We start from the raw sequence: 108359 nt of genomic DNA, 5'->3' as shown, positions 1-108359 counted from the left end.
GAAGGATCCGAGGGCAAATACGCGGTCAAGGTGCCCTCGCTTATCGAGACACCAGAGGATGTGGCGGCGCTTCCGGTCGTCGCCGGCCCCAATGCGGTGGTGCAGGCCAAGGACATTGCCACCATCCGCTCCACATTCAAGGACGCCGAGACGGTCACCCGCCTCGACGGCAAGCCGGCGATCGCCATCGAGGTGAAGAAGCGCATCGGCTCCAACCTGATCGATACGATTGGCAAGGTCAGGGAGGTGTCCGACGCCTTCATCAAGACGATGCCGGAGGGCATGCACGTCACCTACACGCAAGACAAGTCGGTCTTCGTGAACCAGTTGCTCGGCGACCTGCAGAACCACGTGATGATCGCCGTGATACTGGTGTTCATCGTCATTCTCTACGCGCTGTCTGGCCGTGCCTCGCTGCTGATCGGATTGGCCATCCCATCATCCTTCCTGATCGGCATCCTGTTGCTGGCAATGATGGGCTACACGATCAACATGATCGTGCTGTTCAGCCTCATCCTGGCGGTCGGCATGCTGGTCGACGACGCCATCATCGTCACCGAATTCGCCGAGCGCCGCATGAGCGAGGGCATGCCGAAGGAGCAAGCGTTCGCGCTTGCCGCCAAGCGCATGGCCGGCCCGGTCATCGCGGCGACGATGACGCGCATTGCCGCCTTCTCGCCGCTGTTGTTCTGGCCGGGCATCATCGGCGACTTCATGAAATACATGCCGATCACGCTGATCGTGACGCTCTCGGCCTCGATGCTCTATGCGCTGGTCTTCGCGCCGACGCTGGGCGCGATATTTGCCAAGGCGCCGGCCCATCACCCCGACGACAATCGCGACGGCTGGTACATGGCCGTGGTCAAGCAGGCGGTGCATTATCCCATCACCGTGCTTGTCCTCACTGTGGCGCTGTTGTTCGGCGTCGGCTACGCCTATTCGAAATTCGGCGCCGGCGTCGAATTCTTCCCGAATGTCGAGCCTGACTACGGCCTGCTCTATGTCCACGCCCGCGGCAATCTTTCGCTCGCCGAAATGGACGCGGCCACAAAGACCGCGGAAAATCGGCTGCTCGGTTGGCCGGGCGTGAAGTCTGTCTATACCCGTGTCGGCAAGACGCAGGGCGGCGGCCAGGATGTTCCGGAAGACGTGGTTGGCGTGATCCAGTACGAATTCGTCGACTGGCGCGAGCGTAAATCGGCGAACTCAATCCTGGACGAACTGCGCGGCGTTATGGCCGGCATTCCCGGTGTCGACGTCGAGGTTCGCGTGCCGGAAGCCGGCCCGCCTACCGGCAAGCCGATCCAGATCAGGCTTTCGGCCGTCGATCCGAAGGGCCTTGACGACAAGGCCCGCGCCGTCGCCGCGCGCATTGCCAAGGTGCCCGGCGTCATCGATATTTCCGACGGTCTGGCGCCGCCCGGCGTCGACTGGGCGCTCGAGGTCGATCGCGCCAAGGCGGCGCAGTACGGCATCAGCCCGACCGCGGTCGGGACGGTCGTGCAATTGGTGACCAACGGGCTGAAGCTCAGCGAGTACCGGCCCGCCGGCGCCGACGATGCGGTCGACATCAGGCTGCGCCTGCCCGAGGATCGGCGCACGCTGTCGACGCTCGACGAACTCAGGGTGCAGACCGCGCAAGGCTCGGTGCCGATCTCGAACTTCGTCGTGCGCAAGCCGGAGCCGACGGTCGGTATCCTCAACCGCATCGACGGTGCGCGAACGGTCGTCGTCCAGGCCAACGTCGCTGCCGGCGCCCAGGTGGCTGCCGTCCAGCAGGAGGTCACCAAAGCTGTCGCCGACATGAACCTCGGCAGCGGCATTCGCTGGAAGCTTGCCGGTTCGAATGAGGACAGCGCGGAGGCTGGTGCCTTCCTCAGCAAAGCCTTCGGTGCGGCGATCTTCCTGATCTTCATCGTGCTTCTGGCGCAGTTCAACAAGTTCACCAGCGTCTGGCTGGTGCTGTCCTGCGTGGTCATGGCGACGATCGGCGTGTTCCTCGGGCTGCTGCTGACGGGAGAGGCATTCGGCATCGTCATGTCGGGCATCGGTGTCATCGCGCTGGCCGGAGTGGTGGTGAACAACAACATCGTGCTGATCGACACCTATGACCGGTTGCGCGAAGAGGGCTGGGACAAATACGAGGCCGTTCTGCAGACCTGCCGCGAGCGTGCCCGCCCGGTGGTGCTGACGGCGGTGTCGGCGATCCTCGGCGTGCTGCCGATCGCCTTCGGCCTCGGCCTCGAAATCTTCCATCACGAGACGACGATCAACGCGCCGTCGACGCAATGGTGGATATCGCTGTCCTCGGCGATCGTCTTCGGCCTGTCCTTCGCCACCGTGCTGACGCTGGTGGTGACGCCGTCGATGCTGATGGTATTCACTCGCGCCAAGATCAAACCCGGCGCGCGTCGGGGCTGGTTCAGCCGCCTGTTCGGGCGTCGCAAGGCCGAAATCCCGTCGAAAGGCCTGGACGCCGATCTGGGCGCCGAACCGGCGATCGCCTTCCCGAAGGCCGCCGAATAGAGTCCGGATCGCCGTCCTGATCAAGCAAAGGCCGCCCGGGAACAATGGGCGGCCTTCTGCATTGTTCCGTCATTGCAACCTCAAAGCGAGGATTTTCTGATGACGATCAGCACCATTCTCATCATTATCCTTATTCTTATTCTGATCGGCGCGGTTCCGGCGTGGCCGCATTCGCGGTCCTGGGGTTACGGACCATCAGGCATCGTCGGCGTCATCCTGATCGTTGTCCTGGTGCTGCTGTTGATGGGCCGGATCTGAACGCAACCTTCCTCTCCGACCAGCGGCGGATGACCGTGAGGCCATCCGCCTTTTTTTGGTTTGTTGTTAGGCAGCTTTTTGCGTCATCTTGAGCGTGGCGATGCCGATATCCTCGAGCGCTTCCGACACCGCATTTTCCAGCGGCGTGTGCGGGATCGTACCGATAACGCTTTCCAGCCTGCCTGAAACCAGCCGGTGCGGCTCGAAGCGGAGATAGGACATCGAAACGATCTCGCGCCACATCGCCACGAACGGGCCGCCGGCACGCAGCACCCACCACGGCATCGACGTCAGTTTCAGCGAGCGCCCGAGCGCCTTCTCCGCGGCCGCCTTGATCTGCAGGTCGGTCACCGCATGGCCGGGAAAGTTCAGCGCCTCGTAGAAGCCGAGCTTGTCGAGATTGTCAGCCAGCCCGACGAAGGCCTTGGCCAAGTCGGGCAGATAGGCCCATTCATGCACGAGATCGACCGGCCCTGGGGCGGTATAGACGCCCTTGGTCATCTTGGCGGCAACAACCAGATCGAACCACGATCCGCTGCCGGTGCCGCCGAAGAAATCACCAGCGCGCAGCAGGATCGTGCGCACCAGACCCGCGTCGGCCTCGCGGCGAAACAGATCTTCCATGGCGACGCGGATACGGCCCTTTTCCGTCGTCGGGCGAAACGGCGTGTCTTCGGCGATCACCGCCGGCATCTGCGAGCCGTAATTGTAGACGGTGCCCGGGAAGAGATGCAGCGCGCCGTTCGCCCGGCAGGCAGCCATCACATTCTCGGCCATCGGCAGGCATTTGCTCCAGTCGGTGTAGAGCGGGTTGAGACCGTTGAAAATGATATCGACGCCTTCGGTCGCGCGGATCAGCGCAGCACGGTCGAGCGCGTCGCCGGCGATCGCCGTGGCGCCTTTGAGCTCGGCCGGCACCTTGCCGCTGCGGGTGATGGCACGGACATCGTAGCCGGCATCGATGAAGGCCTTGGCCACCGTGCGGCCGAGGCGGCCATTGGCGCCGAGAATTGCGATCGTGGTCATGGTTCGTCTCCGTGTTGCGTTACGACCCCAATATTGTCTCTCCGCAAACGAATGGAAATTGACTACGACTGGCGATGTGATATTCAATTTTAAATGGATATTGACTGGAACCTGATCAAGAGTTTCGTCACGGTGGCGGAGACCGGCAGCCTGTCGGCGGCCGCACGAAAACTTGCCGCAAGCCAGCCGACGCTCGGCCGCCACATCGCCGAGCTGGAACAGGCGCTCGGCGTCACCCTGTTCCGGCGCGGGCGGCGTGGCTATGCGCTCACGGAAGCAGGCAGCACGCTCTTTGAACGGGGTCGCGCGGTGAGCGAGCAGGCGAGCGCCTTTTCGCTGCTGGCGCTGGGATCGGTCGAGGCGATCGAGGGTACGGTGCGCATTGCCGCCAGCGAAGTGGTGGCGGCCTATGTGCTGCCGGAAATCACAGCGAGGCTTGGGACCGAGGAGCCGGGCATCGAGGTCGAGATCGTCGCCTCGAACCAGGTCGAGAATCTGCTGCGTCGCGACGCCGATATCGCCATCCGCATGGTCAAGCCGGCGCAGAATGAATTGGTCGCGCGCAAGGTGACCGACATTCCGCTCCGCGCCTGCGCGGCAAAATCCTACCTCGACCGGCGTGGCCGTCCGCGCGAGGCCCGCGATCTGGCCGGCCACGATCTGGTCGGCTTCGACCGCGGCGATGAGATCATTCGCGGCTTCGCCCAGTTCGGCGTCCCGCTCGCCCGCAATGCCTTCCGCTTCAGGACCGATAATCAGATCGTGCTGTGGGAAGCAGTGCGGGCGGGAAACGGCATCGGCTTTGGCCAGGAGCCGCTCGCCGACCGTGATCCGCTGGTCGAGACAGTGCTGCCGGGTCTCCCGCTGCCGACGCTGCCGGTGTGGCTGGCCATGCACCGCGACGTGCGTACCAGCGTCCGCATCCGCCGCGTCGCGGATTTCCTCTACGAAGAGTTCAAGCGCTATTCAGCCGGTGCAGGCTCAGCAGCGAATTCGGCACGGTGAGCGAGGCCGGCCATCACCAGCACGACGACCAGCAGCCCGGACAGAGCGACGAAGATCGGGCCGAAGCTCGAGTGCTCGGCGATGAAGCCGATCGCCGACGGCGCCACCAGAATGCCTGAGTAACCCATTGTGGTGACGACGCTCATGCCGGTGCCGGACGCCATGCCCTCCTGGTTGCCGCCGGCCGAAAAGATGATCGGCACCATGTTGGCAATGCCGAGGCCGCAAAAGGCAAAGGCGGCAATGGCCAGCCAAGGCGAGGGAGCCAGCCCGGCCACCAGCATGCCGGCAGCAGCGGCAAGGGCCGAGGCGCGCAACGTCGTAACGGCACCGAAACGGTTGCGGACGCCATCGCCGAGGAAGCGCATGACGGCCATGACACCGGAAAAGGCGGCATAGGCCAGGCCTGCGACGGCAAGATCGGCGCCGAGTTCCTGCCGGAGATACAGCGCTGCCCAGTCGAGTACCGCTCCTTCGGAGATCATCGTCAGCAGCGCCATAAGTCCGACCAGATAGACCAGCGGATTTGCCGGCAACGCGAATTTGTGGTGCTCGGCGACCGGGTGCTTGTCCTCGGCGATCAGGTAGCGGATCGCTACGGCGATTACGGCAAAGGCAAGGGCCGTCACCACTGTCGCATGGGCGAGGTGACCGTAGTTCTGGATGGCGAAACCGCCTAAAGCGCCGCCGGCGAAACCGCCAAGGCTCCAGAAGCCGTGCGAGGACGACATGATGGCACGGGACAGCCGCCGTTCGACTGCCACTGCATTGGCATTCATGGCGACGTCCATGCCGCCGATCGAACCGCCGAAGATGAACATGGCGATGGCTGCAAGGGGCACGTTGGGGGCCAGAGCCACAACCAAAAGGCCGAAACTGCCGGCAAGTCCGAACCAGCGCAGCACCGTGCGCGAGCCATGCTTCGAGATCAGATGGCCGCACCAGGTCATGGCAGTGACGGCGCCGGCACCGAACAACAGAATCAGCAAGCCGAGCGTGAACTTCGAAATGTCGAGTCGCGTCAGGAACACCGGGATCTGCGGCGCCCAACTGCCGGTCAAGAAGCCGTTGGCGAGGAAGATGCCGGCCACTGCCCAGCGTCCACGAATCGCGATCTGCGTGATTTTCTGCGCGTCCATCGGGTAGAATCCGGTCCGGAAATGGCGTTGCGCGGCAAATTAGATCGATTCAATTCACAGTCAAGCGCTCTTCGCCGAAAGTGCTTGGACCAGACGCTACGTCCTCTCGCATCGGCCAACCATCTCGGCGGTCCACTCCGAAATCCCTACGGCTCGGGATAAGGTGCGCCATCCTTGTGCACAAACCGGCCGTCAGCGTTGGTGCTCATCATGTCGATGTCGGAGCAGGTGGCGACGTCGTCGGGCCAGCGCGAACCGACTTCGAGATAGATCGCCATCCCGCCCGATTTATTGATCATGTGATGGCCGTTGCCTGATCCTTTCGGAAAGGCCGCGCAATCACCGGCGCGCAGCACCGTCTCGCCGGCATCTTCGACGAGCGTCAGCTCGCCTTCAAGCACGTAGACGAATTCGTCTTCGTGCGAATGCCAGTGGCGCTGGCTCGACCAGTTGCCCGGCGGCAGGCGCATGAGATTGATGCCGAAGTCGGTGAGCCCGCCTGCGTTGCCTAGCCGCTGGCGCACGCGTTCGGCACAGGGTGCATCGAACGGCGGTGGATAGGATGAGCCCTTGCGTCCGGGCACGTCGGCAACGTCAATCTTAGGCACGGCGTCCTCCCTAGTGATCCCTAGGGCGCCTTGCCTCGAACTCGGCCTTCTTGGCGTCGGAGGCTTCGACCTGGTTCAGTGCCTGCCACTCGGCATAGGGCATGCCGTAGATGATCTCGCGCGACTGTTCCTTGCTGAGTTCGACACCTTCGGCTTGCGCCGCATCGCGGTACCAGTTGGACAGGCAGTTGCGGCAGAAGCCAGCGAGGTTCATCAGGTCGATGTTCTGCACGTCGGAATGCTCGCGCAGATGCGCGACCAGCCGGCGGAAGGCAGCGGCTTCGAAATCGCGCTTTTGTTCTTCGCTGAGTTCGGTCATGTCATGTTGGCCTCCCTTGGGCCTCATCATACCGGCCCGGTGCGCGAGCCGAATATTTTCACCGCATGTATATCGGCACGTCGGTCTATCGCGTCAACGATCGGCGCCAGCCGTTCGGCCCAGGCGAGGGCACCCTTGCGGTCGGCGATCAGGTCCTGGCGGACCTCGAGCAACGCATGGGCAAAGCCGTTGACGATGGCGTGCCTGAACATGGTATCGCCGCGCAGTGCGCCGTCATAAGGTTCGTTGTCGCCGACGATGAGGCTCTTGTCCTCGGCGAGCATGTCGATCAGCGGCCGCGCAACGCGGTCGTCCAGATCCCACAATATGCCGACGTGCCACGGCCGCACGAAGCCCTGCATGGTCGGTGTGAAGGAATGCACCGAAAAGATGAAGGGTGCCTGCGCGGATGCTCGCGCCACAGAGGCGATCATGGCGCCGACGGCATCATGATAGGGGCGGTAAAAGCGATCCAGCCGTCTTTCGCGCTCCTCCGGGGCCATGGGATAATTTCCCGGGATGATGGTGCCGTCATAGAGCTGGCGAATCAGCGTTGGATCGTCTTCGCCGCGATTGGGGTCGATTAGCAGTCGCGAAAAATTGGCAAGCACCGCCGGAACGCCGAGCAGACTTGCGAGTTCGCGGGTTACAGTCTCGACGCCGATGTCGTAGGCGATGTGGCGGTCGAACTCCGCCGCCGGCAGGCCGAGACTGCCATACTCCTCCGGCAGGTCGCGGCGGGCGTGATCGGCCAGAAGCACCATGCCGCGCTTGCGATCGCCTTCGACGATATCGAAAGGCGCGAAAACTGTGGATCGGGTCATTGGCGGGAAAGGTCTGTTCGCTGGCTTTCGGGGAGGGTGGTATCGTCATTCCACGAAGAGAACGCTTGCGCAATGCCGTTGTTTGGCCACGGTTTCTGCCAAAAAACTGAGCAGGGGCGACCGCAAGCGTGCCGGAGCCTTCTAAATCGATTGGAATTGGACAGATCGGCGCGTTGACATGCGTACGGACTTTTCCGAAAAGGGGCGTTGAGAGATGCAAATGTGGTTCTTGAGGGGTTTCAGGATGGGTTTCGCCGGCAGGCTGCATGTGCGCCATGCCTTGGCCATGCCGCTCCTGATACCGGCCATGGCTCTTTTCGCGGTGATTTCGGCCTCGCCGGCACGGGCCGATTTCCGGGTCTGCAACGCCACGCAGAACCTGGTCGGTGTCGGCATCGGCTATCGCGCCAAAGCCGGCTGGATCACCGAAGGCTGGTGGCACATCGAAGGCTCGAGCTGCAAGACGCTGATCGAGGGACCGTTGTCATCAAGGTTTTACTATCTTTATGCAGAAGACGCCGAGCGCGGCGGACGCTGGGATGGCCCGATCAACATGTGCGTGGCCGAAAAAGAGTTCAAGATCGCCGGCGTTACCGATTGCGTCGCCCGGGGCTTTCAGCGCGCCGGATTCCAGGAATATGACACGGGCGAGCAGGCAAGCTGGATGGTCCAGCTGACTGACGAGCCCGCAACGGATGGCGCTCCAGCCGCCCCGGGAACAAACAGTCAATGAGACGCAGCCGCAAGGTCAAGATCCTCGCCACCATCGGTCCGGCCTCCTCGTCCGAGGAGATGCTGAAGAAGCTGTTCGAAGCCGGCGCCGACGTGTTCCGCATCAATATGAGCCACACCGACCATGAATTGATGCGGACGCTTGTCGGCCGCATTCGTGCCGTCGAGGAGGCGGTCGGCCGGCCGATCGGCGTTCTCGCCGACCTGCAAGGGCCAAAGCTGCGCGTCGGCAAGTTCGCCAACGGCAAAGAGGTGCTGACCGTCGGTCAGACCTTCACGCTCGACGACAATCCCGAGCCCGGCAATTCGACGAGGGTCTACCTGCCGCATCCCGAAATCCTGCGTTCGGTCGAGGCTGGTCATCGCCTGCTGATCGACGACGGCAAGCTCGAGCTCAAGGCGGTCAGCAGCAACGGCAAGGCGATCGTCTGCACCGTCGTCGCCGGCACCACCATTTCCGACAAGAAGGGCGTCAGCCTGCCCGACACCGACCTGCCGGTCGGCGCGCTGACGGAAAAGGACCGCCGGGATCTCGACGCGGTTCTGGCGACCGGCGTCGACTGGGTGGCGCTGTCCTTCGTGCAGCGGCCCGAGGACCTGGCCGAAGCGCGCAAGATCGCACGCGGCCGGGCGCTGATCATGGCCAAGATCGAAAAGCCGCAGGCCGTCGCCCGGCTGGCCGAGATCATCGAGCTTTCGGATGCGCTGATGGTCGCCCGCGGCGATCTCGGCGTCGAGATGCCTCTCGAAGCCGTGCCTGGCATTCAGAAGCAGATCACCCGCGCCGCGCGCCGTGCCGGCAAGCCGGTGGTGGTCGCCACGCAGATGCTGGAATCGATGATCACCGCGCCGGTGCCGACGCGGGCCGAGGTGTCGGACGTGTCGATCGCCGTATTTGAAGGCGCCGACGCGATCATGCTTTCGGCGGAGTCCGCCGCCGGCGCCTATCCGGTCGAGGCGGTGGCGATGATGAACCGGATCGCCACCAAGGTCGAAACCGACCCGACCTATGCCGGGATTATCAACGCGCAGCGCTCGGAACCGGAAGCGACCGGAGCCGACGCGATTTCGCTCGCCGCCCGCGAAATAGCCGAGACGCTGAAGCTGTCGGCGATCATCACCTATACCGCGTCCGGCACGACCGGCTTGCGCGCCGCGCGCGAGCGGCCGCAAGTGCCGATCGTGGCGCTGTCGCCGATCCTCAACACGGCGCGGCGGCTGTCGCTGTTGTGGGGCACGCATTGCGTCGTTTCCCCCGACGCCAGCGACCTCGACGACATGGTCGACCGCGCCTGCCGCATCGCCTTCGATGAAGGTTTCGGCAAGCCGGGCGACCGCGTCATCATCACGGCCGGCGTGCCGCTGAGGACGCCGGGCTCGACCAACATGCTGCGCATCGCCTATGTCGGATCGGAAGTCGGCCGCTAATGTCGGCGAGGGCTGCCGGATGGGCCGGCTGCATGGCGCGTCGTAAACGCGGCGGCAGCCCGGTGCATTGACGGCAGTTGGGCTGCGATCAACGCCGAACTCCGCCAGCTTGCATCAGCCTGTGGCCGGCCGTGAAGCGGTTCGAAGGCCCTATCCGATCTTGAGCTGGAAGTCAGTTAAGGTAATCTCTCCTGGGAGAAAGAGGAGGGTGATCCAATGTGGATGCGCACTGATCTTCTGGAACTCCTCGGCATTGAGCACCCGATAATCCAGGCGCCGATGAGCGGCATCACCACGCCGGAACTGGCGGCGGCAGTCAGCAATGCCGGGGCGCTTGGCTCGCTCGGATGCGGCATTCTGCCTGCGGCGGCTATCCGCGAGCAGCTCACGGCGACACAGCACGCCACCAATCGTCCGATCAACGTCAACTTCTTTGCGCACCCGGCGCCGATACACGATGATGCGGCAGCCCAAAGTATGCGAGACCGCCTTCGCGGCTGCTATGAGGAGGTCGGCCTCGGACCGGTGCCCGAGCCGGGCGAGCCCTTCCCCACCTTCGATCGTGAGCGCCTCGAAATTGTGCTCGAGCTGCGCCCCAAGGTGGTCAGCTTCCACTTCGGTCTACCCGACACCGCAATTGTGCAGCAGTTGAAGGCGGCCGGCTGTACTGTCTTGTGTTCGGCCACCACCGTCTCGGAAGCGCGCCAGCTTGAGGCAGGAGGGGTGGACGCCATTATCGCCCAGGGATACGAGGCGGGTGGGCATCGCGGCACATTCACTGGCGACCCTGCTATCGGCACAGCCGGCACTATGGCACTCGTACCGCAGATTGTTGATGCCGTGCGGGTGCCTGTAATTGCCGCTGGCGGTATCTTCGACGGTCGCGGCATTGCTGCCAGCTTTGCACTTGGTGCATCTGGTGTGCAGATCGGCACGGCTTTCCTGGCCTGTCCTGAAGCCAATGTGCAGCCAGTCTATCGCGTAGCATTGCGCTCGGCCAACGACGAGAGCACGTCGGTCACTCGCTGCTTCACTGGCCGCCCAGCGCGCGTGGTGCGCAACCGGTTTGTGATGGAAATGGCTGGTGAGGAAGATGCAGCGTTGGCGTTTCCGCTACAGGCGAGTCTGGTCATGCCGCTTTCGATGGCAAAGGATGAAAGCAAGCGGGCTGACTTCTTGCCCACTTGGGCCGGGCAGGGCGTTGCGAAGCTGCAGGAGATGCCGGCCGCCGCCCTTGTGGAGAAACTCGTCACGGAAGCAAACGGCATAGATCGGGCCTATAGGGGAGTAGGGGAGTAGGGGAGTAGGGGAGTAGGGGAGTAGGGCGCATGTGTTCCACAGTGCAATCTGCACCTCTCACATACTACCCTATTCCCCTATTCCCCTACTCCCTTACTGGTCTCAAATGCCTTCGCCGGCAAGCTCCTCGGAAAGTGCGGCGACCTGGTCCTGGGCGCTGCGCATCATTGGGTAGATGCCGAGCACGCGCTGCCAGGCGTCAAGTGCCGACTGCTTGTGGCCGGTTTCGGCCATGATCTGAGCCAGGCCCGAAAGCGCGCCGAAATGGCGTGGTTCGAGCTGCAGGGTGCGGTCGATGTCCGCCATCGATTTTCCGTAGTTCTTCATCATGAAATGAACAGTGGCGCGGCGGTTCCAGCCTTCCGCATAGGTCGGCTGCAAAGTCACCACCTGATCGAGGAAATCGAGTGCAACATCGAATTTCTGGTTTTCGATCGCCTTCTGCGACCATTGCATCATCAGGTCGATGGAGGCGCTGCCCGACTGGGACCACTCGCTGCCGATCCGTCCGGCGATGCGCTCGGCCGCCTTTTCATTGCGTTCGCGCTTGAGATCGGCAAACAGCTGATCGAGCCGCGCCTGTTTCGTCTTGACGACCGGAGGTGCTGCCGGCGGAGTTGTGGTCGGATCTTCAGCCCACGCCGGCAGCGAGACAGCGCCGGAAACGAGGAAGGCCGTGAAAAATGCAAAAAGAATCCGCATCGCGGGAATCTAGCCCCCGACGCCGGATCGTCAAACTGAATTTAGCGTGAGAGTCGTATCATGCGAACGGAGGCGCGCAGCCTCCGTCGAAACTCAACCCTGGCGCGCCTTGTAGCGCGGCGCGGTCTTGTTGATGATGTAGACGCGGCCCTTGCGACGAACCAGCTGGTTGTCGCGGTGACGCGCCTTCAACGCCTTGAGCGAATTCTTGATTTTCATGGTCTTGCCCGTCGGTCTGGGCCCGGTCACGGGCCGAATTATTAAGGCGCGCCCACAGACGCGCCTTTGAACTGTGCGTGGCTCATAGACGAGGAGCGTTGCCCGTGTCAACCGCAAGCGCGTTGCCTAAACGATACGGACCGTTTCGTATCATCAAATATCCGTCACTGGCGTTGCGCAGGCTTGAGACGGCTGGAATGATGCGGTTGCGAATTGGAGATCGTCATGCGCCGAATTCTTGTGTCCGCCTGTCTTGTCGTCCTCGCGGCAGGTTCTGTTGCCTATGCGCAGGAATGCGATCGCAACGACGACAGCCAGCAGATGATGAACATCTGCGCCGACGCGGACTACAAATCCGCCGACGCCAAGCTCAACAAGGCCTACCAGGATATCATCGGCGGAAGTGACGCAAAAGCCAGGAAGCTGTTGCAGACGGCGCAGCGCGCCTGGATCGCTTTTCGCGACGCGGAATGCAGCTATTCGGCCGCGGACAGCGAAGGCGGCTCGATCTATCCGATGCTGATATCGGAATGCCTGACGCGGCTGACCGACGATCGCACCAAGCAGCTCACCGCCGATTCGACCTGCGCGGAAGGCGATGTTAGCTGCGCCAGCCCCGACGAGGACGAGAGCGGCGAAATCCAGTAAGCGTAGGTTCTAACGTTGTGTTTGAGCATGATCTTTTCCGAAATCCGGATTCCACTTTTCGCTAGCGCGGACCTTCGGTTCGGGATCATGCTCTAGCTGCGGCGGCTGACGCGCGTAAAATGGCCCATCTTGCGGCCGGGCCGCGCCTCGGCCTTGGCATAGAGGTGCAGCATCAGATCGGGCTCGGCGAGCAGCTCAGGAACGCGCCTGACATCGTCGCCGATCAGGTTTTCCATGACGCAGTCGAACTGCCGGGCGGGATTTCCCAGCGGCAGGCCCGCGACGGCGCGGATGTGCTGCTCGAATTGCGAGATGGTGCAGGCGGCCTCCGTCCAGTGGCCGGAATTGTGGACGCGCGGCGCTATCTCGTTGGCCAACAGCGAACCGTCGGCAAGGACAAAGAATTCGACGCCGATGACGCCGACATAGTCGAGCGCTGCAAGGATCTCTGCCGCCGCCGTTTGAGCCGCAGCCGCCGTCTCGGATTTTACTCCGCCCGGCAGCGTCGAGCTGTGAAGAATACCGTTGCGATGGACATTCCACGCTGGATCGTAGGCGGCGAGCGAGCCGTCGCTGCCGCGCGCGGCGATCACCGAAATCTCGCGCTCGAAGGTGACGAAGGATTCCAGGATCAACGGCACGTTGCCCATCGCCTCGCAAGTGCCGGCAAAGCCGCCTGTTTCCATGTTGCGGAAGACACGCTGGCCCTTGCCGTCATAGCCCATGCGGCGCGTCTTCAATATTCCGCTGCCGTTGAACTGTTTCAGCGCAGCCGTCAGTTCCTCGTCATTGTCGACGGGGCTGAAATCCGCGGTCGGTATGCCGATGCCGTTGAGGAATTTCTTTTCCGCCAGCCGGTCCTGCGCCACTTCCAGTGCGCGTGCCGGCGGATAGACCGGCACCGTAGAGGCAAGTGCCGCGGCGGCCGCGACCGGTACGTTCTCGAATTCATAAGTAACGACGGCACTGGCCGCAGCCAGCTCGCTAAGCGCGGCCGCGTCGTCATAGGCGGCGACGATCTGCCGGTTGGCAACCTGTGCCGCCGGGCAATCCGGCTGCGGTTCCAGCACGACGATGCGGTAGCCGAGGCGGGCCGCGGCCATCGCCAGCATGCGGCCAAGCTGGCCGCCGCCGATGATGCCGATGCTCGATCCCGCCGGCAGGCTCACGGCGCGTCCGTGGGCTCGGCGGCCACCTTGGCGGTCTGCGCGGCGCGCCAGCTATCCAGCCGGGCGGCGAGCTTTTCGTCGCTCAGCGCCAACACCGCGGCGGCCAGAAGGGCAGCATTGGCAGCGCCGGCCTTGCCGATGGCCAAAGTGCCGACCGGAATGCCGGCCGGCATCTGCACGATTGATAGCAGCGAGTCCTGGCCCGACAGCGTCTTTGATTCCACCGGCACGCCGAACACCGGCAGCGGCGTCATCGCCGCCGTCATGCCGGGCAGATGCGCCGCACCGCCGGCACCGGCGATGATCACCTTGTAGCCGGCCGCCTTGGCGCCCTTGGCGAAGTCATAGAGCCGGTCGGGCGTGCGGTGGGCCGAGACGATCAGGCGCTTGTGCGGAATTCCAAGCGCCTCAAGCGTTTCGGCGGCGTGGCGCATCGTCGCCCAGTCGGACTGGCTGCCCATGATGATGGCGACGTCGGCGCGGTGATCGTCCAAGCTTCAGCTCTCCGGCGGCAAAAGCGCGCATTAGCTGAAATCGAGGGGAGCCGCAAGGATGGCCGGAAACGGCAAAGCCGCTTGTGTCGTCTCCGTCGCTGCGCACATGGACAGGGTCGGTCTGTCATCGGGTGGCCGCTGCTCGGAAGCGGTTGACGAAGTCGTCAAGTTCAGGCCGTTCGACATCGGAAATCGCCCAGTAGGAAAAAGCGCTGTCGCTCCAGTGGACCAGCGAGAAGCCACCAGCAGAAAGATCGACCGGTCCGGCTGTCGAGCCGGTTTCCTCGGGCGCGGCGACGAGAGTGATCAGGTGCTCGCGGTGCCTGTAGACCAGTGCCGGCACTGGCTGGTCGGCGATCACCTCGACCCGGCCGCCGAGCAACGCGAAGCCGTCACTGGCAAGGTCAGGTGCCGGCGGCGACAGGCCGACCCTGCCATCCAGCCAGGGTTTGACCGTGTGCCGGTCCGACGAGACGACGTCCACGGGGCTGGCTGCCAGCAGGCTGCGGCGATGGCCGCTGGCGACCGCGGCGGCAAAGCTGTCGGGCGCCCTGCTCAGCATCACCCATTGCGTCGCACCGCTGGCCAGCACGGCGGTGACGAGGATCGATGCCGCCATTGCGCGCCAGTCGAACGCGCCGAAGCGGCCCGGCCGCGTTTGGGTTGGCCGCATGTGGGTTGGCACGGTTTGCGGCGGCCGCGTCGGCGCCGGCCGAGCCTGTGCCTCGCCAGTCGCGCCGATCGCCGCGATGCGCGCATTGAGGGCGTCGCTGACCTGTGGCAGCGCCAGCCTGCCGACAGCGGACTGCAGCGCCACGATGCGGGCATGCTCGGCCGCGAGCGCCGGATCGGCGGCAATGCGCCGCTCGACCGCCAATGCTGCTGCTGCGTCGAGCTCGCCATCGACCAGAGCGTGGATCATCAGCTCCACGCCCGCCGGGTCATCGGGCAGTCCATCGTTGTGCGCGCTCATGGCGCCCTCCCAAGTTGGGATATCAGCAGACCGCGCGCCCTCGCCAGCCGCGACATCACCGTGCCTAGCGGCACGCCAAGCAGCGTCGCGATCTCGCGATAGCTGAGGCCGTTGATGTCGCGCAGCACCACAGTCTCGCGAAATTGGTGCGGCAGCGCGGCGATCGCCGCCTCGAGTGCGGCCGTGTCGGCCTTGGCGATCAGGCTTGCCTCAGGACTATCCGTATCCGGCAGGCCGGCGCCATATGCAGCCGTCATGTCATCGAGGTCGCTCAGGTCGCCGACGGCGACGATACTGCGCGGCCGGTTGCGCGCCAGCCAGGAGTAAGAGGCGTTGCGCACGATCGCCAGCAGCCAGGCGCGCGCATTGCCGCCGGCATAGCCGGCGATGCCCGCATGCGCCTTCAAACAGGCCTCCTGCACCACATCCTCCGCGTCGGCGGCGTTGCCGGTCAGCCAGCGGGCAAGCGCAAGCGCATCGGCGAGATGGGGCAGAACCACCGCGCGAAAGCGCTCGGTCGCGGCCTCTTGGATCAACACCGTCGCATCGCCCGGCATCCCGGGCAGAACCTTCCGAAAATCCTCACGGAGCGACGGTGATCCTGCCCTGCATGTGCGGGTGAAGCCCGCAGAAATATGCATAGTCGCCCACTTTGGTGAAGGTGAAGGCATATGTGTCACCGGTGTCAAGCGCCTTGGAGCGAAACGAGGCATCGTTGGCGACCACCAGATGCGGGATGTCGTCGTCATTCTCGAAGGTCACGGTAGTGCCCTGCTTTACCGTCAGCACCGCCGGTGTGAAGGCAAAGTTCTCGATCTTGACCATTGGCTGGTCTGCTGCGTTCAGTGGCATGGCAACCATTGTCAGGATCGCCGCCAAACCGAACGTGACAGGGGATACGACCAAGACGCGGGATGGGAAGCGGATCATCGCATTTCCCCTCAGGCCAGCGTGCTGTCGATGATGGCGAGGTCCTGCCCCCCTTGCGTGACTGTCACGCTGCTTGTGCCGAGCAGGCTGCGCAACTGGCCGGCAGGTACCGTCATCGGCCCGGGTGAGGCTGCGGTGCCCGGCGCCGGTTGCGGGAAAGCGGTCGAGCGCGCGGTATGAAAGGTAACGTTGCCTTCGACCTTCTGCATGATCTGGTGGATATGGCCGTTGAGTACGGTGACAGAGCCGAAGCGCTTGAGCAGGGCCAAGGCCTGCGCCGCGTCGTCGGTGCCCCAGCCCCATTCGGGATAAACAGCCCATAGCGGGATATGGGCAAAGACGACGATTGGCGTCGAGGCGGTGACCGCCTTCAGATCATCGGCCAACCATGCCAACTGGTCGGCGCCGAGATTGCCCAGCCCGCCAGCCTTCAGGTTGACGACGTTGACCAGCCCGATGAAATGGACGCCGTTCTGGTCGAACGAATACCAGCCAGCGCCCTTGGTGCCCTTGCCGTAGCGGTCGAGATAGGCCTGGCCATTGCCGTCATCGATCAGGTCGTGCTCACCGGGCACATAATGCACGTCGAAGCCTGCGCCGCCGATGATCTGGGCAGCGTTGTCGAACTGCGCGGCTTTCGACAAATGGGTGATGTCGCCGGTGTGGATCATGAAAGCCGGCTTTTGCGGCAACGCCTGGATCTTGCCGATGGCCTCCTTCAGCGTGTCGATGGCGTGCGGGTTGGCAGCCTTGTCGAAGCCGATGTGGCTGTCGGAGATCTGGAGGAAAGTGAAGCCGGTGGCCAAGGCCTCGGCGGCTTGCGACGCACCGAGCAGGGTGAGCGAAACCGGCACGCCGGCCGAAATTGTCCACAGCACTCCCGTGCCGGCCCAGATCATGCATTCCAGTGCATGACGGCGGCTGATGCCGTCAGCTTCATTGTCGTGGTGGTGGGTCATACCGGTCTCCTGCACGCCGGAAATGGCGTCTGTTTGGGAGACCAATGGGCGGGGTGGTTTATTCCGCCCGAAGACTAAAAGTTCATTCACACTGCCGTGATGGCGCACTGGCCCGATGCGAAGCCGGCGCTGGAAGGCACTGGCTCGACCACGCTCTTGCGATGTCTAGTCCGGCCAGCGCAGCGCTCCGGCGGACTGCTTGCGAGCGGGTTTCATCGCATCCGCGGGCCGATCGGCAGCACTCAACACCGCTCGCAGGCGTTCGGCAACGATCTCCGCCTCGCCGGGATGGAGATTGCACGGATCAAGGAAGAAGTGACCGCGCTCGACCTCGTGGTTGCGCACGATCACGGGCGGCGAACCCGCCGCAAGCGCCGAGGCGAGGCCGGCGGCGGTGAAGCGGCTTTCCAGCGCAACAAACACCTGCAGGCGGTCGAGAGGATTTCCGGTCGGATCTGGAATGATACGGGCCTCGATACCAGGCAGGCCCTGCAATGCGGTTTGCCACAGATGCAGTGCGGTTTCTTCCCGCTGGCGAATGCCGGCATGGTCGCGCCGCTCCCAGGCTTCCAGGGCCGCCATAGTGCCGGCAATGCTCTCCTTGCCGACCTTCATGGCGCGCGCAACGCCCCGGTTCTGGAGATAGGCGGCCCGTACCAGATCCTTGCGGCCGGCAACGATGCCGCTTGTCGGCCCTGAGAGAAATTTGTGCCCGCTGTAGACAACAATGTCGGCGCCGCGCGCCAGAAAGCCACGCAAATCGTATTCCGAGGCGGCGTCGACGACCACCGGCACGCCCTTGGCGTGGCAAATCTCACAGAACTCCTCAAGCGAGAGCATGCCGTATTGCACGGTGTGGTGCGCAACGACGTAGAGGGCTGCCGCCGTCCGGTCCCGGATCGCCTCGGCAACATGATAATCCTGGGTGACGCTGACCGTGCCGGCAGGCACTGCCTTGGCTCCGGCAAGCCGGATCGACTGGTCGATCGGCGCGCCGTAATTGACGATGTGACCAAGCTGAACGATGACCTCCGATTTGAGGCCCTCGGTGTCGTCCGGCAGCCGCTCGATCGCAAGAAGGCTGGTCCCGGTCATCGCGCCGGCAATCGCCATTGTTATGCCGCTGGCGCAGCATGCGGTGATGAAGCCGGCCTCGCCGCCGGTAAGGCGTGCAATGACCCTACTTGCGGCGCGCTGCAGATCATCCATCTCGACCCATTGCGAGGCGATTTCCGACATTGCGGCAATCGCTTCTGGCACGATGATCGAAGCACCGAGTGCCGTCATCGTGCCGGAGACATTGATGATTGGGCGAAGGCCAAGCCGTTCGCGGATTGTCGTGTTGGAACGGTCAGCGGCATAGGTCGTCATCTCTGTAGATCCTGTTTAAGATTTCAGGCGGCGATCTCGACGACCGCCTCGATTTCAACTGTGATGTTGCCCGGCAGCGAGCCGACACCGATCGCGGAACGGGCATGTCCGCCAAGCGTATCAAAGACGGCCGCGAAAAGATCGGAACAGCCGTTCACCACCTTGGGGTGCTCGCTGAATGTCGGCGTCGCATTGACAAAGCCAAGCAGCTTGACGACGCGCACGATGCGGCCGAGGTCGCCGGCCGCCGCATGCATGACGGCGAGCAGGTTCAGGCCGGTCAGACGCGCATGCCCGTAGGCCTCTTCAACGCTGACATCCTCTCCGACCTTGCCGGTGCAGAGCGCGCCATCGGCGCGCAACGGCCCCTGGCCGGAGAGGAAGATCAGCCGTCCGCTCTCGGCATAGGTGACGAAGTTGGCGATGGGCTTCGGCGGCTCGGGCAGTGTCAGGCCCAATTCCGCGAGCCGGATGTAAGGCGTCATAAAAGCTCCTTGCGACAGCTTTCGCCGTCCGATGTCAAAAATGCGAGGCGCGAAACCGCGCCAGGAAACTGCGAAGGCGTTCATTGTCGAACCCCGCCGCCAGAATCTCGGCGGGTGGTCCGACGGCACTGACGCCGCCATCCGCCATGAAAACGATGCGGCTCGATGCGTCGCGCGCAAAAGCCATTTCATGCGTGACCATCAGCATCGTCATGCCGTCTTCGGCGAGGCTGCGCACGACCTCGAGCACCTCGCCAACCAGTTCGGGGTCGAGCGCCGAGGTTATCTCGTCGAGAAGCAATATCTTCGGCTCCATCGCCACGGCGCGGGCGATGCCGACGCGCTGCTGCTGGCCGCCGGAAAGCTCGGCCGGCAGACTGTCGGCTTTGTGGGCGAGGCCTACGCGGCCGAGCCAGTGCTCGGCAATGGTGCGGGCCTCGGCATTGCTCTTGCCGCGCACCTTGCGCAGGCCAAGCATGATGTTGCCGGCCGCAGTCAAATGCGGAAACAGATTGAAGCTCTGGAACACCATTCCGGTCTCGGCTCGCATCGCCGCCAGGTCGCGCTCGCTGCGTCGCTGGCGTGTTCCCGTCTCGCGATAGCCGACTTCTTTGCCGTCGATACGGATCGAGCCGCTGTCGTAGCTCTCCAGGAAGTTGACGCAGCGCAGTAGCGTGGTCTTGCCGCTGCCGGAGGGGCCGATGATAGTCACGACCTCGCCGCGCGTCACTTGCAGGCTGACGGAGCGCAGGACCTCGACGGATCCAAAGGCTTTGGAAACCTCGGTGACATCGAGAAGTGCCGGATTCTGGTGCGAGGCGTTGGACATCGTGCTATTCCCGGATGAAGGAGAAACGCCGCTCCAGCCGCCGGCTGGCCAAGGAGAGGGCGTAGTTGACGGCGAAGTAGACGAGCGCACCGAGAATGTAGAGTGGCATCGCCTCATAGGTGCGGCCGATGACCTGGTTGATTGCCTGCATGAGGTCGGTGATGCCGAGCAACGAGACCAGCGCGCTGCCCTTCACCGCGTCGGTGACGCCATTGATCCAGGGTGGCAGGAAGCGCCTGAACGCCTGCGGAAAAATGACGTAGGCCAGCCGCTGGCGAAAGGTCAGTCCGATCGCCATCGCCGCCTCGGACTGACCCTTGGGAATCGAGCCGACGGCGCCCCTGAGATACTCGACGACTTGTGCGGTCTTGAAGAGGGTGAGGGCGAACACGGCCGCCCAAAAGGATTCCAGATGCAGCCCCACCGCGGGCAGGCCGTAATAGACGAAGAAGATCAGCACCAGGATCGGAATGCCGCGTATGGTGTCGCTGAAAATGCGCACTGCCCAGCGCAGCGGAAAAGGACCATAGACAAGGCCGACGCCCATCAGCACGCCGGCGATGAGCGATAACACCACGACCAGCAGCGACACCCACAAGGTTACGGCAAAGCCTTCGGCGAGGAACGGCAAGGCGTAGATGATCTGGCTCAGCATGTCAGCGCGCCGCCTTGAACCGGCGCTCGACGAGCCGCAGCGCGAAAAGCAGCGTGTAGCCGGTCAACAGGTACATTGCCGTCACCACCAGATAGACTTCGACAATGCGGAACGTGTTGAAGTTGATCCACTGGGCGCCATAGGTGAGTTCGGGTACCGAGATGACCGACGCCACGGACGTATCCTTGAAGAGCGATATGAATGTGTTGGAAAGCGCCGGCAGGGTTATGCGCAGCATCGTCGGCAGGCGCACATCGAGCAGCCTTTGCCATGGTGTCAGGCCGATTGCCTTGCCGGCGTCGAGCTGACCGCGCGGCACCGCCTCGAGCCCCGAGCGAAACACCTCGACCAGGTAGGCGCCGCTGTAGAGCGACAGCGTGGCAATGAATGAGGTTTGCGCGCTGTAGGCAATGTCGACCACCGTCGGCAAGCCGTAGAAGACCAGATAGACGAGCAGGATCAGCGGCACGTTGCGGATGAACTCGACATACCCCGCGATGATGGTCCGCACCGCACGTCCGGCCGACACGTACCAGACCGCCAGAACGAGCCCGATGACGATGCCGATCGCGATCGAGATGACGGCCAGTTCGAGGCTTAACAGCAGTCCGCCCCAGAGCTTGTCGAAATGCCGCCAGATAAGGTTGAAGTTGAGAGTATAACCCATGCGTCCTCGTCATGGAGGGCTGTGATGAGAGAAGGCGGAAGGACGTTGTCCTTCCGCCTGCTTGCATCAAATGACCGGGAAACCGGGATGGCGCGCCGGCGGCTCCTGTCCGAAATAATCCTTGAACGCAGCGTCGTAGAGTGCCGTTTCATGGCCGAACATGGCGATGGTGAAGGTCTGGTTGACGAAGGTCAGCCAGTCGAGGTCGCCCTGCCGCAGCGCGGCACCATAAAGCATCGAGAACCAGCTCTTGCCGGCATCGAAGTACTTGTCCGGATTGCGCGAGGCGAGCCAGCGCACCGTTGACAGGTCGACCGCGGCGGCGTCGACGCGCTTCGATTCCAGGGCCTGCAGCACGTTGGCCTGCGTGTCTATCTGCATCACCTGCGACTCCGGCAGGACGATATGCACGTTAGCCTCGGCATCGACATTTTGCAGGATGGAAATCCGCGTCGCCGAACCGCCGGCAAGCAGCTTGTCGAAGGTCTTGTTTTCGGCGTTCGGAAGGGTCAGCAAGGCGATGCCTTCGACGTAGTAGGGTCGGGAGAAGTGGATCAGCTGCGAGCGCTGGGCGGTCATGGTCATGAACTGGATGGTGATGTCGACCTTGTTGGTGGTCACGTTCGGAATGCGCTGAGCCGGATCCTGCATGACGAATTCCACTTTGGTCGGATCGTCGAAAAGCCCCTTGGCGAGAATGCGACCCATGGTGATGTCCATGCCCACCAGTTCGCCGGCGTCGTTCTCGAAATGCCAGGGCGCATTGGTACTGCCGGTGCCGACGATCACCTTGCCGCGCTCGAGGACGGTGCGCAGCAGGCCTGGGCCGCCGCTTTCTGAACGTCGACCGCGGTAGCGGCGCTCATCACTCCGGCCGTTGCAAGCCCGGCCATTCCCAGTTTCAGAAATTCACGCCTTTTGGATGTGTCGTTCACGGCGACCTCCTTTCGTGTTGAGTTCCCCTTTGGACCAGCAGTACAGGCATCGGTTGCAACTGACATCATTGTCCCTTACAAGAGACGCCTGTACTCTGTACAAGACAGATTAACATCAGGGATCGATAATGCAAGAAGGTAATGCCTTGGCCGCTCGACCGGACGCCGGTCTGGACGAAGACAAGAACTCGGGTTCTCGGGAGAAGGGCCTCAACCGGGTCCTCCAGATTTTGGAGTTTCTTCACGCGACCCAGCGCGCGATCGGCATCGGCGATCTTGCCAAGGGGGTAAACGCGCCGCGTTCGACGACTTATACGCTTGTGCGCTCGCTGGTCGACGCAGGCCTGCTGGAAATGGCCGGAGACGGCAATCGGGTCTATTTCGGAAAGAAGCTCTATCTCTACGGAATGGACTATGTGCGGGGCAACGACCTGCTCAGGCGAGGGCGCCAGGAAGTCGACCATCTGTCACGCGAGACCGGCGAGACCTCGGAGTTGTGCATGCTGCAAAGCGGCCGCTACACCATCGTCCATTCAAGCCCGGGGACGAGGCCATTCCGGATCAGCTCGGCGACCGGTCTGCAAATACCGCTCCCCTGGACAGCTTCCGGGCGACTGCTCCTCGCCGGCTTCGACAGGGCAGCGATTGAGGATATGGTCTCCGAGGACGATCTCGTGCTGCCGGACGGCCGCAGATTGCAACTCGACGATTTCATAGACGACATCGCCGTCGCCAAGTCGGCCGGCTACTGCGTCACCTCCGGCCTTGTCGATGCCTACACGAAATGCCTGGCCGCGCCGGTCTTTTCAGCGCCGGGCAGGGTCGAGGCGACGATGTGCCTGGTGGTTCCGATCGATACCTCGACCGAAAAGACCGACAACCTGATAGCGTTGTTGCGCGAGCGCGCCGCACGGCTTTCGATCGCGGCATAACCGCTTTTCCAGCAGGCCCCGCCGGCGTTCGTTCAAACAATGGCGTTCGTTCAAGCAATAATGTCTGGAATGATCTTGTCTTCCAGCGCCATCAGCCTGTCCTTCAGGAAAAGCTTCTTTTTCTTCATGCGCTGGATCTGCAGCGGGTCGCAATTCATGGCGATCATCGCATTGATGGCCGCGTCGAAATCGGCGTGTTCCTGCTTCAGCCGGGAATATTCGAGGCGGATATCTGCCTGTTCCTGATCGGACATTTTTACCGTCTGCACGTCTGCGGCGCCCAAACTATGGGCCTGATTGGGCGGGACCGGGGCTTCTTGCACCGGCGCGCAGCCCATATCACATTTCATATTGGCGTGGAATGCTACCACGCAGCATTCGACATCGGTGCGCGATGGTGGCACACTGTCATTATGCCGTCATAGAAGCGAGCCTGCGGTGGACGTGCCATGACGGCTGCAATCCGAGGAAACCATGAAAGGGAGAACCAATCATGTCTCTTGCATCCCATCTTGATGAGCTGCAGCGGAAACACGGCGACATCGAACGGGAAATCGACGATGCGATGACCCATCCGTCGGTAGACGACCTCGAAATCGTGAATCTCAAGCGGCGCAAGCTGGCGCTCAAGGACGAGATTGAAAAACTGAAGGCGAAACCGACGACGCACTGAAACCCTTCCAGGACTAGAAGCGCCACCCGGCGCGCGATCTTTCCGGTGGCATGTCTCTATGCTGCCGGAAACGCCCATGGATTTGCGGTAAGCTGCCATCTTGTTGTTTCCGATTTGCTGGGCCTGCGCGCCAGTCGCCATTGACAAGCCATCTTTGCTCCTCCACCTCATGCCCGGACCTTCAAGATTAAAGGCAGCCGGCATGACCGGATATTTTTCCTCACCCTTCCCACGCCGCAGGTCGGTCGGTGTCGATGTCGGCGGCGTGATGGTCGGCGGCGGCGCGCCGGTCGTCGTCCAGTCAATGACCAACACCGATACGGCCGATGTCGACCAGACGGTCGCGCAGGTGGCGGCGCTGCATCGTGCCGGCTCCGAGATCGTGCGCATAACCGTCGATCGCGACGAAAGCGCTGCGGCCGTACCGGCCATCCGCGAGCGGCTGGAACGGCTCGGCATCGACGTGCCGCTGGTCGGCGATTTCCACTATATCGGCCACAAGCTCCTGGCCGACCACCCGGCCTGTGCCGAGGCACTGGCCAAATACCGTATCAATCCCGGCAATGTCGGCTTCAAGGACAAGAAAGACCGGCAGTTCGCGGCGATCGTCGAGATGGCGATCAAATACGACAAACCGGTGCGCATCGGCGTCAATTGGGGTTCGCTTGACCAGGAGCTGCTGACCCGGCTGATGGACGACAACCAGGCCCAGGGCTTTCCGCTGACGGCGCAGGAAGTGACGCGCGAGGCAATCGTGCAATCGGCGATCCTGTCGGCCGGAATGGCCGAAGAGATCGGCCTTGCGCGCGAGAAAATCATCCTGTCGGCCAAGGTCAGCGGCGTGCAGGATCTGATCGCCGTCTACACCGAGCTTGCCACCCGATCCGACCATGCGCTGCACCTCGGCCTGACAGAGGCCGGCATGGGCTCGAAAGGCATCGTCGCCTCGTCCGCTGCCATGGGCATCCTGCTCCAGCAAGGCATTGGCGACACCATCCGCATCTCGCTGACGCCGGAGCCGAACGGCGACCGCACGCGCGAGGTGCAGGTGTCGCAGGAACTGTTGCAGACCATGGGCTTCCGGCAGTTCGTGCCGATCGTCGCCGCCTGCCCGGGCTGCGGCCGCACAACCTCGACCGTGTTCCAGGAGCTTGCCCAGAACATCCAGGCCGACCTGCGCAAGAACATGCCGGTGTGGCGCGAACAATATCCCGGCGTCGAGAACCTCAAGGTCGCGGTGATGGGTTGCATCGTCAACGGTCCGGGCGAATCCAAACATGCCGATATCGGCATTTCGCTGCCCGGCACCGGTGAGACACCGACCGCCCCGGTGTTCGTCGACGGCAAGAAGGCGGCGACCCTGCGCGGCCCATCGATTGCCGCGGATTTCGAGAAGATGGTCGCCGACTATATCGAACGGCGGTTCGGGCAGCACGACAAAGCCGCGGCGGAGTAGTTCGATGCGGCGTTTGCTGGGCGCGGCGCTGGTTGTCATTTGCGGGCTGATCTGGGCGACAGCCGTTCAGGCCGATCCACCACGGCCCGCCAAAAAGAAGCTGATCGACCAGGTTTGCAACCTGATCGAGACGCATGCCGACCAGAACGGGCTGCCCCGGGATTTCTTTGCCCGGCTGATCTGGAAGGAAAGCCGTTTCGATCCCAATGCGGTCAGCCCCGTCGGCGCTGAGGGTATCGCCCAATTCATGCCGGGTACCGCCAAGATGCGCGGGCTCGCCAATTCCTTCGACATCGAACAGGCGATCCCGGCCTCGGCAAAATACCTCGCCGAAATGAAATCCGGTTTCGGCAATCTCGGCCTCGCCGCCGCAGCCTACAATGCCGGCGAGAGCCGGGTGACGCGCTGGCTGAATTCCGGCGGCTTCTTGCCGATGGAGACCGAAAGCTACGTTCTGGACGTCATGGGCGAGCCGGCCGACAACTTCACCAATACCGCCTACGCCGGCGTCATCCGGCCGCTCGACAAGAAGGCGAGTTTCGCTGCTGCTTGCCGCGAGCTGCCGGTGATCATGTCCAGAACCGTGCCGATGTCGTCGATCAACATCAAGCCGTGGGGCGTGCAGGTGGCCGGCAATTTTCGCCGCGCCGCGGCGCTCAACCAGTGGCTGAGAGTGAAAAGCCGGTTCCCGGCACTGCTTGCCGGCCACGATCCGGTGGTCAGCCGGGTCCGCACACCGATCGGCAGGCGCGGCATCTATGCCGTGCGGATCGGCGCCGATAGCAGAGCCAAGGCCGACACGATCTGCGACAAGCTGCAAAGCGTCGGCGGCGCCTGCATCGTGGTGCGCAACCGGTAAAGCCATATATCGGTGCGTTTTGCGCCATTGCTGCCCATCTCGCTCCCCGTGGGCACTTCGTCCTCGATACGTGAATCATATTTTCGGTGAACCGTTAGGCAGGTCTTGCATCGTCGTCGATGCGGGGTAAGGTCCCCGCGATTTTTCGCGAAAGGGATCAGCATGGCCGGCTTCAAGACACTGGACGACATCGGCAATATCAGCGGCAAGCGTGTGCTGGTGCGTGTCGACCTCAACGTTCCCGTCGCCGAGGGCAAGGTCACCGACGCCACCCGCATCGAGCGCATTGCGCCGACCATTGCCGAGCTCTCCGGCAAGGGCGCCAAGGTCATCCTGCTTGCCCATTTCGGCCGGCCGAAGGATGGACCGGCGGCGGAATTCTCGCTCGAGCCGATCGCCAAGGCGACGGCGGAAGTACTCGGCCGCCCGGTTGGCTTTGCCGCCGACTGCATCGGCGACAAGGCGGGAAATGCCATTGCTGCCATGAATAATGGCGACGTGCTGCTGCTCGAGAACACCCGCTTCCATAAGGGCGAGGAGCAGAACGATCCGGCCTTCACCGAAAAGCTCGCCGCCAACGGCGACATTTTCGTCAACGACGCCTTCTCCGCTGCGCACCGCGCCCACTCGTCGACGGAAGGGTTGGCGCATGTGCAGCCTTCCTTCGCCGGCCGCACCATGCAGGCCGAGCTCGACGCGTTGGAAAAGGGTCTTGGAAATCCCGTCCGTCCGGTTGTCGCCATCGTCGGCGGCGCCAAGGTCTCGACCAAGATCGACCTGTTGATGAACCTGGTGAAGAAGGTCGACGCGCTGGTCATCGGCGGCGGCATGGCCAACACGTTTCTCGCGGCACGCGGCACCGATGTCGGGAAATCCTTGTGCGAGCGTGATCTCGCGACCACCGCCAAGCAGATCATGATCGAGGCGGCCGAGGCCGGCTGCGCCATCATCCTGCCCGCCGACGGCGTTGTCGCCAGGGAGTTCAAGGCCGGCGCCGCCAGCGAGACCGTCGCCATAGCAGACGTGCCGGCCGACGGCATGATCCTGGACGTCGGCGCAAAGACCGTGAAAACCATTGCCGAATGGATCGACCGCGCCGCGACGCTGGTCTGGAACGGGCCGCTCGGCGCCTTCGAGATCGAGCCATTCGACCACGCAACGGTGGCGACGGCCAGGCACGCGGCAGCGCGCACCAGGGCCGGCAGACTGATCTCGGTCGCCGGCGGCGGCGATACGGTGGCGGCGCTCAACCATGCCGGCGTTGCCGACGACTTCACCTATGTCTCGACGGCTGGCGGCGCTTTCCTGGAGTGGATGGAAGGCAAGCCCTTGCCCGGCGTCGACATCTTGAAGCGCTGAGCGCGGCAGCAATAACAGCGCGAAAGAGGGCGCCCGCGACTTTCAATCGATTCGCGCCTACCCGGTGAAATTGTTCGACTTGAACCTGCGTTGCTCTGGTGGTCTGCTGGGCACGGATCAATTCTTTCAGGAGAAGCACGATGAGCGAACGTCTCGAGGACATTGCTGCCGCGATGGTGGCCAATGGCAAAGGCCTGCTGGCTGCCGACGAGAGCTCCGGCACCATCAAGAAGCGCTTCGACGTCATCGGTGTCGAGTCGACCCCCGACAGTCGCCGCGACTATCGCGAGATGATGTTCCGAGCCAGCGATGCAATGACCAAGTACATTTCCGGCGTCATCCTCTACGACGAGACCATTCACCAGAAGGCCGCCGACGGCACACCGCTGGTCGACATCATCAAGGCATCAGGCGCTCTCCCCGGTATCAAGGTCGATGCCGGCGCCAAGCCGCTGGCCGGCTTTCCCGGCGACACCGTCACCGAAGGCCTGGACGGCCTGCGCGAACGCCTTGCCGACTATTACAAGCTCGGCGCCCGCTTTGCCAAATGGCGCGCGGTGATCGACATCGATGTTGCCAAGGGCGTGCCTTCCGCCACCTCGATCGGCTCGAACGCCCATGCGCTCGCCCGTTACGCCGCGCTTTGCCAGGAGGCCGGCATCGTGCCGATCGTCGAGCCGGAGGTGCTGATGGACGGCGCACACGACATCGACACCTGCTACGAGATCAGCAAGGCGACACTGACAAAGTTGTACACCGAGCTCTATGCGGCTCGCGTCGTGCTGGAAGGCACCATCCTGAAGCCGAACATGGTGCTGGCCGGCAAGAAATCAGGCAAGGTCAGCAGCCCCGACGAAGTCGCCGAGAAGACAATAAAACTGTTCCGCGAGACGGTGCCGGCCGCTATTGGAGGCATTGCCTTCCTTTCGGGCGGACAATCTGACGAGGAGGCGACCGCCAACCTCAACGCCATCAATGCCATTGGCCCGCATCCGTGGAAGCTGACCTTTTCCTACGGCCGCGCCTTGCAGGCCGCTCCGCAGAAGGCGTGGGGCGGCAAGGCGGCGAATGTCGCCGCCGCACAGGCCGCCTTCGCCCATCGCGCCCACATGAACCATCTGGCAGCGCTTGGACAATGGCAGCCGACGCTGGAGCAAGCCGCCTGACGGAATTCAGGTTGCGTTCCCTCCGACCCGGGCCATGTGCCCGGGTTTGTTTGAAAGCAGCAAGGTCTGCGATTTCCTGCAACTAAAAATGCAGCTCTGTGTCGGCATTCCTCGCTGCCGATCGTCCTCCGTGAAAAGAGGAGCAGACCTATGCCAAACAACAAGACCGTATCGCAGGAAAAATGGTTTCAGGCGCACAAGGCGCATCTGGCGCGCGAAAAGGAATTGACGCGCTTTCGCGACCGCGTCGCCGCCGAACGCCGCGAACTGCCGTGGCTGAAGATCCGCAAGGACTATGTCTTCGAGACCGAGCAAGGGCCAAAGAAACTGCCCGACCTGTTCGGCGGCAACAGCCAGCTGATCGTCTACCATTTCATGTTCGGGCCGGGCGCCGATTATCGCTGCGAAGGCTGCTCATTTCTTGCCGACCACATCGACGGCGCCAACCAGCATCTCAGGCATCACGATGTCTCACTTGTCGTGGTAGCGCGCGCGCCACTGGCTGAATTGCTGCCCTACAAGCAGCGCATGGGCTGGAAATTCGACTGGGTGTCGTCCTACGCTTCGGACTTCAACTTCGACATGCAGGTGTCATTCACCGACAAGCAGATCGCGGCCGGCGACACGACCTACAATTTCGAGCGGCGCGCGCGGCAATCGAAGGATCTTCCCGGCACCAGCGTGTTCTATCGCGACGAGAAAGGCGACATCTTCCTGACTTTCATCTCGCGCTCGCGAGGCGGCGATCCGCTGATCGGCGCCTATCACTATCTCGATCTGACGCCGAAAGGCCGCAACGAAACTGGCCCGCATCATAGCCTCGGCGACTGGGTGCGGCTGCATGACGAGTATCAAGACCAATCCGGGACGCATGACGGTTGCCATTGAGGCGACAAGGGTGTCGCTGCAAGGTCGTTCACCTTCAGTGCAACATGCGCTAAGTGCTGTTCGCTATGCCCTAAAAGGGACTTGCCATGCGGCGCTTTCCGACCCTTCTCACCTGGCTCGCCTTTCCGGTTTATGTCTGGCAAGAACTTGGCGTGCGTCGCCGCACCGCCCGCATGCTGCCGGCACAAGGTCCGGTCATGCACGAGATATCTGGCCTGGTGCCAGCAATCTCGGTTCTGGTGCTTGGCGATTCCTCCGCCGCCTCGGTAGGGATCGGCAATTCCGAAAACGGATTGGCCGCGCAACTGGCAGTTCTGATTGCGCAACGCACCGGCCGCACCGTGCGCTGGCGGGCGGCCGGCTTCAACTCGGCAACCTCTGGCCAGATCCGCGATCATGTGCTGCCCAATCTATCGGCCGATCCGTGGACGCATATCGTGCTGGCCATCGGTACCAACGACACCAAGAATTTTCATTCGGTACCGCGCTTCAAGCGCGAGTTTGGCGGCCTGCTCTACGCGCTGCGCGCCAAATGGCCGGAAGCGCGCGTCGTGTGGTCGCCGGTGCTGGAGTTCACCCGGGCTCCGGCAATGCCGCCGCTGCTCGGCAAGATCCTCGAAATCCGCGCCGTCAAAATGAACCGGATGGGCGAGCGCCTTTGCCTCGAACGCGGCGCCATACCGGCGCCCCGGCTGCCGATCACGGATGCCGATGCCGGCTTCGCATCGGATGGATTTCACGCTTCGGAAGCCGGCTACCGAGCCTGGGCGGAACATCTGGTCAGCCTGGTGCTCGCCAACGAACCGGGCGTCGCGTAGCGGGCCGCCCGCACTAAAGCGCGTCGCGTTCGATTGGCCTCATCCGACGCGCTTCAGGTTCTCGTTTTTATGCATGTCGTTGTCGCAAAACCGCTGCACACTTTTGCGCGACATGCATTACGTCCAGTGCCCGAGCACCGCCGTAATCGAAATCGCCGCCATCGCCAGCAGCGCCAGCTTCCAGAAATCGCTGCGCCGCTTCAGCCCGGGCCAGCCAAGCGGCTTGATGAGCTGGATGACCATCATGGCGATGATGACGAGCGCGAGAAGTTTCGACATGCAGCCTTTGATCAGCATCGCGGCTGGCTGTCAAAGCGGCTCCGGAATCGCCGTCTTTCCAGTGCAGCAGGCCTCTTTTCAGCACTGCCTGATCACTTCGGTCGACAAATCGGAACGCCGGTCAGGAGAGACGCACCCTCCTGACAGACTGCTGTCAGCAGGGGTGTGCGATAGTGCCTGCATCGAAAGAGAGGAGACCAGCCATGAACGGTATTACCATTCTGCGTAGCGTGCAGCACTATGTCGGCAAGATCCGGACGATCCGCAATGAGATCCGCACCCAGCGATTCATGAACACCCTGCCGGCGGACATCCGCAAGGATATTGGTTGGCCGGACATGTATGGCGACCGCCGCAATGGCGGCAATTGAGGCAAGCTTTCTGCGTGGCGTTTGGATGCGACCTGGCGACGAGCTGAAATGGGCATGCTGAAGCCTCCTGACAGTATGGTGTCAGGAGGCTCGTGCCATAGTGCGACGGCCGCCGGAGCCGGATGGCCGAGAGGACGATCGATGAAAAGCTGGAACGACAGGCTGAACACGCCTGGCATCAACGGCATAAGACCGTCGCCACGCACCATCGGCGACGTCATCGAAGGCCAGCCGATGCTCGCCAGGTCCATGCATTCATCCGCTCCATCCCCGAAGGCATGGACATGAATATCCGCGCTTTGCGCACCGCTCTCGCCATCGAGCACGGTGCCGAGATGACATGTCCGGTCACCATCGGCTATCATCTGCGCACCGTCGCCGAGGCCGCCAACGAGGATCTTGAGCGTGGTATGGCGCTGGGCGATGTTGCGCCGTTCTGGCGGGTGGTCGACGCAAGCACGCCGACAACGAGTAAACTGTCCTTCGGCGCGGCCTTCGTCGCCGCGCAGCGCAAGCGCGAAGGGCTGGAACGATAGACGCCGAGGGACCATACGATGCGCCGCGCCGACAGGCTCTTCCAGATCGTGCAGCATCTGCGTGGTGGTCGTCTGGTCACCGCCCAGAAGCTGGGCACGTGGCTCGAGGTTTCCGAGCGGACGATCTATCGCGACATCGCAGACTTGCAGTCGACCGGCGTCCCGATCGACGGCGAGGCCGGTGTCGGCTACATGATGAGGGAGGGTTTCGACCTTCCGCCGCTGATGTTCACGCGTGACGAGATCGTCGCGCTGGTCGCCGGCGCTCGCATGGTGCGCGCCTTTGGCGGCGCGGCCATGGCGCGAGCCGCCGACGAGGCGCTGGTCAAGATAGGCGCCGTGTTGCCCGACGCCGAAAAGGACCGCATCGCCCGTACCGAGATACACACGCCGATGTGGGTGGTAAGCGATGCCGCCCGCGAAGCCATCGACCTGATCGAGCGGTCCATCGAGAAACGTCAGGTGCTGACCATCGACTATTCGGATGAGGCCGGCCGCAGCACCGCGCGCGACATCCGCCCGCTCGGCCTGTGGTTCTGGGGCAAGGTGTGGACCTTGGTCGCCTGGTGTGAGATGCGCAGCGATTTCCGCGCTTTCCGCATCGACCGAATCGCCACGGTGGTCATCGCCGGCCGCACCTTCAAGCCGGAGCGCGGCAAGCAGCTCGCCGATTTCTATCGCGCGGTGGAGCGCAGCGAGGATTACGGCATGGCGCCGGACCGGGCGGCGCGAAGCTGACACGGAAGATCACAAAAAAGCCCGCTTGAAAGCGGGCTTTTTGTTTTGGATGCCAGACCTATTCCTCTTCGTCGGCGTCCTTGTCCTTCGACTTCAGCGCCGAAAGCTTGGCGAAGACGGCGTTGGCGTCAAGTTCGCGGTCCTCGTCCTTCGGCTTTTCGGGCGCCGGCACCAGCCGTTCGGTCAAGGCGGCCGGCAGCAGCGTATCGCCGACCGGCTGCGCCTGCTCGCGGCCGCGCGAGGCGCGGTTGATTTCCATATCGAGGTCGATCTGCGACGTCAGGCCGAGCGTCACCGGATCCATCGGCTGGAGATTGGCGGAGTTCCAGTGCTTTCTGTCGCGGATCTGGTCGATCGTCGACTTCGTTGTGCCGACAAGGCGGGCAATCTGCGCATCCTTGAGCTCGGGATGGTTGCGCACCAGCCAGAGGATGGCGTTGGGCCGGTCCTGGCGCTTCGACAGCGGCGTGTAGCGCGGACCCTTGCGTTTGGATTCCGGCACCCGCACCTTGGGATCGGAGAGCTTCAGCCGGTGGTTCGCGTCCTTCTCGGCGCGCGCGATCTCGTCGCGAGTGAGCTGGCCGGTCATGATCGGGTCCATGCCCTTGATGCCTTGAGCCGACTCGCCGTCGGCGATCGCCTTGACCTCAAGCGGATGCAGTCCGCAGAACTGCGCGATCTGCTCGAAGGAAAGCGCTGTGTTGTCAACCAGCCAGACGGCGGTCGCCTTTGGCATCAGCAGCGTATTGGCCATTACAAAAATCCTTCTCGTTCGCCCGCGTTCCCGCGCGGGCGGTGGTTTAGAGCCACCAAAATGGGAAAATCGCGGTCTATATAACCGCTCGTTCGCCGTTTCGCAATGTTTTTGGCAGGCGCGCGTCAAGGACGGCACGGCAGCGCGACCAGCAGACCGCGAAGGGGTCGGCAGATGACGCCATGCAGTCGAAAGCTTCAAAAAGACAAAGCCCGCCAGACCAAGGTCGGGCGGGCTCGGAACCGGCGACGGAAATCCGTCTGCTGCGGCTCTGGCTTCTAAAGCTTGATCCCGAACCGCGGCTCGGCGTTGCCGAAAAGCAGCGCCCGGTCTTCGAGCGGGATCGTGCTCGAGATCAAAGCCCTTTGCGGGCGATTCTCTCGATGTCGCCGCGGTTGATGCCGAGGTCGTTGAGCTGACGAGCATTCAGCCGGTTCAGTTCGCGCACGGTTTCGTTGTACATGCGCCAGTTACGGAAAGCGCGGATCGGGTTCATGATAGTCCTCCATCGTTTTGATGCCGCGTAAATAGGCATCGGCGATGAAAAATTGAACAGACGCTTTTGCATGGCCGCAATGCGTTTGTTGCATTGCACCATTAAGCTTTCGTTCAGCCTGTTTGCGGGCCGTCAGGCGACATCGAGCACAATCTTGCCGATGTGCTCACCCTCCTCCATCCGCTCATGCGCCCGCCACGCTTCCTTGAGCGGGAAGATCGTATCCATCACCGGCGCAACCTTGCGCGTGCCGAGCAGCGGCCAAACCTGCGCCTCCAGCGCAGCCGCAACTGCCGCCTTGAACTCCACGGTGCGTGGCCTGAGCAGCGATCCTGTGTGCACGAGCCGCTTGGCCATGATCTTGAAGAAATCGGCGCTCGCCACCGCCCCGCCCTGCGTCGCGATCTGGACGATGCGGCCTTCCATGGCTGCAGCCTCATAGTTTCGCGCCACATAGTCGCCGCCGACCATGTCGAGGATGACATTGGCACCCTTGCCGCCGGTTGCCTCCTTGACTGCGGCGACGAAGTCCTCTTCGCGGTAGTTGATCGCCCGGTCGGCGCCGAGCTTGAGGCAGGCGTCGCATTTCTCCTTGCTGCCGGCGGTGGTGACGACATAGGCGCCGAAAGCGGCGGCAAGCTGGATCGCCGTGGTGCCGATACCCGACGAGCCGCCATGCACGAGCAGGGTCTCGCCGCTCTTCAGGCCGCCGCGCTCGAAGACATTGTGCCAAACAGTGAAGTAGTTTTCCGGCAGCGCCGCCGCTTCGGTGTAGGTAAAGCCGGCGGGCAGCGGCAGCACGCTGCCGGCGTGCACTCTGACATATTCGGCATAGCCGCCGCCCGCCGTCAGCGCACAGACCCGGTCGCCGACGCGCCAGCGCGATATCTCGTCACCAAGGGCAGCGACTTCGCCTGCTGCTTCCAGGCCCGGCAGATCCGACGCTCCCGGCGGTGGCGGATAGGCGCCCTTGCGCTGTTGCACGTCCGGCCGGTTGACGCCGGCGGCCCGCACCCGGATCAGGATCTCGCCGGGACCGGGAACCGGTACGTCGCGGGTTTCCGCTTTCAGCACCCGCGGCCCGCCCGGTTCCGATATGGCGATCGCCATCATCTTCGCCGGAATTTTCTGTGCGTTCGCCATGAATTTTCCCGTCGTGCTCCGCCGGTTTCTCGTGCCAGCTCTTGCCCGCCATTTGCATCCATACCCTTGCCCTATGTATGCTCATTGGCAAATCAGGCAAATGGGCAATCACGGAGGAGCGACGATGGCGATCTTCGACGACGAACCCAAGAAGAAAGCGCGCCCGCACGAGATCGGGCAGGATCTGTCGCTGCTTTCCGTCGATGAATTGTCCGAACGGATCGGCATCCTGCGCGACGAGATCGCCCGGCTGGAAGCCGAGCTCAAGACCAAGGGCTCGACCAAGTCGGCGGCAGAGGCGCTGTTTCGCCGCGGGTAGTTACTGCGGGTAATTCCAAAAGCTCGGGCACGCCGCCGAAAAGCCCGAATGCCGCTGTCTCCAGACTTGTGCCCTAAACCCCAGCCGGATTGAAAAATGTTCGCAAGCTACAGACCGATCCTCTCGCTGCTGCGCGGCACGGCGTTCCTGTTGGCGGCATCCGGACTGCACGGTCTGCTGTTGCCGCTGCGCGGCCAGGTGGAGGGCTTCTCGACGGCATCGCTCGGCCTGATGGGCACGGCTTGGGCCGGCGGCTTCGTCACCGGCTGCTTCTTTGCGCCACGCATCGTGCGCCGCGCCGGTCATGTCAGGGCTTTCGGCGCCTTTGCCGCATCGGGAGCGATCGTCGCACTGCTCACCGGCCTGATCATCGACGAATATACCTGGATCCTGCTGCGCGCCTTCACCGGCTTCACCATGGCCGGCGCCTTCATGGTCATCGAAAGCTGGCTCAACGAGAAGGCCACCAACGAAAACCGCGGCACCGTCTTCGGCCTCTACATGATGGTCACCTATGCCTCGATCATGGGCGGTCAGATGATCGTTGCCGGCGGCGATGTGAGATCGGCGTCGCTGTTCATGATCACCGGCATTCTGTTCTGCCTGTCGCTGATCCCGACGGCGGTCTCGACGGCGTCTCACCCCAAGCCGCTGCAGGACGTGTCGCTTGACGTCAAGGGACTCTACGGCAATTCGCCGGTGTCGGCGATCGCTTGCGTGCTGATCGGCATCGCCAACGGCGCCTGGGGTACACTTGGTGCCGTCTATGGAGCGCGCATCGGCATCTCGACAGCCGAGATCGCGCTGATGATGAGCCTCGTGGTCATCGCCGGCGCCGCCATGCAGCTTCCGGCCGGGCGGCTCTCCGACATGACGGACCGTCGTTTCGTGCTGGCGGGCGCGGCCTTCGGCGCTGCGCTGTTTGCCATCGCCATCTTCCTGTTCGAACCGCGCTCCGGCGTCTTCGTCATCGTCTGCACCGCCGCCTACGGCGCCTTCGCCTACACGCTCTATTCGATCGCGGTGGCGCATGCCAATGACCATGCGCGATCGGAGGACTTCGTCAAAGTGTCGGGCGGCCTGCTGCTGCTTTATGGCTTCGGCACGATGATCGGTCCGCTGGTGGCCGCCGGCCTGATGGGCTGGATGCGCCCTGAGGGGCTGTTCCTGGCCACTGCGCTCGCGCATCTCAGCCTGGCTGGCTATACGCTGCTGCGCATCAGCCGTCGCGCGCCGGTGCCGATCGAAGGCCGCGATGCCTTCAAGGCCCAGCCCGCCGATCGCTCGGTGACGCCGGAAGCGTTGCGGCTCGACCCGCGCAGAAAAGCTGAAGCCGACAGTTGAGATTCGAGGCGCTTTGCCCCACAAATAAGGCATGATGCTTTCCGACGCCTTCATGGCGATTGCCGATCCCAACCGGCGCCATCTCTTGGAAGAGCTCCGGCGCGGACCGAAGACCGTCAACGAATTGGCATCCGGCTTGCCGGTGTCCCGCCCGGCCGTTTCGCAGCACCTGAAGGTGCTGCTTGATGCGGGGTTGGTCAACGCCAAGCCGGAAGGCACCAGGCGCGTCTATACGGTCAGCAATGCCGGCTTCCTGAAGCTCAACATCTGGCTTGACCAGTTCTGGGATGCGGAGCAGCTCGGTTCACCCGGAAGCTGAGAGGCATCGTCAGCGCGTCGAGCAACTATGCAGCATCGGGCCTAGAGCAATTCCAGGAAAAGTGTGAAACGGTTTTCCGTACGGAATTGCGCAAAAACAAAGAGATAGAGCGGTTCGGCGTTTCCGTGAACGATGAACCACTCTAGCCATTGTTGTAGGGGAAGAGCTTGAAATACGGCTGCGCTTCCTCGATCACACGGGCAACCGAGGGGCGTTGCAGCAACCGGTCGTGATAGCGCCTGACCGCAGGATATTCGTCTCCGAACGGCTCGACCTTGTTGGCGTAGAACAGCGCGGGGGCGGCAGCGCAGTCGGCCATGGTGAAGCTCGCACCCACCGCCCATGTCGTCGATTGCATGTCCTGTTCAATGATGGCGTAGGAGCTGCGCAGCTGGGCGCGGGCCTGCTCGACGCCGAACGGATCGGTCTTGCCCTCCGGCCGCAGCCGGTCACCAACGATCTTCTGCATCGGTTCCTGGACATAGAAGTCATAGAAGCGGTCGGCGAGCCGGGTCTGGCGAGCGAGATCGAGATCGGCGGGGATCAGTTCGACCGGCCCAGGATAATTCGCGTTGAGATATTCGATGACGATCGTCGATTCCGGCACGGTCCGGTCCAGCGTTTCATCGCGCAGCACCGGCATCTTGCCGAGCGGCCACAATTTCAGAAACGCCGCGCGCGACTGTTCATTGCCGAGATCGACAACGACGGATGTGAATGGCGTGCCGTTCTCATAGAGCGCGATCAGCGGTTTCCAGCAGAAGGAGGCCAGCGGATGAAGATGCATCGTCAGGGACATTTTTGCTCCTATCTTTGGTGCTTCGTCTCGCGGGCATCCGGTGTCAAGGTTCGGCCCGCTGCTACGTGGCCCGGCTGTGGGCGACGATCGCATCGATGATCGCGGCCCAATCGTCGGGATGCAGCTCGTGGCCGCCGCCCTCGATCCGGACCAGTCTTGCACCGGCGACCGCGTCGGCAAGAGCGGCGCCATGCTCGGCTGGAAAGATCGGATCGTCGGTGCCGTGGATAACGAGGAGCGGAATCTTCATCTCGTGCAGCCGCCCCGTCCAGTCCTCGCCGCTCCGATCTTCGCCGCCCTTGAGCATGAAGTGATTGGTCGCGCTGAGAAAGCCGCCGGACCGGTCGTAGTCCTGTTCCACGAACGCTCTCGTCCGCGCCTCGTCGAACGGATGCGCGGTGCCGGCGAGCGCACGCGCGTTTTTGACCATGAAATCGACCCCTTGGCCACGGTCAGACCAGTCGACCTTCGCGCCTTCGGCCGAATGTTTCCTATAGGCCTCGGTGGTTCCGGGCAAATGCGACGTATCGATGCCCAAGGGCGAGCTGCTGATCACCGTCAGCGAAGTGACACGCGACGGGTATCTCAACGCAACAAGCTGCGCGATCATGCCGCCCATCGACATGCCGACCACATGCGCCTTTCGGATTCCATGGTCGTCAAGGACGCGGATAGCATCGTCCGCCATGTCGTCGAATGTATAAGGCGGCTCGCCCGGCGCGTATTTGGTCGAACGGCCGGTATCGCGATTGTCATAGCGGATCACGAAGCGACCTTCGCCGGCCAGCTTCCGGCAAAACGCTTCGGGCCACCAAAGCATGGAAGCCATCGCGCCCATGATCAACAACACCGCCGGATGGGCTGGATCGCCGAACGTCTGGGATGCGATTTCGGGGTGTTCGGCGTTTTTCATGGCTTTCCTCCTTGGGCTTCCAATCCGATTGCATTTTGCAATCAGTTGCACGATATTAAAACCGATACGATAATGCAACCGGTTTTTGGAGATTCGCATGAACATCGATCGTCGGTCCGGATGCCCCATCAACCTGTCGCTCGAAGTGTTCGGTGACCGGTGGAGCCTGATCATCCTTCGCGACATCATCTTCGGCGGCAGACGCCACTTTCGCGAACTGCTCAACGGCTCGATGGAGGGCATCGCCTCCAACATCCTCGCCGACCGGCTGAAGCGGCTGATGGAGCTCGGCATGCTGACCAAGGCGGATGATCCCTCCCACAAGCAAAAGGCGATCTACAGCCTGACCGAAATGGCGATTACGCTGGTGCCGATCCTGGCGCATCTCGGCGCCTGGGGCCGCGTCTGGCTGCCGGTCAGCGAAGAGCTCTCTATCCGCGCCGAGCTTCTGGAAAAAGGCGGCCCGCCGATGTGGGATAAGTTCATGAACGAGTTGCGCCACGAGCATCTGGGTGCGTCTCCCGCCCCATCTGGACCCACCGTCCGCGCGACTTTGCAGGCCGGATACGATGCGGTCGTCGCCCGCAAGGCGGAGCGAGTCGGCTGCGATCCGGCGCCATGACCAACTTATTTTCCCAATTGCGGGCTGGCTCTGCTATCAAGGGACTGAAGATAATTTACGGATTGGATAACGCTCTTGGTCGAGAACTCTAAGGACACTGCCCGTGCGCGGGCCGATTTGCGTTTCAAGAAACAGGAAGAGGCAGCCACGGTTCGCCAGAAGGCGATGGCGGAATATGTCGCCGAGAGCGACGCTCGCCAAGCCAAGACCAACAAGCTGCGGGCGCTGCGCCTCGCCAAGGAAGCGGAAGACCTGGCCAATGCGCCTCCGGCCCCGGTGAAGAAGCCTCGCGCCAAGAAGAAATAGGCCGGCGCTCCCAGAATGCATGCTTCCTTTCGCACGCGAAACAGTTCACTCGGAGCTGTTCTGCCGGTTGATAACTGGCGCGTTTAGGAGACGGCCATGACCGCACTGACGCTCGACAAAGCCCTTGAAATCATCGTCGCCGCCTTTGCCAAGGGTGCCGAGCTCAAGCTCAGGCCGCTTGGCGTCTCGGTGCTCGACGCCGGCGCCCATCTGGTCGCGTTCCAGCGTCAGGACGGCGCCTCTTTCCTGCGTCCGCAAATGTCGGCCGGCAAGGCCTATGGCGCTCTCGCTATCGGCATGGGCTCGCGCCGGGTGGAAGCTTTCGCCAAGGAGCGCCCGCATCTGATCGCCGGCGTCTCCGACGTGTCGGGCGGGCGCGTCCTGCCGGTCGTCGGCGGCGTGCTGATCCGCGACAACGCCGGCACGATCATCGGCGCCATCGGTATTTCCGGCGACACGTCCGACAATGATGAAACGGCAGCCATCGCCGGCGTCGAGGCGGCTGGCTTCACCGCTGACCCGGGCTGAGTGGGGATCCTTAACTCATATTGATGTCGCGGGTGGCCGACCGCATCGACACCGAAAAGCCGGCCAGCACGTCGATCAGCGCTATGACCATCAGTGTGAAGAAAACGGAATGGGCGGCGCCCTTCACCAGCAGGAACTCGACCAGATAGGCCACAAAGACGAAGGTCGACAAAAGATGGTCCATGATCGAGGCATTTGTCGTGCGCGTCGACTTCACCACTTCGACGAACAAGAAGATCAGTGCGATCAACACGATGAGGTCGCCGAGGGTCATCGAGAACACGCCACCCGACATCATCCGGACCGAAAACATTTCGGTGGCCCACGGATCGTCGCCGCTGCCGAATATTCCCAGAAGCCCGAGATTGTAGAGGATGAAAGGCACGATCAGCAGCGGGATGGCACCGAACATGTGGCGGCTCCGGTTGGACTGATCTTTGTAGAGTGCGCCCGGCGTTCGCCGTCAAGAATTTTCGTGCGGCCGATAAACACGGACAAAGACGGCGTGAAACAACAATGTCAGGCCCGGCTGATACGATCAGTTGTCGCAAACGCAAAAAGACCGGCCAATGGCCGGTCGTTTCGCAACCCATAAACCGTCGAAAGCTCTCTCAGCTTTCCTTCGGCTCCAGAACCTGGCGACCGCGATACATGCCGGTCTTCAGGTCGATATGGTGCGGACGGCGCATCTCGCCGGAGTTCTTGTCCTCGACATAGGTCGGGGCCTTCAGTGCGTCGGCAGAACGGCGCATGCCGCGCTTCGACGGAGAGGTTTTTCGTTTCGGAACGGCCATGGATATGCTCCACTACATGGTCAAAACGCCCCGGCGGCCCTCGTGAAAGGGCCACATCAGGGGCCGGAATCTGAGAAAGTCGGGTGCCTATACACGCCCGACGGCGTTTTGGCCAGCGTCGCCGTGTTTTTTTTTGACACTATCGCAGGCAACCGACATAGGCGCCGGCGCGGCCGGCGCGCCGTTCGATCAACGCGGCAAGCCGCCTCAGTCCCGGCCCGGGCTTCGCAGGATTGCGCACGATCGGATTCGGCAAGGTGACGGCAAGCAGCGCTGCCTGCCGGCGCGACAGCTGTTTTGCCGAGACGCCGAAATGATGCTGGGCGGCGGCCTCGATGCCGTAGATGCCCGGTCCCCATTCGGCGATGTTGAGGTAGATCTCCATGATCCGCCGTTTCGACAGCACCGCATCGAAATAGACGGCCAGCGGCAGTTCCACGACCTTACGGACCGAGCCCAACGGCCGCGACCATAGATAAAGATTCTTTACCGTCTGCATGGTGATGGTCGAGGCGCCACGTGTCATCTCGCCGGCGAGCGCATCGTCGACGACGCCGCGCAACTCGCCCAGATCGACGCCGCGATGGAAACAGAACTGCCCGTCCTCCGACATGATGACCGAATATGCCAGCCCCGGCGCGACATCGTCGATGGAAACCCAGCGCCGATCGTAGCCAGAAAACGTCGCCAGGTCCTTCAGCATCAATGTCGACACCGGATGCACGAATGTCGGCAGGTACAGGAAGGTCAGCACCACCGGCACCAGCGCCAGCACGACCGCGACGGCGATGCCGCGCCGGACCCAGCGTTGAAGACCGATGCGGCTGCCGCGTCTCGGTCTCGCCATGTCCAACCCTTCGGTTTCGTGATCGACGATCGGTTCCGCCAAGCCACCCAGTCCGCGCTACTCCCTGCCCCCGGCATAATGGCGCTTGGCTTCTTGCGCAACGTCTGAGTGTCGGCTACCGCTCCCGACCATGACGAAAGACGACCAAATGGCGTTCGAAGCTGCACTTATTGCCCGGGCAGTTCCGCTCGAGGCGCTGCTGAGGCGGTTGCTCGACGGACGGACGCTTTCGGGCGAGGTCGCGCGGCCCGAACGCCTGATGGCGGCAATGCGACATGGCGTGCTGAACGGCGGCAAACGACTGCGTCCCTTCCTGGTCATGGAAAGTGCTGCACTGTTTTCAGCCGACGGCGAGGCGGCGCTGCGCGTCGCGGCGGCGCTCGAATGCGTGCACTGCTATTCGCTCATCCATGACGATCTGCCGGCCATGGACGACGACGATTTGCGCCGCGGCCAGCCGACCGTGCACAGGGCTTTCGATGAGGCGACCGCCATTCTTGCGGGCGACGCCTTGCTGACACTTGCCTTCGACATCCTTGCCGACGAGGCGACAATGCTGCCGGCCGAGCGCAGGGCAACGCTGGTGCTGGCACTGGCCCGCGCCGCCGGGGCGGGAAGCATGGTCGGCGGCCAGATGCTCGATCTCGAAGCCGAACAAAGCCGGCCGGACGAGGCCGGCATCATCCGGCTTCAGGCGATGAAAACCGGTGCGCTGATCCGCTTTGCCTGCGAAGCGGGCGCTATCCTTGCCGGCGCGCCGTCGGGCGACCGCGAAAGGCTGGCCGAGTTCGGCTCGGCGATCGGGCTTGCCTTTCAGCTTGCCGACGATCTGCTCGACCTGACCGCCGACGCGCATCAGATGGGCAAGGCGACCGGCAAGGATGCCGCGGCCGGCAAGGCGACGCTGGTCGCGCTGCACGGACCGGACTGGGCGCGGGGCCAGCTCCATGGCCTCGTTGACCAGGCTCATGCGTTGCTCGAACCTTTTGGCGAGCAAGCTGCGCTTCTGAAACAAGCGGCGCAGTTCGTAGCGGCCCGCAACAATTAAGCGCGCCCCTATGGCGCGCCGGAGAATTGGCGACTGATCGGCCGGACGCCCTCGCAACCGGCCGATCGGGATCATTTCCGGCGATGTCGGACCACATGGACCCGCCACACCAGTTGCCGAGCCATTCTTCAGCCTCGCGGCAGGGTTCCGCGGCTCGGGTGGACAGCGGTCAGCCTTCGCCAGTTGTCTTTTCCACCACGGGCTGCGGAACCGGTCCCATCTCGGCCGCCGCCTCGACCGCCCGCGCCTCGGCCGGCTTGCGCCGGTTGCGGATGAAGGCGGCGATGCGGTCGCGGATTTCGCCGGCGCTGAGGAACACCGGAACGCGCGCCACCGGCGCGGTCGGCTCAAAGGACAGGCCAAGGCCGGTGATCCTGCCCTTGTCGTCGACGTCGCGGACGATCAGCTCGATCGGACCGAGTAGCACGCGGTCGGCGTATTCGGCGTGGCCGCCGAGCCGCGTAGTGACCAGGTCGCCAATGCTGAGCTTGCGTTCCGCTTCGGTCAGGCCCGGCGCGTAGGCGGTCTCCAGTTCCTCGGCGGGGCGTGACGGATCGAGGGCGAAGGCCCCGAAGAAATCCGCGTCCTCGGGATCGACCACGGCACGGCTGGCGAACAGCTTGTCGAGCAGGCGCGGATAGCGGTCCGGCACGAAGATGTAGACATGGTCGCCGGCCGCGAGCCGGCCCATATCCTGGAAGCGCATCGAGCGTCCGTCGCGCAGCACCAGCGACGGCCGCGCCCAGCGCGGAATGCGTTCGCCGCGCGCCACCGGGCTGCCAGGTGCCACGCGGTAGGCGAGAAGCTCATGATGGGCGGAGCCCGGCAGTTCCAATTCGACCTTGTCGAGCGGTCCCAGGCGGGCCGGCACGATAAGGCCGAGACGGCGCGCCAGCGGCCCGACGGTCCATCCCTGGATGATCAGCGAGACCAGCACGATGATGAAGGCAGTGTTGAAGATGAGGCGGCCGTTCTCAAGACCGCCGAGCAGCGGCGTGATGGCAAGCAGGATCGACACGGCACCACGCAGGCCAACCCACGAGACGAAGGCGACTTCCGGGCGTGGCAGACGGAACGGCACCAGGCAGAGCCAGACGGCGATTGGCCGTGCCACAAATACCAGGAACAGGCCGAGCAGCACTGCCGGCACCAGGATCGCCGGAAATTGCGAAGGCGTCGCGAACAGGCCGAGGATCAGGAACATGATGATCTGCGCCAGCCACGACATGCCGTCCTGGAAGCGCTTGAGGATGGTGACGGCCCGGATATCGGAATTGCCGGCAATCAGGCCTGCGAGATAGACCGCCAGGAAGCCGGAGCCGCCGACGGCACCGGCGGCAGCGAACACCATAAGCGACAGCGTCAGCACGAAGATCGGCAGCAGGCCGTGATCGAGATTGAGGCGATCGACAAGGCGCACGATGGCCATGCCGCCGAGAATGCCGATGACCGCGCCGAGCCCCATATTGACAAGGAAGCCGACGGCAAGATCGGTGACCAGCACCTTGGCCTCGGGGTGGGTATTGGCGGCGATGACCTCGACCAGCGTGATGGTCAGGAAGATGGCGATCGGGTCATTTGTGCCGGATTCCACCTCGAGCGTGGACCGCACGCGCTCGCGCAAATTGATCTCGCCGGCGCGCAGCAGGAAGAACACCGCCGCGGCGTCGGTCGAGGCGACGGCGGCACCGAGCAGGAAGGATTCCAGCCAGGTCAGGTCGAGCAGATAATAGGCGGCGGCGCCGAAGAGCCCGGTGGTCAAAAGGACGCCGAATGTGGCCAGCGACAGCGCCGGCCCGGCCGCCTGCCGCAAGGCGTTGAGCGGCGTGCCGAAGCCGGAATCGAAAAGGATGACCGCCAGCGCCAACGAGCCGGCAAAATAAGCAACTCGGGCATTGTCGAAATGGATGCCGAGACCGTCGGTTCCGGTGGCGAGGCCGATGCAGAGAAACAGCAGCAGGAGAGGGGCGCCGAAACGGAAGGCGATCAGGCTTGAAAACGCGGCGGCAACGACAAGTGCTGCGCCAACGAGCGTCACAAGATAGATACCATGCTCCATTCGTTGGTCGCCCCTAGTCGATATGCTACGGCATCACGGGAGAGTGGGGCGAAGACATGGCCGCTGCAAGGCAGCAGCGTGGCTTTTTGCCCCACGCTGCCGATCGTCGAAAGTTTTGGCACCCCCGAGCAGCGGAGCGTGCCTCGGCGGTTCGTACTGCAATGAAAAACGCCCGGACTGAGCCGGGCGTCTCCAAGTCGAGAAGCTGGCTCTGCGATCAGGCGATGGTCTTGCCGAAGGCGACGGCGGTATCGCCCATGCGGTTGGAAAAGCCCCACTCATTGTCGTACCACGACAGCACCGAAACGAAGTTGCCGTCCATGACCTTGGTCTGGTCGAGCGCCACGATCGAGGAATGCGGATCATGGTTGAAGTCGATCGAAACATTGGGGTGACGGGTAACGGCGAGGATGCCCTTCAGCTTGCCGTTCGAGGCGGCGATCACCGCGTCATTGATCTCCTGGACGGTGGTCGGCCGCTTGGCGATAAACTTGAAATCGACGAGCGAGACGTTCGGGGTCGGCACGCGGATGGAGATGCCGTCGAGCTTGCCCTTGAGTTCGGGCAGTACCAGGCCGATGGCCTTGGCAGCACCGGTCGAGGTCGGAATCTGCGACAGCGCGGCGGCGCGGGCGCGGTAGAGGTCCTTGTGCATGGTGTCCAGCGTCGGCTGGTCGCCGGTGTAGGAATGGATCGTCGTCATCATGCCCTTCTCGATGCCGACCGCCTCATTCAGCACGGCCGCCAGCGGCGCCAGGCAGTTGGTGGTGCAGGAGGCGTTCGAGATGACGATGTGGTCCTTGGTCAGCTTGTCGTGATTGATGCCATAGACGACGGTGAGATCGGCGCCCTCCGCCGGAGCGGAGACTAGAACGCGCTTGGCACCGGCGGTCAGATGGGCGACAGCCTTGTCGCGGGCGGTGAAGATACCGGTGCATTCGAGCGCGATGTCGATGCCAAGCTCCTTCCAGGGCAGTTGCGTCGGATCCTTGATCGCGGTGACCTTGAATTTCTCCTTGCCGACGATGATCTGGTCGCCGTCAACCGTCACCTCATGCGGAAAGCGGCCATGCACGCTGTCGAAGCGCAGCAGATGCGCGTTGGTCTCGACCGGGCCGAGATCGTTGACCGCGACGACGTCGATATCCTTGCGGCCGGATTCATGGATGGCGCGCAGGATGTTGCGGCCGATGCGGCCGAATCCGTTGATGGCAACTCTGACGGTCATTGTTCTCTCCCTGGGAGTTGGAGGCCGAAGATCAAGTCCGCAGCTTCATAACGGCGGACGGGCAAAGAATCCAGCCGCCGAGGCGTGGATTTAAATCGATTAGTGCTCCACCGCCCGGCAAAACCGCTATGCCAGCCTTTGCCGGGCGGGGCTCACTTTCATTTGCCATGCAGACGGGCTTCCGCCGCCTTCACCGTTGCCTCGGCTGTGATGCCGAAATGCGGGTAGAGCTGTTCGATGGTGCCGGAGGCGCCGAAGCCGGTCATGCCGACAAAGATGCCGTCGGTGCCGATGAAGTGATCCCAGCCCTGACGGATGCCGGCTTCGATGGCAATCTTGAGCGGCGCATTGCCGATCGTCCTGCTGCGATAGTCGGCGCTCTGCTTGTCGAACAATTCGAAACACGGCACCGAGACGACGCGGGTCGCGTGGCCGTGCTTTTCCAGGGCCTCGCGGGCGGCCAGCGCGATCTCGACCTCGGAGCCCGACGCGAAGATCGTCACCGCCGCCTCGCCACTGGCGGCGGCAAGTTCATAGGCGCCGCGGCTGGAGAGGTTTTCCGCAACGAAGTCGTTGCGTACCGTCGGCAGGTTCTGCCGGGTCAGCGCCAATGTCGAAGGCGTCTTTTCCGACTCAATGGCCAACTGCCAGCATTCCGCGGTTTCCACCGCATCGGCGGGGCGGAAGACATTGTGGTTCGGAATGGCGCGAAGTGCTGCCAGATGCTCGACCGGCTGATGGGTCGGGCCGTCTTCGCCAAGGCCGATGGAATCATGGGTCATGACGAAGATCGAGCGGATGCCCATCAGCGAAGCAAGCCGCATCGCCGGACGGGCATAATCGGAAAAGCACATGAAAGTGCCGCCATAGGCGATAATGCCGCCATGCAATGTCAGCCCGTTGAGCGCGGCCGCCATGCCGTGCTCGCGAACGCCGTAATGAACGTAGCGCTGGCCGTAATCGTCGGCGGTGATGTTCTTGGTCTGGCTGGTCTTGGTGTTGTTGGAGCCGGTCAAATCGGCCGAGCCGCCGATGGTTTCGGGCAGGGCGCCGTTGATGACCTCCAGCGCCATTTCCGATGACTTACGGGTGGCGACCTTCGGCTTGTCGGCGACGAGCTTCTTCTTGTAATCGCCAATGACGGCGTCGAAGTTGGCCGGCAGCGTGCCACTGATGCGGCGTTCGAACTCTGCGCGCAATTTGGCATCAGCCTTGGCAAGGCGGCTTTCCCAGTCGGTGCGCGCCTTGACGCCGGTCCGCCCGGCGGTACGCCATGCGTCGAGGATATCGGCCGGAACCTCGAAGGGCGGATAATCCCAGCCGAAGAATTTTCTGGCGCCAGCGATTTCCTCGGCGCCGAGCGGCGAGCCATGCGCCTTGTTGGTGCCGGCCTTGGTCGGCGCGCCGAAGCCGATCGTCGTCTTGCAGGCGATCATCGTCGGCTTGTCGGAGTGGCGGGCCGCTTCGATGGCATAGGCGATCGCTTCCGGGTCCTGGCCGTCGATATGGCTGGCATTCCAGCCGGACGCCTGGAAGCGAGCGACCTGATCGGTGTTATCGGCGAGCGACACCGGGCCATCGATCGAGATGTTGTTGTTGTCCCAGAAGACGATCAGCTTGTTCAGCTTCAGATGCCCGGCAAGCGCGATGGCTTCCTGGGATACGCCTTCCATCAGGCAGCCGTCGCCGGCCAGCACATAGGTGTAGTGGTCGACGAGATCTTTGCCGAAAGCGGCATTCATGATGCGCTCGCCGAGCGCGAAGCCGACCGAATTGGCAAGGCCCTGGCCGAGTGGGCCGGTCGTCGTCTCAATGCCCGCGGCATGGCCGTATTCCGGGTGGCCCGCCGTCCTCGACCCCAATTGGCGGAACTGCTTGATCTGGTCGATGGTGATGTCTTCGTAGCCGGTCAGATAGAGCAGCGAGTAAAGCAGCATCGATCCGTGGCCGGCCGACAGGATAAAGCGGTCGCGGTCCGGCCAATGCGGGTTTTTCGGATCGTATTTGAGAAAGCGGGTGAACAGCACCGTGGCGATGTCGGCGCAGCCCATGGGCAGTCCGGGGTGGCCGGAATTTGCCTTCTCGACGGCGTCCATGGCGAGAAAACGGATCGCATTGGCCATCCGGTCATGTTGTTCGCGCGAGGTCATGCTTCCTCCAAAATGGGGGTTTGGGCCTTGGGAAAGCCCTTGAAAAGGGTGCGCGACACATAGCAGGCGCGGCCTTTTAGTCAACAAATCGGTGTGCTTTTGCCGGTCTTGTGATGGCCGTGCGCGACTTACATTAGCGTTAGCAGGGGACAGTCGCGACAGCTTTATTGACGTGCGGTTCACACGACGCGTAATGTTTCAGGGATAACGCGTTCTGAACGTGGATGATTCGGTGATGGGCAGGGCGCAGGACGAAAGCCATGACCGGGGAAACGACCCTCAAGGAAGTCATTGCCAGGCTGGGTAAGGCCATCGAAGGGCTGGAAAACGCCGTCGCGGCCAAGCTTGAGCATGAGCGGGACTATTCGGAAGCCGAGGCCGAAGTGCAGCGGATGAACGCCGACCGCTCGCGGCTGGCGCAGGAGCTCGACAATTCCGAGGCCCGCGCCGAACGGCTGGAAGATGCCAACAAGGAAGTGTCGCGAAGGCTGGTGACAGCTATGGAAACCATCCGCGCGGTACTGGACAGGTAGGCCAATGGCACAAGTCACGGTTTCCATCGACGGCAAGCAGTATCGGATGGCCTGCGACGAGGGCCAGGAAGAGCATCTGATCGATCTTGCCGAGCGCTTCGACCGCTATGTCTCGCATCTGAAGGATTCTTTTGGCGAGATCGGCGACCAGCGGCTGACCGTGATGGCCGGCATCATGGTCATGGACGAGCTTTCGGAACTGCAGAAGCGGGTCAAGGGCATGGAAAGCGAAGTGCTGACGCTGCGCAAGACGCGCGACGACGCACTGACCAAGGCCGACAAGAACGATTCCGTGCTGACCGGGGCGCTCGGCGCACTGGCCCAGCGCATGGAAGACCTGGCGACGACGCTGGCAGTGAACAAGGCCTGAACCAGCGCAGCGAAAATTCCTGCTGCATTTGCCGAGAAGCAATGAAAATATTTCGCCGCCGGCCTTGATGCCGGCGCAACAGGCGTTTGAAGGATGACGCCGGAGTGATAGAAAGGCAAAAGCAGCGCCGGGCAACGCCGGCTGCGATCTGCACGCACAGGGTAAGGGACACGTCATGAGCCTTCGCATCAACGATATCGCACCGGACTTCACCGCTGAGACCACGCAAGGACCGATCAGCTTCCATGAATGGATCGGCGACGGCTGGGCGGTATTGTTCAGCCATCCGAAGAACTTTACGCCGGTTTGCACGACCGAACTCGGCACAATGGCCGGGCTCGAAGGCGAGTTCAGGAAGCGCAACGTCAAGATCATCGGCATCTCGGTCGATCCCGTCCAAAGCCATGAAAAGTGGCAGAACGACATCAAGACCGCGACCGGTCATTCGGTGAACTACCCGCTGATCGGCGACAAGGATCTCAAGGTCGCCAAGCTTTACGAGATGCTGCCGGCGGGTGCCGGCGAGAGCTCGGAAGGCCGCACGCCCGCCGACAATGCCACGGTGCGTTCGGTTTACGTCATCGGGCCCGACAAGAAGATCAAGCTGGTTCTCACCTACCCGATGACGACGGGCCGCAACTTCGACGAAATCCTGCGCGCCATCGATTCCATGCAGCTGACCGCCAAGCACCAGGTGGCGACGCCGGCGAACTGGAAGCAGGGCGAGGACGTCATCATCACCGCTGCCGTCTCGAATGAGGATGCCATCAAGCGCTTCGGCGCCTATGAGACGATCCTGCCATATCTCAGGAAAACCAAGCAGCCTTCCGCCTGAGCAGGCAGAGGCGGCACAGAGAGTTTTCGGTTTTCCTGGCCGTGTGAGCATGGGGTGCTTGACGATGCCTGGTTGACGGACAACCATGCCTTTAATTTGCCGTGGCAGAGAAAATCCTTCCTGCCGTGGTGAGGGGCGAAGGAGGCTGGATTGGACGCATTATCGGCCAGGTCGCAGGTCACCGGCTTCTATGACAAGCCGAGCGGGTCCGTCCAGTATGTGGTCGCCGACATGGCGACCCGCAAATGCGCCATCATCGATCCGGTGCTCGACTTCGACGAAAGGTCCGGTGCAACGGCAACGAAAAACGCCGACGCCCTGCTCGACTTCGTCAGGGAAAGCGGGCTGGAGGTCGAGTGGATCCTCGACACGCATCCGCATGCGGATCATTTCTCCGCCGCCCATTATCTGAGGGGGAGAACCGGAGCGCCGACGGCAATCGGCGAGAAGGTCATCGACGTCCAGAAATTGTGGAAGGTGATCTACAACTGGCCGGAATTCCCCGCCGACGGTTCGCAATGGGACAGGCTGTTCGCCAACGGCGCAACTTTTTCGGTCGGCGGCATTGCGGCAAGAGTGCTGTTCTCGCCGGGCCACACACTGGCCTCGATCACTTACGTCATTGGCGACGCCGCCTTCATCCACGACACGCTATTCATGCCGGACAGCGGCACCGCAAGGACAGACTTTCCGGGCGGCAGTGCCGAGCGGCTCTGGCGTTCGATCGAGGACATCCTGGCGCTGCCGGACGAGACACGTCTGTTCGTCGGTCACGACTACCAGCCGGGCGGTCGCGAAGCGCGGTGGGAAAGCACGGTCGCGGAGCAGAAAGCCGGCAACATCCATGTTGCCGGCTGCAAGACGGAAGCCGACTTCGTCGCGCTCCGCCAAGCCCGCGACAGGACGTTGCCGATGCCGCGGCTGATCCTGCACGCGCTGCAGGTCAATATGAATGGCGGACGCCTGCCGGAACCGGAATCCAACGGGCAGCGCTATCTGAAGTTTCCGCTCGATTGCCTGTGAGAGGATGGGTCGCTGGCACTACAATGCCATTCAGACTCGGCGCCGCCCTCATCGTTCTGCGATGGTCATCCAAGCTATTGATCCTGATTCGATTTTTGCGATGTTTGAATCCGATAGGTCTATGCGGCACGACGGTGGCGGCAGCCGGATGAGGAGCAGCGCAGACGCCAGCCAGTCGAGCGTCAGGGTTTTGTTCGGCGGGCTAAATGTTCATACGTGATTTGCCAAGGATCGCTCTCGGAAGATCTTTCCTCGCCGATCCAATGGAAGCTGGTGGCAGTGATCTCGGTGAAACGCCATCGAGTTTGCAGACCGCGCGAGTCATTGCCGAGCTGGACAATGTCCTTACCCTCGGCCCGCCCGATCTGGCGCGAGTGATCCCGGTTGAGCGGGTCGTTCCATATGATATGCCAGCCATCGATCCCAGGGTCGAAGATGCGCAAGGTTGTGCCATACATCGCGGACGGAGCAGGGCGCTTGGGCCTGATCCAAACGTCCTGAATCGCGCGGCCTTCGAGCACCCAGCCAAAATGGCATTCACCATCCCATTTCTGGATTGTGCCGTCGTCGAGGTAGTGGACCGAGTCCATCTCCCAGCTTCCAATTAGCCATCCATACAGGGCCATGTCTTTCGCTCGATCGGCTGGCGGACCGTCGGATCCGAGGGCGGCCAGAAACGGAGAAATCGTCATCATCACACTGCCTTTCGTTTCCAATAGACGAACTCAACTGCCCGACGGACCGTTGTCGCGCCCGCCTGCCGCAAGCGCCGGGTTGTGGAATGCCGCGGTCGGCGCCGCAACATTGCCGCCACAGCTTGCAGCCTTGCGGTTTTCAGGGCTTGGGGAAAATTGCGACAATGCCGCTATCAATGAGATCGTCTGGGGACGCCTGGCAAGGCTACTGAGCAGTTAGGGCGACGGATCGGACATCCGCGAAGGCGCCGCGGAACCGGCAACCCGCTAATGCACGTCGCGCAAAAGTGTGCAGCGGTTTTGCGATAACGACATGCATAAAAACAAGAATCTAAAGCGCGCCCCACAAGGCCGGCCCGAACGCGACGCACTTTAGAAAAAAACGGCGGCGCCAGTTACCTGACGCCGCCGTTATTTGTTTCTACCGGAAGGCCTTACGCCGCCGGCTGCGCCTCGATGGTGCGCAGCGCCTGCGTCTGGCGCTTGGCTGCGGCCTTGACCGCGTCCTGCACCTTCTCGAAGGCGCGCACCTCGATCTGGCGCACGCGCTCGCGGCTGATATCGAACTCGGCCGACAGCTCTTCAAGCGTCAACGGCTCATCGGCGAGGCGGCGCGCCTCGAAGATGCGGCGTTCGCGGTCGTTGAGCACGGCAAGAGCGCCCGACAGCATGCCGCGCCGGTTTTCCAGCTCGTCCTGCTCGATCAGCATCTCTTCCTGGCTTTCGTGGTCGTCGACCAGCCAGTCCTGCCATTCGCCGGACTCGCCTTCACTGGCCCGGATGGGCGCATTGAGCGAGGCGTCGCCCGACAGGCGGCGGTTCATCGACACGACTTCCGCTTCCGAGACGTTCAGCCGGGTGGCAATCTCGGTGATCTGATCGGGCTTCAAATCGCCTTCGTCGAGCGCCTGGATCTTGCCCTTCACCTTGCGCAGGTTGAAGAACAGGCGCTTCTGGTTGGCGGTGGTGCCCATCTTGACCAGGCTCCACGAGCGCAGGATGTATTCCTGGATCGAGGCCTTGATCCACCACATCGCATAGGTGGCGAGACGGAAGCCGCGCTCCGGTTCGAATTTCTTGACGGCCTGCATCAGGCCGACATTGCCTTCCGAGATCACCTCGCCGATCGGCAGGCCATAGCCGCGATAGCCCATGGCGATCTTGGCGACGAGCCGAAGGTGGCTGGTGACGAGCTTGTGCGCAGCTGTGGTGTCCTCATGCTCGGCATAGCGCTTGGCGAGCATGTACTCTTCCTGCGGCTGAAGCATCGGAAAGCGGCGGATTTCTTCCAGGTAGCGGCTGAGACCGCCTTCGCCGGAAACGATACTGGGTAATGACTGGGCCATGATAGCGCCCCCTCTCTATTGGAGTGATGCCCCCGAAACGCGGCGGGCATGTGGCGCGAATGCCAAAGGCACATTCGCGCCAACCGACATATATAGGAACAAAACCAGAAAGACAGGCATTTGTTCAACACGAAACAGTGTGTCACGTTGAAGTGAACAACGCCGGTCAGGTTTTCAGGTGGTTGGTTCAGAGCTTGCGGAAGCCGTCGACGAGTTCCTCCATGTCCCACGGTATCGGTGCTTCGAACCTCATCGTTAGATGGGTATCGGGATGCCGAAATGCAAGGAGGCGGGCGTGCAAAGCTTGTCGCGGAAACGCCTTTACCTTGCTTCTTAGCGGCTCGGGCAACCGATTGGCCTTGGTGCGGAAAGCCTGGCCGTATTCGGGGTCGCCAATCACCGGATGGCCGATATGGGCCATGTGGACGCGTATCTGGTGAGTGCGACCGGTTTCCAGCCGGCATTCGACCAGGCTCGCCGTGGCGAATTCCTGCTGCTGCTCGCCAAAGCGCTCAACGACGATGAAATGCGTGACGGCGTGGCGGGCATCGTCGCGGCCTTGCGGCACCACGGCGCGGCGTACCCGGTCGGCGGCGCGGCCGAGCGGCGCGTCGACCGTCCCGGTCGGCCTTGCCGGTATGCCCCAGACCAACGCCAGATAGGCCCGCTCGAGATCGCCGGTCAGGCCGTGGTCGGCAAAGGCCTCCGACAACGCCTTGTGGGCGCGATCGGTCTTGGCGACGACCATGACGCCGCTGGTCTCCTTGTCGAGGCGATGGACGATGCCCGGCCGTCTCACCCCGCCGATGCCAGACAGGCTGTCGCCGCAATGATGGATCAGCGCGTTGACCAGCGTGCCGGTCCAGTTGCCGGCGCCGGGATGCACGACCAGCCCGGCCGGCTTGTTGATGACGATCAGCTCGCTGTCCTCGTAGAGGACGTCCAGCGCAATATCTTCGCCTTGCGGCGCCGCTGGTTCCGGCTCCGGCATATCAACCGACACGCTGTCACCTTGCGCCATCTTGCGCTTCGTTTCGCTGGCTGGCTTGCCGCCGATCCTGACGGCGCCCTGCTTTATCAGCATCTGTACCCGGCTGCGCGACATGTCGGGGCCGAGCCTGGCCGCCAGCCATTGGTCGAGCCGCTGGCCGGCCGCATCAGCGCCCGCCTCCAGGACGATCGGTCCGGCCCCTATTAATTGTCTGACCACTTCGTTATGAGCGCTCATCGAAAACAGTTCCGGAATCTGCTGCCATGGCCCGGCCGCTTGCCGACGAAGACGAGGAAAAGCCGCTCGACCCCGAGGTCGAAAAGGTGCGGAGGAAGCTCGTCCGCTTCGTCGCCATCAATCTCGGCCTGCTGTTCCTCGCCCTTATGGTGGTGATCGCGGCACTTGTCTACAAAGCGCGCAACGCGCCGCCTGCCGCCCCTCCGCTAAGCAGCGACATCCAGGTGCCGATCGGCGAGACGGTCAACGGCGACATCGTGCTGCCGGTCGGCGCCAGGGTGATCAGCCAATCGCTGTCCGGCAATCACCTGTCGATCGACGCAGAGCTGCCCGACGGCAGCCGCGCCATCTTCGTCTATGACATCACCGAGCGCCGCATCGTTGGCCATTTTTCGATCAGGAACAAATGACCGGTTTTGCCGAACACCGCAGCATTGCCACGGTCGCGCTTGTCGTCGCAAATTATGACGAGGCGATCTCGTGGTATGTCGACCAGCTGGGTTTTGTCCTCACCGAAGATGTCGATCTCGGCGGCGGCAAACGCTGGGTCACGATCACGCCGCGCAACGGGCAGGGTGCGCGCCTGCTTCTCGCCGAGGCATCCGGCGATGCGCAAAGGCACGCCATCGGCAGCCAGACCGGCGGCCGGGTCTTTTTGTTCCTCGAAACCGACGATTTTGCCCGCGACTATGCGCTGATGCTCGAAAAGGGCGTTGAGTTCCGTGAGGCGCCCCGGCACGAGACCTATGGCACTGTGGCGGTTTTCGCAGATCTCTATGGAAATCTCTGGGACCTGATCGAGCCAAAACGCTAGGCTTGCAGCGGATACTTCACCGGCGCGATCGGCAGCCTTAAGCCTAGTTGCTTTTTGCCAGCCGTCAGCCTATATCGCCGGTTCTTGAACGCGCCCATCGTCTAGCGGTCAGGACACCGCCCTCTCACGGCGGGAACAGGGGTTCGATTCCCCTTGGGCGTACCAAGTCTCTCCCAGCTCTCGGCAAACCATCAATCCGATCCATCGCCTTGGGTCGCGGCGGGTTTGGCTCATTGCCGCTTCTGGCGCAGCGGAGCCGATTGCATTAGCATTGCATCGTGGGTCTTGAGGCACAGCGTTAGCGGCGCGCAGAACGTCGCGCTGAACAGGGCAGTCGATGCCACGCGGGGAGGAGCCAGATACAGAAACTACAATCGCAAGGCGTCCATCACGCTGGTCGGCACTGCCTGGAGCCGACCTGAGCTACAGCTGCCGGCGGCGGATCGTTTTGGCGAACTCGGCGAAGGCGCCTCTCCCTCGAAGGGTGGATGCCGGGAAGGCCCTTAGCACCGGCCAGCGAAAGCTGCGCGCGACGCGCATGGCTGGGCTCTAAACGCGCCATACTCCAGTTGCAGTATCGTAGCTTCTTTGCCGTTCGAATTTCTCTCAGTCATGGCTTCGCACGATACCAAGATATGCTGCGAACGACACATCCACGGCGGGCTCAACCATTCGATCTATTCCGGCAAGCCGAAAAGTGTTTGCGCGCCTGCTATTCCTCCGAGCGGATGACTGCCCATGGCGATCATCGGCTCGGTAGTTTCTGCCTCGAACACTGTCGACGCGAGCACCGTCCGTCCCAAAGGCTTGCACAGCCCTTCGATGCGGCTGACAAGATTTACAGCCTTGCCGATCGCGGTGAAGTCCAACCTGCCGGCAGTGCCGATATTCCCCCAGAGTATCTCGCCGACATGCAGGCCAATGCCATATCCGAGCTCAGGGCCGCCATTGCGGCGCCGAGTTTGGTTGAGATGATCTATCCCGGCGCGCGTGGCCTTCACGGCGCGTACCGCCGCGTCACATGCGGCATTTGCATCGCGCTCGCCAATCGGGAAAATCGCGAGGACGCCATCACCTATAAACTTGAGAACCTCACCACCAAATGCGTGCACCGCGCCGGCGACGCAATCGAACCAGGCATCAAGTACCAATACGATCTCGTCTGCATCATGAACCTCGGATAGATCGGTGAAACCTCGAAGGTCCGCGCACAGAAGCGCAGCCCGTATCGTCTCTCCCTTTACTCGACGAGAATGACCGTTGAGCACATGTGCTGCACTGCGCTTTCCCAAATATGCCTCGAGCAATGCGCGTTTCGCGGACCGTTCTGCGAGTGCGGTCATCGGAGCCGCAGCAAACCGGGAGATTTGCCGCAGCAGCTCTGACTGCGCCTCATCCGGAGTATGATCGAACGCCCACACCAAAGTCGGTGCGACACCGCCCGCTCGCTCGTCGAACACGATCGCTCGCGTCGTGCCAAGCCACTCCCGCAGCACGAGCCGGGGATCGGCATTCTGGCGGTCGGCGCCTATCCCCAAAGCCTCGACCACTTCACCCCCAGGCGCTCGCCAGAGCCAGATGCGGCGTGAGATAATCGGGTCGGGAGCATCCTGCGCCAGCGCGCCGGCGATGATCGGCAAGCCGTCTTCAATCAAATGCGTTGAGAGCTGCAATAGAAGTCGCCCACCGTCGCCAATATGCGCGGCGTCGTCCAGAAGGAATGAAAGCGACTTTGCGAGAAGCATGGGTAGAAGGTCACTCGGCACCGGCTTATGCTTACGCCTCGAACATCTTCTTGCAACTCCCCACATTCGCTTCAATCATGCAGGTATTCGCTGCGGATGTGACCTGGAGTGAGCGATGGCGGAATCGGTTTACACAGAGATTGAGGTCGCGGCGCCACAAGCGACCGTGTTCGCGCTTTTGACCGATCCGGACCAGATTGTGCGATGGATCGGGACCGAAGCGAATTTGGATGCAACGCCGGGCGGTCTGTTCCTCGTCAATGTCGGTGGTCGCCATATGGCGCGCGGTGAGTTCACCGAGGTGATCCCGGTCCACCGTCTTGCCTACAGTTTTGGCTGGGAAGACAACGAGACCGTGCCGCCCGGCTCCAGTCATGTCGAGATCGACCTGATCGCGAGGGATGCGGGGACACTGATCCGCTTCACGCACAGCGGACTGCCGAACGCAAAGGAGCGTGACAGCCACCGAAGGGGATGGGAGCACTACCTCTCAAGGCTCAAGATCACTGCCGATGGGGGACATGTCGATCCCGACGTGCCGATGAAGAATATGTGATTTTCATCTAAGGGCCGCGGATGCCCGTAATCCGAACCAGGCGCGGCATGCGTCAACGAGGCCCCCTTTGACCTGCCGTCGCCAAACCGGCCGCTCGGGAAACCCAGCGACCTGCGGGCCGCCGCACCATTACAGCTGCCGGCGACGGGTCGTTTCAGCGAGCTCGGCGAAGGCGTCCGCGATCCCGGTGCCGCTCTTGGCGCCTGCGTGGAGTTCTTGAAACTCAGCGCTTCTGGCGCAACGCCTCGGATTGAATTAGCATCCGTTCATCAAAGCTCCGGCCGCACTCCTGCAGGATGCGGAATGCGGAGCGCAGGCGAGCGAGGCCGGGCGCGGTCACATGCCAAGCGCGACTGGGCATCCGAACTTCCGTTCGGCGGCAAGACGGCGTGGCCGGGAGGAGTCAGATGCAAAAGCTGCAATCGCAAGGTGTTCACCACATCACGCTGGTCGGGGCCGGGCGCCAGACTTCCATCGATTTCTGGGAGGGCGTGCTTGGCATGCCTTTCATCTTCGAGCAGCCCAATCTCGATAAGGCAAGCGAAAGCCATCTCTATTTCGATCCGGGCGACGGCCGGCTGATCACCGTCTTCACCGACGAAAGCCGCACGCCGGTCAAGCGGCGCACGCCGACCGACACCGGCTGCGTCCATCATATCGCTTTCGCGGTGTCGCGCGTCACCTTTCTGCAGGCGGTTGCCCGGCTCGACGAGCGCGCCATCAAGCACAGCGGCGTCAAGGATCGCGGCTTCATGGACTCGATCTATTTCGAGGATCCGCTCGGCCTGCTGATCGAACTCGCCTCCTACCGTTTCGAACCGCCGGCGGGCTTCACCCATGCCGACGTGCTGATGCAGGCGCACAAGATCCGCGTCGCGCGCGGCGACTACAACATCGCCGAAGTGCACCTTGCCGATGCGATCCAGGCGCTTGTCGAGCGCTCGCGCACGACCTTGTCGGAGGATCGCGCACCGAAAAATCCATACTGACGACACGCCAAACAAAGGGAGGACATAATGGCAAAGACAGCAACGAAGAGTGCGAAAAAGCCCGCCACCAAGGCAGCCAGGCCAGGAGCGAAGCCGGCGGCCAAAGCCGCCGCCAAGTCAGCGGCGAAAGTGGCAAAGCCGGCGGCCAAGGTCTCCGCCAAGAAGCTGGCGCCGAAGGCCAAGGCGAAACCGGCGAAAAAGCCCGCGCTCTCGCTCAGCATGCTGAAGCCCAGCGTCAACAATATGAGCGTTCGAGTGTTTGCACGCGCCGCCGGGCTCGATCATTCCGAGACCGACGTATGGGGTCTCACGCGCTCGCCCGAATACATGGCGCGAAACCCGGCCCATCTTACGCCGATGATCGAGGACAAGGGCCTGCCGAGAGGTGTCTTGTGGGAAAGCTGCGCCATTATGCAGTACCTCGCCAACAAGCACGGGCTGGAGAAACTATATCCCAAGGCGCCGGCCAAGCGGGCAATGATCGACAGTGCCATGTTCTACCTGATCGGGACGCTCTACCCCTATGTGGCGCGCGCCACATATCCTGTGCTGAATTTCCCGCAATATGCCGGCGAGGTCGGCCACAGCGACGCCCACCCCGACAAGAAGTCGGAAGCCCAGAAGGCCGCTATAGAAGCGATAGCCGAGCCGCTGGAGGTGTTTCACAGCTTCTTCAGGAACGGCAAGCCGTTCATCGGCGGCAAGAACCCGTCGATCGCCGACATCCGCCTGGCGGCGACGCTCGAGTTCCTCGCCGTCATCGACTACGCGCTGCCCCAATGGGCAAAAGACTATATGGCGGCGATCGAGAAGAAGCTCGGCAAGGCCTATGCCGAGCCGGCCGGCGACGTGCGCGGCTATATCGCCTATGTGCGGTCGCAGGCCAACGCCTGAGGCACGTGCAGGCCGGCGATCGTCCGCACGTTCTGCGGGAGCCGGTAGTGATCTGAGGTAATTCTTTCTTACTCTCCCCTGTTTGCACGATGTGGGGAGCTTAAGGTTTCGTTAACCGAAACCCTTTCTACTGGTATCCACCTCCAGCTTGCGACCACGGATGTACTGGCGCGGATGGAAAGCAAAGGTCGGCTGCTCGCCGGCCTTTGCTTATTGCAGCCCTGCCGAAGTTTGCGGCTGACGGCGCTTCACGACGCCTGAATGGCTGATGAAGCGCGTTGCCGGCATCTTGCCATCGCCGATGTGGGCCCTACCATCGAAGTAGTCCCGTCCTCGATGGCGGTTCAAGGACAGAGGCCCTGTCATGAAAAGCATTGCTGGAATGATGGTGATTGCAGGCGCCATGCTGGCGGGTGCAGCCGGTCAATCGAATGCAGCGACGCTCAACACCATGCCCGAGGTCGGGGCTGCCATCCAGGCGTGCTGGACCCCTCCGGCGAATGCCGGGAATTCCACCGTCACCCTGAGCTTCAGCTTCAGGCGCGATGGCACGCTGATCGGCCGGCCCAAGCCGACCGCCATCCGCGTCGCCGGCGAGGAGAAGACGCGCCAAGCTTTTGTCGACGCGGCGGTCGCGGCCGTGGACCATTGCCTGCCGTTGAGCTTTTCACCGGCGCTGGCTGAAGGCATCCCGGGCAAGGTGTTCACTCTGCAATTCAACTCGCCCAAACAAGAACAGGCTGCACCGCGAGTGAAGGCTTCGCCTTGATCTTTTCCGACAACCGGATTCCACTTTTCGGGACCTAATGCATGTCGCGCAAAAGCGTGCAGCGGTTTTGCGACAACGACATGCATTAGACAAGAACCTAAGCGCGTCGCATGACGCCCGGTCGACCGCGATGCGCTTTAGTGGCGCCTTCGTCTCGCCTCGACATGTCGCGCCAGTTCCGGCACCTCGAAGACATAGTCGCTCCAAGCCGATTCCGGTATCTGGCCGGCGAGATAGCACTCCAGCAAAAGCCTCTGCTCGTGGTCGAGTGGCCTCGGTGCGCGTTCATGGTCCAACCAAAGTGAATGGAACAGATTCCTGGTCAGGTCCGCGACAGTGAAGTGGATCGACATTTGCGGTCTCCTCCTTTGGCCGCTCAACGCCGATCCCAGGGCTAAGGTTTCAGCGACGGCCGGCCGGTAACGCCGGATTGATCGCGATGCCGAACCCGCCGCGCGCATCAAACTTCGCCGTGGCGGGCGTCCGCCGGCGTTGCTGCCGGTTCGTCTCAATCTTGAAATAAAAATGTAATATTGAATTTACACGAGTGGATCTAATACACTAGAGCTAAAGTCTCTGGTGGCGGTTTGATCTACTTCAATTAGGAAAAACTGATTTAGCTAGTACTTATCCATAGTCGACAAAGAAATCCTGTTCTCGGTGCAACAAGGATAATGGTCGTTCCAATGACACGCTTCTGGCCCCTCACGATTCTGATGCTGGTGTCGGCAATAGCCGTTGCGCTCGGCACATCCTTCTCCTACGCGGATAGCTGCGGTGCCATCAGGAGCCAATTGCTTTCGGCGGGGCGCAGCGGCGGGACCAGCCCCGAGCTTGCCCAACTGCGCCGGCAACTCGCCGCGATTCAAAAGCTTGAGAGACAACGCAGATGCGCAGCGAAAACCGCCGGCTTCTTCTTCAATCCCTGCGCCGACCTGGTCAGCAGCAAGGCGGAGGTGCAACGGCAGATCGCCAGACTGTCGAATTCGAGCAGGGACACGTCCGGACTGAAGGCCAGGTTTGTCGCGCTGGGCTGCGCCGCCCCCGCTGCCAAGAAACAGCCGGCGCAGCAACGCCCGGCACCCAAGGCCCAGTCCGCAGGCACAACAATTGGCGGCAATCGGATGCTGTTTTGCGTTCGCTTGTCGGACGGATATTTCTTCCCCGCGCCAAAATCGCAGTTCGCCAAGAGCGACGATCTGAAGGAAACGGTCGATCAGTGTCGCTACATCTGCGACGATGCCGGCGTCGACCTCTATATGCTGAGCGACGCCACTCGCGAGACCGAGGAGATGGTCGCGCTCGAGTCGGGAAAACCCTATGTGGAGCTACCTGCCGCGTTCCGGTACCGCGACGACGCGAACTTCAAGGCCTGTGACGTCAAGCGCTATTACCAGCGCGTTGCCGAACTCAGGGCACGAACCGTGACACCGGCCAACATGAGCAACGCCATCATTCCGTTGCCGACCGCAAAGCCGGATCTTGGCGTCGTCGCGGAAATTCCTGAATCCGGGATCGAAACTGCCGGTGCGGCTCTCGCAGGGGCAAAAACGTCGGTTTTCGAGGTGCCAGGGACTGCCCAGCATCAGTCGATCGAGAAAGCGATCGGCGCGCGGCCGGTGAGAGTGGTCGGGCCGGCCTTTTTCCCGGCGGACTGACCAGGGCGGGCGATGTTCCGAGACGGCTGGCCGGATAGCCGCTTCAAGGCCTGGAGCCGTGCGCATCGACCGACGTCGGCTGGTTATTCGCAGACCATGCGGGCCCGTTTACCGGGCTCGCTGACATTCTTGCAAGTTAGCGGCTTCGTCGGCTCCGGCGACAGCATGGGCGGGTTGTTGGTGACCCTCCTCCGAGGCGTTGCAACGGAAGCCGCGCTCCTGCGCACCGCCGGCCTTTTCGGCGTTTGCGGCGCCACTGGAAAGACGTCGGTCTCCAGTTGCGACTGTTCGGCTTGCGCCTGCGGCGAAGGCCTGTCCCAGAAACGGCGAACATCGAGCGGCTTGGGAATGATGACGGTGCCGTCATAGCTGCGCGCGCAGCCGCTTCCCAGAGGCAGCGCCAGGCACAGGAAGACAGGCAGAATCCGTCGAGACATCAGCAATACCCCTGCAAGCTTATAACGCTGCTTCGGCCTAACCGACAACCGGCGGAATAGGGCGAAGGGAGTAGATACCGTGAAGTAGAAGTCGTCGCACTTCCAGTGGAAGGCGTTGCTCGAAGATCGAGCGCCGGGTCGGGCGCGGATGGAGGTCCAGCGCGAGTTAGAACCTTGCGATTCGTCAACGCTTCCAGCGTAAGGCCATGGTGCGATCGCACCATACCAAAGCCGCGCTCAGTGGCGACAATGGGATATTCGAAGTTCCGCTCCTCCAGTTACGGGCGGGAGCAGCGACCGCCGGCAAGAAACAGGGTCAGATTTACCCCAACGGACCTGTTTCGGCGATGGCGCGGCCATGACACGTTCTGGCTGCATGCAACGCGCTCCCGTCCGGCTTTTTTCTTTTAAAGCCGGTGGCTGCGATCGCCGAGCAGACGATGCCGGCCGGAATTCACGCAAGCTGCTGATTCCAGCGGCAAACCGCGGCCCATGCCGACAAAAGCCCGCGGCCGCTCCTTCTTAACCCGGCTGGACGTCGTTACCGGAGCGACATGAAACTGTCATGCGACTGTAATAATCGGGGGCTATTGGCCTCAGCGGGCGCCGGAGGAATGGCGCCGAGAGACCATATTCCGAACAGGAGCAGGCCACATGAGACATTTCATCCGCTCGGCGGCCGTTGCGATTGCAATGGCTGCGGCGACGACCACCCTCACCCTGTCCGCCGCGCTCGCCGCGGACATCTCCGGCGCCGGCGCCACCTTCCCCTACCCGATCTATGCGAAGTGGGCCGACACCTACAAGAAAGACACCGGCGTTGGCCTTAACTACCAGTCGATCGGTTCCGGCGGCGGCATCAAGCAGATCAAGGCCAAGACCGTTACCTTCGGCGCTTCGGATGCGCCGCTCAAGGGCGACGAGCTTGAAGCGTCCGGACTGGCTCAGTTCCCGATGGTGATGGGCGGCATCGTTCCCGTCGTCAATCTCGAAGGCATCAAGCCGGGCGAGTTGGTTCTCGACGGCCCGACGCTGGCCGACATCTTCCTCGGCAAGATCACGAGCTGGGATGACGAAGCGATCAAGAAGCTTAATCCCGACGTCAAGCTGCCTTCGCAGGCGATCGCGGTCGTTCACCGTTCCGATGGTTCGGGCACGACGTTCAACTTCACCTATTACCTCGGCGACGTCAGCGCGGACTGGAAAGAAAAGGTTGGCGTCGACAAGGCCGTGGAATGGCCGGTCGGCATCGGCGCCAAGGGCAATGAGGGCGTTGCCAACAATGTCTCCCAGACCGGCGGCGCGATCGGTTATGTCGAATATGCCTACGCCAAGCAGAACAAGCTCACCCACACCGATATGATCAACAAGGACGGCAAGAAGGTCGAGCCCACCGCGGCGGCGTTCTCGGCGGCAGCGGCCAATGCCGACTGGAGCTCGCAGCCGGGCTATGGCGTCATCCTCGCCAACGAGCCGGGCGCCGAGTCCTGGCCGATGACGGCGGCAACGTGGATCCTGCTCTACAAGAAGCCGGATGATGCGGCGACCACCGGCGAAGCGCTCAAATTCTTCGCCTGGGCATACGACAAGGGCGACGAGATGGCCGGCGAGCTGGACTACGTTCCGATGCCCGACAAGGTGGTTGAGAGCGTCAAGGCCATGTGGGCCAAGGAAGTCGTCGGCGACGACGGCAAGCCGCTCTACTCGGCTATGTAATCTCCTCCAGGGAGGACGTCGATGGCGCCCTCCCTGTTGCCTTTAATCGCGAGGACCCAATGACCATCGCTTCCGATGCCATGCCATCATCTGCAGCAGCCCGGGCCAGGGAAGCTACGGTGCGGCGCTTCGCGCTCACAGATGCCATATTCCGCGGACTTACCCGCGCTTCCGCAATTCTTGTGCTGGTCATCCTCGGCGGTGTCGCGATCTCGCTGTTTGCCGGCTCATGGCAGGCGCTGTCGTCGTTCGGTTTTTCTTTCCTGACGACTGAGAGCTGGAATCCTGTTACGGAAAAATTTGGCGCACTGGCGCCGATCTACGGCACGCTGGTGACGGCGGCCATTGCCATCCTGATCGCGGTTCCGATCGGCATCGGCATTGCAGTCTTTCTCACCGAGCTCTGCCCGCGCCCGCTCAGGCGCCCGATCGGCATAGCGGTCGAGCTGTTGGCCGGCATTCCTTCGATCATCTACGGCATCTGGGGCCTGTTCGTGTTCGCGCCGTTCCTGCAGACGACGATACAGCCCTTCATCATCAACATCTTCCACGGCGTGCCGGGACTATCCAGCCTTTTCGCCGGCCCTCCTTACGGCATCGGCCTTCTGACCTCGGCGCTGATCCTCGCCATCATGGTGCTGCCCTTCATCACCTCGATCACCAAGGACGTCTTCGATACGGTGCCGGCGGTGCTGAAGGAATCGGCCTATGGCATCGGTTGCACGACCTGGGAAGTGACCCGGCGCGTGGTCATTCCCTATACCCGCATCGGTATCATGGGCGGCGTCATGCTTGGCCTCGGCCGGGCACTCGGCGAAACCATGGCGGTGACTTTCGTCATCGGCAACGCACATCGCATCAGTGCCTCCCTGTTCGCGCCGGGCACGACGATCTCGGCGACCATCGCCAATGAATTCACCGAGGCCGACGGCGACCTCTACACCTCCTCGCTGGTTTCGCTCGGCCTGATCCTCTTCGTCATCACCTTCCTGATCCTCGCCGCCGCCCGCTATATGCTGATGCGGATCGACGCCCGTACGGGAGCCTGACCGATGTCGACATCCTCATCGCTCCACAGCCGCCGCAAAGCCAGGAATTCGGTGATGATGGCGCTTTGCGTCGTCGCCGCCGGCATCGGGCTTGCCTGGCTGGCGCTCATTCTCGGCGCGTTGGTCTATAAGGGCACAGCCGGGCTTTCGCTCGCGGTCTTCACCGAGATGACGCCACCACCGGGCGAGGCCGGCGGCTTGCTCAATGCCATCACGGGCAGCCTGCTGATGACGATCATCGCCGTTGTCGTCGGCACGCCGATCGGCGTGCTGGCGGGAACCTACATGGCCGAGTATGGACGCTTTTCGCGCATCACCACCGTCGTCCGCTTCATCAACGACATCCTGTTGTCGGCGCCGTCGATCATCATAGGCTTGTTTGTCTATGAGCTGATGGTGCGGCCAATGGGACATTTCTCGGCCATTGCCGGCGCCGTTGCGCTTGCCATCCTGGTCATTCCGGTGGTCGTGCGCACCACTGAAGACATGCTCAACCTGGTGCCGAACGCGTTGCGTGAAGCCGGTGCCGCGATCGGCGCGCCGCGCTGGGTGGTGATCCGTTCGGTCGCCTACCGCGCCGCATTGTCCGGCATCGTCACCGGCATATTGCTGGCGATAGCACGCATTTCCGGCGAGACGGCGCCGCTGCTCTTCACCGCGCTCAACAACCAGTTCTGGAGCAGCAATATCAACGCGCCGATGGCCAGCCTGCCGGTGACCATCTTCCAGTTCGCTCTCAGCCCTTACGAGGAATGGCAGCAACTGGCGTGGACCGGCGCACTCATAATCACCCTGACGGTTCTGGGCTTGAGCATCCTCGCCCGCAGCCTTACCGGACGCAGAGAGGACAGATGACACAGATGTTGTCCCCAGACATGACGATGGCCGAAACGGTCGCCGAGAAGACGAAGATCGAGGTCAAGAATCTCAACTTCTACTACGGCCAGAGCAAGGCGCTGAAGGACATCAGCCTGTCGCTGCCTGAGCGCAGTGTCACGGCCTTCATCGGCCCTTCGGGCTGCGGGAAATCGACGCTGCTGCGTGTATTCAACCGCATCTATGAGCTCTACCCAAAACAGACGGCCGAGGGCCAGGTGCTGCTCGACGGCAAGAACATTCTCGACCGGTCGCAGGATCTCAACCTCCTCAGGACCAAGATCGGCATGGTGTTCCAGAAGCCGACGCCGTTCCCGATGTCGATCTACGAGAACATCGCCTTCGGCGTCAGGCTCTACGAGAACCTCGGCAAGTCCGAGATGGACGGCCGCGTCGAACAGGCGTTGAAGCGCGCCGCGCTGTGGAGCGAGGTCAAGGACAAGCTCAACGCCAGCGGCTTGAGCCTATCCGGCGGCCAGCAGCAGCGGCTCTGTATCGCCCGCACCGTGGCCGTGAAGCCGGAAGTCATTCTGCTCGACGAACCGGCTTCGGCCCTCGACCCGCTGTCGACTGCCAAGATCGAGGAACTGATCGACGAATTGCAAGCCGACTACACGATCGTCATCGTCACCCACAACATGCAGCAGGCGGCGCGCGTGTCGCGCCAGACGGCCTTCATGTATCTGGGTGAACTGGTCGAGTTCGACCGGACCGAGAAGATCTTCACGTCGCCCCGCGAGAAGCGCACGCAGGACTACATCACTGGCCGCTTCGGCTGAGCCGTTCCGATCATGCATATGAGGACAGGACCATGGGCGAACACACAGTCGCTTCTTTCGACGAGGATCTCGAGCAGATCAGCAAGCTGATCCGCGACATGGCCGACCTCGCCGGTTCGATGGTCGGCGGGGCGACCAAGGCGCTGTTGAATTCCGACAACGTGCTGGCGCAACGCGTCGTTTCCGACGACGCCATCATGGATGCGCGTCAACGCGAACTGGACGACCGCGCCATCACCCTGATCGCCAAACGCCAGCCGATGGCCCACGATCTTCGCCATGTGGTCGGAGCGATCCGCATGGCGGGCGACCTCGAACGCATCGGCGACCTTGCCAAGAATATCGCCAAGCGCGTGAGTGCGGTCGGCCTCAGCGCCACGCCGCGGGACCTGTCGCATTCCATCGACGCGATGGCGCAGCTGGTTCTCATCCAGGTGCAGGGTGTCATCGAGGAATATGCTGCAGGCGATGCGGCCGCGTTGGCCAAGCTTCGTGCCGCCGACGAGCGCATCGACGTTAAATACACGTCCGTGTTCCGCGAGCTGTTGACCTACATGATGGAAGATCCGCGCAACATCACCGCTTGCACGCACCTGCTGTTCTGCGCCAAGAATCTGGAGCGGATCGGCGACCATGTCACCAACATCGCCGAAAATGCGTATTATGTGCTGACCGGCGAGCAATTGCCGGTCAATCGTCCGAAGCAGGACGAAACGACAATGTCCGCACCGGTGACATGATGGGGGTGCCCAGCCGATGATCGCACCACGCATAATGGTGGTGGAGGACGAGGAGCCGTTGGGTGTGCTGCTCCGCTACAATCTCGAATCCGAAGGCTACCAGGTCGAGGTGGTGACACGCGGCGACGAAGCCGAGATCCGTTTGCAGGAGAATGTGCCCGACCTTTTGGTGCTCGACTGGATGATACCAGCGGTTTCCGGCATCGAGCTCTGTCGTCGGTTGCGGGTGCGCCCCGAAACCGAGCGGCTGCCGATCATCATGCTGACCGCGCGCGGCGAGGAGAGCGACCGGGTGCGCGGTCTTTCGACCGGCGCCGACGACTATCTGGTCAAGCCGTTTTCGACACCGGAATTCATGGCCAGGGTCAAGGCGCTGCTGCGGCGCGCCAAGCCGGAAGTGCTGTCCAGCGTGCTGAAGGTCGGCGACATCGTGCTCGATCGCGAATCGCACAGGGTCTATCGCAAGAAGAGCGAAATCAGGCTCGGGCCGACCGAATTCCGGCTGCTCGAGTTCATGATGCGGCATCCGGGCCGTGTCTTCTCGCGCAGCCAGTTACTCGATAATGTCTGGGGGGAGACAATCTACATCGACGAACGCACCGTCGACGTGCATGTCGGGCGGCTGCGCAAAGCCGTCAACAACGGCCGGATGCCGGATGTCATCCGCACCATCCGCGGCGCCGGCTATGCGATCAGGGAAGATTGACCCGCCTGGTCAGGCTACGTTCTTTCTGACGCTGGGCCTCATTTGCGCGCCCGGCGCGAAAATCTCCTGGTCGACGAAGCTTAACGCCCGCATCGCGCAGCCTTCGCGGATCAGAGGCAATTCGTTCGGCTCTGTATCGAAGGAGATCGAGCCTGAATGCTGGCCGCCGGCGGTCTGGGCGATTGCCTTCCGCAAGGCCGGCTCGATCAGATCGAAGGCGGCGGCACTGGCGCCGACCATCGCGACCGGTGCCGGATCGATCAGCGCGAACAGCGAGCCGAGACCGAAACCCAGCGCTTCGCCGGCCTTGCGGTAGGCCTCGCGTTCCGGCCCATCTTTCTCGCGCGCCCGGGCCGCCAGTGCGCGCATGTCGGCGTCGCTGACGTCGGCGACCGGTTCGCTGTCTTCGCTCATCTGCCTGGCGTTGCGCCAGATGGCGTAGTTGCCGGCATACGCCTCGATGCAGCCGCGCCGCCCGCAACGGCAGAGCGCGCCGCCCGGACGATGGATCATGTGGCCAAATTCGCCGCCCGAGGAATGCGTCCCGGTGAACAGTTCGCCCTTCAGCACCAGCCCCATGCCGATGCCATGCGAAAGCAGGATGGCGATGAAGTCATCGCGATAGCGATCCGGATTGCGCCAGCGCAAAGCCACCGCCATCATGTTGCAGTCGTTCTCCACCGTTGCCGGGATGCCGAATTCGTCCTCCAGCATGTCGGCAAAGGCGATGTCGGTCTGCGGCGTGATCGGCGACCACAGCATGGCGCGTGCAGGGGAGTCGGTAATGCCCTGAATCGCCAGGGCGATGCGGGCGACACTGCGGACGTCAAGATCTGGATCCTGCAGCCGGCGCCGGACGATGGCCATGCATTCACGGATCAGCTCGTCGCGCGGCATAGTCAGCGTGTCCAGCCGGCGCTGTTCCTCGGCGACCACCTGTCCCGTGTAGTCGATAATGGCGGCCGAAAGGAAATTCAGCGACAACACCACGGTCAGCACCGCCGCCGCTTCCGGGTTGAGGGCGAGGCCGACTTGCGGACGACCGCGTTTCAACGAAACGGGCTCACTTGGCTTGCTCTCGGCGAGGATGCCTTCCCGTATCAGGTCGGAAGAAATCGCCGATATGGTCGAATGACTGAGGCCGGTGGTAGCTGCGATCTCAGTACGCGATGGCTGGCCGGCCCGGCGCACCGCCGAGATCACCATCGCCCGGTTGCGCCGGCGCAAATCGTCATGGCGGATTCCGACCGACATTGTTTTGCTTTCCTCCCGGTTGCCGCGGCCGCTCATGAACCGGAAGCCGTCGGTAATGTCCGACAAATAGTGTCGGATGAGGCAAATAGTGTCAGATGCAGGTGGCGCTGTCATCGTTTATTCCGACGCTCGAAAAAACTCGCAGAGTCATCAAAATCCATCAGAATCGATGTTGACAGCAGCCGGAGATCGGACCAGTATTTTTTCGAGGCTCGAAAAAATTAGAGCTTCTAAGCTGGTCTTTGAGCCAATTGGTCACGCCGTACGCGGCGCAGGGAGGATATGATGAAGAAATTCACGACCGCCATTCTGGCGGGTGTCGCCATGACGCTGGCGCTGGCGTCGGTGGCGCAGGCTAAAGACAAGGTCATCGGCGTTTCCTGGTCGAACTTCCAGGAAGAGCGCTGGAAGACCGACGAGGCCGCAATGAAGGCGGCCATCGAGGCCGCAGGCGACAAGTATATTTCCGCCGACGCACAGTCCAACCCCGGCAAGCAGCTCACCGACGTCGAGAGCCTGATCTCGCAGGGCGCCAACGCACTGATCATCCTGGCGCAGGACGCCTCGGCCATCGGGCCGGCCGTGCAAAAGGCGCTGGACGAAGGTATTCCGGTTGTCGGCTACGACCGGCTGATCGAGAACAAGGACGTCTTTTACCTGACCTTCGACAACAAGGAAGTCGGCCGCATGCAGGCCCGGGAAGTCTTCAAGGTGAAGCCGGAAGGCAACTACGTCTTCATCAAGGGTTCGGGTTCCGATCCGAATGCCGATTTCCTGTTTGCCGGTTCGATGGAGGTGCTGAAGGCGGCAATAGACAGCGGCAAGATCAAGAATGTTGGCGAGGCCTATACCGACGGCTGGCTGCCGGCCAACGCTCAGAAGAACATGGAACAGTTCCTGACCGCCAACGACAACAAGGTCGATGCCGTGGTCGCGGCCAATGACGGCACTGCCGGCGGCGTCGTCGCCGCGCTGACAGCGCAAGGGCTGGCCGGATCGGTTCCGGTTTCGGGCCAGGACGGCGACCACGCCGCGCTGAACCGCATCGCGCTCGGCACACAGACCGTGTCGGTGTGGAAGGATGCGCGCGAGCTCGGCAAGAATGCCGCCGAGATCGCCTCGCAACTGGCCGACGGCAAGCAGATGACCGACATTGCCGGCGTGAAGGATTTCACCACGCCCGGCGGCAATGCCGTCAAGTCGCTGTTCCTGACCCCGGTCGCCATCACCAAGGACAACCTCAACGTCGTCATCGACGCCGGCTGGATCAAGAAAGAAGAGGTCTGCGCCGGCGTGACGGCTGGCACTGTTGCAGTCTGCAACTGAGCCGACGTTTCCGAGAAGTCCGAACGCCGCGGCCGCTCGCCGCGGCGTTTTTCAACAAGAGTTGTTTTTCCGCTTCCGGCGGATAACTTCTAGGCTGCTTCCGGCATCCGCGACAGACGGCAACCCGGCGGGAGAAACATCATGACCGACACGACGTCCAACACGCCGGTCGACAACACGGCAGACCGGGCACGGGAATCCGAGCTCGGCATCGTTGCCCGATTTCTCAAGGCAACCGAACTCGACACGCGCATGCTCGGCATGGTCGGCGCGCTGCTGGTCATCTGGGTCGGCCTGCATGTCGTTTCCAGCGTACGGCTCGGCGTCAATCCGTTCGACTTCGACAGCCGGACCTTCCTGACGCCACGCAATCTCTGGAACCTGTCGGTGCAGACTTCCGCCGTGGCCATAATGGCTGCCGGAATGGTGCTGGTTATCGTCATGCGCAATATCGACCTGTCGGTCGGTTCCGCCGAAGGCCTGATCGGCGTGGTCATGGGCTTTGCGCAGGTGCATTTCCTGGTGCGAATGATCGGTCTGCAATTAGGCAATCCCTGGATCTGGATCCTGGCACTGGCCATCGGCCTGGCGCTTGGCCTTCTGATCGGAGCGTTCCAGGGATACATCATCGCTTATCTCGAGGTGCCGGCCTTCATCGTGACGCTGGGCGGCCTTCTGGTCTGGCGGGGTGCCGCATGGTGGGTCGCCAGCGGTCAGACGATTGCGCCGCTTGATGCCACTTTCCAGCTGATGGGCGGTGGGCCGGCGGGTTCGATCGGCGCGCGATGGAGCTGGATCGTCGGAATTGTCGCGTGCCTGGCGGTTGTGTTCATGCTGCTCAACGGGCGGGTGCAGCGCAAGCGGTTCCGCTTTCCGTTGCGCCCGATCTGGGCCGAGACGTTCCTCGGTGTCCTCACCTGCGCTGTCATCATGGGCGCCATATGGCTTGCCAATTCCTATCCTTGGCCGGTCGGCATCGTGAACAGATATGCGGCGGCCAACAATATAACGGTTCCCGAAGGCGGGCTGTTCATCGCCCATGGCATCGCCATACCCGTGCTGATGGCTGTAGCCGTAGGGCTGATCATGACCTTCATCGCCAAGCGTACCCGTTTCGGCCGCTATGTCTTCGCCATCGGCGGCAATCCGGAAGCAGCCAACCTTGCCGGTATCAACACGCGCTGGGTGACCATGAAGGTGTTCATGATCATGGGCGTGCTGGCGACGATCGCCGCGGCGATCTCGTCAGCCAGGCAGAACTCGTCGACCAATGCGCTGGGCACGCTGGACGAGCTCCTGGTCATCGCGGCGGCGGTGATCGGCGGCACGTCGCTCGCCGGCGGCTCCGGCACAGTGCTCGGCGCCATGCTCGGCGCGCTTTTGATGCAGTCGCTGCAGTCCGGCATGGTGCTGCTCGGCATCGATTCGCCGCTGCAGAGCATCGTTGTCGGAGCCGTGCTGGTGGTCGCGGTGTGGCTCGATACCGTCTATCGCAAACGGGTCTGAGCATGATCCCGCAAGGTGGAAACCGGTTTTCGTACAACTTGGTGCTCAAGCAGGATCTATAGGGAGGAAGGACGAGCATGGCAGACAAATCCGCTCCCACGCCGCTGATCGACATGCGCAACATCTCCATCGCTTTCGGCGGCATTCGCGCTGTCGACGATGCCTCTGTCGACCTTTTCCCGGGCGAGGTGATGGCTTTGCTCGGTCACAACGGTGCCGGCAAATCGACGTTGATAAAAATCCTGTCCGGCGCCTACAAGCGCGATGCGGGCCAGATTTTCGTCAACGGCGAGGAGGCTTCGATCTCCAATCCCCGCGACGCCAAGAAGTACGGCGTCGAGACGATCTACCAGACGCTGGCGCTGGCCGACAATGTCGATGCGGCCGCCAACCTGTTTCTCGGCCGCGAGCTGATGACCGGCTGGGGTACGCTAGACGACGTCGCCATGGAGGCCGAGGCGCGCAAGGTGATGGGCAGGCTCAATCCGCGTTTCCAACGCTTCAAGGAGCCGGTGGTAAAGCTTTCGGGCGGCCAACGGCAGTCGGTGGCGATCGCCCGCGCCATCCTGTTCAATGCTCGCATCCTGATCATGGACGAGCCGACGGCGGCACTCGGGCCGCAAGAGACGGCGCAGGTCGGCGAACTGGTCAGGCAGCTCAAGGCCGACGGCATCGGCATCTTCCTGATCAGCCATGATATTCACGACGTGTTCGAGCTTGCCGACCGTGTCTGCGTCATGAAGAACGGTCGGGTTGTCGGAACGGCGCGCACAACCGACGTCACCCAGGACGAGGTGCTCGGCATGATCATCCTCGGCAAGTGCCCACCCGGCGCCATTCCGGGGCCGGGCGCGCTGAAGATCGCCGCATGAACGAGAATTAGCCGGCTAATCACACGCCGCCAAAATGTGCCAGCCGTCACCATGCTTTGGCCTCGCCATTGTGTTGGCGTCAGGACTTGCCCATAAAGATGCCGAACCGTCCACGGGACGTATCAGCAATTGAAGAAGCTTTTTCCGACCGTCGCTTTTATCGCCGTCGCGCTGATCAGCCTGACGATGGCGGGTTTTGCCTATTTTGCCACCCAGGAGGCGGCCCGCATTAAATTCGAGGCGACGGCAGACGACGCGCTTAACCGGATCGAAAGCCGCATCGACCTGGACCTGTCGCTGCTGCGTTCGACCCGGGCGCTGTTCGACGCACGCAATGGCGGTATCTCGCAGGGCGAGTTCAAGGCTTTCTTCAACGCGCTCGACGTCGACAATAATTTCGCCGGCCTGCGCGGCATCGGTTTCCTCCGCCTGGCGAAAACTGGCAACGAGGCGGCGGTCGAGCGCGACATCCTGCACGATCACGGCGCAAGCCATCCGATCTATCCCGACACGAACTTACCGTGGCGTACGCCCATCGTGCTGTTCGAACCGCTGGATCCGTCCAACAAATCCAGCATCGGCTACGACATGTTCACCGGGCCGGCGCGGCGCGAGGCGATCGAAAAGGCGATGGCCGACGACCAGCAGCACGCCAGCGGGCTCGTGCAGCTCGGCAAGGATACGGGTGCCGCGCAGACCTTTACCGGGTTCCTCGTCTTCGTCCGGCTCAATGTCGAAACCGCGCCGGACGCCGTGAACGCGACGAGATCCTCGACTGCCGGCTTCCTTTATGCGGCCTTCCGCGCCCGTGATCTGTTCCAGGCTGCGCTCAGCCGGGCACCATTGCTGCCGGTCAACACCGAGATCTATGACGGCACGGTGGACAGCGACAACCTGCTGTTCCAATCGGAAACGCCGCCTGTTTCGAGCCTCGGCGACAGGCTGCTGGTCACCCGCAAGATCACCGTCGCCGGCCGGCCGTGGGTCGTCCTGTTCAGGCCGACAAGTGCTTTCTCGCAACCTTCCTCGCGCGCCATCCCGGTGATGCTCGGATTGTTCGGACTGCTGCTTGCGGGCGCCATCGCGCTGGTGGCCCGCTATCAGGAGCGGGCCTATGAGGCGGTCTCGCTGCTTCACGAAACGACCGAAAAGAGCCTGCTGGAAAAAGATCTGATGCTGCAGGAGATGAAGCATCGCATCAAGAACTCGATCACGCGGGTGCTGGCAATCGCGCGCCAGACAGCATCGCACACCACCGACGTCCAGGAATTCTCGGCTTCTTTCTCGGCCCGGCTGCAGGCGATGGCGGCTTCCCAGGACATGCTGACGCGCTCACGCTGGCAGAAAGCCGATCTCGGCGACCTGCTGCGCATCGAGCTAGGCCAGGTGTTCGGCAGTGAGCTTCCTGAAGGGCTGCTGTCGGGACCGCAGGTTCTTCTCGATGAAAAGACGACGCAGGCACTCGGCCTCGTCTTTCACGAACTGGCGACGAATGCGCTGAAGCATGGCGAAGCCGGCAATTCAGTCGGTGCGCTGAAGGTCGACTGGTCGCTCGAAGCCCGTAGCGGCACCCGGACATTGGCTCTCAACTGGCGCGAGGCCGGTCAGAAGAAGCTCGAGACACCGGCAAAGAGCGGTTTTGGCACCAGACTGATCGATCTCAACGTCACGCGCGAATTGCGTGGCACAATCAGGCGCGATTTTCGCGAAGATGGCTTGAACGTGGAAATCAAGGTTCCGCTGCCGGCCTGAAACACCGTCTCGTGGGCCGCATCGCAACAGCGCTTTAAAGAGCAAACGCGGAGACAGGTGGCCTGCCTCCGCGTTTGCTGTCCGCCTGGAGCTCGAAACTAGTTGCAGCGAGCTGTGTAAATCCGGCCGTGACGATCTCTGTATTGGCAGTAGCCATTTTGCAGACGGCGAACGAGCAGACCGCCAATCGCACCAGCGCCGGCGCCGATCAAAGCGCCCTTGCCGCCGCCGACAGCGCCACCAATGAGCGCGCCGCCCACAGTGCCGATACCCACGTTCTCTTCCGTGGTGGTGCAGCCGCTGACCGCAACCACGGCAACCATGGCAATAATCATCTTCCGCATGGAGTCATCCTCACTTTTGTCCTCACTTTAATAAGCTCCAGCCGCCATTTAGCATGAAAGTACGGCCTTTGCCCGCACGATTTCATTGTTGATTAAGATAGTCTTTTTCGGGGCGTGCGCCGTTCGATGCTACCACGAACCCGGAAATCTCCAAGGACGCATCGAGCGTGCCGTTGGGGCGCACGTTCCAGACGATCCTGTCATGGTCGTTCTCGAGCGCCGGATCGACGGCAAGGCATCTGGCGCCGACATGTTGGGCCTGGTCCTGCAGGTCAGCGACCGCGAACGGGCACGGCCGAGCACTCGGGCAGTGGTTTCAAAGCGATCAAGCAGAGGCGAGTTCGATTCAGATCAGTTGGGACGCGGCGGTCAGGACGATCGCGGCCATAAGCGCGACGGCGGCGAAGCGGAGGGGCGAAGCACGAGGCGCGGGCGTTGCGGGCGCGTCGGGATCCTGAAAACCGCCCATCGAGACGCGAGCGGCCTGTTCCAGTCTGTTCACGTCTGCAGCCGTCAACGCCCATTCCCTTCACTTTGTGCCAAACTCAATCCGGCGGATCGGCACGTTCGCACAGGATCGGACTTTATGGTGAACAGTCGGTTAAAGATGGCGATGCGCAGCAAGCCTTCGCGCGGCGACCGCCGCTCGTTAATCCGTCTCGAAATTACCGTGAGGAACGACAAGGCGGTATTCGAGGCGGTTCCCGGTGATCTCAAGGGTCGCCGTTCCATTCAATGAAGTGGGCACGACGCGTTCGAGCGCGACGCTGCCAAAACGCTTCTCACTGCGCTGATTGTCGTTGGCTCCGATCACTTCGGCCCATGTCAGCGACAGCGCAGGCTCGCCAGCGGAAGCTGCCGTCAGATCGGCCGTCACCTCGACGAAACCGTCGCTGCGCGACAGTGCGCCATAGCTGACCGAATTGACGGCGAGCTCATGCATGGCCAAGCCGATGTGCAAGGCGGCATTGGGGTTGAGATATGGATTTGCGCCGCGGAAACGTAGGCTGTGCAAGGGATCCGCGCCGTACCTGCCGACCTGACCGGAAACCAGCTCGCGCAGCGCCGCTCCCCGCCAGTTGGATGACGTAACCAAATCCTGCGAGGAGGCCAGCGACTGCAATCGGCCCCGGAAGCGCGTCAGGAAATCGTCAATGCTGCCGGAATAACGGCCCGTCTGGGTGGCGATGCTCTGGATGATGGCCAAAAGGTTCTTGGAGCGATGACTGACTTCGCGCAGCAGCGCCTTCAACGTCTGCTCCCGGCGTTTCTGCTCGGTTGTTTCGACCATGGTGGTCACGACGCCCTGCACCGCGCCGGTCTCGCTGCGGTCGGCGTCTATCCACACCTGAAACCAGCGGGCGCCGTCATCGGCCGGCACGCTGAGCTCAAGATGTTGAGGATTGCCGGAGACGATGACGTCGTGCTTGGCGGCGCCGATACGCTCTGCCTGCGCCGGCGGCAAGATGCCGTTGTTGTCGGAGGCATCGGAAGTCCAGGGCGCGCGCATGTTGCGCGCCCACACCGTCTTCATCTCGCGATCCTGGTACAGGACGGAAATCCCGGCATTGTGCAGTGCATGGAGAAGGGCCCGACCAAGCTGCATCCCGCTTTCGGCGGGATGCAAAGCGATGATCTCATCACTCTGGCCGCGGTCTTTCATTTTTCCGACTCTGGAACGCATCGGTCAATTTGCTCAACCCATGTCGGGCTGAACGGTTCGCGGAAAAATGGGTTCCAAAAGGAGGAGGTTCGTATCAAACCTTAAAAAGCGGTCCGCCGAGCGGCATCCCGTTGGAGGACACTGCCCGGCGGTGGCTGGAAACCGTTTGAGGGGTGCGGCTTCCAGTGTTCGCTTGAATGGCCGCTTGGCATTCACGCTCGTCTGATCAGGCCGGCAATAAGCGATATGATCAGGAAGGCGAGAAAGATGAAGAACAATATCTGCGCTATGCCGGCCGAGGTGCCAGCGATGCCGCCGAAACCAAGCGCACCGGCGATGATCGCCACGACGAGAAATACGAGCGCCCAGTAAAGCATGATCGATCTCCTTCCAATGCTGCGGTGAAAACGTGATTCGCCTCCGTTTGTTCCACCATTTTCCGAAAAAGACGATGCTGAAAATCTTCAGGGCCCGAATTGCCGCGGTGTGTGGAAAGGTCCAGTTGGTTGCCCCAGTTGGTTGCCAGTGAATTGAGCCGGCGCCACGCCCATCTGATCCGAGAGAGCGGCTGTCTCGGCGGCCGCAGTTCGGCCGTCCGCTGTTTCATGCCGCGGCTTTCGCGTGCCGGTCAAAGAACAGGGCCTGGCTGATAAGAGCCTTGACCATGTCCGGATTGAACGGCTTGGTAACCAGGAAAGCCGGTTCCGGCCGCTCGCCGGTGAGCAGGCGCTCGGGAAAGGCGGTGATGAAGATCACCGGTACCGAGGTCGACGACAGGATCTCATTCACGGCCGCTATGCCCGAACTTCCGTCGGCAAGCTGGATATCGGCAAGCACCATCTTTGGCCGCGCCTTGCCGAACATCGCCACCGCCTCGGCGTGGGTGCGCGCCGTTCCGACGACGCGGTGGCCGAGGCTTTCGACCATTTCCTCGATGTCCATGGCGATCAGCGGCTCATCCTCGATGATCAGCACGTCGGTTGCCACCTGACGGGAGATCTCGTTGCTCGCCTGCGCGAGGAGTTCGGAGAATTCCTGTTCGTCTACGTCGAGAATCTCCGCCGCCTCGTCTTCGCTGAAGCCTTCGACCGCCACCAGCAGAAAGGCTTGGCGGGGGCGAGGCGCAATTGCATTCAGATTGGCCGCGGCACGCTGTTCCCATGCCGACTGGGCATGCTCCTGCGGAACGCGAATGGCCACTGAGGTGAAGAGCTTGGCAAAGACCTTGTAGAGCGCGATGCGGTCGTTCGATGCGTTCGGAAAGATGTCGACATCGGCAATGATGGCCTCGAGCATTGCGGCGACCAGCGCGTCGCCGCTCTCCTGCGATCCGGATACTGCGCGCGAGAAGCGACGCAGGAACGGCAGGTGCGGAGCGATGGTTGCTGATAGGCTCATATTGGACGTCTCCCTCATATGACGTGATTGCATGTTACAGCTAAAAAACGGTTCGCAAGCCCAGAGTTGAAAACGCGGGTTCTGCGAAAAAGTTCCGATCATGCGGAACTAAATATATGGGCTGGCGTTTAGGGGCGGGTTGGGCAACCAGACGAGGCTGCCGCTTGCCTTGCGTTATGTGTTGAAGGGCGGCTTAAGGCTGGGACAAAAGGGCGAAATGAAGAACATGACGAAAGCTACCATGGGTGGCGTTGGCAACGGGCGCCGGGCTGCTTCCCGCGACCCGCTTGGGCCGAACTCGGAAATCGGCCGCAAACTCAAACAATACTACGACGAGCTGGTCTCCGACAATGTGCCGGATCGCTTCGCCCAACTGCTCAGCCAGTTGGAAAAAGCCGAACCTGTACAAAAGAAGGACTGAGGCATGGCGGCCGTCTCCCAGGGCTTCAAGACCGACTTGCTCGGCTCGATCCCGAGCCTGCGGGCTTTTGCCGTGTCGCTGACGCAAAACGCCGACAAGGCCGACGACCTGGTGCAGGAAACATTGGTCAAGGCATGGGACAAGCATGAAAGCTTCCAGCCCGGCACCAATCTGAAGGCATGGCTGTTCACGATCTTGCGCAACGAATTCTATTCGCAGATGCGCAAGCGCGGCCGCGAGGTGCAGGACAGCGATGGCGTCATGACGGCCAGGCTTGCCGTTCACCCGGCCCAGCACGGCCAACTTGACCTCGAGGACTTTCGCGGCGCGCTCGAATTGCTGCCAGAAGACCAGCGCGAAGCCATTATCCTCATCGGCGCGTCGGGCTTCTCCTACGAGGAAGCGGCCGAGATCTGCGGCTGCGCCGTCGGAACGATCAAGAGCCGCGTCAGCCGCGCCCGCACACGGCTGCAGGAAATTCTGAAGATCTCGGGTGAAGACGAGTATGGCCCGGACGCAATTTCGGCTCAGGTAACCGGGTCGACGGCTGCGTGAAGCGCGGCGTGTTCGAACCGCTCCGCGCCTCAGCGGAGATGCGTTCGCCTGCAGGCCGCCGCCACTGCCTCGACGAGATCGTCTCCCGAATAGGGCTTGGTGACCAGTCTGACGCCGGGAAAGGATTTCTTGATCTCGTCCGTATCCGAATAGCCCGAGGCAAAGACGAACGGGATGCCCGCTTCACGCAGCCGCGAAGCAAATTGGAGCGTCGAAACGCCGCTCAGCATGAGGTCGACGATGGCCACATCGAACTGCGCGGCACCGTCTTGCTGTTCGATCTCAGTCAGATCACGGGCGATGACCACATTGAGCGCGCCGTAGTCGCGGCAAAGCTGCTCGATATCCATGGCAATCAGGAACTCATCTTCCAGGATAAGAATCCGCAAACCGTCAAGTGATGCGCGCACGCAGCAATATCTCCTTAAATTCGTCTCGATCGTGAAACCGGGGAAGTCATGATCGTTATTTGGCATACTGTCATTCAAAAAAGACGCGCTGGCGCGGATGCGTCGGCCTCGGCCCATGCAAGGCATTTGCAACGCGCGCTGCCGGAGATAGGGTTAGAAGAGGTTCGTGCCGGAACCTTGGGGTCTGTCGGGCGTTTCGACCGAGCAAAAGCATGGAGAGTGAAGCAATGGCGACTGCCGCAGGAAAGGCCGCGAACGAAGCCCGCACGAATTCCGATATTGAGGCCGACATCGCACAACTGAAGGCCGACATCGACCAACTTACCAAGCTGTTGGCCAAAACTGGCGAACATGGTTACGGGGCAGCGCGGCGAGCCGCCGCCGAAAGCGTCGAGCAGTTGCGAACCCAGGGTGAGGCAGCCTTCGACAGCCTGCGCAGCAACGCCAGGGACATCGAGGCGCAGATGATAGCGCATATGCGCGAGAAGCCGGTGACGTCGCTGGCGATCGCCGCGGGCGTCGGGTTCCTCTTCGCGCTTCTCGCGCGCCGCTAGTTCTGCACGCATGGGAATGCTTGCATCGCTGATCTCGGGCCTCGCCTCGGGCGAAACCATTGCGGCGGTGCAACGCGCGCGTGTGGCTGCAATTGTCTATTCGGTCGCAGCGGTCGTAGCGCTGTGCGGCCTCGGCTTCCTGGTCGGGGCGGCCTATATCTGGACGGCGGCCCGCTATGGGCCGATGGCAGCTTCCCTGAGCTTCGGGATCGGCTTTCTCGCAATCGCCGGTCTCATCCTGCTCGTCTACCGGATGTCGGCCGGCTCGCGCGCCAGGCGCCGGGCGAAGCGACGCAACGCTGACATGAAGGCTATCGGCATCACTGCGGCACTCGCCGTGCTGCCGGCGCTGCTCAAGGGCAAAGATGGCCCGGGAAAGGCCAGACTGAGCGCGATTCTCGGCCCGGCGATAGCACTCGCTGCCTACGCCATCTACCGCGAGAACGTGAAGCGCGGCTCCGATGATCCGGATACCGGCAAACGCGAATAGTTCGGAGGGGATAGTTCGGGGCAAACGATTCTGGCGCCGGTCGCAAAATCACAAATCTTCGAGCGGAATCGATATTTCCGCGACCACGCCGTCCGGCCGGAATTCATGGATCACCTCGCTGGAAATGACCTTGGCCAGGCTGCGGCGGATCAGGATCGAGCCGAAGCCATGGCGTTCGGGCGGCGCAACCCGCGGGCCGCCGCTTTCGCGCCAGGCCAGCAACAGACGGCGTGCGCCCTTCCTGCCTTGTACCCTCCAATCGAGATCGACCTTTCCGGAGGAAACCGAGAGCGACCCGTATTGCAGTGCATTGCTTGCCAGTTCATGCAGGATCAGCCCGAGCCCGACTGCCTGGTCGGGTGAGAGCAGGACATCGGCGCCGGAGATCGCCATGCGCGATTGTCCGGCGGCTTGGAACGGCTTTAGCTCGATCTCCACCAGCTCGCGGATGCCGATGCCGCGCCACTCGCGGTCCGACAGCAGGCTGTGCGCAACGCCCAGTGCCTGCAGCCTGGCGCTGAAGGCTTCGAGGAATTCGCTTGGCTGGCGGGCATGGCGAACGGTCTGCGTCGCCAGCGCCTGTACGGTTGCCAAAGTGTTCTTGACGCGGTGATTGAGCTCGCGCAGCAACAGTCGTTGACGTTCGTCGCAAAGCTTGCGTTCGGTAATGTCGTAGTTGACGCCGAAGATCAGCGTCGGCTTGCCATCGCCGTCGCGTTCTATGACGCGGCCGCGTGTTGCGATCCATCGCGGCGGATCGAGGTCTTTGACACGGTATTCGCCAAAATAATCGTCGCTGCCGGTCAGCGCGTCGCGAAAGCGTGTTTCGGTCTGGTGAACGTCGCGCGGGTCGATGGCGGTCAGGATGTCGCGCGCCCTCAGCCTGTTCGACTTCGGCAGGTTGAACAATTCGGACAGCAGGACATCGCAGTCGATCATATCGCTGCGGATATCCCATGCCCAGCTGGCAAGCGAAGCCGCGTCGAGCGCGATAGCGCGCCGCTTTTCCTCTCGAACCAGTGCTGCCTTGGCAATCGCCGCACTGCGGGTTGCATCCTTCAGCGTGAACAGGCTCGCGGCGAGGCCGGCTAGCGCCGACAGCTGGTCGAGCTGGACAGAGGAAGGACGTGCGTGCGGCTTCCGGTCGAGCACGCACAGCGTGCCGATCAGCGCGCCGTCGACTACGATGGGCACGCCTGCGTAAAAGCGGATATGATGCTCGCCGGTGACCAGCGGATTGGCTTTGAACCGCGGATCCGCCGCCGCGTCGGCCACCACCATCGGCACGTCGCCGGCTGCGATGGTATAGGCGCAGAACGATGTCTCGGTTGCGATTTCGGTCTCGTCGAGGCCGATACAGGACTTGAACCACTGCCGCTCGGCATCGACCAGCGTGATCAGTGCGACAGACGTTTGCATAGCCGAAGCGGCAAGACCGCCGATACGATCGAAATCAGGGTCGGCAGCCCCGTCCAGCGTGTCGAGGCCGTGCAGCACGGCAAGACGGTCCGCGGCGCCCACCACACGGCGAATATCGGCCGGCAGGCCCGGCGTGTTCTGGCTATTGTCGTCCACTATGCCCCCGGAGGCCGGCTCCGCTGATTGGTCAGGCCAACCGGCCCGTCTGCCGCCTTGCAGTGCCGGAACTTTCGCGGCGGGGGACCGTTACCAGCCAACGCCCCGCGAGTTACGCCTGCCGGCGCCAAATATGGAGCCAGACAATGCCAAAAACCATTCCTGAAAACAAAGCCCGTCAAGGGCGGCGGGGTCGGCATGTCCTTCGTATCCTGATCGCCGCGCTGTTGCTGGCTTTTATCGCCTGGGGCGTCGCCGAAATCTACGGCTGGATGATCGAGACGCCGAAGACCGAACAGGGCAACACACCCAGCGGCTAGGTTCTCTCCATCGCTCGCGCCAGTTTGCATCACGCAACCCCACATCACGCATCCCACGTCAGGCAACCTTTGCCTCGACAGCGCGCGCCGGGACGAGAACATTCAACGCGCGCGGATGGATTTCGACGGTCGTCTCGCGATCGAGCTTTACCAGTTCGCCGTCCATGACGGCCTGAACTTTCCTGTTAGTCGAATGGATTTTCAAAACGGCGCGGTTTGCCTGATGGATTTCGACATGCTCGTTGCCGCGCCATTTCCCACGGGCGACGTCAAAGAGGAACCTGATCAATTCGCCGCGCCGCCGCGCCACGGTGACATAGATGCCCAGCACGCCGCCTGCCGGATTATCGGCATAGGGCAGGTGGCCCTCGCCAAACAGATTGTTGGTGATGCCGATACCGGTGATCCGGGTTCTGATCTCGGCCTCGCCGATCATCAGCGTTACGTTCATCGCCGGTGGATTGTTGATCGTCGCCCAAGCGGCTCGCACCGAGGCGCGCATCTTCCCCAACCGCGAGCCGAATTCCATCTTCTGGCGCAGTTGCACCATCCTGGCGTGCATGCCGATCGAGAATTGATGCACGAAGGGCCGGCCGTTGGCTGTTGCAATGTCAATCGCCATCACCTCGCCGTCGGCAAACGATTTCAGTGCCGCATCGAGGGTCTGCGGGATACCGAGGCCGCGCGCAAAAAGGTTCATTGTGCCAGCCGGCAGAATTGCCAGCGCCTTCTCCCCATTCATCAAACGGGCTGCCGCGGCCGAAATGGTGCCGTCGCCGCCGCCAGCCAGCACGACGTCGATGCCGCGCCTGGAAGCTACGCCGTCCAGCGTGGCGACGATATCCTTGCCGGCGACGATTTCGATATCAATCGAGTGGCCGGCAGTCTCAAGTGTGCTGCGCATCCGACTGGCGAAGGCCTCAAGATCGATGGTGCGCAGGGTGCCCCCGTCCTTGTTCAGCACCGCTGCAAACCGCATGGCCGTTCCATTTTCCAGCACCTATCGGGCCGGGACGGAGCCCCAGCCGGGAGTGGAACGGGGCGGCCGAGAAAATGTTCCTTTCGACCAACGCGGCGAATCCGAGAACCATTGACATCGCACCGGGTGCACCTCGGCTTTTTTCGGAACAACAGTGTGGTCACAACGTTGTGAACATGCAGAAGACGCTGCGCCCGCAGTGACGCCAGGCGGGCACGGCGTGCACGAAATCACCGACGAGGAGACACTAAGATGATCCGCACCCTTTTAACCACGACAGCAGTCGCAACATTGATTGCGACGGGTGCATTTGCGCAGTCGGCGACGACCCCGGCGCCGGCGCAACCACCCGCCGTAGAGAATTCCGCTCCAGCCGCTCCGGTGCAACGCGCCGAGGGCAGCCTTGTCACCAATATCATCGGCGAGTCGGTCTATAACGGCACCGGCGACAATGCAGAGAATATCGGCAAGATCACCGATGTCGTCTTCGACGAGCGCGGCGAGGTAAAATCCGTCGTCATCGGCGTTGGCGGTTTTCTTGGCATAGGAACCAAGAACGTCGTTTTCGACTACAAGAAGATGGAATGGGCCGAAAGAAATGGCGACCGTTGGCTGATAGCGCAAACGACGAAGGATGAGTTGACGGCTCAGCCGGATTTCGACCGGAGGCCTTACGATCCGACTCCGCCACCAGCTTCGGCGGATAATGCGGCGCCTGCCGCCCCTTCCACCAGCGCGCAAAATACAACCCCGGCGCCTGCCGCGCCGGCTGAGCCAGTGAAGCGCGCGGAAGGCAATCTTGCCACCAATATCATCGGCGAGACCGTCTACAACGGTACCGGCGACGACGCCCAGAACATCGGCGACGTAAACGACATCGTCATCAACAAGGAAGCCAAGGCGCAATCGCTGGTCATCGGTGTCGGCGGCTTCCTCGGCATAGGTGAAAAGAACGTCGCCTATGATTTCGACAAGGCGCAGTGGGCCGAGAGGAACGGCGATCGCTGGCTGGTTGCCCAAACCACCAGGGAAGAGCTGACGGCGCAGCCGGATTTCGACCGCAAGCCCTATGATCCGGCCCCGGCGACCACAGCGTCGAACGATGCCGCGGCTAATGCGCCAGCCGTCGTCACGCCTACCGTGACGGCCAGCAACACTGCCACGACCGATAACACTGCGACAACCAACAACACTGACCAGGCCAGTAAGACGGCCCAAAATGCCCCAGCGCCCGCAACGACGGCAGACCAGACCAAGACCGGGTCGATCGACAAGTCCACACTGACTGAAATGCCGATAGGCGAAATCCGGGCCGAGGATCTGGTCGGAACAACCGTCTACGGCGCCAACGATGTCAACGTCGGCGAGATCGGCGATATCGTGCTGGGCGGCGACAAGAAGGTCGACGCAGTCATCATCGACGTCGGCGGCTTCCTTGGCATCGGCGAGAAGGAGGTGGCGGTCGGCATGGACAACCTGAAATTCATGACCGACAAGAACGGCAAGCGCTATCTCTACACGAACTTCACCAAGGAGCAGCTTGAGGCGCAGGCCCCTTATGACAAGGCCAGCTATGCGCAAAATCGCGAGAAACAGCGCATGATCATGCGCTAAGCTGCGCACAGGCCGACAGAGAAGCCCGCGCCGGCAACGGCGCGGGCTTTGCTTATCTCGAGGGGAAGCCGGCGACATGGCCGGCAACGCCATTGTCCGTCAATTCGGCGAGCGCCAAAGACTGGTCGAGATGGTCGGCCCGCCAGGCGAGCAACTTCTCGGCAAATTCCAGCCGTGCCCGCAGATAGGCTGGGTCGTCAGCGACATTGGTCAACTCGCGCGCATCCTTCTCCAGGTCGAAGAGCAAGGGCGGCAGGCCTCCGCCGAAATGCACATATTTGAATTTTTGCGTGCGAACGACGGCGAGATTGCACTGACGCGGACCGACGCCGAAATACCGTTCGGCATCACCATCCGCGATCGAGCGGAAATCGAACTCCCAATGCGCCGCATCGCGCCAATTGTCCGGCTCCGTTGCGTCCAGGAAAGGCGCCAGCGAGCGGCCGTCGAGATGCGGCAGCACTTCGCCGCCAGTGAGCTCGAGCCCAGTGAGCTCAAGCAAGGTCGGCGCCAAATCCACCGCCTCGGTGAAGCGGTCGACGCTGCTGCCGGCAGCCTTGCGGCGGCGCGGATCGCGAATGATCAGCGGAATATGGAAGCTGCCGTCGAAGAAACCGCCCTTGCCCAGCATGAAATGATCGCCCATCATCTCGGCGTGGTCGGAGGTCAGCACGATGACGGTGTCGTCCCATGCATCGGCCGCCTTGACCGCTTGCCAGACACGGCCAAGCTGCGCGTCGACCTCCGAGATCATGCCGTAATAGAGCGCCCGGATGCGGCGAAAATTGTCGTCGCCCCAGTCGCGCACCTTGCCCTCCGAGCCGGGACGGAATTTCGACCGTTCCTGCCGGTCAAGTTCATAGGCGAGATAAGGGTGGCTTGCTGCTTCGGCCTGCCAGCTTTCCGCGCGGTCAAAAGCTGGACCGATGGCCGGATCGTACATGGCGTTGTAAGGCGCCGGCACGATGAAGGGCGGGTGGGGGCTGATGAAGGAAAGATGCGCGAACCACGGGGCATCGCGCTCCTGCTCGCCGAGCCAGCGGATGAATTCGCCGGCCAGGAAGGCCGACGGCGTCTCGTCCTTCGAATAGATTGGCGGACCGTTGCTGATCGCGCCGTCGTTTTCCAGGATTTCGCCCGCCGGGCGGTGAATGGCGGGGGAGCCGGCGCCGGCATCGACGCCGCGCGCCTTGAGCCATGACAGCCAGGGCTTCTGGTGCTCGGGCAGAAGCTGGCGCACGGTGAAGCCGGGCAGCACGCCTTCATAGCTTTTCAGCTGCGGGTCGCCAGGCGCCAGCGTGCGCGGGTCGCGCGCCATGTCGGTATAACCGAACAGCGTCGGATCATAGCCGAGGGCGCGTGCCCAGAGGGCTATGTTGCCGTGGCGGGCGTCGAGCGGCGTGCCGTTGCGGCAGACACGATTGTTCATCTGGTAGAGGCCGGTGTAGAGGCAGGCGCGTGCCGGCGAGCAAGGTGCGGCGCCGCCATAGTGCTTCTGGAACAAAACGCCCTCGGCAGCCAGCGCGTCGGCATTCGGTGTCCTTACCACCTTGTGGCCAGCAGCTGACAGGCAGTCGCCCCGCCATTGGTCGCAGGTGATCAGGAGAATATTGGGGCGTTTTCCACTCAACCGCTGTATCCTCACGCTGGCTACATGCGTCGCTCATGGAGCGCAATTTCGGCGAGTATGCAAGCCGGTCCAGTTTGCCGAATGGTGAACAAAACCTGCTTCGTCGTTCACTTTAACAGCACAGTCCATTCTGTGTTTGCCGCCTTTGCGGCCAGGAGGCGGATGCTCATATTTGCGTGGACAGCGGCAAGGGCCGCACCAGCACAAGGGAAGGAGCAACAGACATGCTCGACCAGGTCAAGGGCCTGCATCACGTCACCTCGATGGCCAGCGATGCGCGCCAGAATAACGAATTCTTCACCGGGACGCTCGGCCTGCGGCGGGTCAAGAAAACCGTCAATTTCGACGCACCCGACGTCTACCACCTCTATTACGGCGACGAGGTCGGCATGCCCGGCTCGGTGATGACCTACTTCTCGTTCCCGAACATCGGCAAGGGCCGCCATGGAGTCGGCGAAGTCGGCAACACCGCTTACTCGGTGCCCGAGGGCACGCTCGACTATTGGGAGAAACGGTTTGCCGAGCAAGGTGTCACCGGGCTGTCCCATGAGGAGACGTTCGGCGAGAAGCGTCTTGCGTTCGCCGGTCCCGACGGCGACGGGTTTGCGCTGGTCGAAGACAGAGCGGACAACCGTGCGCCATGGGCCAAGGGTGGCATTCCCACCGACGTGGCGATCCGCGGCTTTCACTCGGTGTCGCTCAGGCTGAAAGATGGCGGCGCCACCGAAGAGCTGCTGAAATTCATGGGTTATGAGGAGGTCGACAAGTCCGGCAACATCAGGCGGCTGGCGGTGAAGAACGGCAACGGCGCCGACGTCGTCGATATCGAATCGCTGCCAGGGGCCGGCTTCGCCAATCTCGGCGCCGGCTCGGTCCACCATGTTGCTTTCGCCGTCGAGAACCGCGCCAAGCAGCTCGAAGTGCGCAAGGCACTCCTCGACACAGGTTATCAGGTGACGCCGGTGATCGACCGCGATTATTTCTGGGCGATCTACTTCCGCACACCGGGGGGCGTGCTGTTCGAAGTCGCCACCAACGAGCCGGGCTTCGACCGCGACGAGGATACGGCCCATCTCGGCGAGGCGCTGAAACTGCCGTCGCAACACCAGCATTTGCGGCCCTATCTCGAGCAGCATCTGCAGAAACTGGAAGACTGAGGGCAGGGTTATGAGCAAGGATTCGTATATTCACAAGGTGCTGCCCGGTTCGCAGGGTGGACCGTTGCTCTTCGTCTTCCATGGCACTGGCGGCAACGAGGATCAGCTTCTGTCGCTTGGGCGCGATCTTGCGCCGCAAGCGACGATCGTCGGCCCGCGCGGCGATGCCTCGGAACAAGGCGCCGCACGCTTCTTTCGCCGTACCGGCGAGGGCGTTTACGACATGGGCGATCTCACGCGAGCGACGGACAAGATGGCCGGCTTCGTCAAGGCACATGTCGAGGCGGCAAAGCCATCTTTGGTGCTAGGCCTCGGTTATTCCAACGGCGCCAACATCCTGGCCTCGGTGCTGTTTGCCGAACCCTCGCTGTTCGACGCAACGGTGCTGATGCATCCGCTGATCCCGTTCGAGCCGGAGGTCAAGGGCAGCCTTGACGGCAGCCGCATCCTGGTCACCGCCGGCAGGCGAGACCCGATCTGTCCGCCTGATTTGACGGCGCGGCTCGAAGCCTATTTGCGCGCCGATGGTGCCGATGTCACAGTCGAGTGGCATGACGGCGGCCATGAGGTGCGGCCGAGCGAGATCGAGGCGGCGCGGCAGTTGTTCGCCGTAACGTCGGATGAAAGGACCGCAAGCCATGTCTGACCTATTGCCGGAGATCGAGCTGGAGGACCGCGGCTCTAAGGGCCGCTACTTCCTGCGTGGGCCGAGCGGCGCCGAGGCGGAGATGACCTTCACCAAGGTCGGCGAGCACCAGATCATCATCGACCATACCGAAGTGCCGGATGCATTTCGCGGCCAGGGCGCGGGACTTCGCCTCGTCACCCGTGCCGTCGAGGATGCACGTGCGGCGGGCAAGACGATCATCCCGCTTTGCCCGTTCGCCAATGCTCAGTTCCGCCGCCATCCGGAATGGGCGGACGTGCTGAAGCGGTAAGAGAGACAGCCCCTCGATGAATGAAAGGAGAAAGGGTGCGCGGCTTTACCGCGTGCCCCTTCGACCATTGGCGGCGTACAAACATAAGGCAAACATGCGGGATTTGCGCAGAGCGCTCGCCTTGCCTAAGTATTGGCAACAACCGGCTCGCCCTCCGCGGCCCGACCACTTCAACCGAATGGCCCTCCATGACCGAATCCGATCTCATTCCCGTCTTCGACGGCCACAACGACACGCTGCTCAGGCTCTACCAGTCGAAGGATGCGGACGTCGAAAAGCTGTTCGTCGAGGGGACGCCGAGTGGCCATATCGACCTGCCGCGCGCGAAGAAAGGCGGATTTGCCGGCGGCATGTTCGCGATCTTCCCGCCGCCTGTCGAGAAATCCAAGCGCGGCGCGGTGCCGCTGGCGCCGAGCGACAGCGAGCCCATGCCGCCCGAGGTTCCGCGCGCCGATGCGCTCAACTCCACCATAGCGATGGCCTCGATCCTGTTCAGGCTGGAGCGGGCTTCGGCGCTCACTGTCTGCCGCACCGCCGGCGATGTGAGAAAGGCGATGGCGCAAGGCTCGATCGCGGCGGTCTTCCACATCGAAGGGGTCGAGGCGATCGACCCTGAGCTCACCCTGCTCGATGTCCTCCACGCAGCCGGCCTGCGCTCGCTCGGTATCGTCTGGAGCCGTCCCAATGCCTTCGGCCACGGCGTGCCGTTCCGTTTCCCGTCGTCGCCCGATACAGGGCCGGGGCTGACCGATGCCGGCAAGGCGCTGGTGAAAGCCTGCAACCAGCTGAAGATCATGATCGATCTTTCGCATCTCAACGAAAAAGGTTTCCGCGACGTCGTCGAGATCAGCGACGCACCGCTGGTCGCGACCCATTCCAACGTGCACGCGATCTGCGGCCATTCGCGCAACCTCACCGAATGGCAGCTCGGCGCGATCCGCGACTCCGGCGGCATGGTCGGGCTGAATTTCGCCACCGGGTTCCTGCGTGAGGACGGCAGGATGAACGCCGACACCAGTCTCGACATCATGGTGCGCCATGTCGATTCGCTGCTGCAGGCGCTGGGCGAAGACGGCGTCGGCCTGGGCTCGGATTTCGACGGCGCCATGATCCCGGCCGTGATAGGCGACGTTGCCGGCCTGCCAAGATTGCTCGACGCTTTCGCGGCTCGCGGCTTCGGGCGCGCGCTGATCGAGAAGATCGCCTATCGCAACTGGCTCGGCATGCTGGAAAAGACCATCGGCTAAGCGGGTGATGCCGGCTTGACCGGAATGCGATTTGGAGGCCGACTATTCGAAATCCATGCGTTTAAGCCAGTCCTGGCCAATGCCGCGGTCGCGGATGATCGGCAGCGGATCGGTCGAATCCAGCCTGGCACAAATACGGTAGGCCTCCAGCGTTTCAGCGCTCATCTCACCGCGTTTGTAGAAGAACATGGCCGCAGCATAGCGGGTGCGGCCCGACCATTTTTCGCCGAGCGGTGTGTTGATCAGCTGCCACTGTTCGGCGGCTTCGGCGTCGAGTTTGGGACTGTCGGTGTCGTCGGCCATATTTAGAAATCCGCAGGCGGATTGGCAGTGCGGCGGCCGAGCCTGACGACCAGCCGCGGCACCAGTTTGGCACGCTTCAGCAGCTTTTGATATTGCAGCTCGCGCCTGGCGTGGATCTCGAGCCAAGGTCCGCTGCAGGCGGGCCCGGCGGCGCTGATCTGGTTTGCATCGCCGGGACTGCTGCCCTTCGCCGACGGTGCCTTCGACGACGTTTTCTCCAAGGATGCAATCTCGACGAGAACATTCGAATATGGGCAGCCATGCAGAAGGTGCTTGACAGTGGCAAACACCGTCCCACTGATCTTCGCGGCCGATGCCGGTCGGCTAGCCGGCGATGCTGGAGACCATCACCCCGATGAAGACAACAGAGGCGCGCGAAGCCCTCCTCGAACCGGCGCGAAAAAGCGATTCCGAAAAGCGCGGCCGCAAAGCGTCGAAAGAGACAAGGCAGGTTCAACTGATCGAAGCGACTATCGATTCATTGGCCAAGCGCGGCTATTCGGAAACGACTATGGCCGACGTCGCCGACGGCGCCGGCCTGTCGCGCGGCATCGTCAATTTCCATTTCGAGAGCAAGGAGAAGCTGCTCGTCGCCACTTTGCAATACATGCATGACGAGTATTCGGCGCATTGGCGCAGCGCCTTGCAAAGGGCCGGCGATGATCCCGCCCGCCAGCTGCAGGCATTGGTGGCAGCCGATTTCAACCGCTCGATCTGCAACAAGCGCAAGCTGGCTGCTTGGTGTGCCTTCTGGGGCGAGGCCAAATCGCGACCGAAATATCAGGCGCTGAGCAGCGCACGTGATGCCGTCTACCAGAACATATTCATCGATCTTTGCGCGGCGCTCAAGCAGAGCGGCTTCTATGCCTATGAGCCGCAAGTCATGGCGCTGGCGCTCAGCGCCATGCTGGATGGTCTGTGGCTGCATTTGATGATGGGCACCGAGGACGCCACACGCGAGACGGCGCTGCAGGCCGCGAACGAGTTCCTGTCTGCGGCATTCCCCAAGCACTATCCGAACTCAGCAGCCCGCGGTGCCAGGCCGGCGTGAACCATCAAAAAGAGGGTGGATCAGCAATGAAGACAATGATCCGGCGCCTGACATTCGAGAAGATCAAGGCCGGCTAATGAAGTTCAAGATCGAACGAGCCGATGTGGCCATCGTCGGCGCCGGCTTCACCGGCCTGTCGGCCGCGCGTGAATTGAACCACGCCGGCATCGATGTCGTGCTACTCGAAGCCCGCGACCGTGTCGGCGGCCGCGTCGAAGCCGTGCAGAACGGGCTCGGCGAGCGGATCGACAGCGGCGGCCAGTTCTTGTGCGAAGACATGCCGGAATTAATGGCGCTGGTGCGAGCGCGCGGCAAGACATTGGTCGAGACCCATGTCGCAGGCGAATTCGTCACGCAGCCGCGAATGAGCGAGGCGCAAGCCGGGCGCACTTACGGCACCGCGATGCGAATGCGCGAGCGGATGAACGCGATCGCACCGACCGACCCGGCCATCGCCGGCTTGACAGTCGCGGCATGGCTCGATCGCCAGAACGATCCCGACGATGCCAAGGCCGCCTTTCGGTCGATGATCGAGGGCCTGTGGTGCCTGGCAATGGAAAGGCTGCCGCTGTGGTACTTGATCGACAATGATCGCCGCATCACTAACGAGGTGTCGGAGCTGCAGTATTTCGTGGGCGAAACCATGCATTCGCTGGCAGATGATCTTGCGCGGGATCTCGGCGATCGACTGCGGCTGAATACAGCCGTCGAGGCTATTGAGCACGGCCCGGGAGGGGTTCGCGTCGTTTCGCCTGCCGGCGTGACCGAGGCACGAGCGGTACTGGTCGCGCTACCGCCGATGATGGCCTCGAGAGTCGATTTCGTGCCACCGCTGCCGGCTGCGCTGGAGAGAGCCCTCGGCGTCTGGGAAAGCGGCGCAGTTATCAAAATGCTTGTGCGCTATCCCAAGGCTTTCTGGCGCGACAGGGGCTTGAGCGGCATGGTGATGTGGCGGGAGCCGCACGGACTTTTTGCCTGCGATGCCAGCAAGGACGAGGATCATGCAGCACTTGTCGTCTTCATCGGCGGGCCGCTGGCGCAGCGCTGGCGGGATATGGACAGCGCGGCGCTACGCGCAACGGTGACATCAAAGCTGCAAGATGCGCTCGGTATCGAGGCGGCCGGCGTCACCGATCTCAGCTATCGCGACTGGACCGGGGATCACTGGAGCGGCGGCGGTTACAGCGATTCGATCGTCGATGCGGCGGCAACGGATGCCGAATGCATTATCCGGGCGGGCGCCCCGCCGGTGCATTTTGCCTCGTCGGAGCTGTCGCCGTCATTTCCGGGCTATGTCGAGGGCGCGATCGTCGCCGGTCGCACTGCTGCGCAAAAAATTATTCAGGTTATCGCCAGCAGAGCCTCAGGGTCATAAGCGAGGCGGATCGAGGTGCCGACCGGCATCGACGCGCATTGCCACGAGCTCGGCCTGTTGGTCCGGCTACTGATCAACATGTGCGTGATGTCGCCGCCATTAATCATCAAGCGCCAGTAGATCGACGATATGGTGTCGATCCTGCGCGAAGGCATTTCGCGCGCGATGGACGATCTGCGCCGCGAAGATGTCTGGCGGGGATAGGCGTTTATCGCCGGCAAGCCGTGGCATTGGTCGGCCGCTGGCAAGGTGGGCGAGGTCGATGAACTGGGCGGTGCTGCGATCTTCCCGGTTTCCGACGCGTCGAGCTTCATGACCGGCCAGATCATCTATATCGAAGGCGACATGACCGGACCCGTATGAGCGCGACTGTCGCTGTCGGGCGCATGGAAGACCGGTCGGCCTCGGGGCCGCCCCGCAAAAGGCAGGGCTCGTCATTTGCACGCTCTTAGCTTCACCGCTAAGCTTCTTTGGCTGGGGTATTTTCCTCAGATCACATTCGCCATCCCAAGGATCTCATGACACCCGACACAGCAACGCGCGAACAGTTCGCCATCGATCTCGCGCGGCGCGCCGGCGCGCTCGGCCTGAAGTATTTTCGCGACCTCGACAGCCTCGCCATCGAGAGCAAAGGTCATCAGGACATGGTCTCGCAGGCTGACCGCGAGGTCGAGCTGTTCATCCGTGCGGCAATGAAAGCCGCTTACCCGACCGATGGAATTGTCGGCGAGGAGCATGCCTCGGTCACCGGATCGAGCGGGCATGTATGGGTGATCGATCCGATCGACGGCACTGCGAACTTCGTGCGGGGCATTCCGGCCTGGTGTGTGGTCATCGCCTGCGCCAAGGACGGCGACACTGTCGTGGGTGTCATCCACGAGCCCTCTACCGGCGAAACGTTCCATTGCCGCAAGGGGGGCGGCGCTTTTCTCAACGGCAAGCCGATCAGGGCAAGCGCGGCCACCAGCCTGACCGACGGCTCGTTGGGCACCGGCTTTTCCAACCGCGCCGAAATTCAGAACGTCGCAACGCTCATCGGCTTGCTGTTTTCAAAGGGCGGCGTGTTTTTCCGTAACGCATCCGGCGCGTTGATGCTCGCCTATGCGGCCGCCGGCAGGCTGCTCGGCTATGTCGAAGAGCATATGAACGCCTGGGACTGCCTGGCAGGCATGCTGCTGGTGGAAGAAGCCGGCGGCACTATAGTCAAGCCCGACCCAAAGACGGTGCTGGAAAACGGCGCGCTGGTGATTTGCGCCGGCAGCGGCGTGTTCGCCCAGGTCCGCCAGCTCTGCGTGCAATCCTTCAAGCTTTGATCAGAACCGGTCCGCATGAGCAGCGGCGATTTGTATTCCACTGTCAGGCCCTCCTCGGCTGCCTGCAGATGCGGATCGCCGGCTCCGCCCCACCAGATGTCTCCCTTTGGGTTGGCGGCCTCGGCGCGCAATTGCGCATAGATTTCGCCAGCGCTCTTGCGGGTCATATTGACGTGATGCCGGTCTTCTCCTCGAACGCCCGCGCCGTCTGCTGGCACCAGACCTCGTCAACGCCGCAAGACATGGTCAGGCTTTCGGCGGACGCCGATGACGACGCGGCCCACATACCGGCGGCGAGGATGCCGGCGCAGAGAATTGCCCTTTTATCATGTTGAAATTCCTCCCTAATTTATTTGCCGACTTATGAAATGCAGATACGCGGAAAATTCAAGTTGGAAGGGTACGGCCGCCTTTGCGCCTTTCGCCGACTTCCCGCTCGATGTGTTCGACAGGTTGATGCGGATCAATCTTTGCAGCCACCTGGCCGACCGTCCTGCGCCGCCGAACATTCTCAGACGATGGCCCGGTCCCAGCCGCCATAATGCGCAGCGCTGCGCGTGCCGCGCGGCAGGCTGAGCCCGACCAGCAGCGCTCCGATCGCCAGATTGGCGAGGCTCGCCGCCGCGCCGCCGGCGAGCATGAACGGAGAGAGGGCGATCCAGGCTCCAAGCGCTATGTTCACAAAACGGACGGCGCGCGCCACCTCGGCCATCGCCGTAACGGCGATCATGATGACCAGGCAGCCGGTGACATGGTCACTGAAGTAGAGCGGCGGGCTGGTGCCGAAGACAAGCGGCGTGATCATCAGCAGGGCGCCGGCGAGTGTGCTGGCGACAAGGGTCCGGGGGAAATTCACACCGCCAGTGATGAAGTCCCGCGCCACTGCCGATAGCGGCCGGTCGAGATCCGGCGTTGGCGTCTGGTCCTCCGAAAGTGCCGGACCTCCGCACCAGAATGTGCGCCAGAACGGCTCTCCCGCTTGTTTCGCGTGCCAAAGATACTGGCAGCTCGCCAGCACCTCGTCGACCGAATAAGGGATGAGGACGACGGTGACGGCAGCCTGGACGATGCAGAGCGTGCACAGCGCCCCGATGAGCGGTGGCTGGATGATGATGAAGCCGACGCTGACCACACCGAGCGGAACGACCAGCAAGCCGAACAAAAGCACCATCCACGGCATGGTGCGCCAGCGGCGGCGATCGCCGATCGCGCCCGCGAGGATATCCAGCGCATAGGCGAAGGCGCCCAGCCCGGCATCGGCGATCGGAAAACCCTTGGAGACCCAGGAGGTGACCACCGCCTCGCTGCCATTGCCGGCCGGCGTTTCGCCCGGGCCGAAGAACGGATCCCAAAGACTGTCGATGTGCCCTAGCTGATAGGCAGCGAGATAGCGCGAGACGAACAGGCCGACAAAGGCGAGGCCGATTATGGGAATGCGCTGGGTGAAGAGGGAGGGCGAATAGCTCCAGCCGAGCGGGCGGTCGTCATCGGCGGCAAGGGCACGCCGGCTGATACCCGGCGTCGGCGGGATCATCACCGCGAACGCGACGATCAGCATGCCGGCCAACGTGTCGGTCGCGTAGGCTCCGGCGCTGGTGGTCCAGAACAGCAGCGGCGCGAACATCACCCAAACCCCGATCGAGGCGGTGATCCATTGCAGCCCGTGCCAGCGCCGGCGCGTGCCGACTAGCGCCAGCGACAGGATGGCGAGGCCGGATACAATCTCACTGATGCCGAGCCTGCCGTCGCGCGTCTCCGGCGAGGCGATCTCATGTCCGAGCGCCGGCGGAATCGGTGCTGAAGCGGGATCGAACAGGCCGAGCGTGAAGGGCGACGCCACGAGCCACAGCCCGATCGCAACGTTGGTCAGCGGCGCCCAGAGCGTTGCGGCCCGGCGGCGTTCGGTTTCCGCCTCGACCTCGTCGTCCGAGCGCTCGAGCGGGCGCTGCAGCCGTTCGGCGGCCTGGTCGAGCTCGGGCGCGGAAGCGGCGGCCGCCGACGGTTCAAGCTTGTTCTTCTTATACCAGTCGGTAGGATCCGCCTTCAGCCGCCGGATCATTTCCGGCAAGGTAGCGGTCAGGCTGTGCCGCGGGTTCCAGCCAAGCAGGCGCCTGGCGCGGGAGATGTCGATCTCGTAGTGATCGTCGGCGTTCTCGATCATCCATGGTTTGATGTCGGACTCCTGATCGAGAACCTTCTCCTGCATCCAGGCGCCGAGCTTCGTCACCTCTTTTGGCAGGGACAGGGTCCGCCAGGTTTCGCCATGCAGGAGCTGCCCGATCTGCTTCTGCATGTCGTCGTAGGACGGCGTCTCTTCTTCGCCGATCAGCAGTACGGTCTCGTTGGGAAGCGCGCTACGCCGGTCGACGGTGCGCACCACGGCGTCGACGAGATCGTCCAGATGCAGGTAGGGCTGGCCGGTGGTGATGTCGCCGGTGAAAAGATAGGCGGTCGGCATGCGCTCGAAAATGCGGGCGATCTGCTGGGCGATGAAGGCCGCGTGACAATCCTCGTCATAGACACCCGCCAGTCGCAGGATCGCAACCTTGATGTCGCCGTGCTCCTTCAGGATCAGCGTCTCGGTCTCGGCCTTCGATCTCGGATAGGCCCAGGCCGGATCGATCGGCGATCGCTCGTCGATCCTGGCGCCCTTCGCCGGGCTCGGCGCATGCACCAGCAACGTGCTCGAAAACACGAACTGCTCCGTCTCGAACCCCCTCAGCGCGTTCAGCAGCCGGCGCGTTCCCTCGACGGTCACCGCGCCGTATTTCGGATTATCCTCGCCGGTCGTGTCGTAATAAGCCGCGAGATGGATTACCGAGGCAACGCGGCCGCCGCTCCGCTCGCGCACCTCGGCCAGTGCCTTCGCCACGCTCGCGTCCGAGGTAAGGTCGATCTCGATCGTCTCGACGCCGGGCAAGGATCGTCTGGCAACATCAAGGCCGATGATGTCGTAGCGCTCCATCAAGCCGCGAGCGATGGCTTGGCCCAGAAACCCGCTGCTGCCTGTGATCAGGACGGTGGGACGGGTTTTGCCGGTCATGGCGAATCTCCTTGGCGATAGCCGGGTAGAAGAAGCCGAATGCTTCGGTCGCACACTCGGAACCATGTTCGTTGAGAACGGTTCCCGATGAGGTAGCACCACAGAATGGGTGCGCGCGGCGATCCGTCAGACCGACGGCCATTCGTGCCGGCGGATTGCGTTCGTGCACAAGTGCAGGACTCCCATTGGTCTACCGGCCGCGAAGGGAAGCGACCAGAATGTCGATCAGCAGCTTGCCGCAGCGACGATCCGGATCGCGGTCGGGATCATAGATCGTCACCTCCATCCCAATCACGCGTGGATCGTTGCACCATGTGCGAAGGGCTTCGACAGCTTCGTCGGGCAAGACACCGCCGGCCTCCGGCGAATCGACAGCCGACATGATCTCGCTGTCCAGCACGTCGACATCGAAGTGAACGAATACACCCTCGACGTCCTGCCCTGTGATCGCGTCAAGCGCTATGCGTGCCGCATCGGCGAAGCCGCGCTGCCGCACGTCAGCCAAATCCATCCGGTGAACATCGGTTTCGAAGACGGCCTTGGACGTGTAAGTCGCGGGGTCCTGCACATCGCGATAGCCAAACGCGACTACGTCGGCCTCACGGACCAAAGGAGTGTGCTCGCCGAAATCGGTCAGGAGCGTCGGGCCATGGCCGGTCACGAAGGCCAAATCCATGCCCGCGGCTCCCTTTGACGGCGAGGTATCCGGCAATTTGAAATCGGTGTGCCCATCGAAGAAGATAAGGCCGTAGCGGCCACGACGCCGCAGCGCGAGCGCAGGGCCAAGCAACACACTGCAATCGCCGCCGAGCATGAGCAGGAACCCTCCCGAGTTCAGCTCCTCGTCGACCGCTTCGGCAAGCGTCTTGGAATACTGGCGCAGGGCCTGGGCATTGCGCACGCCCGTCGCAGGATCCACCTCAGGCCGATAAGGCGGAGCCCGAACCGAGCGCAACGGACCGGCGCCTAAACGGTCGGCGAGACCAAGCGATTGAAGTGTCTCCGGCGCCTTCCACACGCCGGGCTCCGGCTCACCCTCCTGCGGCATCAGCCCAAGATTAGAGGGCGCGCCGAGCAAAGCGATATGTCTCGTCTGAGTGGTGTCTCGCGGCATTGTCGTGCTGGCAGCTGAGGTCATGATCAGAGTTCTCCGCGTTATGGGCGATACGCATCATGCTCAAGAGACAGGCTGCGCTTTCCTGACCGGTCTCCCGCTGCCCTTGCCGCCGAGTACCTCCGGTCGGTGTCACGCGTCAGGCAGCGTCGCGAGTGACGCGTATTGCTCGTTCAGCGCCACCGTGTCGTCAGCGGTGATTTCGAAGTCGATGTTGTCCCGCAGATGCAGGCTCTGGTTCGCCTTGGGCAGCGGCGTTGTCCCGCGCTGCCGGGGCAGATCTCGATACCGGTCGCTTGGGCCATATCGGATTTCCAGGAGGCGAACTGCCGTCTTTGAACTATGCGTGGTGCGCGCGCGTTCTGGCGGCCTTCTGCGCCGCCGCCTTCCTTCCGCTGGCGCCGTTCGTCTCGGCGGCCTTCTTGGCGGCGGCCGAGCGCTCCTCAGCCGTCCGGCGCGAGGCCGCACGCTTGGCCTGCTGCGCCAGCGCCTCGTGCGAAGCCGTGCTCTTCGGCTCGTGCTCGAGCACCTTGGAGACGGCTTTCGACACCCGCGGGCGGCGTTTCGGCGTGCGTTCACCCTGGCCGGCCTCATAGGCGTATTCGGCGCTTTTGCGCGTGCTCTCCTTCACCTTGCCCTTTTTGGGCGGGGGCAGGTCTACGCCTGCGCGTCTTGCCTCGGAAAGCCCGATGGCGATGGCCTGCTGCGTCGAGCGCGCGCCGTGCTCGCCGCGGCGGATTTTATCGATCTCCTCGTGCACGAACTCGCCGGCCTGTGTGCTCGGCGATTTGCCCTCGCGCTTGTCCTTTCGGGCCTTCTCGATGGTTTTCTTGTCCGGCATTGTCTTTCTCCCTCATACGGGTTGCGACAGCCATTCGGGTTGCAGCTGCGCGCGGTCTTATGAGAATCATAACGCGTTGAGGACGCAAATGATCCCGGGACTGGTGATCCAAGCCCCAGCTGTCAGGACGTCGACGCCGATCTGTCCGAAGTCAGATGGCGCAAGAACCATCGGCTCGCCAGACCCGCGACTTCGTCCAGGGCGCCGGGCTCCTCGAACAGGTGCGTCGCGCCAGGGACGATGGCGAGCTCCTTCTCGCAGCGGAGCGCCGCCAGCGCCGAGCGGTTGAGCGCGATCACCTGCTTGTCCGCGCCTCCGACGACGAGCAAGGTCGGCGCCCGGACGCGCGGCAGGGCGTGCGCTGCAAGATCGGGCCGGCCACCACGCGAAACTACGGCCGCGGCCTGGTCGGGCCGCTCGGCCGCCGCCACCAGGGCGGCACCGGCGCCCGTGCTCGCGCCGAAATAGCCAAGACGCAACCCCGACGTGTTCGGCGAGGCGCCGAGCCAATCCGTGACGCCGACCAGCCGGTCGGCGAGCAATCCGATATTGAAGCGCAACTCCGCCGTGACCTGGTCGATCCGCTCCTCTTCGGCCGTTAACAGGTCGATGAGGAAGGCGGCGAGGTTCGCCTCGTTCAGCCTTCCGGCCACGTAGCGGTTGCGCGGGCTGTGGCGGCTGCTTCCGCTGCCGTGGGCGAAGAGCACAAGGCCGCGAGCATCCGGGGGCAACGAAAGATTGCCCTCAAGCGTGACAAGCCCCGCGGGAACATGCACGACGTGCTCGCTATCCCGGTCCATATCCACCTCCGCTATGTCGATCTGGTGCCAGGCGCCGGACCCGCGCTCGCGCGCCCAGCCAATTCCTCTTCGGAAGCGGCAGGCTTGTGGGAAGCCGCAGGCTTGGGCACGGACCTGGCGAGGAGCGCGCGGACCTCTTCATCGCTCGTCTGCGAGAAATCCACGTACCAGCGCCCGACACCCAGCAACGGCTCTGGTGTCGTCGCGCAAACGACCTCGTCGGCGTCCGCCCGCATCGCGTCGCAAGTGTCGGGGCTACCGACGGGAACGGCCGCGACAATATGGGCGGCGTGGTTTTTTCGCAGCGCCTTGATCCCGGCCCGCATGGTCGATCCGGTCGCAAGCCCGTCATCCACGAGGATAATGGTTCGTCCATTCAACTGCGGTGGGGGTCGCCCGTCCTTATAGAGGTGCTCGCGGCGCAGAAGCTCTTTTTCCTCCTTTGCAGCGACCGCGTCGATGACATGTGGCGGGATCGCGAGACCGTTGACGATTTCGTCGTTCAGGACACGTACACCTGAGGGCGCGATCGCCCCCATGGCCAGTTCCTCGTGACCGGGGACGCCGAGCTTGCGCACGACGAAGACGTCGAGCGGTGCCTTGAGTGCCTGCGCGACCTCGTAGCCGACCGGCACGCCGCCTCGAGGCAGCGCCAATACGATCACATCGTCGCGGCCGGCAAAGCGAACGAGTTCCCCGGCGAGTTGCCGCCCGGCCTCGCGGCGATCTGAAAAGATGATAGCCATGACCTTCAATCCGCGTGCATCTGTTTTCCCGGTGGATGTTTTTTCACCAGCCTGCGTCCACATTCCGTGGGATGGCTGCGGCACCGGTACCATTTTGGAACTCGCTCGCTGCCTGGACGTTCCAAGAATAGTTTCGATCGCGAGGTGCCGGCACCGGCACGCGCCTCAGCGCGGATCGGGAAGATCGAAGTAGTGATCCGTACATGCCTCGTCCGGCCAGCTGGCAATCTAGCGATGCGTCGCAACAGGTCCGTCTGGCGACTTGTTGCCTCAGCAATCAGGGAAAGGAAGATCCCATGCAAGTTCAGGAGATCATGAGCCGTCGGACCGAACTGGTCGGCCCGAACACGACAATCAGGGATGCCGCCCGGAAAATGCGGGCCGACAATCTCGGCGCCCTTCCGGTCGGCGAGAATGACAGGCTGGTCGGCATGGTGACAGACCGCGACATCGTGATGCGCGGCGTCGCCGAGGAGCGCTCAGCCGGCAACACGACCGTTCGCGAGGTCATGTCCGAGCATGTCTATTGGTGCTTCGATGACGCCGATATCACCGATGCGGCGAAGATCATGGCCAAGCATCAGAAGATCATGGCCAAGCATCAGGTGCGTCGTCTTCCGGTGATCAATCACGACAAGCGCCTCGTCGGCGTCATCGCCCTGGCCGACCTCGGGCGGACCGATGAGGAAGCCGCCAAAATCGCTCTCGAAGGCGTTTCCGAGGCAACGGACGATCCCCGGCGCTAGACGCTCGCTGGGCGGTTGCCGCCGTGCTCGCCGTTCTTCTCCATCTGGGCTGAACGCCGCCTGCTCAGGCAGCCTTCAGTTTGGCAACTATCGCGCTTTCACTTCTATGCGGCGTGTCTTGTCCTTTGCAGCGGGGTTCTTCGGAAGCTCGACAGCCAAAATGCCGTTTCTGAAAGTGGCCTGCACCTTGTCGGCATCGATCTCCGCTTCCAGCGGGATGGTCCGCTGAAACCGGCCATAACTGCGTTCGCTGTAGGTGCGGCCGCCTTCGCCTTCTTTGTGCTCCGAACGCTTCTCGCCCGTAATAAAGAGGGTGTTTTCGCGCAGCTTGAGCTCAACGTCCTTCTGCTCGAGCCCCGGCAATTCGGCGGTGACCTTATAGGCTTGGTCTGTTTCATGTACGTCGACGCTCGGCCAAAGATCGCCGGCCGTAGTCGCTTCGGCCATCGGTGCGAAGAAGTCGTCGAACAGGCGGTCAATCTGCCGGTGGAATGACGTGAGCGGGTCGCGCGCGGATGGGTAGAGGCTGCGCGATGGCGTCCGGGGCGCCAAATCGTGATGTGCCATGGTTCTTCTCCTGTTTTTTGTGTCTGCATCACTCGTCGCCATGTGATCGGCGACGGCAAACAAAACTCGTCCACCCATGAGGATGTTCCGGTGCCGGCCAAGAAAGGTGGTCGAAAAACAGCGGCAAAAAAGCCGGCCCGAATCCCCTCATGACGGGCCGACAACAGACGGGACCTCCGACAATAAATGCGCATCAGGACATGCGCATGGGGGAACAACGGGCAGGTACGGCTGTTTGGTCACATCACCTAGTCGGATTTGAACGGAAGGAGGATCTCGATGAACGCCACCGGACTCGACGTATTCGACAAGACACTGCAGACCACGAACATCTGGCTCGACGAGATCATGGACGAGATTGGACCGGATCGGCAGGTCGCCTGGCACGTTCTCGGAGCGGTGCTGCACGCCCTGCGCGACCGTATGCAGCCGGATCTTGCAGCCCACCTCGGCTCGCAGCTGCCGATCCTGGTGCGCGGCGCCTTCTATGACCAATATCAGCCTTCCAAAGCTCCCGAGAAGATGCGGTCGCTCGACGAGTTTCTGGCCAAGATCAAGGCGGAGCTGGAATTTACCCGCCCGGTCGATTCCAAGGATGCATTCAGGGTCGTGTCCAAGGTACTCGCCCATCACGTCGGAGAAGGACAGATGCACAAGGTCTGGGAATCCCTGCCGGGCGAGATAAGACGCGTCGCCGAAGCTCAGCAAGCGGCGTGAACGGCGCAGGCGCGGGCTTCTCGCAACCTCCTTGGGGAAATAGCAATGCCACTCACCCTTATCAGCCCAGCGTTCCGGGCAGGCGGAAGAATTCCCGAAAAATATGCGCGTGACGGCCAGAACGTCTCGCCGCCGCTGAAGTGGTCCGGTGTCCCGGATGGTACCAAGAGCCTTGTTCTTGTCGTGCGGGATCCCGATGCACCAAGCGGGATTTTCGGGCACTGGGCGGTGTTCAACATCCCGCCGGATGCCGGGGGACTAGCCGAGGCCGAAGACGGCAAGCCCGGCCCGTCGGCACTCAGGCAAGGCACCAACGATTTCGGCAATGCGTATTACGACGGTCCGCAGCCGCCTGCAGGGCACGGCGTCCACCATTACCACTTCCTGCTGGCCGCGCTCGATGTGCCGAGCCTCAGCGTACCAGGACAGGCGGGCGTGCATCAGGTCTGGAAGCAAGCCCAGAAACACGCATTGGAGGAGACGGAGCTGGTCGGAACCTACGAACGGCCGGCGTGACGCGGGCCGTGTCGGTCGCCGCCTTCACAATGTAATCTGGGCAAGCGGTTTTCGGGCAGGGCCGTGGATGACCGAACCGTCGGCGGCGAAGATCGAGCCGTGGCAGGGACAATCCCAGGTGTGGTCCGCATTGTTCCAGGTTACGGTGCAGCCCTTGTGGGTGCAAATCGCCGAAACCGCCTGGAGTGCGCCTTCGGTGTCTCTCCACGCCGCAATCTTTTCGTCTCCCCTGACGATCACGCCGCCCATACCAGGCGCAATGTCGTGGGTGCTCGAGACGATCGATTGACTGCGGCCGTTCTTGTGGAAGTCCTCAGGATAGGGCCGGGCCGGATCGTAGAGTTTTTGCCATGGGCTCGGGCGGCCGCAGATCAGGTCGGCGATCATCTCGCCCACGGCCGTCCCGTTGGTGATGCCCCAGGCGTTGAAGCCCGTGGCAATGTGGAAGCCGGCGGCCTTGGCGGGATAGGGTTCGCCGGCATATGGGATCCTGTCGGCCGTATCATAGTCCTCATTGCACCAGCGCCAGGCGACGTCGCCGACCGGAAGGTTCTTTCTTGCCCAGTTTTCCAGTTCGACAAACCGCTTGGCCACGTCGCCGTCCCAGCCGGTGTTGAACTTGGGGCCGAGCGTGACCAGCAGTGGCCCTTCGGCATCACGGCCCGTGCGGATGGAATGCGTCGGGTCGTCGATGCCGATGAACATGCCGTCGACAGGGAGGGGATCGTCGATCCGAAAGGCCATGGCGGTGTGGCAGCGCGGTTGCGTCCGGTTCGCCATGCCGACGGGGCTCTTCACCGTCATGTTGGTGGCGACGACGACGTGCCCGGCATCAACGGCGCCGCCATCGGTGACGACGCGCCAGCGACTTGCCTCGTCGATCGAGGTGGCGCGGCTGTTTTCGAAGATCCGACCGCCACGGGCCGTCACCGCTTCCGCCAGGCCAACCAGATACATCGCCGGATTGAACTGCGCCTGGTCGGGGAACCGTAGCGCGGCGGCCGTTACGAAAGGCAGCGGCGCGCGGTCGAGGATCTCGGCCTCCAGCCCGACCTGGCGCGCGGCCTCCGCCTCGGCCGCAATCTCCGCGCAGCGGCTTTCACTGCAGGTGTAGGTATAGGCGTCCTTGCTCTCGAAATCGCAGGCGATGGCGCAGTTGTTAACCCAATCGCGGATTTGGCGCGCGCCGGCGGAATTCGCATCGGCATAGGTCTGCGCCAGGTCCCGGCCAACGCTGTCGATGAGATGACGATAGATCAGCGCATGCTGCGTGGTGATCTTGGCCGTCGAGCGGCCGGTCACCTGGCCGCCTGTGCGCAGGCCTTCGAGGACGACCACCGACCGGCCCGCCTCGCAAAGCCGAAGCGCCGTCGTCAGCCCGACAATTCCAGCACCCACGACAACGGCGTCCGCACGGATCGACCCTTCGAGCTGGGGATAGTTCGTGGAGGCGGCTGCCGCCACCCAACAGCTTCCCGGTTTTCCCAAGAGAATGGCCATTTCAACCGCGCCCCTTGCGTCTCCATGCACTTCCATCGACAACCGCGCCGGCGGAGGAACGTTCCCGAGCTTGGTCGCTTTCAATCATTGTCTCGCCACCCCGGGTCAGAAAAGCGCCGGGAAGGTGCGAGGTGCAGGCCATCACCCAGGTGATCGCCTCGCGGTCGTATTCGTCGCCGGAGCGCCAGTCCTCGAAGAAGGCGTTCAGCCTATCGACACGCCCCGGCCAGATACCGGCGGCCTGCAGGCCGAGCGAAACGCCGTAATTGGTGAAGGCGAACTTGGTATCGCGCAGCCATGGCGCGCGGCTGAAATAACCGGGCGGGTCGACCCACATCGTTTCCAGGGTTCGCTGCGAACGCCTCGTCTGGGCCTCGGCCCACGGCTCGTCGGGAAAGAAATGGGCGAGCCACAGCATCATGCCGAGGCCGAGGTCCTGCTCGATGTCGAGCCTGCGCCAATCGCGCTCCATCAGGGCACGCATCTGCGCGATCTCGGGCGCCAGTTCCTCGTCGTCGAGCATTCGGTAAGAGACGTAGCCGTCATAGGCATCCATGCTGCCGAGGCCGTAGCCGGGGTAAGGACCGCTCAAATCCTCCTGCATCTTCCAGATCACGCCGCGGCCAGGGACCACAAACGCCGGGTGAATGTCCCGCGCCAGCGCAATGCCGCGCTCGCGGTATTCCGGCCTCAGATCGCCGAGACGCGCCAAAGCAAACAGCCACATCGCCAGATAGTGGAAGTACTGGCCGTCGCGATCGGCCGCTTCGCCGATCCTCAGTCCGCGCCGGCGGCCGAGCACACGCTCGACATCCACGACCAGCCGCTCGGCCGCGTCCAGCCAGCGCTGTTCGCCAGTTTCTGTGCAAAGCGAGACGTAGAGCACGACCCCGAATGCGTCGGTCCACAGATACCGCAAGCCGTTGGGCCAGATGCCTTCGGCGCGCATCCAGTCGAGTTTTTGCAGGACATAATCGACGTCACGCAGCATCGCGCCAAGGCCCGAATCCACGGCAGACTTTGCCGATGTTCGGTTCCATGCGATTGCGGGCATACGGCATATCTGCCTCCGCTCCGGTTGGCCTTAGCCAGATACCCGAAACGATCTGATCGGCGGCAGGTTCCTTGGCCGCTTTCACCGGCGCGACCCTCACGATTCTCGCGGAGACTTTGCAGGCTGAAGGAACAGCAGAATTATGATGCGCTGCGCTGGCCACGGACCGGTATCGCAACTGACGCTGCGCCGGAGCCCTTTAAGGTCGCCTGGCTGCGGGGACGTTGGAAATCGTCGACACACCGGCCGGCGAGCGGACGCGGCTGACCATCGATCGCCAGGCCGACGATCTGGCAGCGACGGTGATCATCGACCGGCCCGGCGGGCCGGAGACGCTTCGCCTCGAAACCTGTCGGCGACAACCATCACCGCCTTGAGAGCACCGTCGCCCCTGCCGAACCGCATGAGTTCCAGGCAGGTCTGGTGCTGACCGCGAAAGATCGCGAACAGGTGCTGCCGTTCAAGATGGTCGAACCCGAAGGTCACCATCATTAGGTCGACTGGCGGATATGCGGTTCAATGACCGATCTCGCGGCCTGTGCTGGTCTGTTCCTGGCGGCCTTGCTCGCCGCTACGATCCTGCCGATGCAATCGGAAGCAGTGCTGGTCGAACTCATGCTTGCGGATTACTCGCCCTGGCTGTTCATCGGAGTCGCGAGCGTCGGCAACGTGCTTGGATCGGTGATCAACTGGCGGCTCGGGCGAGGCATCGAGCGCTTTCGGGGCCAACGGTGGTTTCCGATGAACCAAGCGCAACTGGACCGCGCGCAAGTGTGGTATCGCCGCTATGGAAAGTGGTCGCTCCTGCAGAGTTGGCTGCCGTTGTCGGTGATCCGCTAACCGTCGTCGCGGGCGTCCTGCGCGAGCCTTTTCGGGTTTTCCTTTTGCTGGTCACTGCCGCCAAGGTCGGCCGCTATCTGGTTCTTGCCGCCGTGACCCTGAGCGTGATCTAATCTCACGAAGCTTCTCGAAGCTGAGCTGGTTAGGTCGGCTGGTTCGAAGAGCCCTGTATGATGCGCGCGGACGGGAAGCGCTAGCTCTTTTTGACGGCGACCTTGTCGAGGGCTGCGCGCAGGCCTTTTGCCAGCTTCTGCGTATCGCGCGACCGGTCAACCAAGCTACGGCGCAGCGCTCCAGCCAACATCGACATTGTTAAGACATTCCTGTGGCCGCGCGCCAGGCCTGCACAACGAAGCTGTGCTGGTTCCAGATCATCAGCGCTCCACTCACAGCCATGAGCGCGACCACAAGGCCGCGGAACTGTCGTCCACTTAGGCGTTCGAGCCAGCGCTTGGCCAGCAGATTGGCAAGCGCAGCGCCCAAACCCGCGGCTGCGCCGTACATGACCGCCTGACCACCGAGCGCGCCGAGTCCGGTGAATACCGCGATCTTGACGACATCGGTCACAAACGAGTTCACCGATTTCGTGGCGACCAACGTCTCCTTCTCCGAACCGTAGTTCAGATAGAGCGAATTCAAGACGGGTCCCACCGTGCCCATCAGCGCCGACAACAGCGCGACGATCAGGCCGGCCGGGAGGAACCACCAGCGGCGGGCTCGGTAGCTCCGCTCGCGCGCGCCGCCGCGAAATTCCCAGACTGCACTGATCAGATAGATCCCTATGAGTATCTGGAGCCATTCCGCCCGACTGTTGGCGAAGAGCCAGGAGCCCGCAGCGGCACCGGCGATGGCGCCGGGCAGGTACCAACGGACCAGGCTCCAATCGATGTCGCGCCGGAAGGCCAGGGCGCGGATGGGATTGCCGATGAGCTCGGTCAAGGTGATGACCGGCGCAACCGCCGCGCTCCCTGTGATGAAAGTCACGGCGGGGATCAGCAATAGACCTCCGCCTCCGGCCGAGAGGGTGTTCAGTGTCCAGGTGAGGAACCCCGCCAACGCCAGAAGGCCTAGTCTAATCCAGTCCATCCGATCAGAACGAAGCGGACCTTTGATCGTTCCGAACGCGTTAGTTCGCAAAAGCCCGGCCCGCCCCTTGAGTCTCGTGTGCGATGGAAAGGTGATCTCAGGCGCAATGCTGGTGGCGGAGAGACGCCGTGCCAGAGAACCATTCCCGAGGCGGCGGGAAGAAGGCCGACGATCGCTCCGAGTCGGCCGAACTCCGCCGTTGGACGCGCGCGCGGACGCCCAATCTAGCTCTTTTTGACGGCGACCTTGTCGAGGGCTGCGCGCAGTCCTTTCGCCAGCTTCTGCGCATCGTCGTACGCCCAGAAATGCATGAAGAAGAGCCGCGGTTGCTCATCGAGCATGTGGCTATGCAACGCGGTGATCTCGATGCCGTTATCCAGCATGGCTTTGATAACCGGATTGACCTCCTTTGCTGTCAGCACAAAATCACCCGTGATCGCCGCCTTGCCGCCACCTGTCGATTGGAAGTTAATCGCTATTGCCGAGCCCATGGCCGCCGGCACTTCCATTCCATTTTCCTCGACCGGCTCAGCGCGCGAGATCGTGAACTGGTAGACCGCGCCATTGGCCTTACCCTTATAACCGATGGTTTGGTCGACACCGGCCGTGTCGAACTCGATCTGTGGTGCGGCTTGCGGCTGGGCGCCGCCTCCCATCGGTGTTTTGCTCAGCGCCAATCCGGCATGAAGCGCTGTGGCGAGCGTAACCGGGTCGCCCTGGCCGAAGACGTGCATGTAGAGTGTCATTGGCTCCGCGCGCAGCAAGTGGTTGTGTACCGCAGTGATCTCGATCCCGCTTTCTTCAAGCTTCTTCATGACCGGGTTCACCTCGTCCTGCGTCAGAACGATGTCGCCCATAACCATTGCCTGATCTCCCATGGGTTCGAACGCAATCCAGCCTCCAAGCGCAAATCCGGGTTTCAGGGCCACGCCGTCGAGCGAAACCTTCAGGTCCGTTCGCGGCAGCCCGACCCGGTAGACGCCATCAGGCGTCTCGGTTCCGGATTTGCCGAGCGCCTTAGCGATTGTTTGCCAATCGGG

General features: G+C 62.6%; 123 protein-coding genes, 1 tRNA gene and 3 pseudogenes (2 of these 127 only partly in view). 66 read left to right on the top strand and 61 right to left on the bottom strand.

The window, feature by feature from the left end:
* Together NKI08_RS08150 and NKI08_RS08145 are read left to right on the top strand one after the other, a co-directional pair.
* A protein-coding gene (locus tag NKI08_RS08150; protein ID WP_352768293.1) for an efflux RND transporter permease subunit crosses the window boundary here: on the top strand, positions 1-2526 show its 3' portion. The gene continues 651 nt to the left of window position 1, outside the view; only the last 2526 of its 3177 coding nucleotides appear in the window; the start codon falls outside the window, past its left edge; the stop codon is at positions 2524-2526.
* Positions 2527-2625: 99 nt separating this feature from the next.
* Positions 2626-2784, top strand: a complete 159-nt coding sequence (locus NKI08_RS08145; RefSeq protein WP_023678456.1) for a DUF3309 family protein — start codon at positions 2626-2628, stop codon at positions 2782-2784.
* 66 nt (positions 2785-2850) lie between these two features.
* On the opposite strand, the gene NKI08_RS08140 is transcribed toward NKI08_RS08145, so the two are convergent.
* Entirely contained in the window at positions 2851-3810 is a 960-nt protein-coding gene (locus tag NKI08_RS08140) for an SDR family oxidoreductase (RefSeq protein WP_352768290.1), read from the bottom strand.
* 93 nt (positions 3811-3903) lie between these two features.
* Between NKI08_RS08140 and NKI08_RS08135 the strand changes: the two genes are divergently transcribed.
* Complete coding sequence (locus NKI08_RS08135; protein WP_352452500.1) at positions 3904-4815, top strand: LysR family transcriptional regulator; 912 nt, start codon at positions 3904-3906, stop codon at positions 4813-4815.
* Here the strand turns inward: NKI08_RS08135 and NKI08_RS08130 are convergent.
* The 4 genes from NKI08_RS08130 to NKI08_RS08115 form a co-directional block, all read right to left on the bottom strand.
* A complete protein-coding gene (locus NKI08_RS08130) occupies positions 4773-5954 on the bottom strand; it encodes an MFS transporter (protein WP_352613448.1) in 1182 nt (393 codons plus the stop codon). The two genes, NKI08_RS08135 and NKI08_RS08130, sit on opposite strands and share 43 nt — an antisense overlap.
* A gap of 146 nt (positions 5955-6100) precedes the next feature.
* Positions 6101-6562 carry a cupin domain-containing protein gene (locus NKI08_RS08125; RefSeq protein WP_352768285.1) on the bottom strand — a complete coding sequence of 154 codons (462 nt, stop codon included), beginning with the start codon at positions 6560-6562 and terminating at the stop codon, positions 6101-6103.
* Positions 6563-6572: 10 nt separating this feature from the next.
* A complete protein-coding gene (locus NKI08_RS08120; protein ID WP_352471171.1) occupies positions 6573-6881 on the bottom strand; it encodes a DUF1244 domain-containing protein in 309 nt (102 codons plus the stop codon).
* A gap of 26 nt (positions 6882-6907) precedes the next feature.
* A complete protein-coding gene (locus NKI08_RS08115) occupies positions 6908-7705 on the bottom strand; it encodes an N-formylglutamate amidohydrolase (RefSeq protein ID WP_352768280.1) in 798 nt (265 codons plus the stop codon).
* A gap of 286 nt (positions 7706-7991) precedes the next feature.
* On the opposite strand from NKI08_RS08115, the gene NKI08_RS08110 reads away from it, so the two are divergent.
* The 3 genes from NKI08_RS08110 (at position 7992) to NKI08_RS08100 (ending at position 11164) form a co-directional block, all read left to right on the top strand.
* The gene (locus NKI08_RS08110; RefSeq protein ID WP_352471303.1) at positions 7992-8438 is read left to right on the top strand and encodes a DUF1036 domain-containing protein; all 447 of its coding nucleotides are present in this window, start codon (positions 7992-7994) and stop codon (positions 8436-8438) included.
* Positions 8435-9865, top strand: a complete 1431-nt coding sequence (gene pyk / locus NKI08_RS08105; protein ID WP_352454861.1) for a pyruvate kinase — start codon at positions 8435-8437, stop codon at positions 9863-9865. The genes NKI08_RS08110 and pyk overlap by 4 nt, the downstream gene beginning before the upstream one ends.
* 216 nt (positions 9866-10081) lie before the next feature.
* Positions 10082-11164 carry an NAD(P)H-dependent flavin oxidoreductase gene (locus tag NKI08_RS08100; RefSeq protein ID WP_352768275.1) on the top strand — a complete coding sequence of 361 codons (1083 nt, stop codon included), beginning with the start codon at positions 10082-10084 and terminating at the stop codon, positions 11162-11164.
* Between the two features lie 102 nt (positions 11165-11266).
* Here NKI08_RS08100 and NKI08_RS08095 read toward each other — a convergent pair whose 3' ends face one another.
* Positions 11267-11866, bottom strand: a complete 600-nt coding sequence (locus tag NKI08_RS08095; protein ID WP_352768272.1) for a tetratricopeptide repeat protein — start codon at positions 11864-11866, stop codon at positions 11267-11269.
* A gap of 93 nt (positions 11867-11959) precedes the next feature.
* On the bottom strand, positions 11960-12085 hold the full coding sequence (gene ykgO, locus NKI08_RS08090) for a type B 50S ribosomal protein L36 (protein ID WP_006327841.1): 126 nt from the start codon (positions 12083-12085) through the stop codon (positions 11960-11962).
* Between the two features lie 225 nt (positions 12086-12310).
* Here ykgO and NKI08_RS08085 point away from each other — a divergent pair, with 225 nt between their 5' ends.
* On the top strand, positions 12311-12733 hold the full coding sequence (locus NKI08_RS08085; protein ID WP_352471167.1) for a lysozyme inhibitor LprI family protein: 423 nt from the start codon (positions 12311-12313) through the stop codon (positions 12731-12733).
* Between the two features lie 92 nt (positions 12734-12825).
* On the opposite strand, the gene NKI08_RS08080 is transcribed toward NKI08_RS08085, so the two are convergent.
* The 12 genes from NKI08_RS08080 to NKI08_RS08025 all read right to left on the bottom strand — a co-directional run bounded on the left by NKI08_RS08080 (position 12826) and on the right by NKI08_RS08025 (position 22054).
* Positions 12826-13902: a 5-(carboxyamino)imidazole ribonucleotide synthase gene (locus tag NKI08_RS08080; protein WP_352768268.1), complete on the bottom strand. Its 1077-nt coding sequence runs from the start codon at positions 13900-13902 to the stop codon at positions 12826-12828.
* Entirely contained in the window at positions 13899-14396 is a 498-nt protein-coding gene (gene purE, locus NKI08_RS08075; RefSeq protein WP_023678468.1) for a 5-(carboxyamino)imidazole ribonucleotide mutase, read from the bottom strand. The genes NKI08_RS08080 and purE overlap by 4 nt, the downstream gene beginning before the upstream one ends.
* A 124-nt stretch (positions 14397-14520) precedes the next feature.
* Positions 14521-15369, bottom strand: a complete 849-nt coding sequence (locus tag NKI08_RS08070; RefSeq protein ID WP_352768265.1) for an anti-sigma factor family protein — start codon at positions 15367-15369, stop codon at positions 14521-14523.
* A complete protein-coding gene (locus NKI08_RS08065; protein WP_502899568.1) occupies positions 15366-15926 on the bottom strand; it encodes a sigma-70 family RNA polymerase sigma factor in 561 nt (186 codons plus the stop codon). The genes NKI08_RS08070 and NKI08_RS08065 overlap by 4 nt, the downstream gene beginning before the upstream one ends.
* Positions 15927-15951: 25 nt before the next feature.
* Positions 15952-16299: a cupredoxin domain-containing protein gene (locus tag NKI08_RS08060; protein ID WP_352747649.1), complete on the bottom strand. Its 348-nt coding sequence runs from the start codon at positions 16297-16299 to the stop codon at positions 15952-15954.
* A gap of 11 nt (positions 16300-16310) precedes the next feature.
* Complete coding sequence (locus tag NKI08_RS08055; protein WP_352768261.1) at positions 16311-17258, bottom strand: metallophosphoesterase family protein; 948 nt, start codon at positions 17256-17258, stop codon at positions 16311-16313.
* 165 nt (positions 17259-17423) lie between these two features.
* Positions 17424-18629, bottom strand: coding sequence for an aminotransferase class V-fold PLP-dependent enzyme (locus NKI08_RS08050; RefSeq protein WP_352768259.1), 1206 nt, complete (start codon positions 18627-18629; stop codon positions 17424-17426).
* 23 nt (positions 18630-18652) lie between these two features.
* Positions 18653-19114 (bottom strand): RidA family protein, encoded by a 462-nt coding sequence (locus NKI08_RS08045; protein WP_023678474.1) that lies wholly within the window; start codon positions 19112-19114, stop codon positions 18653-18655.
* Between the two features lie 34 nt (positions 19115-19148).
* Complete coding sequence (locus NKI08_RS08040; protein ID WP_023678475.1) at positions 19149-19943, bottom strand: amino acid ABC transporter ATP-binding protein; 795 nt, start codon at positions 19941-19943, stop codon at positions 19149-19151.
* 4 nt (positions 19944-19947) lie between these two features.
* Positions 19948-20598 carry an amino acid ABC transporter permease gene (locus NKI08_RS08035; protein WP_352589866.1) on the bottom strand — a complete coding sequence of 217 codons (651 nt, stop codon included), beginning with the start codon at positions 20596-20598 and terminating at the stop codon, positions 19948-19950.
* A gap of 1 nt (position 20599) precedes the next feature.
* The gene (locus tag NKI08_RS08030) at positions 20600-21265 is read right to left on the bottom strand and encodes an amino acid ABC transporter permease (RefSeq protein ID WP_023678477.1); all 666 of its coding nucleotides are present in this window, start codon (positions 21263-21265) and stop codon (positions 20600-20602) included.
* 66 nt (positions 21266-21331) lie between these two features.
* On the bottom strand, positions 21332-22054 hold the full coding sequence (locus NKI08_RS08025) for a transporter substrate-binding protein (protein WP_502899567.1): 723 nt from the start codon (positions 22052-22054) through the stop codon (positions 21332-21334).
* Between the two features lie 292 nt (positions 22055-22346).
* On the opposite strand from NKI08_RS08025, the gene NKI08_RS08020 reads away from it, so the two are divergent.
* Positions 22347-23132, top strand: a complete 786-nt coding sequence (locus NKI08_RS08020) for an IclR family transcriptional regulator (protein WP_352768256.1) — start codon at positions 22347-22349, stop codon at positions 23130-23132.
* A gap of 50 nt (positions 23133-23182) precedes the next feature.
* Here the strand turns inward: NKI08_RS08020 and NKI08_RS08015 are convergent, their stop codons facing one another.
* Complete coding sequence (locus NKI08_RS08015; RefSeq protein WP_023678480.1) at positions 23183-23386, bottom strand: YdcH family protein; 204 nt, start codon at positions 23384-23386, stop codon at positions 23183-23185.
* 239 nt (positions 23387-23625) lie between these two features.
* Between NKI08_RS08015 and NKI08_RS08010 the strand changes: the two genes are divergently transcribed.
* From NKI08_RS08010 to NKI08_RS07980, 7 genes are all read left to right on the top strand, one after another.
* Positions 23626-23805, top strand: coding sequence for a YdcH family protein (locus tag NKI08_RS08010; protein ID WP_023678481.1), 180 nt, complete (start codon positions 23626-23628; stop codon positions 23803-23805).
* Positions 23806-24007: 202 nt separating this feature from the next.
* Positions 24008-25261, top strand: coding sequence for a flavodoxin-dependent (E)-4-hydroxy-3-methylbut-2-enyl-diphosphate synthase (gene ispG, locus NKI08_RS08005; protein WP_352452483.1), 1254 nt, complete (start codon positions 24008-24010; stop codon positions 25259-25261).
* Between the two features lie 4 nt (positions 25262-25265).
* On the top strand, positions 25266-26120 hold the full coding sequence (locus NKI08_RS08000; RefSeq protein WP_352452482.1) for a transglycosylase SLT domain-containing protein: 855 nt from the start codon (positions 25266-25268) through the stop codon (positions 26118-26120).
* 162 nt (positions 26121-26282) lie between these two features.
* The gene (locus NKI08_RS07995) at positions 26283-27479 is read left to right on the top strand and encodes a phosphoglycerate kinase (protein WP_352540261.1); all 1197 of its coding nucleotides are present in this window, start codon (positions 26283-26285) and stop codon (positions 27477-27479) included.
* A gap of 140 nt (positions 27480-27619) precedes the next feature.
* The gene (locus tag NKI08_RS07990; protein ID WP_352768251.1) at positions 27620-28645 is read left to right on the top strand and encodes a class I fructose-bisphosphate aldolase; all 1026 of its coding nucleotides are present in this window, start codon (positions 27620-27622) and stop codon (positions 28643-28645) included.
* A gap of 150 nt (positions 28646-28795) precedes the next feature.
* The gene (locus NKI08_RS07985; RefSeq protein ID WP_352768248.1) at positions 28796-29533 is read left to right on the top strand and encodes a DUF899 domain-containing protein; all 738 of its coding nucleotides are present in this window, start codon (positions 28796-28798) and stop codon (positions 29531-29533) included.
* 86 nt (positions 29534-29619) lie between these two features.
* Positions 29620-30351 carry an SGNH/GDSL hydrolase family protein gene (locus NKI08_RS07980; protein ID WP_352768245.1) on the top strand — a complete coding sequence of 244 codons (732 nt, stop codon included), beginning with the start codon at positions 29620-29622 and terminating at the stop codon, positions 30349-30351.
* A gap of 117 nt (positions 30352-30468) precedes the next feature.
* Here NKI08_RS07980 and NKI08_RS07975 read toward each other — a convergent pair whose 3' ends face one another.
* The gene (locus NKI08_RS07975; protein WP_008873884.1) at positions 30469-30630 is read right to left on the bottom strand and encodes a hypothetical protein; all 162 of its coding nucleotides are present in this window, start codon (positions 30628-30630) and stop codon (positions 30469-30471) included.
* Between the two features lie 203 nt (positions 30631-30833).
* On the opposite strand from NKI08_RS07975, the gene NKI08_RS07970 reads away from it, so the two are divergent.
* The 3 genes from NKI08_RS07970 (at position 30834) to NKI08_RS07960 (ending at position 32275) form a co-directional block, all read left to right on the top strand.
* A complete protein-coding gene (locus tag NKI08_RS07970) occupies positions 30834-31001 on the top strand; it encodes a hypothetical protein (protein ID WP_023678489.1) in 168 nt (55 codons plus the stop codon).
* Between the two features lie 122 nt (positions 31002-31123).
* Positions 31124-31537 carry a hypothetical protein gene (locus NKI08_RS07965; protein WP_352768242.1) on the top strand — a complete coding sequence of 138 codons (414 nt, stop codon included), beginning with the start codon at positions 31124-31126 and terminating at the stop codon, positions 31535-31537.
* An 18-nt stretch (positions 31538-31555) separates the two neighbouring features.
* The gene (locus NKI08_RS07960; protein WP_352540254.1) at positions 31556-32275 is read left to right on the top strand and encodes a helix-turn-helix transcriptional regulator; all 720 of its coding nucleotides are present in this window, start codon (positions 31556-31558) and stop codon (positions 32273-32275) included.
* Positions 32276-32333: 58 nt separating this feature from the next.
* On the opposite strand, the gene NKI08_RS07955 is transcribed toward NKI08_RS07960, so the two are convergent.
* From NKI08_RS07955 to NKI08_RS07945, 3 genes are all read right to left on the bottom strand, one after another.
* Positions 32334-33029 carry a DUF1013 domain-containing protein gene (locus NKI08_RS07955; RefSeq protein WP_023678492.1) on the bottom strand — a complete coding sequence of 232 codons (696 nt, stop codon included), beginning with the start codon at positions 33027-33029 and terminating at the stop codon, positions 32334-32336.
* Between the two features lie 355 nt (positions 33030-33384).
* Positions 33385-33525 (bottom strand): DUF1127 domain-containing protein, encoded by a 141-nt coding sequence (locus NKI08_RS07950; RefSeq protein ID WP_023678493.1) that lies wholly within the window; start codon positions 33523-33525, stop codon positions 33385-33387.
* 132 nt (positions 33526-33657) lie between these two features.
* Positions 33658-34668 carry an NAD(P)H-quinone oxidoreductase gene (locus NKI08_RS07945; protein ID WP_352452476.1) on the bottom strand — a complete coding sequence of 337 codons (1011 nt, stop codon included), beginning with the start codon at positions 34666-34668 and terminating at the stop codon, positions 33658-33660.
* A gap of 124 nt (positions 34669-34792) precedes the next feature.
* On the opposite strand from NKI08_RS07945, the gene NKI08_RS07940 reads away from it, so the two are divergent.
* The 3 genes from NKI08_RS07940 to NKI08_RS07930 all read left to right on the top strand — a co-directional run bounded on the left by NKI08_RS07940 (position 34793) and on the right by NKI08_RS07930 (position 36650).
* The gene (locus NKI08_RS07940; protein WP_023678495.1) at positions 34793-34987 is read left to right on the top strand and encodes a DUF1192 domain-containing protein; all 195 of its coding nucleotides are present in this window, start codon (positions 34793-34795) and stop codon (positions 34985-34987) included.
* A gap of 96 nt (positions 34988-35083) precedes the next feature.
* Entirely contained in the window at positions 35084-36331 is a 1248-nt protein-coding gene (locus tag NKI08_RS07935) for an MFS transporter (RefSeq protein ID WP_352768238.1), read from the top strand.
* Positions 36332-36362: 31 nt separating this feature from the next.
* Positions 36363-36650 carry an ArsR/SmtB family transcription factor gene (locus NKI08_RS07930; protein ID WP_023678497.1) on the top strand — a complete coding sequence of 96 codons (288 nt, stop codon included), beginning with the start codon at positions 36363-36365 and terminating at the stop codon, positions 36648-36650.
* 142 nt (positions 36651-36792) lie between these two features.
* On the opposite strand, the gene NKI08_RS07925 is transcribed toward NKI08_RS07930, so the two are convergent.
* Entirely contained in the window at positions 36793-37449 is a 657-nt protein-coding gene (locus NKI08_RS07925; protein ID WP_352677877.1) for a glutathione S-transferase family protein, read from the bottom strand.
* A gap of 61 nt (positions 37450-37510) precedes the next feature.
* Positions 37511-38362 (bottom strand): alpha/beta fold hydrolase, encoded by an 852-nt coding sequence (locus tag NKI08_RS07920; protein ID WP_352768235.1) that lies wholly within the window; start codon positions 38360-38362, stop codon positions 37511-37513.
* A gap of 97 nt (positions 38363-38459) precedes the next feature.
* Here NKI08_RS07920 and NKI08_RS07915 point away from each other — a divergent pair, with 97 nt between their 5' ends.
* The 3 genes from NKI08_RS07915 (at position 38460) to NKI08_RS07905 (ending at position 39818) form a co-directional block, all read left to right on the top strand.
* Complete coding sequence (locus NKI08_RS07915; RefSeq protein ID WP_352451127.1) at positions 38460-38984, top strand: winged helix-turn-helix transcriptional regulator; 525 nt, start codon at positions 38460-38462, stop codon at positions 38982-38984.
* 75 nt (positions 38985-39059) lie between these two features.
* Positions 39060-39290, top strand: coding sequence for a hypothetical protein (locus tag NKI08_RS07910; protein ID WP_023678501.1), 231 nt, complete (start codon positions 39060-39062; stop codon positions 39288-39290).
* Between the two features lie 96 nt (positions 39291-39386).
* Positions 39387-39818 (top strand): GlcG/HbpS family heme-binding protein, encoded by a 432-nt coding sequence (locus NKI08_RS07905; RefSeq protein ID WP_352768232.1) that lies wholly within the window; start codon positions 39387-39389, stop codon positions 39816-39818.
* Positions 39819-39828: 10 nt separating this feature from the next.
* Here the strand turns inward: NKI08_RS07905 and NKI08_RS07900 are convergent, their stop codons facing one another.
* The 3 genes from NKI08_RS07900 to NKI08_RS07890 all read right to left on the bottom strand — a co-directional run bounded on the left by NKI08_RS07900 (position 39829) and on the right by NKI08_RS07890 (position 41510).
* Positions 39829-40230 (bottom strand): hypothetical protein, encoded by a 402-nt coding sequence (locus NKI08_RS07900; protein WP_023678503.1) that lies wholly within the window; start codon positions 40228-40230, stop codon positions 39829-39831.
* 199 nt (positions 40231-40429) lie between these two features.
* Positions 40430-40612: a 50S ribosomal protein L32 gene (rpmF, locus tag NKI08_RS07895; protein ID WP_006203806.1), complete on the bottom strand. Its 183-nt coding sequence runs from the start codon at positions 40610-40612 to the stop codon at positions 40430-40432.
* A gap of 139 nt (positions 40613-40751) precedes the next feature.
* Positions 40752-41510, bottom strand: coding sequence for a biosynthetic peptidoglycan transglycosylase (locus tag NKI08_RS07890; RefSeq protein ID WP_352724412.1), 759 nt, complete (start codon positions 41508-41510; stop codon positions 40752-40754).
* A 79-nt stretch (positions 41511-41589) separates the two neighbouring features.
* Between NKI08_RS07890 and NKI08_RS07885 the strand changes: the two genes are divergently transcribed.
* A complete protein-coding gene (locus NKI08_RS07885) occupies positions 41590-42507 on the top strand; it encodes a polyprenyl synthetase family protein (protein WP_352457948.1) in 918 nt (305 codons plus the stop codon).
* A gap of 169 nt (positions 42508-42676) precedes the next feature.
* Here the strand turns inward: NKI08_RS07885 and NKI08_RS07880 are convergent, their stop codons facing one another.
* From NKI08_RS07880 to tkt, 3 genes are all read right to left on the bottom strand, one after another.
* The gene (locus NKI08_RS07880; RefSeq protein ID WP_352768229.1) at positions 42677-44566 is read right to left on the bottom strand and encodes a potassium/proton antiporter; all 1890 of its coding nucleotides are present in this window, start codon (positions 44564-44566) and stop codon (positions 42677-42679) included.
* A gap of 217 nt (positions 44567-44783) precedes the next feature.
* The gene (gap, locus tag NKI08_RS07875) at positions 44784-45794 is read right to left on the bottom strand and encodes a type I glyceraldehyde-3-phosphate dehydrogenase (RefSeq protein ID WP_023678507.1); all 1011 of its coding nucleotides are present in this window, start codon (positions 45792-45794) and stop codon (positions 44784-44786) included.
* Between the two features lie 158 nt (positions 45795-45952).
* On the bottom strand, positions 45953-47944 hold the full coding sequence (gene tkt / locus NKI08_RS07870) for a transketolase (RefSeq protein WP_352768226.1): 1992 nt from the start codon (positions 47942-47944) through the stop codon (positions 45953-45955).
* Between the two features lie 260 nt (positions 47945-48204).
* Here tkt and NKI08_RS07865 point away from each other — a divergent pair, with 260 nt between their 5' ends.
* The 4 genes from NKI08_RS07865 (at position 48205) to NKI08_RS07850 (ending at position 50705) form a co-directional block, all read left to right on the top strand.
* Positions 48205-48477 (top strand): DUF4164 domain-containing protein, encoded by a 273-nt coding sequence (locus NKI08_RS07865; protein WP_006200774.1) that lies wholly within the window; start codon positions 48205-48207, stop codon positions 48475-48477.
* Positions 48478-48481: 4 nt separating this feature from the next.
* Positions 48482-48847, top strand: a complete 366-nt coding sequence (locus NKI08_RS07860) for a cell division protein ZapA (RefSeq protein ID WP_254816554.1) — start codon at positions 48482-48484, stop codon at positions 48845-48847.
* A gap of 175 nt (positions 48848-49022) precedes the next feature.
* Complete coding sequence (locus NKI08_RS07855; RefSeq protein ID WP_023678511.1) at positions 49023-49682, top strand: peroxiredoxin; 660 nt, start codon at positions 49023-49025, stop codon at positions 49680-49682.
* Between the two features lie 150 nt (positions 49683-49832).
* A complete protein-coding gene (locus NKI08_RS07850; protein ID WP_352471144.1) occupies positions 49833-50705 on the top strand; it encodes an MBL fold metallo-hydrolase in 873 nt (290 codons plus the stop codon).
* Positions 50706-50887: 182 nt separating this feature from the next.
* On the opposite strand, the gene NKI08_RS07845 is transcribed toward NKI08_RS07850, so the two are convergent.
* The 3 genes from NKI08_RS07845 to NKI08_RS07835 all read right to left on the bottom strand — a co-directional run bounded on the left by NKI08_RS07845 (position 50888) and on the right by NKI08_RS07835 (position 53974).
* Positions 50888-51421, bottom strand: a complete 534-nt coding sequence (locus NKI08_RS07845; RefSeq protein ID WP_352768223.1) for a hypothetical protein — start codon at positions 51419-51421, stop codon at positions 50888-50890.
* Positions 51422-51834: 413 nt separating this feature from the next.
* Positions 51835-52746: an RNA polymerase sigma factor RpoH gene (rpoH, locus tag NKI08_RS07840; RefSeq protein WP_023678514.1), complete on the bottom strand. Its 912-nt coding sequence runs from the start codon at positions 52744-52746 to the stop codon at positions 51835-51837.
* A 187-nt stretch (positions 52747-52933) separates the two neighbouring features.
* Positions 52934-53974 carry an RluA family pseudouridine synthase gene (locus NKI08_RS07835; protein WP_352613500.1) on the bottom strand — a complete coding sequence of 347 codons (1041 nt, stop codon included), beginning with the start codon at positions 53972-53974 and terminating at the stop codon, positions 52934-52936.
* A 26-nt stretch (positions 53975-54000) separates the two neighbouring features.
* Here NKI08_RS07835 and NKI08_RS07830 point away from each other — a divergent pair, with 26 nt between their 5' ends.
* The 3 genes from NKI08_RS07830 to NKI08_RS07820 all read left to right on the top strand — a co-directional run bounded on the left by NKI08_RS07830 (position 54001) and on the right by NKI08_RS07820 (position 54953).
* Positions 54001-54384, top strand: coding sequence for a fimbrial protein (locus NKI08_RS07830; protein WP_352540246.1), 384 nt, complete (start codon positions 54001-54003; stop codon positions 54382-54384).
* Positions 54381-54788 (top strand): VOC family protein, encoded by a 408-nt coding sequence (locus NKI08_RS07825; RefSeq protein ID WP_352768220.1) that lies wholly within the window; start codon positions 54381-54383, stop codon positions 54786-54788. Before NKI08_RS07830 ends, NKI08_RS07825 begins: the two co-directional genes overlap by 4 nt.
* A 90-nt stretch (positions 54789-54878) precedes the next feature.
* A tRNA-Glu gene (locus tag NKI08_RS07820) sits at positions 54879-54953 on the top strand.
* Between the two features lie 512 nt (positions 54954-55465).
* Here NKI08_RS07820 and NKI08_RS07815 read toward each other — a convergent pair.
* Complete coding sequence (locus NKI08_RS07815; protein ID WP_352540245.1) at positions 55466-56533, bottom strand: adenylate/guanylate cyclase domain-containing protein; 1068 nt, start codon at positions 56531-56533, stop codon at positions 55466-55468.
* A gap of 115 nt (positions 56534-56648) precedes the next feature.
* Here NKI08_RS07815 and NKI08_RS07810 point away from each other — a divergent pair, with 115 nt between their 5' ends.
* From NKI08_RS07810 to tolA, 4 genes are all read left to right on the top strand, one after another.
* Positions 56649-57089, top strand: coding sequence for an SRPBCC family protein (locus tag NKI08_RS07810; protein WP_008873905.1), 441 nt, complete (start codon positions 56649-56651; stop codon positions 57087-57089).
* Positions 57090-57496: 407 nt separating this feature from the next.
* A complete protein-coding gene (locus NKI08_RS07805) occupies positions 57497-58078 on the top strand; it encodes a VOC family protein (protein ID WP_352540244.1) in 582 nt (193 codons plus the stop codon).
* Between the two features lie 27 nt (positions 58079-58105).
* Positions 58106-58972: a glutathione S-transferase family protein gene (locus NKI08_RS07800; RefSeq protein ID WP_352768216.1), complete on the top strand. Its 867-nt coding sequence runs from the start codon at positions 58106-58108 to the stop codon at positions 58970-58972.
* A 364-nt stretch (positions 58973-59336) separates the two neighbouring features.
* The gene (gene tolA / locus NKI08_RS07795) at positions 59337-59741 is read left to right on the top strand and encodes a cell envelope integrity protein TolA (protein ID WP_352471136.1); all 405 of its coding nucleotides are present in this window, start codon (positions 59337-59339) and stop codon (positions 59739-59741) included.
* A 137-nt stretch (positions 59742-59878) separates the two neighbouring features.
* On the opposite strand, the gene NKI08_RS07790 is transcribed toward tolA, so the two are convergent.
* Positions 59879-60094, bottom strand: coding sequence for a hypothetical protein (locus NKI08_RS07790; RefSeq protein WP_352768213.1), 216 nt, complete (start codon positions 60092-60094; stop codon positions 59879-59881).
* A gap of 333 nt (positions 60095-60427) precedes the next feature.
* On the opposite strand from NKI08_RS07790, the gene NKI08_RS07785 reads away from it, so the two are divergent.
* Positions 60428-61399: a DUF2865 domain-containing protein gene (locus tag NKI08_RS07785; protein WP_352768210.1), complete on the top strand. Its 972-nt coding sequence runs from the start codon at positions 60428-60430 to the stop codon at positions 61397-61399.
* 83 nt (positions 61400-61482) lie between these two features.
* Here NKI08_RS07785 and NKI08_RS07780 read toward each other — a convergent pair whose 3' ends face one another.
* On the bottom strand, positions 61483-61836 hold the full coding sequence (locus NKI08_RS07780) for a hypothetical protein (RefSeq protein ID WP_352451139.1): 354 nt from the start codon (positions 61834-61836) through the stop codon (positions 61483-61485).
* Between the two features lie 654 nt (positions 61837-62490).
* On the opposite strand from NKI08_RS07780, the gene pstS reads away from it, so the two are divergent.
* Genes pstS through phoB form a run of 6 tightly spaced genes read left to right on the top strand, consistent with a single transcriptional unit; the run spans position 62491 to position 67702 of the window.
* Positions 62491-63552 (top strand): phosphate ABC transporter substrate-binding protein PstS, encoded by a 1062-nt coding sequence (gene pstS / locus NKI08_RS07775; RefSeq protein ID WP_352649248.1) that lies wholly within the window; start codon positions 62491-62493, stop codon positions 63550-63552.
* A gap of 59 nt (positions 63553-63611) precedes the next feature.
* Complete coding sequence (pstC, locus tag NKI08_RS07770) at positions 63612-64601, top strand: phosphate ABC transporter permease subunit PstC (protein ID WP_352451142.1); 990 nt, start codon at positions 63612-63614, stop codon at positions 64599-64601.
* A 3-nt stretch (positions 64602-64604) separates the two neighbouring features.
* Positions 64605-65456 carry a phosphate ABC transporter permease PstA gene (gene pstA, locus NKI08_RS07765; protein WP_352613520.1) on the top strand — a complete coding sequence of 284 codons (852 nt, stop codon included), beginning with the start codon at positions 64605-64607 and terminating at the stop codon, positions 65454-65456.
* Positions 65453-66256 carry a phosphate ABC transporter ATP-binding protein PstB gene (pstB, locus tag NKI08_RS07760; RefSeq protein ID WP_352451144.1) on the top strand — a complete coding sequence of 268 codons (804 nt, stop codon included), beginning with the start codon at positions 65453-65455 and terminating at the stop codon, positions 66254-66256. The genes pstA and pstB overlap by 4 nt, the downstream gene beginning before the upstream one ends.
* A gap of 32 nt (positions 66257-66288) precedes the next feature.
* Complete coding sequence (gene phoU / locus NKI08_RS07755) at positions 66289-66996, top strand: phosphate signaling complex protein PhoU (protein ID WP_023678534.1); 708 nt, start codon at positions 66289-66291, stop codon at positions 66994-66996.
* Between the two features lie 16 nt (positions 66997-67012).
* On the top strand, positions 67013-67702 hold the full coding sequence (phoB, locus tag NKI08_RS07750; protein ID WP_031212149.1) for a phosphate regulon transcriptional regulator PhoB: 690 nt from the start codon (positions 67013-67015) through the stop codon (positions 67700-67702).
* A 9-nt stretch (positions 67703-67711) separates the two neighbouring features.
* Here the strand turns inward: phoB and NKI08_RS07745 are convergent, their stop codons facing one another.
* Entirely contained in the window at positions 67712-68956 is a 1245-nt protein-coding gene (locus NKI08_RS07745; protein WP_352685931.1) for an ROK family protein, read from the bottom strand.
* Positions 68957-69241: 285 nt separating this feature from the next.
* Between NKI08_RS07745 and xylF the strand changes: the two genes are divergently transcribed.
* The 4 genes from xylF to NKI08_RS07725 all read left to right on the top strand — a co-directional run bounded on the left by xylF (position 69242) and on the right by NKI08_RS07725 (position 74412).
* Positions 69242-70282 carry a D-xylose ABC transporter substrate-binding protein gene (gene xylF / locus NKI08_RS07740; RefSeq protein WP_352471128.1) on the top strand — a complete coding sequence of 347 codons (1041 nt, stop codon included), beginning with the start codon at positions 69242-69244 and terminating at the stop codon, positions 70280-70282.
* 141 nt (positions 70283-70423) lie between these two features.
* Positions 70424-71788: a sugar ABC transporter permease gene (locus tag NKI08_RS07735; protein ID WP_352768205.1), complete on the top strand. Its 1365-nt coding sequence runs from the start codon at positions 70424-70426 to the stop codon at positions 71786-71788.
* 77 nt (positions 71789-71865) lie between these two features.
* Positions 71866-72660: an ATP-binding cassette domain-containing protein gene (locus tag NKI08_RS07730; protein ID WP_352768202.1), complete on the top strand. Its 795-nt coding sequence runs from the start codon at positions 71866-71868 to the stop codon at positions 72658-72660.
* A gap of 129 nt (positions 72661-72789) precedes the next feature.
* Entirely contained in the window at positions 72790-74412 is a 1623-nt protein-coding gene (locus tag NKI08_RS07725; protein ID WP_352768200.1) for a CHASE domain-containing protein, read from the top strand.
* A gap of 98 nt (positions 74413-74510) precedes the next feature.
* Here NKI08_RS07725 and NKI08_RS07720 read toward each other — a convergent pair whose 3' ends face one another.
* From NKI08_RS07720 to NKI08_RS07700, 5 genes are all read right to left on the bottom strand, one after another.
* The gene (locus NKI08_RS07720; RefSeq protein WP_006328050.1) at positions 74511-74756 is read right to left on the bottom strand and encodes a YMGG-like glycine zipper-containing protein; all 246 of its coding nucleotides are present in this window, start codon (positions 74754-74756) and stop codon (positions 74511-74513) included.
* A 346-nt stretch (positions 74757-75102) separates the two neighbouring features.
* Positions 75103-75273 carry a hypothetical protein gene (locus tag NKI08_RS07715; protein WP_352685923.1) on the bottom strand — a complete coding sequence of 57 codons (171 nt, stop codon included), beginning with the start codon at positions 75271-75273 and terminating at the stop codon, positions 75103-75105.
* A 132-nt stretch (positions 75274-75405) separates the two neighbouring features.
* Entirely contained in the window at positions 75406-76440 is a 1035-nt protein-coding gene (locus NKI08_RS07710; protein WP_352451150.1) for a sensor histidine kinase, read from the bottom strand.
* Positions 76441-76631: 191 nt separating this feature from the next.
* Positions 76632-76796: a DUF1328 domain-containing protein gene (locus NKI08_RS07705; RefSeq protein ID WP_023678541.1), complete on the bottom strand. Its 165-nt coding sequence runs from the start codon at positions 76794-76796 to the stop codon at positions 76632-76634.
* Between the two features lie 226 nt (positions 76797-77022).
* Complete coding sequence (locus tag NKI08_RS07700) at positions 77023-77817, bottom strand: response regulator (protein ID WP_352471123.1); 795 nt, start codon at positions 77815-77817, stop codon at positions 77023-77025.
* Between the two features lie 217 nt (positions 77818-78034).
* On the opposite strand from NKI08_RS07700, the gene NKI08_RS07695 reads away from it, so the two are divergent.
* Both NKI08_RS07695 and NKI08_RS07690 read left to right on the top strand, forming a co-directional pair.
* On the top strand, positions 78035-78238 hold the full coding sequence (locus NKI08_RS07695) for a NepR family anti-sigma factor (protein ID WP_023678543.1): 204 nt from the start codon (positions 78035-78037) through the stop codon (positions 78236-78238).
* A 3-nt stretch (positions 78239-78241) separates the two neighbouring features.
* The gene (locus NKI08_RS07690; RefSeq protein ID WP_023678544.1) at positions 78242-78793 is read left to right on the top strand and encodes a sigma-70 family RNA polymerase sigma factor; all 552 of its coding nucleotides are present in this window, start codon (positions 78242-78244) and stop codon (positions 78791-78793) included.
* Between the two features lie 29 nt (positions 78794-78822).
* On the opposite strand, the gene NKI08_RS07685 is transcribed toward NKI08_RS07690, so the two are convergent.
* Entirely contained in the window at positions 78823-79320 is a 498-nt protein-coding gene (locus NKI08_RS07685; protein WP_352768196.1) for a response regulator, read from the bottom strand.
* Positions 79321-79430: 110 nt separating this feature from the next.
* Between NKI08_RS07685 and NKI08_RS07680 the strand changes: the two genes are divergently transcribed.
* Positions 79431-79757: an ElaB/YgaM/YqjD family protein gene (locus NKI08_RS07680; RefSeq protein WP_023678546.1), complete on the top strand. Its 327-nt coding sequence runs from the start codon at positions 79431-79433 to the stop codon at positions 79755-79757.
* Positions 79758-79767: 10 nt separating this feature from the next.
* Entirely contained in the window at positions 79768-80247 is a 480-nt protein-coding gene (locus tag NKI08_RS07675) for a hypothetical protein (protein WP_352540234.1), read from the top strand.
* A 48-nt stretch (positions 80248-80295) separates the two neighbouring features.
* Here NKI08_RS07675 and NKI08_RS07670 read toward each other — a convergent pair whose 3' ends face one another.
* Complete coding sequence (locus tag NKI08_RS07670; RefSeq protein WP_352768193.1) at positions 80296-81822, bottom strand: sensor histidine kinase; 1527 nt, start codon at positions 81820-81822, stop codon at positions 80296-80298.
* Between the two features lie 146 nt (positions 81823-81968).
* Between NKI08_RS07670 and NKI08_RS07665 the strand changes: the two genes are divergently transcribed.
* Positions 81969-82142, top strand: a complete 174-nt coding sequence (locus NKI08_RS07665; protein WP_292659198.1) for a hypothetical protein — start codon at positions 81969-81971, stop codon at positions 82140-82142.
* Between the two features lie 58 nt (positions 82143-82200).
* Here NKI08_RS07665 and NKI08_RS07660 read toward each other — a convergent pair whose 3' ends face one another.
* Entirely contained in the window at positions 82201-83121 is a 921-nt protein-coding gene (locus NKI08_RS07660; protein ID WP_352471119.1) for a diacylglycerol/lipid kinase family protein, read from the bottom strand.
* Positions 83122-83373: 252 nt separating this feature from the next.
* Between NKI08_RS07660 and NKI08_RS07655 the strand changes: the two genes are divergently transcribed.
* Positions 83374-84735, top strand: a complete 1362-nt coding sequence (locus tag NKI08_RS07655) for a PRC-barrel domain-containing protein (protein ID WP_352768190.1) — start codon at positions 83374-83376, stop codon at positions 84733-84735.
* A gap of 52 nt (positions 84736-84787) precedes the next feature.
* Here NKI08_RS07655 and NKI08_RS07650 read toward each other — a convergent pair whose 3' ends face one another.
* Positions 84788-86365, bottom strand: coding sequence for an alkaline phosphatase family protein (locus NKI08_RS07650; protein ID WP_352768187.1), 1578 nt, complete (start codon positions 86363-86365; stop codon positions 84788-84790).
* Between the two features lie 224 nt (positions 86366-86589).
* Here NKI08_RS07650 and NKI08_RS07645 point away from each other — a divergent pair, with 224 nt between their 5' ends.
* The 4 genes from NKI08_RS07645 to NKI08_RS07630 all read left to right on the top strand — a co-directional run bounded on the left by NKI08_RS07645 (position 86590) and on the right by NKI08_RS07630 (position 89707).
* The gene (locus NKI08_RS07645) at positions 86590-87522 is read left to right on the top strand and encodes a VOC family protein (protein WP_352768185.1); all 933 of its coding nucleotides are present in this window, start codon (positions 86590-86592) and stop codon (positions 87520-87522) included.
* 10 nt (positions 87523-87532) lie between these two features.
* The gene (locus tag NKI08_RS07640; RefSeq protein ID WP_352768182.1) at positions 87533-88168 is read left to right on the top strand and encodes an alpha/beta hydrolase; all 636 of its coding nucleotides are present in this window, start codon (positions 87533-87535) and stop codon (positions 88166-88168) included.
* Positions 88161-88460, top strand: coding sequence for a GNAT family N-acetyltransferase (locus NKI08_RS07635; RefSeq protein WP_352451160.1), 300 nt, complete (start codon positions 88161-88163; stop codon positions 88458-88460). Before NKI08_RS07640 ends, NKI08_RS07635 begins: the two co-directional genes overlap by 8 nt.
* 188 nt (positions 88461-88648) lie before the next feature.
* Positions 88649-89707, top strand: coding sequence for a dipeptidase (locus tag NKI08_RS07630; RefSeq protein WP_352500772.1), 1059 nt, complete (start codon positions 88649-88651; stop codon positions 89705-89707).
* 42 nt (positions 89708-89749) lie between these two features.
* On the opposite strand, the gene NKI08_RS07625 is transcribed toward NKI08_RS07630, so the two are convergent.
* On the bottom strand, positions 89750-90010 hold the full coding sequence (locus tag NKI08_RS07625) for a hypothetical protein (RefSeq protein ID WP_352768179.1): 261 nt from the start codon (positions 90008-90010) through the stop codon (positions 89750-89752).
* Between the two features lie 2 nt (positions 90011-90012).
* Positions 90013-90231: a hypothetical protein gene (locus NKI08_RS07620; protein ID WP_352540343.1), complete on the bottom strand. Its 219-nt coding sequence runs from the start codon at positions 90229-90231 to the stop codon at positions 90013-90015.
* 113 nt (positions 90232-90344) lie between these two features.
* On the opposite strand from NKI08_RS07620, the gene betI reads away from it, so the two are divergent.
* The 4 genes and pseudogenes from betI to NKI08_RS07600 all read left to right on the top strand — a co-directional run bounded on the left by betI (position 90345) and on the right by NKI08_RS07600 (position 93749).
* Positions 90345-91061 carry a transcriptional regulator BetI gene (gene betI, locus NKI08_RS07615; RefSeq protein WP_502895733.1) on the top strand — a complete coding sequence of 239 codons (717 nt, stop codon included), beginning with the start codon at positions 90345-90347 and terminating at the stop codon, positions 91059-91061.
* 76 nt (positions 91062-91137) lie between these two features.
* Positions 91138-92436: a flavin monoamine oxidase family protein gene (locus NKI08_RS07610; RefSeq protein WP_352540229.1), complete on the top strand. Its 1299-nt coding sequence runs from the start codon at positions 91138-91140 to the stop codon at positions 92434-92436.
* 12 nt (positions 92437-92448) lie between these two features.
* Positions 92449-92640 (top strand): annotated as a pseudogene (locus NKI08_RS07605) (aspartate aminotransferase family protein); the annotation flags it as partial.
* A gap of 314 nt (positions 92641-92954) precedes the next feature.
* The gene (locus tag NKI08_RS07600) at positions 92955-93749 is read left to right on the top strand and encodes an inositol monophosphatase family protein (protein WP_352768176.1); all 795 of its coding nucleotides are present in this window, start codon (positions 92955-92957) and stop codon (positions 93747-93749) included.
* Between the two features lie 20 nt (positions 93750-93769).
* Here the strand turns inward: NKI08_RS07600 and NKI08_RS07595 are convergent.
* The 6 genes and pseudogenes from NKI08_RS07595 to NKI08_RS07570 all read right to left on the bottom strand — a co-directional run.
* A pseudogene (locus tag NKI08_RS07595) lies at positions 93770-94035 on the bottom strand (substrate-binding domain-containing protein); the annotation flags it as partial.
* Positions 94036-94260: 225 nt separating this feature from the next.
* A complete protein-coding gene (locus NKI08_RS07590) occupies positions 94261-96792 on the bottom strand; it encodes an NAD-dependent epimerase/dehydratase family protein (protein WP_352768173.1) in 2532 nt (843 codons plus the stop codon).
* Between the two features lie 190 nt (positions 96793-96982).
* The gene (locus NKI08_RS07585) at positions 96983-97870 is read right to left on the bottom strand and encodes an arginase family protein (protein WP_352768170.1); all 888 of its coding nucleotides are present in this window, start codon (positions 97868-97870) and stop codon (positions 96983-96985) included.
* Between the two features lie 376 nt (positions 97871-98246).
* Entirely contained in the window at positions 98247-98747 is a 501-nt protein-coding gene (locus NKI08_RS07580; protein WP_352768168.1) for a DUF6496 domain-containing protein, read from the bottom strand.
* 122 nt (positions 98748-98869) lie between these two features.
* Positions 98870-99547 (bottom strand): dienelactone hydrolase family protein, encoded by a 678-nt coding sequence (locus tag NKI08_RS07575; RefSeq protein WP_352564567.1) that lies wholly within the window; start codon positions 99545-99547, stop codon positions 98870-98872.
* Positions 99548-99558: 11 nt separating this feature from the next.
* Positions 99559-100386 carry a phosphoribosyltransferase gene (locus tag NKI08_RS07570; protein WP_352768164.1) on the bottom strand — a complete coding sequence of 276 codons (828 nt, stop codon included), beginning with the start codon at positions 100384-100386 and terminating at the stop codon, positions 99559-99561.
* A 203-nt stretch (positions 100387-100589) separates the two neighbouring features.
* Between NKI08_RS07570 and NKI08_RS07565 the strand changes: the two genes are divergently transcribed.
* The gene (locus tag NKI08_RS07565) at positions 100590-101039 is read left to right on the top strand and encodes a CBS domain-containing protein (RefSeq protein ID WP_502899223.1); all 450 of its coding nucleotides are present in this window, start codon (positions 100590-100592) and stop codon (positions 101037-101039) included.
* A gap of 87 nt (positions 101040-101126) precedes the next feature.
* On the opposite strand, the gene NKI08_RS07560 is transcribed toward NKI08_RS07565, so the two are convergent.
* The gene (locus NKI08_RS07560) at positions 101127-101606 is read right to left on the bottom strand and encodes an Hsp20/alpha crystallin family protein (RefSeq protein ID WP_352471471.1); all 480 of its coding nucleotides are present in this window, start codon (positions 101604-101606) and stop codon (positions 101127-101129) included.
* 279 nt (positions 101607-101885) lie between these two features.
* Here NKI08_RS07560 and NKI08_RS07555 point away from each other — a divergent pair, with 279 nt between their 5' ends.
* Both NKI08_RS07555 and NKI08_RS07550 read left to right on the top strand, forming a co-directional pair.
* Positions 101886-102323: a DUF2267 domain-containing protein gene (locus NKI08_RS07555; RefSeq protein ID WP_023677864.1), complete on the top strand. Its 438-nt coding sequence runs from the start codon at positions 101886-101888 to the stop codon at positions 102321-102323.
* Between the two features lie 45 nt (positions 102324-102368).
* On the top strand, positions 102369-102839 hold the full coding sequence (locus NKI08_RS07550; protein WP_352471470.1) for a YbhB/YbcL family Raf kinase inhibitor-like protein: 471 nt from the start codon (positions 102369-102371) through the stop codon (positions 102837-102839).
* 24 nt (positions 102840-102863) lie between these two features.
* Here NKI08_RS07550 and NKI08_RS07545 read toward each other — a convergent pair whose 3' ends face one another.
* On the bottom strand, positions 102864-104339 hold the full coding sequence (locus tag NKI08_RS07545; RefSeq protein ID WP_352564565.1) for an FAD-dependent oxidoreductase: 1476 nt from the start codon (positions 104337-104339) through the stop codon (positions 102864-102866).
* A 1-nt stretch (position 104340) separates the two neighbouring features.
* A complete protein-coding gene (locus tag NKI08_RS07540) occupies positions 104341-105351 on the bottom strand; it encodes a hypothetical protein (protein ID WP_352564563.1) in 1011 nt (336 codons plus the stop codon).
* Positions 105352-105617: 266 nt separating this feature from the next.
* Here NKI08_RS07540 and NKI08_RS07535 point away from each other — a divergent pair, with 266 nt between their 5' ends.
* Together NKI08_RS07535 and NKI08_RS07530 are read left to right on the top strand one after the other, a co-directional pair.
* The gene (locus NKI08_RS07535) at positions 105618-105770 is read left to right on the top strand and encodes a hypothetical protein (protein ID WP_352564561.1); all 153 of its coding nucleotides are present in this window, start codon (positions 105618-105620) and stop codon (positions 105768-105770) included.
* A gap of 142 nt (positions 105771-105912) precedes the next feature.
* Positions 105913-106346: pseudogene (locus NKI08_RS07530) on the top strand (YqaA family protein).
* 199 nt (positions 106347-106545) lie between these two features.
* Here NKI08_RS07530 and NKI08_RS07525 read toward each other — a convergent pair.
* Both NKI08_RS07525 and NKI08_RS07520 read right to left on the bottom strand, forming a co-directional pair.
* Positions 106546-107319, bottom strand: coding sequence for a sulfite exporter TauE/SafE family protein (locus tag NKI08_RS07525; RefSeq protein WP_352471466.1), 774 nt, complete (start codon positions 107317-107319; stop codon positions 106546-106548).
* Between the two features lie 224 nt (positions 107320-107543).
* Positions 107544-108359, bottom strand: the 3' portion of a protein-coding gene (locus NKI08_RS07520; protein ID WP_352471465.1) for a DUF1259 domain-containing protein. 72 nt of this gene lie beyond the right edge of the window; the window shows 816 of its 888 coding nt (coding positions 73-888); its start codon lies beyond the right edge, outside the window; the stop codon is at positions 107544-107546.

Source organism: Mesorhizobium sp. M0768 (genome assembly GCF_040320195.1).
Lineage (GTDB): Bacteria > Pseudomonadota > Alphaproteobacteria > Rhizobiales > Rhizobiaceae > Mesorhizobium.
This window is presented reverse-complemented; position numbering and strand designations above follow the sequence as displayed.

Excerpts from the sequence above, each read along its gene's own strand:
- NKI08_RS08065 (WP_502899568.1), bottom strand. The coding sequence starts at position 15,926 with ATGCCGGGCGATGCGACGGTGTTGATCCAAGAGGCCGCGACCGAGCGC.
- NKI08_RS07950 (WP_023678493.1), bottom strand. The coding sequence starts at position 33,525 with ATGAACCCGATCCGCGCTTTCCGTAACTGGCGCATGTACAACGAAACC.
- NKI08_RS07690 (WP_023678544.1), top strand. The coding sequence starts at position 78,242 with ATGGCGGCCGTCTCCCAGGGCTTCAAGACCGACTTGCTCGGCTCGATC.
- NKI08_RS07995 (WP_352540261.1), top strand. The coding sequence starts at position 26,283 with ATGGCCGGCTTCAAGACACTGGACGACATCGGCAATATCAGCGGCAAG.
- NKI08_RS07575 (WP_352564567.1), bottom strand. The coding sequence starts at position 99,547 with ATGGACCGGGATAGCGAGCACGTCGTGCATGTTCCCGCGGGGCTTGTC.
- NKI08_RS08145 (WP_023678456.1), top strand. The coding sequence starts at position 2,626 with ATGACGATCAGCACCATTCTCATCATTATCCTTATTCTTATTCTGATC.
- rpmF (WP_006203806.1), bottom strand. The coding sequence starts at position 40,612 with ATGGCCGTTCCGAAACGAAAAACCTCTCCGTCGAAGCGCGGCATGCGC.
- NKI08_RS07630 (WP_352500772.1), top strand. The coding sequence starts at position 88,649 with ATGACCGAATCCGATCTCATTCCCGTCTTCGACGGCCACAACGACACG.
- NKI08_RS07855 (WP_023678511.1), top strand. The coding sequence starts at position 49,023 with ATGAGCCTTCGCATCAACGATATCGCACCGGACTTCACCGCTGAGACC.
- NKI08_RS08055 (WP_352768261.1), bottom strand. The coding sequence starts at position 17,258 with ATGACCCACCACCACGACAATGAAGCTGACGGCATCAGCCGCCGTCAT.
- NKI08_RS07980 (WP_352768245.1), top strand. The coding sequence starts at position 29,620 with ATGCGGCGCTTTCCGACCCTTCTCACCTGGCTCGCCTTTCCGGTTTAT.
- NKI08_RS07830 (WP_352540246.1), top strand. The coding sequence starts at position 54,001 with ATGGCCCGGCCGCTTGCCGACGAAGACGAGGAAAAGCCGCTCGACCCC.
- NKI08_RS08140 (WP_352768290.1), bottom strand. The coding sequence starts at position 3,810 with ATGACCACGATCGCAATTCTCGGCGCCAATGGCCGCCTCGGCCGCACG.
- NKI08_RS07785 (WP_352768210.1), top strand. The coding sequence starts at position 60,428 with ATGACACGCTTCTGGCCCCTCACGATTCTGATGCTGGTGTCGGCAATA.
- NKI08_RS07780 (WP_352451139.1), bottom strand. The coding sequence starts at position 61,836 with ATGTCTCGACGGATTCTGCCTGTCTTCCTGTGCCTGGCGCTGCCTCTG.
- NKI08_RS07970 (WP_023678489.1), top strand. The coding sequence starts at position 30,834 with ATGAACGGTATTACCATTCTGCGTAGCGTGCAGCACTATGTCGGCAAG.
- NKI08_RS07745 (WP_352685931.1), bottom strand. The coding sequence starts at position 68,956 with ATGTCGGTCGGAATCCGCCATGACGATTTGCGCCGGCGCAACCGGGCG.
- NKI08_RS08010 (WP_023678481.1), top strand. The coding sequence starts at position 23,626 with ATGTCTCTTGCATCCCATCTTGATGAGCTGCAGCGGAAACACGGCGAC.
- NKI08_RS07665 (WP_292659198.1), top strand. The coding sequence starts at position 81,969 with ATGCCAAAAACCATTCCTGAAAACAAAGCCCGTCAAGGGCGGCGGGGT.
- gap (WP_023678507.1), bottom strand. The coding sequence starts at position 45,794 with ATGACCGTCAGAGTTGCCATCAACGGATTCGGCCGCATCGGCCGCAAC.
- NKI08_RS08130 (WP_352613448.1), bottom strand. The coding sequence starts at position 5,954 with ATGGACGCGCAGAAAATCACGCAGATCGCGATTCGTGGACGCTGGGCA.
- NKI08_RS07680 (WP_023678546.1), top strand. The coding sequence starts at position 79,431 with ATGGCGACTGCCGCAGGAAAGGCCGCGAACGAAGCCCGCACGAATTCC.
- NKI08_RS07635 (WP_352451160.1), top strand. The coding sequence starts at position 88,161 with ATGTCTGACCTATTGCCGGAGATCGAGCTGGAGGACCGCGGCTCTAAG.
- NKI08_RS07700 (WP_352471123.1), bottom strand. The coding sequence starts at position 77,817 with ATGAGCCTATCAGCAACCATCGCTCCGCACCTGCCGTTCCTGCGTCGC.
- betI (WP_502895733.1), top strand. The coding sequence starts at position 90,345 with ATGCTGGAGACCATCACCCCGATGAAGACAACAGAGGCGCGCGAAGCC.
- NKI08_RS07560 (WP_352471471.1), bottom strand. The coding sequence starts at position 101,606 with ATGGCACATCACGATTTGGCGCCCCGGACGCCATCGCGCAGCCTCTAC.
- NKI08_RS07935 (WP_352768238.1), top strand. The coding sequence starts at position 35,084 with ATGTTCGCAAGCTACAGACCGATCCTCTCGCTGCTGCGCGGCACGGCG.
- NKI08_RS07640 (WP_352768182.1), top strand. The coding sequence starts at position 87,533 with ATGAGCAAGGATTCGTATATTCACAAGGTGCTGCCCGGTTCGCAGGGT.
- NKI08_RS07990 (WP_352768251.1), top strand. The coding sequence starts at position 27,620 with ATGAGCGAACGTCTCGAGGACATTGCTGCCGCGATGGTGGCCAATGGC.
- NKI08_RS07675 (WP_352540234.1), top strand. The coding sequence starts at position 79,768 with ATGGGAATGCTTGCATCGCTGATCTCGGGCCTCGCCTCGGGCGAAACC.
- NKI08_RS07835 (WP_352613500.1), bottom strand. The coding sequence starts at position 53,974 with ATGAGCGCTCATAACGAAGTGGTCAGACAATTAATAGGGGCCGGACCG.
- NKI08_RS07660 (WP_352471119.1), bottom strand. The coding sequence starts at position 83,121 with ATGCGGTTTGCAGCGGTGCTGAACAAGGACGGGGGCACCCTGCGCACC.
- NKI08_RS07525 (WP_352471466.1), bottom strand. The coding sequence starts at position 107,319 with ATGGACTGGATTAGACTAGGCCTTCTGGCGTTGGCGGGGTTCCTCACC.
- NKI08_RS07815 (WP_352540245.1), bottom strand. The coding sequence starts at position 56,533 with ATGCTTCTCGCAAAGTCGCTTTCATTCCTTCTGGACGACGCCGCGCAT.
- NKI08_RS08030 (WP_023678477.1), bottom strand. The coding sequence starts at position 21,265 with ATGGGTTATACTCTCAACTTCAACCTTATCTGGCGGCATTTCGACAAG.
- NKI08_RS07865 (WP_006200774.1), top strand. The coding sequence starts at position 48,205 with ATGACCGGGGAAACGACCCTCAAGGAAGTCATTGCCAGGCTGGGTAAG.
- pstC (WP_352451142.1), top strand. The coding sequence starts at position 63,612 with ATGACCATCGCTTCCGATGCCATGCCATCATCTGCAGCAGCCCGGGCC.
- ispG (WP_352452483.1), top strand. The coding sequence starts at position 24,008 with ATGACCGGATATTTTTCCTCACCCTTCCCACGCCGCAGGTCGGTCGGT.
- phoU (WP_023678534.1), top strand. The coding sequence starts at position 66,289 with ATGGGCGAACACACAGTCGCTTCTTTCGACGAGGATCTCGAGCAGATC.
- NKI08_RS08135 (WP_352452500.1), top strand. The coding sequence starts at position 3,904 with ATGGATATTGACTGGAACCTGATCAAGAGTTTCGTCACGGTGGCGGAG.
- NKI08_RS08100 (WP_352768275.1), top strand. The coding sequence starts at position 10,082 with ATGTGGATGCGCACTGATCTTCTGGAACTCCTCGGCATTGAGCACCCG.
- NKI08_RS07645 (WP_352768185.1), top strand. The coding sequence starts at position 86,590 with ATGCTCGACCAGGTCAAGGGCCTGCATCACGTCACCTCGATGGCCAGC.
- NKI08_RS07860 (WP_254816554.1), top strand. The coding sequence starts at position 48,482 with ATGGCACAAGTCACGGTTTCCATCGACGGCAAGCAGTATCGGATGGCC.
- NKI08_RS07705 (WP_023678541.1), bottom strand. The coding sequence starts at position 76,796 with ATGCTTTACTGGGCGCTCGTATTTCTCGTCGTGGCGATCATCGCCGGT.
- NKI08_RS07695 (WP_023678543.1), top strand. The coding sequence starts at position 78,035 with ATGAAGAACATGACGAAAGCTACCATGGGTGGCGTTGGCAACGGGCGC.
- NKI08_RS08035 (WP_352589866.1), bottom strand. The coding sequence starts at position 20,598 with ATGCTGAGCCAGATCATCTACGCCTTGCCGTTCCTCGCCGAAGGCTTT.
- pstB (WP_352451144.1), top strand. The coding sequence starts at position 65,453 with ATGACACAGATGTTGTCCCCAGACATGACGATGGCCGAAACGGTCGCC.
- NKI08_RS07915 (WP_352451127.1), top strand. The coding sequence starts at position 38,460 with ATGAACATCGATCGTCGGTCCGGATGCCCCATCAACCTGTCGCTCGAA.
- xylF (WP_352471128.1), top strand. The coding sequence starts at position 69,242 with ATGAAGAAATTCACGACCGCCATTCTGGCGGGTGTCGCCATGACGCTG.
- NKI08_RS07600 (WP_352768176.1), top strand. The coding sequence starts at position 92,955 with ATGACACCCGACACAGCAACGCGCGAACAGTTCGCCATCGATCTCGCG.
- NKI08_RS07930 (WP_023678497.1), top strand. The coding sequence starts at position 36,363 with ATGATGCTTTCCGACGCCTTCATGGCGATTGCCGATCCCAACCGGCGC.
- NKI08_RS07960 (WP_352540254.1), top strand. The coding sequence starts at position 31,556 with ATGCGCCGCGCCGACAGGCTCTTCCAGATCGTGCAGCATCTGCGTGGT.
- NKI08_RS07570 (WP_352768164.1), bottom strand. The coding sequence starts at position 100,386 with ATGGTACCGGTGCCGCAGCCATCCCACGGAATGTGGACGCAGGCTGGT.
- NKI08_RS07965 (WP_352768242.1), top strand. The coding sequence starts at position 31,124 with ATGGCCGAGAGGACGATCGATGAAAAGCTGGAACGACAGGCTGAACAC.
- NKI08_RS07925 (WP_352677877.1), bottom strand. The coding sequence starts at position 37,449 with ATGTCCCTGACGATGCATCTTCATCCGCTGGCCTCCTTCTGCTGGAAA.
- NKI08_RS07985 (WP_352768248.1), top strand. The coding sequence starts at position 28,796 with ATGCCAAACAACAAGACCGTATCGCAGGAAAAATGGTTTCAGGCGCAC.
- ykgO (WP_006327841.1), bottom strand. The coding sequence starts at position 12,085 with ATGAAAATCAAGAATTCGCTCAAGGCGTTGAAGGCGCGTCACCGCGAC.
- NKI08_RS07810 (WP_008873905.1), top strand. The coding sequence starts at position 56,649 with ATGGCGGAATCGGTTTACACAGAGATTGAGGTCGCGGCGCCACAAGCG.
- tolA (WP_352471136.1), top strand. The coding sequence starts at position 59,337 with ATGAAAAGCATTGCTGGAATGATGGTGATTGCAGGCGCCATGCTGGCG.
- NKI08_RS07555 (WP_023677864.1), top strand. The coding sequence starts at position 101,886 with ATGAACGCCACCGGACTCGACGTATTCGACAAGACACTGCAGACCACG.
- NKI08_RS07710 (WP_352451150.1), bottom strand. The coding sequence starts at position 76,440 with ATGCGTTCCAGAGTCGGAAAAATGAAAGACCGCGGCCAGAGTGATGAG.
- NKI08_RS08070 (WP_352768265.1), bottom strand. The coding sequence starts at position 15,369 with ATGAGCGCGCACAACGATGGACTGCCCGATGACCCGGCGGGCGTGGAG.
- NKI08_RS07590 (WP_352768173.1), bottom strand. The coding sequence starts at position 96,792 with ATGACCGGCAAAACCCGTCCCACCGTCCTGATCACAGGCAGCAGCGGG.
- NKI08_RS07805 (WP_352540244.1), top strand. The coding sequence starts at position 57,497 with ATGCAAAAGCTGCAATCGCAAGGTGTTCACCACATCACGCTGGTCGGG.
- pyk (WP_352454861.1), top strand. The coding sequence starts at position 8,435 with ATGAGACGCAGCCGCAAGGTCAAGATCCTCGCCACCATCGGTCCGGCC.
- NKI08_RS07940 (WP_023678495.1), top strand. The coding sequence starts at position 34,793 with ATGGCGATCTTCGACGACGAACCCAAGAAGAAAGCGCGCCCGCACGAG.
- NKI08_RS07900 (WP_023678503.1), bottom strand. The coding sequence starts at position 40,230 with ATGTTCGGTGCCATCCCGCTGCTGATCGTGCCTTTCATCCTCTACAAT.
- NKI08_RS07800 (WP_352768216.1), top strand. The coding sequence starts at position 58,106 with ATGGCAAAGACAGCAACGAAGAGTGCGAAAAAGCCCGCCACCAAGGCA.
- NKI08_RS07905 (WP_352768232.1), top strand. The coding sequence starts at position 39,387 with ATGACCGCACTGACGCTCGACAAAGCCCTTGAAATCATCGTCGCCGCC.
- NKI08_RS07685 (WP_352768196.1), bottom strand. The coding sequence starts at position 79,320 with ATGGGCCGAGGCCGACGCATCCGCGCCAGCGCGTCTTTTTTGAATGAC.
- pstS (WP_352649248.1), top strand. The coding sequence starts at position 62,491 with ATGAGACATTTCATCCGCTCGGCGGCCGTTGCGATTGCAATGGCTGCG.
- NKI08_RS07565 (WP_502899223.1), top strand. The coding sequence starts at position 100,590 with ATGCAAGTTCAGGAGATCATGAGCCGTCGGACCGAACTGGTCGGCCCG.
- NKI08_RS07625 (WP_352768179.1), bottom strand. The coding sequence starts at position 90,010 with ATGGCCGACGACACCGACAGTCCCAAACTCGACGCCGAAGCCGCCGAA.
- NKI08_RS07730 (WP_352768202.1), top strand. The coding sequence starts at position 71,866 with ATGGCAGACAAATCCGCTCCCACGCCGCTGATCGACATGCGCAACATC.
- NKI08_RS08085 (WP_352471167.1), top strand. The coding sequence starts at position 12,311 with ATGCGCCGAATTCTTGTGTCCGCCTGTCTTGTCGTCCTCGCGGCAGGT.
- phoB (WP_031212149.1), top strand. The coding sequence starts at position 67,013 with ATGATCGCACCACGCATAATGGTGGTGGAGGACGAGGAGCCGTTGGGT.
- NKI08_RS07880 (WP_352768229.1), bottom strand. The coding sequence starts at position 44,566 with ATGGAGCATGGTATCTATCTTGTGACGCTCGTTGGCGCAGCACTTGTC.
- NKI08_RS07790 (WP_352768213.1), bottom strand. The coding sequence starts at position 60,094 with ATGTCGATCCACTTCACTGTCGCGGACCTGACCAGGAATCTGTTCCAT.
- NKI08_RS07580 (WP_352768168.1), bottom strand. The coding sequence starts at position 98,747 with ATGCCGGACAAGAAAACCATCGAGAAGGCCCGAAAGGACAAGCGCGAG.
- NKI08_RS07655 (WP_352768190.1), top strand. The coding sequence starts at position 83,374 with ATGATCCGCACCCTTTTAACCACGACAGCAGTCGCAACATTGATTGCG.
- tkt (WP_352768226.1), bottom strand. The coding sequence starts at position 47,944 with ATGACCTCGCGCGAACAACATGACCGGATGGCCAATGCGATCCGTTTT.
- NKI08_RS07545 (WP_352564565.1), bottom strand. The coding sequence starts at position 104,339 with ATGGCCATTCTCTTGGGAAAACCGGGAAGCTGTTGGGTGGCGGCAGCC.
- NKI08_RS07735 (WP_352768205.1), top strand. The coding sequence starts at position 70,424 with ATGACCGACACGACGTCCAACACGCCGGTCGACAACACGGCAGACCGG.
- NKI08_RS08120 (WP_352471171.1), bottom strand. The coding sequence starts at position 6,881 with ATGACCGAACTCAGCGAAGAACAAAAGCGCGATTTCGAAGCCGCTGCC.
- NKI08_RS08095 (WP_352768272.1), bottom strand. The coding sequence starts at position 11,866 with ATGCGGATTCTTTTTGCATTTTTCACGGCCTTCCTCGTTTCCGGCGCT.
- NKI08_RS08050 (WP_352768259.1), bottom strand. The coding sequence starts at position 18,629 with ATGACGACCTATGCCGCTGACCGTTCCAACACGACAATCCGCGAACGG.
- NKI08_RS07955 (WP_023678492.1), bottom strand. The coding sequence starts at position 33,029 with ATGGCCAATACGCTGCTGATGCCAAAGGCGACCGCCGTCTGGCTGGTT.
- NKI08_RS08015 (WP_023678480.1), bottom strand. The coding sequence starts at position 23,386 with ATGTCCGATCAGGAACAGGCAGATATCCGCCTCGAATATTCCCGGCTG.
- rpoH (WP_023678514.1), bottom strand. The coding sequence starts at position 52,746 with ATGGCCCAGTCATTACCCAGTATCGTTTCCGGCGAAGGCGGTCTCAGC.
- NKI08_RS07885 (WP_352457948.1), top strand. The coding sequence starts at position 41,590 with ATGACGAAAGACGACCAAATGGCGTTCGAAGCTGCACTTATTGCCCGG.
- NKI08_RS07550 (WP_352471470.1), top strand. The coding sequence starts at position 102,369 with ATGCCACTCACCCTTATCAGCCCAGCGTTCCGGGCAGGCGGAAGAATT.
- NKI08_RS07975 (WP_008873884.1), bottom strand. The coding sequence starts at position 30,630 with ATGTCGAAACTTCTCGCGCTCGTCATCATCGCCATGATGGTCATCCAG.
- NKI08_RS08115 (WP_352768280.1), bottom strand. The coding sequence starts at position 7,705 with ATGACCCGATCCACAGTTTTCGCGCCTTTCGATATCGTCGAAGGCGAT.
- pstA (WP_352613520.1), top strand. The coding sequence starts at position 64,605 with ATGTCGACATCCTCATCGCTCCACAGCCGCCGCAAAGCCAGGAATTCG.
- NKI08_RS08000 (WP_352452482.1), top strand. The coding sequence starts at position 25,266 with ATGCGGCGTTTGCTGGGCGCGGCGCTGGTTGTCATTTGCGGGCTGATC.
- NKI08_RS07825 (WP_352768220.1), top strand. The coding sequence starts at position 54,381 with ATGACCGGTTTTGCCGAACACCGCAGCATTGCCACGGTCGCGCTTGTC.
- NKI08_RS08040 (WP_023678475.1), bottom strand. The coding sequence starts at position 19,943 with ATGTCCAACGCCTCGCACCAGAATCCGGCACTTCTCGATGTCACCGAG.
- NKI08_RS08045 (WP_023678474.1), bottom strand. The coding sequence starts at position 19,114 with ATGACGCCTTACATCCGGCTCGCGGAATTGGGCCTGACACTGCCCGAG.
- NKI08_RS07610 (WP_352540229.1), top strand. The coding sequence starts at position 91,138 with ATGAAGTTCAAGATCGAACGAGCCGATGTGGCCATCGTCGGCGCCGGC.
- NKI08_RS08060 (WP_352747649.1), bottom strand. The coding sequence starts at position 16,299 with ATGATCCGCTTCCCATCCCGCGTCTTGGTCGTATCCCCTGTCACGTTC.
- NKI08_RS07920 (WP_352768235.1), bottom strand. The coding sequence starts at position 38,362 with ATGAAAAACGCCGAACACCCCGAAATCGCATCCCAGACGTTCGGCGAT.
- NKI08_RS07720 (WP_006328050.1), bottom strand. The coding sequence starts at position 74,756 with ATGCGGAAGATGATTATTGCCATGGTTGCCGTGGTTGCGGTCAGCGGC.
- NKI08_RS07945 (WP_352452476.1), bottom strand. The coding sequence starts at position 34,668 with ATGGCGAACGCACAGAAAATTCCGGCGAAGATGATGGCGATCGCCATA.
- NKI08_RS08110 (WP_352471303.1), top strand. The coding sequence starts at position 7,992 with ATGCCGCTCCTGATACCGGCCATGGCTCTTTTCGCGGTGATTTCGGCC.